The following is a 114,777-nucleotide window of genomic DNA, read 5'->3' on the forward strand; positions in this document are numbered from 1 at the left end:
TGTTTTGATGATAATGATGCTGATATGTATTGGCACGATGCCCAAATGACACCAAATACCAATAACCATGAGTAGACCCTATCAAAAAGTATCTAAAACAAAAATGGACGGCCTCTCTGCAGGAACGATTCGGGATTTAAACCTGCTCTCGCGGTTTTATTTTGAAGTCATAACGGCAAACTCAAGAGGTATCTTGAGAAAGCCAACGCCAAAGGACTTCTTAAAATTCTTAAAAAACGATTACAAAAAACAACTCAACAGTTTAGAGCCAAATGACGAACCACTACAACATTGAAATTCTTGAAACCCAAACGCACCTCAAGGTCACGTATCGGGATAACAAGTTTAGAAAGCTGGAGCATTTACGCGGAAAAATAGACGACGCCATGCTGCGCCAATTAGGTCGTATTATTCCAAGGTTGGAAGCAAGTATGGAGTCTTTTAAAACGCACTTTGAAGCCAAGGTTTCCTATACCAAAATAGAAACTGAAAAAAGCACCTACACGCTATTTCTGGACGAGTGGACGGCCTTCTTTGAACAACTCACAGGTTTACCGCCAAAGTTTACAGGAGCGGACGGAAATAGCCTGAAAAGTATTATTACTTACCTCAAAAAATTATCAGCTGGAAGCGAACCCGAAGCTTTGGCGCTCTGGAAAATCATTTTAAGTAAATGGCATACCATTAAAGAGTTTCATCAGCAGAACACCGATTTAAAATATATCAATTCAAAATTAAACATCATACTTCATGAAATTAAGCAACAAGGTAACACCTTCACTCAAGGAACTAACGGAAGTGTCGAATTATAGCAACACAGCTGTAGTGAAACATTACGCTGGCATGAACTTGCGCGTTGCCATAAATTCCAACGGCAAGTCCATGGCCATGATGACCAAGGTTGAAGGCGGCGAGGAACTGGTTAAAAAGTGCGTAACCAATATGCTTATTGGTACCAGCATGTACTTTGCCAAAGTACTTCCAGACAGGCAGGCCAATGTAGTAGCCGAGGAACTGCTAGCCAATTATGAGTACCGCCAACTCAAGCTAGAGGACGTTTTGGCTATTTGCTACGAAATTAAAGAGGCTGATATTATTAACCTCACACCAGCGCGCATACTAAAGCATATCAAGGATTATTTTCAGCGCAGAGAGCAGGCCATTATAGACCAAAGCATAAACGCCAGCGAAACCAACAAAAACGGCAATTTTGACGCTGATTTTGATAAGCGTATCAGGCAAAGCGCGCGACACCTTGACGACCAAAACAAAGCCATAGTTAGAACCCGAACATCCACCCGTAAATTTTATAAGTAATGATTAGTATTATAACTGCATTCCGTGGTCTTTTTTGGAAGCTAAAAAAAGACGGAAACCAATACAGCCTTGAGGAAAGGCGCGTAACATTGGTCATTTATACAATTATAGTTTTGCCAGTCTATGCTTTGCATGGATTAATCATTTATATAACTCAATTTTTGGAGTTTTTAGTAGACGTTGAGTCAAAAAGGCTAACGGTAAGCCGCGACTTGACCAAAAAAGAGGAAAAACTTATAAAAATTGAATTACTTAAAAAATAACGCCCATGGAATTAGAAATTTATAGAATAGGTGAAAAAGATGGCACAAGCTGGGAACACGAAGATGTTTGTAGGACTTGTGCAAAAAAAGAAATTAGCAAAGTTTTTGAAGTTGAATTTGATAAACATCTTTCAAAATATATACACAACAAAGATGGCATAAGCTATTACAACGATGGTGAAAGCGACTATGAAATTGCGTGCTCTTTATGCCACGGATCATTTAAGGGATTAGTTGACGAAGCTTTGTTAGATGAATAATTTATCAAGTAAAAACAGACTACAAATATGCATAACACTGAATGGCTAGACGATCCCTTTTTAAAAGGCGACCCAGACCCGAGTCCAGGAACTCTTATCATGTTAATTATACTATTGGGCATTATTCTATACTGCCTTATTAAATGATTTCTAACACCAAGCTATGAGCCGTTTTTTATGGCTTATAGCAACTGTTATAAATTGTTTTAAACAAAATTTAAAAACCACTTAAACACATTTTAATATGCCATACGAAAGAACCTTTACAGTATTATTAACTAAAAACCCGCCACCAGGAACATGGTGCTTCGAAATGGTTGGCCGAACCTTTCAAGTAGTAGATAGAGGCGATTGGTATTTATTAACTCAAGATATTAATAAGCCAGCTGGTGATAAAAGATGCCTTGTAAAATCATTTGTATCAATAATCAAGTAAAACCTATGCAAACAAAAAAACAATCATTAACCGAGGCCGTTTCCAACACAGCCGTTGGTTTTGGTATTAGCTATGCCAGTACCTTCTTAATATTTCCGCTTCTTGGTATTGCTACAAACGCAGGAACAAACCTAGTCATTGTAATATATTTTACAATTATTAGCATTTTACGCAGCTATGTAATTCGTAGGTTTTTTAACAAGAAAACCGATAACCGTGTACGCTACCCAAACGGTAAACTATTCTGGATTCATTGTTTCCAGTGCGAAAATGATACGCCAGTCGTAGAAGATAAAGACGCCATTTACTGCTCCAATTGTGGGCTTAAACATTAAAGCGGCATAAATGCAAATATGCCGTAAACAAGGAATAAACTAAAAACAACAAATCATGAGTAACATTTTTAAAATTATACCATTCTTTAAGCAGAATGAAACAAGCGTAAAAGAGCCGAACAACGAAATTAATAACGCCAAGATCTGGATGCAGGGCGAACCCGTAACTGAAAGCGACCAGTTTTTCCCGTTTACCATTAAAAAACCAAGCGAAGACATTGGCTATACCCTACCTTATGAGCCTATGATTGATATTGAAGGCGGAAACAATATAATTAGAAGATATGTTGCTAAAGCAAAGTATGAAGGGGCAAATAAAATTGGAGGCTCAATAAAAGAGCGCTGGAACTCTAAAGATTATACCATAACAATCCGCGGAATTTTAATGGGCTCCATGCTTACTGGTAACATACAAGACTGCTACCCTCTAAAAGACTTTAATAGACTTAAAAACTATTTGACCGTAGGAGAAATATTTGAAGTTTTTTGTGAGCCATTGCAATTGCTAGATATTCATAGAGTGGTAATAGAGAGCTTTAGTTTTCCATTTACAAAAGGCGAAAATGTACAGGCCTACGAAATAAAAGCATTCTCTGATCATTCTCACCCAATCTTAATAGAACTTGATGAGGAGAATTAGTATTTTTACTCACTAAATTAATTTAAAACAAACCATTATGAAAAAATTACTTTTTGTTCTATTACTTTTATTTGCATTTTCAATTAATGCTCAAGACATATCAAGATTTAGGTCGATGTCTTACGATGAAGCACTTGGTTTTAGTCAAACTATTGCTAATGAAATACGCCAAGACTGGAGGCTATATAAAGAAGATTCAGAGGGCAAGCTTATTGAATTCTGGTACATTCCAAAAGACGCCGATGAAGCAATTTTGAAAAAAGTCAAGGAGTTAGGAGTTACTACAAGCGGAATTGATTTTTTTATAGTTAATTATGAAGTCTTTCAAGAAGGGGAGGATTTAGATATGGAAATTGAGGGCGTTAAACGTTATAGGTTTTATGATATGACCTTAAAGTTTTTAGACGCGTTCCCTATTTGGGAGAAATATTTTTTAAATGGAGCTACTATTGAAAATACAAGAAACAATAAGGATTTAGACCGAAAATTAGAGACCGACGAGTACATCTGGATGTATAAATTTAGACCAGCAAAGAGCCCATATTGGTCAATTCATAAAATATATTAAATAATTTCATATATTTGTCGTGCAAAACAGTACTAGGAGTCAAATCCTAAACATTTTTTTTTAACGATAAGCGAAGCCCATTGCTACGTTGTAGGTGCTAGTGATAGCCCTAATCCAGTCCTAGACTGTTTTGCACAACCGATCGATGGGTTTCGTGTATATAATATTTTCAGATATGCAAAATGAAAATTTAACGGCTGTGATGCAATTTCACGGTAAAAACATTGCCTTTCAAGAAGTAGAAGGCAAAATGATGGTAAATGCCACACAAATGGCTAAACCATTTAGTAAGAGGACAAGAGATTGGCTTGTCACTCAACAGGCAAAAGATTTATTAACCGCTATGACCGAAACGAGAAATCTCGCCTCGGATGATTTACAGGTAGTTAAAAGAGGAGGCTCAAATCAAGGTACTTGGTTTCACGAAGATGTTGCCCTATTATTTGCGCAATGGCTCTCTCCAGAGTTTTATTTAGCCTGCAACACCAAACTAAAAGAGCTGGTAACTACACAGGCTTTAAGCTTGCCAACAAAGCACCAAGTGGCACCCATTGTGCATGAGGGTAAACTATACTATCCGTATATGGCTGTTATGCACGCGTTAGGCGGAAGCACTAGAAGTTCTGCAAGCAAGCGCAAGCGCAAAAACCCAGAGCATTTTATTAAAGTGTTTGGGCGTAACTTTATTACAGGTCATTATTTTGATTTGCTTAAAGGGTATTATGATTATAAAAAACTGTCTAACCAATTAAGCCTTGCACTATGAGCCTAGATAAAATTATCCAAAACGAAGCCCTAAAGCAATTTAAGCCAAAAGGCATACGAAAACGGTTTTTAGTTAGCGAAGGCGATTTGTTTCACTTGTATAAAGACATTGCGATAATTCGCAAGCAGGAAGATCGCGAGCATCTTATGGCAGACTTTAAAAAGCTTCTTAAAGAGGCGAAGCAGGTTCAATTGGTAGAAATGCCTGAAGAAAAGAAAGGAGGCGAGCATGAACACTAATATAAATCCAGCTATCGCCCAGTTTTTTAAAGAAAAGGTATCTAAACAAGAGTTTACCAAACACATGCGTAAACTTATGGATGCAACGGTTATGGTGGCTTTAGAAGATAGCCCAGAACTAGAATGGCATAGAGCCAATATTAAAGAAGGATATTATTACCTTTCGGAGTTTCTAGAACTGTTAGAACCCACAGAATAATTAACCCTAAAAACCCAACCTAATCCGTTGGGTTTTTTTGTTGTGACAAATAAAAAAAAAAGTTATGTTTGTGTATATGACAAAGCGTCAGTCCCAACAGCTCGGCATTCAGAAAAACAAACTACTTCGGTATCAAACTGTTTTAGATTACTACCATGAAATCTATAACGAGGACATCCCTTTGACTAAACTTCACAGAAAATTCATATACCCAAAGTTCCATATTTCCAGAACAACCTTTTATAAAATACTCGGAACGCCCGTTTCAAAAGAACTCAAGGAAATACAGGCGTTTGAAGATAGCCAGTTATCTATGTTTTAGAGATACTTCGCTGCGCTCTGCATGACATTAAACATTGGTCATGCCTAAACTATAAACCACCGTATATTCCTGTACGCCATCGTCTCGCTTAATGCGCTGCATACTTACGCGCGTTAATTTGCCTGTCCATTCTGCAGGACGCCAGCCGTGTATTAAAGCGTGGATATCCTTTTGCAGCTTCCATATGCTAAAGCCCGCATTCTTTTGGTTCTGTGGCGCGCGTTGGCTGGTGTTGGTTAGCTTTAGGTTAGCAATAGTTAAGCTTACCATTGTATTAGCCGTTTGCCTATTTACAGGCGCGGCGCCTTTGTCTTGGCCTAAATTATCAAACTGGGCGTTGGTGACATCAATTAAAACGCATGGCCATTTTACAGGAAAGTTTGGGCTGTAATAATCCAATTGTCCCCAGTCCTCATCTACATACGGAATTGGTAATGTGCTTACTTTGTCTTGAATATTTTGAATGACTGCGTCCATTATGATTTTAATTTATTAGTGATTTTAGCGTTCAATTCTTTGAGGTTTACGCCAATTACTTTACGTATGTGTAAATCTACCTGCGGATGCCAGCCTATAAATTGGCGTTGTTCAACCGTCATAACCGCTCCAACTTTTTGAAGTGCTAATGCCTTCCATTGTGCGGCCTCGCTATCTAGTTTTTGACTGCGTTTGTTGTTTACCTTTTTTTTGGTTTTTACGCTATAAATGTTTGAGGCTCCGTTAGCCTTATAGAACATAGCCCAAAAAAAGCTTTTCATTTTTTGGGTTACCACAATCTCGCCGCCTTCATTATGAAGGCTCATATATGGTAAATTGCTACTCCACTTTATTTCGCCATTGGAAGCTTGACTTTTAATACTTCGCCTACCAGCGCCGCTTCTAATCATCATAGAACCACGACTATTTTTAAGCTTGGTTTGAGGCCACTTCTTATTAAAAAAAGCTTTGCGCTCAAAGTTCCTGTCAAACTCTTGAGAGAGTTGGATTTTTACATCATTCGTCAGGTTTCTTAAAAATTCTTTGAACATCTATTTTTTAATTTTTAGGCCTTTAACGGCTTTAGCGCCAGCCACTTTATGGTATGGATGACCAGGAGGGAATACCACTTTTTGCTTTCCAGCATTAAATCGAAATATATCCAGTTTGTTCTTGCCGTTTTTGCCTATTTGCGTTGTGGCCTCGTCTCCTTGCTTGTTTGCGGTTTTACTATCGCTGGACTCATTAAGCGATGCCAGAACCTCGACCGTTGTGCAACGGCAGCGCCAACCGTTTGGCGGGAAATACTTATCCCAGAACGGGTCGGTTTTTGGTAGGGTGACTTCATGAAGTGCCGCATGGCTATCCCGAACTTTGTCGTCTGCAGCGGTTCGGTACTGCAATAAATACCGATCGCTATCTGAAAACTGCTCATAACGTTCTGCCATTTGAACCGAACCTACGGCAAAGCTGTACTCGGACTCTAAATAATTCTCGTTGTAGTTGCTCTTTACAGTCGCCACATCCTTGCTAAATTGCTTGAAGGACTTAATGCTTTTGTCCTCATTTAAAATCAGCCTTGAGGCTTCAAAAAGTTGCGCGTGCGTTTTTAATTGCGAAAAATAAAACACATCATTTTCCAAACTCTCAAGCATCCCTTCAGATAAATCGTTATCCTTAAACGCCTGACTTAATACGCGGTTGGTTTCAAATATCAAATCTTGATATTCTTTAACTTCTGCTAAATCTTCTGGCTTATACGCTCCCTTTTTATGAAGGGTTTTAAATGCGGTTGCAGCGCGTTTTAAAAGCCGTTTAAATTGTGGATTTATAGCCAAGTTTATGGCCTCGCTTTTGTCTTTACAATCATCGCAATGCGTATCATAAATAAAATCTAGTCTGGAGTTTAATGCCCTGAAATACGTGTCAGGGCTTAAGCGAAAAAATCCCCATCCAATTTAAAGCTGGCTGGCTTTGGAACTTCTTTTTTACCAATAACATCAATGCCAAATTTCTCTTTGATCCATTCGGTATTGATATCATAATGTTGGCTGGCTTCATTGGTCATTTTCCAAAGGGTTTCTAAATCTTCGGTTTGCTCATAAGCATACACGAGTTCGCCTTTTAAAACGCCTAAATTAACAAGCGCTGGAATTACGGAGCTATTCCAATATTGCTCTAGTAATTGTAGGTCGGCATCAATTAAGGTTTGTAGCATATCCTGTCCGCTTTCATCCTTGCTGCGGCTGCCGTTCTGGGTGTCTTGGCCAATAACCGCACCGCTCATTAAAAGCGACATTTCGTTATTACATAAGTTAATCAAGTTCTTGTACACGTCTCCAGATGTGGAGACGCCTTTGGCAAACTCAAAACTTTCGCTTTCGTCAATAATGAACCAAGCTGCAGCACCCATGTCTGTCATCATCCTTTCGGCACGCTTTACCATACTTGGGTCCTGCGTGTTGGTTTTCATATAGCGCGGCGGAATGCCGTAAATTTCGCATAATTCAGACCAGCAGCTTTGCGCAAAACGCTTGAATAATACGTGCGGAATCGCGCTGTTAAATAAGCCGTAGTCTTTCTTTTTACCAAACTCTAATAGCCATGTTCCGTATTCTGATGAATCGCGGTATAGGATTTTTTTATCTTCTGTATAGTCAGGATAAACCACACCATTTAACGGGTCAACATTGGCACGCGGAATAAGCTCTACTTGTAGCACGCCGTTTTCATTAAATGTAAATTCAATTAAGGAGTGCGCTCGGTAAATACTGTCTAAAATATGCGTGTTAATGTCGTTGGTAAAAACAGCATTATTCAACATGTCGGTTTGTTCCTGGTCAACTTCGCCGTTTGGCTTTTTAAGAATAATAGATTCCTTGAGGGCCTTTAGTAAACGGTTTTTGTATTGAGACGTTAACAAGGCGTCCAAGCCTATTTCATCCAGCAGCTGTTGGTATAAATACCATTTTGGGTTGTCCTCTAATTTTGTAAGCTGTAAGGCGCGATTCCAACTCTTAATATCCTGACGAATACGCGCTACGGCTTTAGGTATAATGGTAGGCGATACCTTTGGTTTTGTGGCGTTTGTTTTTACGGCTGCCAGTTTAACACTTTCCGTTTGAAAGCCTATCGGGTTTTTCTTTTTTGTCATGTTACTCGTGGTTAAATTTTGGGCGTGAGCCAAAGCTGAACGGCTGTCTAACATCAGCTTCTAAATCTTCAGGGCTTAATTGTGGCAGCGTACTTAAATTAACATCGCCATCGCGTAGGTCTTTTAGCCATTCCTTACTGCGGTCATAACGCTCTTTGGCTTGCTCGTAAATGATGTCGGCATTACATAAGTCTACCAGCCAATATTTGGCAATTACAACTGCGTGTTTTACAATTAGCGGATTTCTGCTGGCGCCTGATGCGCTTAAAATAGCCTCCACGTCATACCGCAATCGGCCGTCGTAGTTTTCTATTTTATTGTTGCCAGACAAATAGCTTCGCAGTTCCTCTTCGGCTGCGGCTAATGCCATGGTTACAATGGTGTCATCGCCTTCCGTAATTTGGTCTACTTGATAGCCGTATATGGCGCTATCTAAATCGGTTTCAGTTAAAAACATAGTTTAATATCGTCTTGATTCCCTTTCGCCAAAGACGTAGGAGGTTAATTTTTTTGATTGTCTATTTTGAATGAGCCAGCAAGCGCCTTCTAAAGCATCGGGCGCATCCATAACGCTAGACTGCGGACTGACGCCAATCATTTGGTCATGCATCTTGACCATGTGCGGATCATCCTTTTCTTTAATATTGAAAATAAGATTACCTAAACGGTTAAGCGGTTCCAACGTGCCTTCAATTCTGAAAAACTTGTCAGGTTTTTTGCGTTTGTCCTCGGTTACTGGAACGGTAAAGCCATAATAATCGGCGCGTAAATAAATAAGCGGCAATAATACTTGCTGGTAGTGTGGGTCCTGAAGCGAATTGTTTTCAATATAAATTCGGCTGGTATCAACCTTATGATCCTTGAGGTATAAATAGGCTTCATATAGCCAGTCTACAAATTTGTTATTACTGGTTTGCTCTACAAATACCTTGTATAAATAACGTCTGCGTCCTTTAGCTCCTACAATAACAACCGACTTATGCGAGGCCTGTTTGTTTTTGCCCTTATCCTTGTTTGATGTGGACGGATCGGCATATACAATAACTTGGTCACAGCTGGATAACCTTGGGCATGTATCGTATTTGATATTTTTAAAAATATCGCCTTCGCTGACTGGGTTGTTATAATATTCTTTTTGCTGTGAGCTCCAAGGCATTTTCGCCAGCACGCGATCAATAAATTTCTCGGTGTTTTTTTGTGGCCATGTACTATTGCCGTCTTTGCCTCGAATGTTTACCACATCATGACAATCGGCTTTTTTTGCCATTTCAGTAATACAGCAATATTTGGCTATAATGTTACCATTGGCAATCCAAAGCAACGGATTAGAAATAGAACGCGTAGCGTATAAGGCCTCAAATAGCCAATGCACCTTCACTTTAATACGTTCAGGGTTTCGGCACTCTTCGTCGGTGTCAATATCATCAATCAGTATAATATCAGGCCTAACGGCATCGTTATTCGTTCCACGCGGACTTTGACCAGCACCAAGCGCACGAAAGGACACACCTTTTTTGGTTATAAACTCGCCAGCCTCCCAGCTTCCTAGACTTTGTTGCTCGCCGTAATCATTAATAATTCGGTGGTTACTTTCAAATTGAACCTTGTACGGTAAAAGTAAACGCTCGGCATTATCAAGCGTATTTGAAACCAGTAATACATTTCGTTTTTTGCCTGTTAAAACAAGCTTGATAACTTCCATTCTGGTTCTGGTGGTCTTGGAACACTCACGTGACCAGGAACGCACCTCGAACCATTCAGGATTATTCATAACACGTTTAGTAGCCGCCTTATGAAATGGAGCAACTTCAGACAAATAATGGTTTGGGAAGTAGTATTTAAACCATGCCTCGTCATTGGATTCTAAAGCCGCTATTCGTTTGCTTTTTTCTGCTGGCGTTTCGCCTAAATCAACAGGCGTTGCGCGTGAGGTGTTTTCACGGTATTGCTGCCAGAGCTTTAAATATTTTCTGTCTTCAGCTAATCCCATTATTTCAATTTAGAATTAATGAACGCGTCAAAAACAGGAATCAGCTTTTTGTAAATATCAAAATCAATAGGTTTTAAAAAGTCCAGGAAGGCCGTTCCAACTTCAAATATTTCTGCTATGGATGTTTCGGTCTCCAGCTTTTTAATGGCGCTGGTAATTACGGCAATGGTGTTTGACTCCTTACTATCGGCAACTTTCACTTCGCGCTCTCTAATAGAATCATTTAGCCACTCCAGCTGGTCGTATAAGTCGCCAATCATTTTTTGGCGCGTAACCAATAAGGACTTTCGCAGTTTATCCCACTCCTCATCCTTAATCCATTTACCAACAGTATTTGGGCGCACACCAACACGATCGGCTATTTCTTTAATAGTTAGCTTTTGCGTAGTATCCAGATAGAGCATTTTAGCATACTCTTTGGCTTCCGTTTTTTTAAGTCCCATACTAATTTATTTAGTACAAAAGTGTTGATTTTGCCTTGCCTAATAAAAATTCTGAAAAGCTAATTAACACACCTGTAACTTCTGTAAACAACCTTGTTAAAGGGGTTTACAGCTTTTTGTGAGTGAATTGTAAATCTTCAATATTTGTCACCTGAATTAGTCATAATTAGAAGTGCATTTATGCCAAAACCAAGATTTATTTTTAACGACGAAACCCAAAAGAATAGTTACGGTTTCATCATTCCCACAAAAGGCATCGACCTTAAGAGGTTCAAGCTGAATCCGATCATGTTGGATTCCCACTGGAATAGTAACAAGTCTGTTATTGGCCGTTGGGATGATGTTCAAAGTGATAACGGTTCACTGTCTGGTTTGCCCGTTTTTGATAGCGAAGATGAATCTGCGGCCTTAATTGAAGGTAAAGTAGAACGCGGCTTTATAAAAAGTTGCTCTATGGGAGTTCGCTTCCAGAGAGACGATATGAAGTTTGTAAACGATGTCTTGGTTTTGGAGAAATGTGAGCTATATGAAGTTTCTATTGTGGCGGTACCCAGTAATGCAAACGCCATTCGGTTATATGTTGATGACAATACCGAGCCTTTAAAGGAGAGCGAAATTCAAACACTTTGTTTATCGGCATTACCTGTAGATGGCGAAGTAATTATTCCTAATAACCTAGATAAAACAGATATGAAAAAAATCACATTAACAGTATTAGCGGCTTTAGCGCTTGGCTTCAAAGAAAATGAGCTGGAGCATGATGTGGACGCCGTAAACGAAGCTGCCGTAAAATTACAGGCCAAGTTAACAGCTGCCGAATTGAAGCTTGAAATCCTTCAATCGGATGCAGACGCTCAAGCCGACGAAAAAATTAAAAACAAGGTGGCATTGGCCATTAAAGCCAACCCAACTTTAAAGGCTCAAGAGGAGAAGCTTTTGGCATTAGGTAAAACGGACGAGGCCTTATTGGATTCAACCTTGGCTTTGTTCCCAGCTAAAAAGAGTTTAAACGCTCAAATAGTTGACGGTAAAGAAGGTGAAGCTGAAGTAAAAACCGTTGAGGGTTTTATGAAGCTTGACCTTGAGGCACAATTAGCTTTCAAAGCTGATGAGCCAGAAGCATATAATAAATTATTCACTAAAAACTAAAAAAAATATGGCAGCTAATTTTCCCGAAATTTGGAATGGTCGCGTAATTGACAATTTAAAGAAAGCAATAGTAGCCACTTGGCTAGAGGGCATTTCAGAAATGGCGGCTGATGTAGTCACCATTAACGGCGGTACACTTACCGAAAAACAAAAAATTTATGTAGCGGCTACAGATTTTGATGTGGATGTGTTGATTAACAACTCAACCTACCCAATTGAAGTACAAGAGTACGAAGATGGAACCATTGAAATTACTTTGGATAAATTCCAAACAAAGGCAACGTCCTTGGCGGATGATGATACTTTAGGGGCTTCATACGATAAGATTGATACAGTTACAAAATCGCATACATCTGCTATTTTGGATAACAAATTCAATAAATCCTTGCATGCCATTGCGCCTTCAGCCAATACGGCAGATACGCCAGTAATACAAGCCACAGGAGGTCCTGAAGCTTTAGAAGATGCTGCAGGCCGAAAGCTTTTGACTTATGAAGATTTAATTGAAGCTAAACGTAAGTGCGGCTGGAAAGGAGCTAGATTGGTTTTGACTAATGATCATTGGAATGATTTAGCCCTAGATAGAAAAAGATTTGGAGACCAATTGGTTAATTATAAATCAGGCAACCCAGCTCCAGTAATTGCAGGCTTTGAACTACATAAGTTTGATGATGGTATTCATCCACTTTACACGGCCGCTGGAGTTAAAAAAGCTTTTGGCGCGATTAAAGAAGCTGGAGATACGGAGTCCTCTGTAATTTTTGCGAAATCAGCAATTGCAAAAAAGACTGGAGCAACCAAGCAGTATTTTTCTAAAGCAGAAAATAATCCATTAACGCAATCTAATCTGTTAAACTACAGACACTATTTTATTGCAACGCCATATCAGGCTAAAAAAATTGGAGCAATCCGATAAATCTAAATTTTGCCATTCTTAATTAAGGCTACTGTTTTTAAGTGGCAGTAGCCTTATTTTTTTACTCAACTATGTTTCAAACAATTTTAACCTACATCATAGCGCCAATAGTTACGGCATTAATTGCTTGGTACGGCTCCAAGGCTATGACGCAGCGTAATTTAAAATCTAAAGATTTAGATAACGAAATTAAAAGCGCTGAATATTATCAAGGCTTACTGGACGACATGTCTGCTAGATTAACCACCGCTGTAAAGGAGCTAATGGCTCTAGAAGATAGGTATCGGGAATTGTTAAGGCAAAATTCGGAGTTAATTGAGCAAATTAAAATCTCACAGGCCAGCAATAGTGATTTGATTTTGGAAATACGAAAAATGAAATCGAGTAATAACGAGCTTGTTGAGGAACTGCAAAAATTTAAGCAGTTAAACGGTAAGAAATCATGAGTTTAAGCCAACACCAGCGCATATTTACGCGAAACATTGCCAAGCTTATTGTCTTTGCCTATCAGCATGGTTTAGAGTTAACTTTTGGCGAAGCTTTCAGAACCAACGAGCAACAATTGTTGTACGTGCAAAGCGGTAAAAGCCAAACCATGAACTCCAACCATTTACGTCGTCTAGCAGTAGACTTCAATGTGTTTGAAAATGGAAACCTGACCTATGACTGGAAAACGGTTAAAATATTAGGCGATTACTGGGAAACATTAGATACCGCCAACCGCTGGGGAGGCGACTGGAACAAAAACAACATCAAGGACGGCTTTATTGACGTTCCGCATTTTGAAATGCATATTTAAAACGCTTTTAAATGATTATTAATTGGAAAAATACAGCTGAAAATTTATTCCTGGTACTTGTAGGAGTAGTTGCAGGCGTGGCCATTGGCTATTATGTTTCCATTATGGCAGCTGAAGCCATGCTGGAAAACCAAAAAGCAATCATTACGGAGGCCATTAAAAAAGAAACCACGGCCATCCATAACACGGTTACAACTGAAATTAACAAAGTTAAAAACCGAAAGGGCGAGCCCATTAATATAGTTATTGAACCGTACAACGATAACGAGTTGAACCAACAAACCAATAACGAACATAAAACATCACAGGACAGTATCCCGAAGCCTGAAAAAAAACGGGGATTCTTTAAGCGCCTATTTGGCGGCAAAAAGAACAAAAAGTAACAAACCTTTAAAACTATATATTATGTCAAAAGACCAAGTATTTTCGGATTACCCAAGTTTAAAAAGCTACCACCAGACATCTGACGGCACTAAATTTTTCAAAAAAGACCATGCTCGAAATCATTCGAGATCGCTGAAGGATAAATCTCTTGAGGAAATAAAAAACCCGAGTCCTAAAGTCGTTGATGTTTCAGTTAAAGAAGCCGTAACAACAAAAATCAAAGTTGATCAGAATGTAGACGATTTAACGCCTTCTCAAAAAGCGAAACTTGCTAAAGAAGCCATCGGAAAATTAGAAACGGTTGAAGCGGTTGAAGCGGCCTTAAAAGATGAAACCTATCCTTCAGTAATTAAAGCTGGAGCGGAAAGAATTAAAGCCTTAAAACTTCAGACAGAAAAAACAGGCGAAGGAACTGGCAAAGAAAACACGGGAACGGATGCTCCAGTAAATGGAACTAAAACCGAAACCAAGTCCGAAGAGGAAGAGTAAAACCCAAAAATAACAATATATGTTACCAGGAATTAATATAAAATTTAGCAACGGCAATATTGGTACTGTAGTACCTACTGTCGACGGTGTTTTCGGTTTGTTAGCCTCGGCAGTCGCTGTTGTAGATAAATTTGCATTAAACACACCATACATTTTAAGAGGCATGACCGATGTGGCCAAGCTGGGCATTTTGCCAGATGTAAATAATGGCGTTCTGTATCAATGGCTTTCAGATTATTACGCAGAAGCTGGGGAAGGCCAGGAAGTGTGGTTAATGGGATTCCCAAAAACCGATAAAGTAAGTGACTGGTTTACGCCAGACGTTGGAACTGGTAAAACGCCAGCGCAAAGTTTGCTGGACGCCTCAAATGGTCGTTTAAGCGGATTATTTACATGCTTTTCACCTGACGGTGCTTACACACTTACGCTTGCAAACGGCATTGATGAGGATGTAGTCTTAGCAAAAAGCAAGGCGCAAACATTAGGCGAAAATTACACGACTAATGAGTACACGCCATTCTTTACCGTTTTGGAAGGATACGGTTACAGCGGAACGGCCTCGGATTTAGCCGATTTAAAAGAGGAGTCCAATAACCGTGTAGGCGTATTAATTGGTAGCACTAAAAAACGAACTGATGTTGTAACAAACAACGGCGCGTCTACGGGCGTAGTGGCCGGTCGTTTAGCGGCTATTCAAGTACATGAGAGCGCTGGAAAAGTGCGAACTGGAGCCTTAAAAACCTTAACGGCTTACATAGTTGACGAGCCAGCGGAAAGTGCGGACATTGAGACCTTACACAATAAGGGATATATGACCTTCAGACAGCACAAACGTAAAGCAGGCTATTACATTGTTTCTGGAATATTGGCCACGTCAGAGGCTGACGATTATCAAAAATTAGCACGTAGACGTGTTATAGATAAGGCGTATAGAATTGCTCACAACATTGTTAGCGAGGAAATTGAAAACGATTTTGACCTAACAAACGAGGGAACAATAGACCCAATTTATGCAAAAGATGTAGAGGGTAATCTGGAGAATGCCATTGCAAGACAAATGACGGATCGTGGCGAGCTTTCAAAAGACAAAGCAAACCCGAACGACGACGGCGTGAAAGCGGCTTTTAACTTAACCAATAACGTATCGCAAACTAATCGTATTGAAATGACTTTAAAAGTACGTCCGAAAGGATATGCGGAATTCATTGAAATTCTTTTAGGCTACGATGTAAACTTAAACGAATAATATGGCATTTGATTCTAGAGAATACGAGTGGGCAGACCTAACCTTAATTTTAGGCGGCCAAGATATAACAGGCATTAGAGCTGTTAAATATTCTGAAGCTATTGAGCGTGAAGCTCTATATGCAAAAGGGCGTTTTCCGCACTCAATACAAAGTGGAAATATAGCTTTCAAAGGCGAAATTGCAATGCTGCAGTCGGATTATGAAGCTTTAGTAAAAGCGGGGAAAGGAAGCGTTTTGAGCCTTAACTTGGATGGCATGTTCAGCTACGGCAACCCTAGCGCTGGAGACATGTTGACGAGCGACCGTGCTGTTGGAATTCATTTTCTAGAGGCGGCTAAAGACATCAAGCAAGGCGATAAATTTCAGGAAATTAAACTTCCGTTTATATTCTTAAAACTAAAAAACCAAGTATAAATGTACCAAGCAGACCAACAAAATATTGACGCGTGGAAAGCAGAACATGGCGAGATAATTCGCTTAAAATCTGCAAAGTATAACAAGTCCGCCTACTTCCGTAAGCCAAATAGAAAGGAAATGGAATTTTTAAGCGCTGGCACCAAGTCAAGCGGCTTGAAATTCAACTCCCAACTTTTAAAGACGTGCTATTTAGCAGGCGATAAAGAGATTGAAACCAATGATGACATCTTTATGGGCATTGGCGAACAAATCATGTCGCTATTGACCTTTGATGTTGTCGAGGTGGAAAAGCTTTAGAGGCTGCCCGAGTAGACCCTAACGATATCATGCGCATCGGTGATGCACAGCTTCGTTACTATTTTGGCATCAAAGACCCAGAAAGCCTCCCATTAGATATATGGGCACGCAGAATTAGAGAGTTAGAGTATATCAGACAATTAGAAAACCCAGATTCATAGGAGTAACAAACCAACATGGACAATACACTAAACTACATACTAAAATTTCAATCGGATGCCGACAAAGTCGCTGCATCCGTTGAGCGTTTAGATAAAGGCCTAAATGACGTTAACCAACATGTTGGCGTTATGGGCAACAAGTTTAGTAGCGCCTTGGATAAAGTTAACTCCAAATTATCAGGAATGCGGATAAACGCATTTGTTCAAAATGTTCAGTCCGCATCTCAAGGGCTGGATTCCATGTCCGCACCAGGACTAAAATTAAGCACCTCATTAGCCGACCTTTCAGCCATTACAGATGTTACTGGTAATAAGCTTAAAGAAATTGAAGGCTACGCCAGAACGTCCGCTAAAACTTTTGGCGGTGATGCTGCAGATGGCGTGGAGGCTTACAAACTTATCTTATCTCAATTAACACCAGAACTAGCCCAAGCACCAAAGGCGTTGCAAAACATGGGCGTTCATATTCAAACCTTGAGTAAAACCATGGGTGGCGATGTGGCGGCAGCTTCAGAAGTTTTAACAACGGCTATGAACCAGTATCAGGTTTCTACAGATGACCCAATTAAGGCGAGTGCCGAAATGGGCAATATGATGAATATAATGGCGGCTGGTGCTAAAGAAGGTAGTGCAGAATTACCACAAATAAAGCAGGCATTAGAGCAAAGTGGTATGGCCGCCAAAACGGCTGGAGTTCATTTTGCGGAAACCAACGGCTACATTCAAGTATTAGACAAAGCAGGAAAAAAAGGTTCTGAAGGCGGTGTGGCATTGCGTAACGTGATGGCCTCATTATCTCAAGGACGTTTCTTGCCTAAAGATGTACAAAAGGAATTACAAATGGCAGGCGTTGACATCAATACGTTAACGGATAAAAGTCTAACGCTCTCAGATCGTTTAAAACCGTTAAGAGGTATCATGCACGATCAGGCCCTAGTTACAAAAATGTTTGGCAAAGAAAACAGTAACGCGGCTATTGCTATGCTTTCGGGCATTGATGAGGCGGAACGCTTAACCACAGCCATTCAAGGAACCAATACGGCTTATGAACAAGCTGCCATTGTTATGGACTCTCCAGCGGAAAAAGCGGGACGTTTTAGAGCGAAAATTGACGACCTAAAAATTAGCATGTTCAATGCAACGGGTGGGACATTGGCCTATGCTGCAGAATTAGGGAGTATGGCCTTTGATATTAGTAATTTAATACCTCTTTTTAGCGGCTTTGGTCAGGCTATAAGTTTTGTTACTAACGCTACTAAAATGCAGGCACTTTGGACGAGTATTACAAGCGGAGCCACGTCTGTTTGGACTGGTATTCAATGGGGCTTAAATGCTGCCATGAACGCTAACCCAATTGGAATAATAGTATTGGCCGTTGCCGCTTTGGCTGCAGGTATTGGCTGGGTTATTTCTAAAACGGAAGGCTGGGGGCAAGCTTGGGAGCATACCGTAAGCGGCGGCAAGTTACTGTTTAAATTGTTTGGCGATTTTATTAAGCTCGAATTTTTAACGGTAGTAAATGGTTTAATGATAGGCTTAAACTTCATTAAGAAAGGGTGGTACGAATTTAAAGAAGCGGTTGGTTTGGGCGATAGTACCGAAAATCAACGCATGATTAGCCAGATAAATGCCGATACTGAAAGCAGAAAGCAAGCTATAATTGATCAAGCCAAAGAAGTAAAACAAACGGCATTTGATGCGGCTATGGAATTTGGAAAAGCTGCTAATTCCATTAAATGGAAAACAGAGGTTGAGGAGGGCGAGGCTTCAGGAGTTGGAATAAGCGATCCAACGGCTCCTGGTGCTATTTCAGGAAATGGAAGCGGCAGCGGAAATACTGCAGGTTCTGGAGCTGGGGCAAAAACAAATAAGGCCATTGCAACTGGCGGAACAAAACATAATTACATAACTATTAGTTTGGAGTCGCTTATTGGCGCTCTAACTATTAAGGGTAATGATTTTAAGGATAGCGCGAAGCAATTGGAGACACAAAGCGTGGACGCATTAGTAAGAACATTGGCGTTAGCCACAACAGCTGGAAGTTAATGATACAAGATAAAACAGGCATCATATTTTCTAGTTTGATTGGCGTTGCTAAAACCAATCGGTTTCAGGTAGTTCAAAACGAGCTTTCAAAACACGTATTGCCGCCAATTCCTTTTTTAGGGTATAAGCGGAAAGACCAAATTGGAAGTGTAAAGAATGATATTAGTCAGGAATTATGGAAGGCAAACGCACCATTAAGTGCCGACGATCAGTTTTTTCCGTTCTACTTTGTTGGTAGCGATGGCGTGAAGTATTTACTGCCTTATGAGCCTATGATAAACATAGGGGGTAAGAATACCATTATTCGTAGAAACGTGGCAAAGGCAAAAACGAAAGGCGGCCGTGAGGTCGGCGGCTCGATTAAGGAGCGCTGGAACCAGGGCGATTATGATATTTCTATTACGGGCGTTTTAATTGGCTCGTTACTTACTGGAAATGTAGAAGACTGCTTTCCGCGTGAGGACTTTGAAAAGCTTCGCGATTTTATGACAACGCCAAAAAGTTTAAAGGTGTATTGTGAGCCTTTGCAGCTGTTAGGCATAAACCAAATCGTAATAGAAGACTTTAGTTTTCCATTTACAAAAGGCGAAAATGTGCAGGCTTACGAGATTAAATGTTACAGTGATTTTGACTATAAATTATTACTAGATATAGATGATTAAAGATATAACAGAATTTTAGATTTTATGAAAGCGAAAGCGATGCTCTTTGCTATGCTAATCGGGATGATTAGTTTAGTGGGATTCGGAAACACAACCGACCCAAGCGAAAATTCAAATACCATTACGATTGAGTGCTACGACGCTCAACCAGTTATGGTCTGTGTAGATTTCCAAATTACCGAAGTGGCCATCATGCCAATTGAAAACCTCATGGTCTCCAATTATGAATTTATGGTTAATTCAACAGGCTTTAAAACCGATTTAAAAGGCAATGAATTTGTGAAACCTTATGATCTGAGCTTCGCTCTAAAGCCTCCTTTACTAAACGATAAACAAAATAGGAGTTTTACCAATATTAAGTATCCAGGTGCCGACCCGATGAATCAGCCCTTATGTAATTTTTGTAGGAATGCCCGAGACGGATTACTGAAGCCTAATAATTTCATTAGCTAAAAGCATAAAATATATAATTAAAAGCACCTGTATGTGCAGGTGCTTTTTTTAAAACTCATTCATGTTAAACATAGACTGGTACATAGAATTTAAGAACCAAGAAGGCAAACGCTTTCAGTTGGCGCTTATGGCAGAATGCGAAATTATAACTAGCGTTGATAATTTAGCAGACATGGCCACTATTGTACTACCTGAAGCCGTTATGAATGAGCCGTTGAATTTTGAAAACAAAATAGGCCGTGGAACCGAGGTTTTAATTCAACTGGGTTACGATGGTAATTTAGAGGATGAATTTACAGGCTATATCCAAGACATTACTAATAATGATAGTTCATTGAAAATACTGTGCGAAGATGCTCTATTTCTGTTTAGAGTTGGCGTTCCAGATGTGGAGCAGAAGCCAACATCCTTGAGCCAAATTGCGCAGTATGTTATTGATAATATAGACGGCAGCTTTACCTTGAATTGTGACTATGATGTGAATTATGAAAAGTTTACCATTCATCAAGCAACGGGTTATGATGTACTGAAGAAAATCCAAGAAGAAACGAAAGCGAATATCTATTTCGACACCAAAAACAAAGTATTACATGTGCACCCGCCTTATGTAGAAAAAGGAGGCGAGGTTTTTTATTCCATGCAAAAAAACATTGAAAATTCAAGTTTAGAGTTTAGTAATAAGTTAGACACTAAAGTTGAAGTGACTATTGAAAGCACGGATATAAATGGGAATGTAAATAAAGTTGTTTCTGGAACAACTGGAGGCGATAAAGTAACGCTTAAAGTTGGCGCTATGGATGAAGATTCTATGCAGAAAATAGCCGATAATGAAGTTTTAAAACAAAGTGCTGCAGGATACGAAGGCAGTTTTGATACCTGGTTAATTCCGTTTTGCAAGCCAACCTATTCGGCACGGATTAAAGATGAAGACTACCCAGAGAAAACAGCCTACTATTATGTGAAAAGTGTAACCACAACCTTAAGCGAAGCTGGAGGAGTACGGACTATTACTCCAGGAATAAAATTAAGCTAATGGCAGACTTAAGCGATGTTAAAAAGTTATTACGCGAGGTTGTTGGAGCAAATCCAAACCTACCTATTACCGCAACGGTATTAAGCGTCACAGGCGATAGGTGTAAAGTGAAGTTAAAAAGCGGTTTGGAGCTTACGGACGTTAAGCTAAAAGCTACAATTAACGACAGCGAAAACTACATTTTGGTAACGCCAAAAGCGAATAGCAAAGTGCAGATCTTGTCACTGTCTGGAAGGCTTGATAATATGACAGTTATAAAGGTAGATGAAGTTGAAAAAATTGAAATAGTCCAAGGCGAACTCGACATAATTATTGATAGTACCGATAATAAAGTAGGCGTTAAAAATTCGGTTTGCTCGCTGAAGGATTTATTTCAGGAGTTTGCCGATCTATTAAAACAGTTAAAAGTTTACACGCCAGCTGGTCCTAGTGGAACGCCTTTGCCAGATAGTATTCTAGCAATTACACAATTAGAAACGAAGTTTAACCAGCTTTTAAAATAGATTTAAAATGGCATTAAATAAGGCGGCATTAAAAACAAGCATTATAGGCATTATGGAGGACATGATGACGCGCGAAAATACATCCATAGAGGAATTTGCAACGCGCTTAAGCGATGCCGTTGATGTGTATGTAAAAGCCGCTGATATTATTTACACGGCTGGTTTAATAGACGCGGAAGCAAGACCAGTTATAGGAACGTTTGAAGGTAACCTACAATAATGGCAAAGGATAGAGGCATACAAGTAATTGACAACACCGACGAAGGTGTGGTTTTGGATTTAAAGATTAATCCTATTCGCAATGCAGATAACAAAATTGTTAGCGGTTTGGTTATTGGCAATATTCTGGAGCAGAATAAGGCTTTTATTTTAATAGGCCAGCCAAATGATTTTAAAGACCACCCAACATTGGGCGTTGGATTTGAGGATAATTTGTTAGGCGAAGACTTATTGGAGTATCGCCACAAAATCCGTGAGCATTTTGCCGTGGACGGATTAAAAGTTACGCAATTGGATTTGTACGACATTAACGCCGCTAAAATAGACGCAAACTATGAGTAAGAAAACGTTAAAACAAGGGCAAAGCTTTTTAGATAAAGTTACCCAATTATCGGGTTCCATAGAAAATGCGCTAAAAGAATCCATAGCAAATGGAGTCGGAATTACGGATGAGATTCCAATTGGTGTAAATGTAGAAATTACGGAGGTAACCAATAAACGGGTAGCCGCATTTTTTAACCAATTTAATGAGCCTGCAACGGCCATTAGTACCGAGCAGCTAAACGAAATTGAAAACATTGGTATTGGTACCATGATTATTGAAGACACATTTATTGTAGCATGAGAACAAAAGCAGATATAAAAAAGCAGATTACCGACCCATTTATTAATAATGCGCACGTAATTTCTATGTATGGACTTGACGAGAACTTGTCATATGAGGCGCAATTTTCTATTGTTAGTTTCGAGAACATTCTGTTTGATATCATGACGAATATCATATTCTTTTTAGAGGGGCTTTTCGGCCAGCATGTCAAGGAAGTGGATGGTAGATTATTCAACCAAAAAAACGCGCGTTTAAGCTGGTACCGAACTATGGCGTTGCAGTTTCAATATGGCTTTGATTTGGTTAAGGATAAAGACTATTTTAATAACGGAACTGCCACGGCTGACCAGATAGCAGCTTCTAAAATTATTAAGTATTCCGCAGTGAATGAAAGCGATGACGAAAGCCGCGTGATATTAAAAATAGCTGGAGAACTTAATGATGAGCTTGCGCCAATACCAGCGCCAGAACGTGCCGCATTTGACGCCTATGTAAAAGAGTTTAGACCAGGAGGCGTTAAAATATCGGTTATTAATTACGAGCCTGACTTACTGTATTTAAACTTAAACATTTATCGCGATCCTTTAGTCCTGGACGCAAACGGTATGAGCATTTTAAATGGAAATTATCCCGTAAATGATGCCATAGAGGCTTACATGAAGTTGCTTCCTTTTGATGGCGCTTTTGTGATTTTCGACTTTTTAAATTACATAAAAAACAATGCTCAAGGTGTTATAACGCCTGTAAACATAAATATTGAAAGTGCGTGGATTGATCCGTTGATTAATGATTATGGAACGCCAATAAGTATTGACGTGAAGCGGATACCTGAAAGCGGCTATTTTAAGGTCGTAAATTTTGATTCTATAAGCTATGTGGGATAATATTTCAGTTTTAAAATTCGCTTATAGTCTGGTGCCAACCTTTTTAAGGAAGCCTGTTTTATCGGCTTTTGTAAAGGCGGTTACCAACCCGTTGAGCGCTATATATTATGACTGGTATAATAAACGCCAGGAACATTTATACATTCTAGACCACAACTGGCAAGTATGCTACATGCGCGGCGCTTTGAATGATAAGTTTGACCAAGACCAAAGACGCATTTATATAGACGGAACTGGAGGCGATGCCAATAAAACATATATCTATACACCTGGAGAAAACCAAACCAAATATTTAGGCACAATATTTATATACAACAGCTTGGAATTTGCAGATACTGGAGCCGACTTTATTGTTCACGTGCCTGCAGAAATAATGGCGAATCAGTTTTATGAGGTGCACGCCCAAATACAGCTGTATAAATTAGGCGGAAAACGCTATTTAATTATTGAAATTTAAACCATGAATAAACAAAATTTTTTACAAACTGGAGGCTTCCCTTTCGAGACGGATATATTAAACTATATGCAGGAATCCTATGGCTTATTTAACGCTTTAGGAGAATTGGCTGGCAATAAAGCTATTATAAAAGGCTGTGAAGTTGTAGGAAGCAATACATCCGACGGCATTGTTTATATAAGCGGCGAAGTCTTTAAATTTATAGGCGGCCAGACTCAAGCCAACGTGAAAGTCCTTGAAAATGTTAGCTCCAAAGTGTTTGAAAACGGCGACACCAAAGAAGTTCACTACGAGCGCTATGTAACCTTTGCCTCTGGAACGGGTTCTATCCCATGGTCTGAATTCTCAAGGCCATTCAGTATGCTATCAATTACCTCGAGAATTACAGAACTGGAGAAACAAAACGCCGTTTTTCAAGCAGATGGCGCCATGGTGTTTTGGAACAAACCAGCTGCCGACATTCCAGACGGCTGGCAGGAAGTAACAGACTGGCGCGGACGTATGCCTGTTGGCTGGAATCCTACCGATACAGACTTCAACCAGCTTGGAGAAACTGGTGGTAACAAAACCCGAACCGTATCGGCCACTATTACAAATCCAATTAGTGGATTTGGCGTTGGCGGTTCTGCAGGTGGTGGCGATAACGGAAAGCTATTAGTCGGTTCTGGAAATAACGAAGGCGGCGAGTTTTTAGAGAGTATCCGTAAAGCTTCATCCGCTCCCAATAGCACAATAAACACATCTATTAACATTATGAATCCTTACCGCGTGGTGATGTTCATAGAATATACAGGCTCATAATATGGCAAGTTTAAGTACAATTAAAAACTGGTTTAAAACTGGTTTAAAACCAACACAAGCCCAATTTTGGGCAACATGGGATTCCTTTAGGCATAAGGATGAGGCTATTCCTTTGGATTCGGTTAATGGTCTTCAGGATGATTTGGACGATAAGGTTGATAAGATATCGGGAAAAGGCTTGAGCACAGAAGATTATACGACTCCTGAAAAATTGAAATTAGCAAGCTTACCAGATGCTTTAGGTTTAGGCATTGCTTTAGACTCTAAAGTAGATAAGGTATCGGGAAAAGGTTTGAGTACGGAAGATTATACTACTGAAGAAAAGGAGCAAGTGTCTTTAGCTTCAAAAAACATACAGGAGGAGGTCATAGATATTGATGGCGATTTTGCTTTAGTAGATGCCGATTTTCGGGTTACCTTTTTCATTAACACCACAGGAACGGTAAACATTACCATACCAACTGCAACCTTAAGAGACAGCTTTGTGTGCTTCTTTATAGTAATAGGGGCTGGACAATTAAACATACTAGTGGACGGTTTAGGGGCTACACTTAACGCTCCAGACGGCACATTATTAAGCAACGGTAAACGTGGCATGGTTGAGAAAAAAATAACAGCAGACACTTTCTACGCTTCAGGCGAATGGGAGGTTTAAATAAATGAAATGAGTTTGATAGCACAAAAATATATTAATGGTTTGAGCAGTCGGTTTGTGAAGCCGAACTTGTTTATTGGGGGTGTAGCCTCTACAATGCCTACGATTTCACATATTAGCAATTTTTTTGGGATCCCAGAAAATTCAATAACTAATTTTATTGTAAACGGCGCTAATGTAGAGATGCATGTTGAAGCTGCATGGGGCTCACCTTCCTTTACACCACAAAATAATGATATAACATATTTTATATATACCGGTCCTGGAGTGATACAAACAGGTAATGCGGGTATGTGTAATTGGAATAATTGCTTTGCATTTTATACATTAAATGGAGTTCAAAGGACAGGCTCAAATACTGTGGGTTTTCCAACGGGATTTCGTAGCTGGAGGTATTATAGATGGAAAAGAATTGGGAATTTACCTGCAAGTATCTTTCGATATAGTCCAGTAAACAGCAGGATTTATATTCCTGAAACTCCTGTAAGAAACACGTCTGGCAATGACGGCGCTGTTTCTTATATATCTTCAGGAAGCCGAACAATATATACTAATCAAGCTAACGAGACAAACAATGCAGGAAATCCAGACGGCGATATAGCTTATTATTTGAGTAGAAACGGAGGAAGTGTTAGCTATATATATAACGATTCATTGCCTAACGCCATAACAGATTTATCTGCATCCAATACTACCGCTAACGGTTTTGATTTGAATTTCACCCCACCTTCAGAAGTTAACCCTATCGAATTTTACGAAGTATGGATTAATGACGGTAATGAAAAGTGGCATCCTTACCACCCAGCTGGTGAGGTGTTAATAAGCGGTGAAACGTTTACAAACCATATTTCAAGTGGCAAAACTTATAAAGTAAAACTAGCAATCTGTGACATTTACTGGAACGGAAGTGGAATGGATGAAATAGAATCAAGACGCGCTTTTTCAAACGAAATAGAAATTACAACATTATAATATGAAACAAATAAGAACAAAATCAACCGTCCTTTTGGACGCACAAACCAATAAGCGAGGTATCGCTATTGTAAAACTGGAAGAGTTTAAGTTTTTAGGCAATACCAGCGTAGTACTAGTTGGTTATTATGAGCAAATTTTAAACTCTGTAGCTGAAGTAGGCCAGCCAATGTATAGCTTGGTTCCGCTACCCGTTAAGGATGGCGTTATTGGTCGTGCAAATGTCAAGCGTGTTAGTCTTTCAAAACTAGAAATGGACGGTTTATTTCAAGCTGTAGACACATCCATATTAAAGTCTGGAAGCTTTAACGATCAATTGGCTGGCGTGCTAACAACGGCTACATTAATTAAAGTAGTTATGGACGAGAACTACAGCAACGTGGACGAGAATAATGTTCTAACAAAATTAACGGCTTCCGATTGGGAGGTTTTAATGGAGCAGGAACTAATACCAGAACCATAATGAAAGAAGCTTTAATAAATATAGCCAGAACAATTGGCGCTATACTTTTATTGGTTTTAGCCTTGGTGTTATTCGTTATTGTTACACCATTTGCTCTCGTTTGGAAAATATGGGCAACCGCTAACTATGAAAACCGTAAGGCCAGAGATATCCTTAAAGGAATAAGCGTGTTTTTTGTTGAAATAGCCGCAAGCTATGACCAACTTGGAAATGCCGTTTTTGGCGGTTTCTTTACGTGGTTATTTCTTCAGGATAAAGAACTGCGCTACATTTTTGGCGATAAGGACGAAACCATAAGCGAGGTGCTTGGCTGGAACGCGCACTTAAGCGCTTTAAATACCCGCGGTAAATGGTTTGTTAAGTTATTGGATTGGCTTGACAAAGAACATTGTTATAAGGCCATGATGTCGGGTGTTTACAAGGCACGCAACAAAGTGCATATTCACGAAAACTTGAAATTAATTACATAATTGTAATGGGAGGATAAAATAATCCTCCAGCTTTAAAAAAACTCTCACACCTTTTTAAACACGAGCCCAAAGGCCACTGGAGGACATTTATTGTCTTTTCAGAGTCTTTGGGCTTTTGTGTGTTTGGGTGTGAGAGCCGCAAATATAGAGAGGAATAATCATCAAATCAATCAAAAAATGAATAAGTTAAAAAAATCATCAAATCAAATCAATCAAAAAACGAATGTCAACATTTAATTACAAAGAACAACACGCAGTTATTGTGAAGTGTAGTAGCGAAAACGAGCAAAAAGAAACTTTTGAAAAGCTTAAAAAATTAGGCTATAACGATTTAAAATTAGTGAGTGTATGAAAATTGAGGTAAACCATAAGTGCGAAAACTTTAAAAGTTTTAGAGCTGAAAAAGTGAAAAGTTTATTTAATGCTGAAAGCGGTCACGAGTGGCAACACACCGCAGAATTGCCCATAGAGGGCGACGATTGGCAAATTGGACTAATTGTGGGTCCTAGTGGATCAGGTAAAACAAGTATGGGCGCTAAAATATGGCCAGATACGGCCATACATGATTTGTACGCTAATTGGAATAATGACATGGCCATTGTAGATAACATTGCGCCTCATTTAAACATGAATTCGGCAACTGCGGCCTTGTCTGCTGTAGGACTTGGCGATGTCCCTTCATGGCTTCGGCCGTTTAAGGCTTTGAGCAACGGTGAGCAATATCGGGCTGGTTTAGCGCGCTTAATTTGTGACGCTCCAAATAGAACCGTTATTGACGAGTTTACCAGTGTCGTGGATAGACAGATAGCTAAAATTGGCGCGTCTGCTTTTTCAAAATCTTGGAAGCGAACCAAGGGCAAACAGATAGTTTTGCTTTCCTGCCATTATGATATTATAGAATGGCTGCAACCAGATTGGGTATATGACACCCGAACTGGCGAAGTAAAAAAAAAGTCCAAAAACGGCCAGATATCAAACTTGACATTTGGAAGGCAAACGGCACTTACTGGAAGTTTTTTAAAGAGCATTACTATTTAGACCTTAAGCACCCACCAGCTGCGGAGTACTTTGTGGCAACAGTTGACGGGGAATTGGTGGCGCATTTAGCGGTTTGCCCTTTGTTTACGGCAAAGGCTTATAGGGCTACACGCTTGGTGGTTATGCCTGAATGGCAAGGCGCAGGCGTTGGCACTCGGTTTTTAAACGAAGTTATGCAATATCATTTAGAGGGTAATGGTCGCTGTGAGCGCAAATATCACACGTTTTTCCATACTTCTCATCCACAGCTATGTGGTTATTTGAGGCACTCTAAACTTTGGGTGCAAACTGGGGCAAAGCTACACGGCTCTAATAAAAAACGTTCTATGATGAGCATGGCCAAAACGGGTAAAGGCTTTAATGATGCTAAAGGAAAACGAAAAATAAATTCAGGATATGGCGGACATTTTAGAGCCGTTCAGGCCTTTAAATATTTAGGAAATAATGAATAAGTTAAAAGTTTTTATAAGCGGCCAGAAATACTTTGGCCAGCAAATATTCGATTTATGCAATGCCATGGAAGGCGTGGAGATAGTTGGCGTGTGTACACCATTAGGCGACAAATATATAGGGAAAACCGCGAAATTGTTTGATGTTCCAATTATTCCTGCAGGATTGCTAAACGGCGATACTATGCCTGAAGGCGTTGACCTTGGCATAACAGCGCATTCATTTGATTATATAGGCAAGAAAACGCGGTATAAGCCTAAATATGGCTGGATTGGTTACCACCCAAGTTTATTGCCGAGGCATCGTGGCCGCTCATCCATAGAATGGGCAATTCGCATGAATGACGCTATTACAGGCGGTACTGTGTTTTGGTTGAACGCAGGAATAGATCGTGGCGATATTGCTTATCAGGATTGGTGCTTTATTGAGCCAAAATTATTGATTGAAAAGCCAAGTAAGGCCGCATCTATACTTTGGCAGGATAAACTTTTACCGATGGGAGTTCGGCTTATTGAGGCCGCATTAATAGATATATCCAAAGGAATACTAATAAAGAATCCTCAAGACCCAAACGTAAGTACGTTTGAGCCAAATACAGACGTTAAGGATGTGTTCAAACCTGACTTATTAATGATTGAGCAGTATGGTTGTCCTTCAACATAAATTAAGCCCCTTTTAAGGGGCTTTTAAATGTGGTTTAAATTTGTATTAAATCAGTTATATTTGTTGAGTAATAACTAAATAAATTAAGTGAATGAGTGTGCATTTCGTTTAAAAAAGCTGTGCATTTCGATTTTGCGATTATACAGCATACAATGAAGTGGTTAAAGAAATTTTAGATAACAGAACCAAAGATACAGAGCATTTCAATGCTCAATTAAAGGACTTTACAGAGTTTATTGAATACTATCAAAATGAAACTATCAAGATAATTAATAATTGGAAGAAATAGCATCGACTATTTTTTTGCTCAAATAGTTCTTTTAATTCAGAACTATTAATTTATAAATAACTAAAAGAAATGATTAGAATTTTCATCATTATTATAATATACTTAACTACTGCTATTCTTAATACAATTTCCGCACAAAACACATTGATATTCAAAACAATAGAAGAAACAATTGATTATGCTATAGAAAATAATAATGATCTTGAAAGCGTACAGATCAACCAAGAGATAATCCAAGCACAAATAGCCGAAGTTAAAGGGCGCGCTTTACCCCAAATTAATGGAAACGCCGGATTCACAGATAATTTCTCTTTACAAGAACAACAACTACCCGGTGAAATTTTTGGTGGAGAACCCGGCTCAACAATAGGTGTTGCATTTGGAAATCGCTATCAATATTCTGCAGGCCTGAATGTGCAACAAGAATTATTAAACTTCCAATTGTTCAATTCTGTAAGAAGCGCTTCTGCCCTAGCCGAATTACGTAATCTAGAAACCTTATTAACTACTCAAGATTTAATTGTAAATGTCATTCAAACCTATATTCAGATTCAAGTATTTGAAAAGCAGCTAGAATTACTGCAGCAAAATTACGATCGAACTGACAATTTAATTAAACTTTCCGATTCCAGATTCCAAGAAGGCATCATTAAAAAATTAGACCTTAATCAACTTCTAGTAAATCGCTCAAACCTTAAAACACAAGTTGAAGATGCGGAATATGGAAAAAACCAACAAATAAGACTTTTTAAGGTTTTATTAAATGTGCCAATAAATATTGAAATAGTTCTTTTAGAAAAAATAGAGGATCGAAATCCATACCCATTAGGGATAGAATTTCTTTTAGAATCTAATTTAGAATATCAACAATTAGATAAATCTGTAGAACTTTCTATTATTGATCAAAAACTAATAAAGTCTGAATTCTTACCAACATTGAGTGCCAATTTTGGCTATAATTATTTAGGCCAAGCTAATGAGTTTGCCAACTTTGATTCTAATATTTATCAAGCACAATGGAGTGGCACATGGGGACTATCAGCAAGCATTCCAATATTTGATGGTTTTCAACGTCTCAATCGTTTAAAACAAAAAGAATTTGCAACAGAGCAATTAGAGCTTAATAGAGAAACCCTAAAACAAAATATTGAGAAGGATTTTGGCGATGCTAAAGAACAATTGATTTTAAGTAATTCTCAAATTGAAAGTCAAGAATCGAATATGAGTCTTGCTCAAGAAAATTATGATGGTATAAAAACCTCATACAATGAAGGTGTTGCAAACCTAACAGAACTATTAGATTCAGAATATGCACTTCGACAAGCACAATCAAACTACTTAAATGCTTTATTACAATCTAAAGTTGCCGAAGTATCCCTTTTAAAATCAAGCGGCAGACTATCACAATTAATCTCAAATCCAACAATAAACAACTAATTCAACCTTTTGACACGCAAACACCAACTCATTACAAATATCTCAAAATGAAAACTAAAAATATTGTCTTTATTGTAGTCATCGCATTACTTGGAATTATGGCTTACACCTTGTTCAGTAACAAAAAGGAAATGAACCAAAAAGCAGCCATGACACCTGAAGAATTTGCAATTCCAATCCAGGTTGCTATTGTTGGTGAAAAAACAGTATCAAACGGATTAACAGCCACAGGAGAATTTAAAGGCTGGGAAGAAGTAATGTTGGTAGCGGAATCGCAAGGTAGTATTGAATATTTAAAAGTTGAAGAAGGCCAGAAAATAAAAAAAGGGCAAATAATTGCAAAAGTAGATGCCATTTCATTGAGTTCTCAATTAACAAGTGCACAGTCTGCTTTTGCAAAAGCTGAAAAAGATGTTGCTCGTTACGAGCGTCTATTAGAAGTTGGTGCTGTGTCACAGAGTGCTTTAGAAGATATTAGAATACAAAAAGAAACCGCGCGAGCAAACATTGCTCAAATTAACCAACAATTAGGATTTACCATTATAAAATCTCCAATTGATGGTATTGTAAACAAATTAATGATTGAGGAAACGGCTTTCGTTTTAGCCGGTAATGAAATTGCAGAAATTGTACAAATAGATAGACTAAAAATTAATGTAAACATTGCTGAAGACAACCTTTCCAAAATTAAAGAAGGCCAACAAGTATCCATTAAAACAGATGTTTACCCTTTAGATATTTTCAGAGGGATAGTAAGTAATATTAGCGTAAAATCAGATGCTTCAAGAAAATTTCAAATTACTATTGAAGTAGATAACATAAAGGACAACCAGTTAAGAGCAGGCTTATTTGCCGAAGTAAATTTTGATGCACTAAAAACCAATGAGACTGCTGCTATGTTCATTCCGCGTGAAGCAATTGTGGGAAGTCTTCAAAACCCATCTGTATATATCGTAGAAAATAATACGGTAGCGCTTCAGAAAATAAAAGTAGGTTCAGTCATTAATGGCGATGCTGCCGTTTTAGAAGGCTTGCAAAACGGACAACAAGTAGTAACTAGAGGGATTATCAATTTAACCAATGGTACAAAAGTAAAAATTACAAACAACTAGAAGATGACTATAACAGAACTTTCAGTCAAGAGACCAACGCTTGCGGTAGTCGTCTTTACCATTATCGCATTATTAGGAATCATTAGTTATTTGGGGTTAGGCTACGAATTACTTCCTAAAATAACGTCTCCACAACTCTCAATTAGCACTGTATATCCAGGAGCTTCCCCAAGTGAGGTTGAAAATTCAGTAACCACAAATATTGAGGATGCGGTTAGCGCCATGGAAGGTGTAAAAAGCATCACTTCTACTTCACAAGAAGGCATTTCTATCGTGAATGTAGAGTTGACTTATAATGCAGATGTTGACAAAGCATTGCAAGATGCACAGCGAAAAGTAAATAATATTATTGGACAATTGCCAGATCAAGTTGACCAACCAACAGTTGACCAATTTTCATTTGACGATTTACCAATTATGCGTTTGGGTGTCTCTTCGGAAATGGATGCGAATGCATTTAATGATTTAGTTGATAATGAAGTTAAGGAAAAACTATCTCGTATTGAGGGTGTTGCTCGTGTTCAGGTTATTGGAGGAAACGAAAGAGAAATTAGAGTCAATGTTAATAGAGACAAATTAAAAGCTTACGGATTAAGTATTCTGCAAGTTACTCAAGCTATTTCGGCAGCAAATCTTGATTTTCCTACAGGAAATATTAAAGATGACAAGCAACAAGTAACGGTACGACTTTCAGGAAAATTTAAGGATGTAAACGACATCAAAGGACTTGAAATTACTACAGGTAACGGTTCAAGTGTTCGGATTGAAGATATTGCAGAAGTATACGATACGTCTAAAGAAGTCACAACAATTTCACGTATTGATGGTATAAGCTCTATTGGTTTAACCATTTCCAAACAAAGTGATGGAAACACCGTTCAAGTTGCAGAAGACATTAAATCTGAAATCGCCAAAATTGAAAAAGAATATGCCGGTAAAAAGCTAAAAATAGCAGTGGCACAAGATAGTTCTGTATTTACATTAGAAGCAGCAGATGCCGTAATTTTTGACTTGATGCTTGCTGTAGGATTAGTAGCCATTATTATGCTATTCTTTTTACGTAGTTGGAAAGATTCAATCATTGTAATGGTATCAATTCCTGTATCCATTGTGGCCACTTTTATTGCTATGAATCAATTAGGCTATACACTAAACCTAATGACCTTATTGGGATTATCATTAGTCGTTGGTATTCTGGTAGATGATAGTATAGTGGTATTAGAAATAATTCATGCTGAAATGGAAAAAGGAAAATCCAGAATGCAAGCGGCAATGGAAAGTTGGAAAAAAGTGGGCTTATCTGTAATGTCTATTACCTTGGTTTTAATCGCAGTATTTCTTCCCATTACATTCGTAACAGGATTAATAGCAGATTTATTAAAACAATTTGCTGTAGTAGTGGCCGTTGCAACAGCCATATCTTTTGTTGTTTCATTTACATTAACGCCATTACTTTCAAGTCGCTTTTCCGAAGTAATCACATTAGACAAAAAGAAGATTCTACATAGACCATTAATTGCCTTTGAAAGCTTTTTAACAGGCGTGAATAATCTTTATAAAGATATTTTACAATGGACATTAACTAGAAAACGTATTACCGCTTTTTCATTATTGTTTTTAGTATTTGCATCATTATCGTTACTAGGTTTTGGATTCATTGGAAGCGAATTTGTAAAGAATGGAGACAACGGAGAGTTCATAGTAGAATTAGAACTTCCAAAGGAATCTACTATTGAAGAAACCAATTTAGCAGCACTTGCGGTAGAAACCATTTTATTGAAAGACGATATTGTTTCATCTGTGTTTTCAACGGTAGGAACTGGAACCGGTGGTAGCGGAAACTCATCAAATTTAGCACAAATAAATGCGAAGATGATAAGTGCCGATAAACGTACAATTACCTCGGAACAATTTGCGAGGGATATTAAAAACAAACTAACCAAAACCATTTCCGGCGTAAAATTTAAAACTGCTGCTGTTGGTATGGTTGGCGGAAGTACTGCTGGGCCAATTCAAGTATTATTAGTTGGTAGTAATATTGACCAATTAATGGAAACTGCTGAAGATGTAAAACGTACAATTGAAAGTGTAAACAGTACAAGAGAGGTAGAATTATCCGCAAAAGGTGGAAATCCAGAAGTAGCCATCACCGTTGATCGTGATAAAATGGCAGCACTAAACTTAACAATGAGTACTGTGGGTAACACCATGCAAAATGCCTTTGCAGGAAATACACAATATAAATTTCGTGATGGAGAAAATGAATATGATATTAACGTGAAATTAGACCAATTTGACCGTCAAAACATAAATGACATAAAAAAGGTAACTTTTTTAAATACAACTGGTGAATTGATAGAACTGCAACAATTTGCAGCTGTTGACCAATCAACAGGACCTTCAAAATTACAAAGAGATAATAAAAGAAGTAGTGTTACTGTTGGTGCACAAGTTGTTGGTCGTCCTGTAGGAACCGTTTCTACAGAAGTACAAACTGCAATCGAAGCGATGACAATGCCCGATGGTGTAAACTTTGAAATGGGTGGCGATTTAGAAAGTCAGACAGAAGCATTCGCTAGTTTAGGGTTAGCATTATTAATGTCCATTGTATTAGTGTATCTAATTATGGTAGCACTCTATGAAAGTTACGCTTATCCATTGGTCGTTATGTTTTCAGTACCGACCGCAATGATTGGCGCATTTTTAATCTTGGCGCTGTTCCAAGAAAGTTTAGGTGTATTTACATTTTTAGGATTGATCATGTTGGTTGGATTGGTTATCAAAAATGCGATTTTAATTGTAGATGCAGCAAATCAGTTCAAAACAGAAGGAATGGATAGTGTGGAAGCCGTTGTAAACGCCGGACTTTCAAGATTACGCCCTATTCTTATGACAACCATTTCAATGGTTATAGCTATGATTCCGATTGCTTTTGCCGCTGGAGCTGGAGCCGAATGGAAAAATGGACTGGCAATGGTTTTGATTGGTGGGCTGTCCAGTTCATTGATATTTACCATAATCATCGTTCCTGTAATGTATATCGTGATAGACATTTGGAAAGGCGATATCAAACGGAAAGTAGCCAAGCAGAATGCTAAAGATATTTCAAACTTAAAAGTACAGTCAGCACATTAATAGCAATGATTCCAAGCCTTTCAAGATATTAACAGTTAGTCTAACTCTGAAAGGTTTGTGAATCCAAAATAAAGAAAATATGTTTTACTACCTAGCAAGCAAAAAACCAAAGATAGAAGTAAGTGTTACCTCAATCTACAAGAAATCCGATCTAGAAAAAATATTTCTTTTTCTTGATGCTTTGATAGATAGTCCGTTGACAAAAGTAATATTCATCGTTCATTTTTCCGTACTTGAAGAATTTACTAAAACGCTCTTATCCTATCATGATAATTATTTATATGAATTTAAAATAATCGAAAACGCAGCATAATGATTGATTTCTGGAATACACACAAACAAGTTATAATCTATGCAATTGTTGTCATTGGAACTGTCTTATTATTAAGACTTTTAACTAAACTACTTAATAATTGGTTAGAAAAGCGTTCAAGAAAAAGATACCCTAATGAAGAGCCTACAACCATTAATTTAACGCATAAAATATTAAATGCGCTATGGATAGTCTTAGGTATAATGGCCTTGGCTTTCATCTTCATTGATAAAGACCAATTTAAACTTGCCAGAGAGAACTTCTATCTCGTGTTATATCTAGGAGTTGTAGCTGTAGTTACTTTGGTTGCTGTATCGTTGGTTCAAACTTGGTTTAAGAGAAGTATTAAGGAAAAAATTGATGAAAACGAAGACATAACAAGTTATAAGTTTTTAAGATACATTGCCATATTTGGTGTTTACTTTATAGGTGCACTCTTAATTCTAGTCGCTTTTGAATCCATGCGAACCTTTGCTGTCACTGCTTTAGGTGGCGCAGGTGTTCTTGCTGTAGTGGCCGGTGTTGCATCCCAAGAAGCCCTATCCAATCTCGTAGGCGGACTTTTCATTATCGCTTTCAAGCCTTTCAAATTAGGCGATATCATCAAACTTGATGAGACAATGGTAGGCACAGTATCTGACATTACGCTTAGGCATACGGTGATAAGAAACTACGAAAATAAAATGATTGTCATACCAAATGCTATTATAAATAAAGAAAAACTAATCAATTATGATTTAGGAGAACGCATGTGTTGCCAATGGATTGAAATAGGCATTTCATATGATAGTGACATGGATTTAGCAAAACACATCATGCGTGAGGAATGTGAAGACCATCCAAACCTAATTGACAACAGAAGCGAGTTAGATAAGTACAACGATGTAAAGAAAGTAGTGATTCGCGTTATTGGCCTAAATGATTCGGAAGTAACCTTGAGAGCTTGGGCTTGGGCCAGTAATTTTTCCGATGCATTTGTTATGAAATGCGATTTGTACGAGAGCATCAAAAAACGTTTTGATAAAGAAGGAATTGAAATCCCTTTTCCACACAGGACTTTGGTTTTTAAAGAAAACCAACTAAAAGTTTTCAAGGAAAATGCAATACTTCATGAAACCATTGGAGAAACAAACAAACAATAATAAATTATTAAAAAATGGTAATCATTTACATTCTAATTTCAGTTTTAGCATTAGTTATAGGAGTCCTATCCATTGCTCTCATTCTGTTAATGACATCTAAAATGAAATATCATACAGAAACAACCAAGATAAATTAAAATCAAAAAACAGGATAAAGTAAAATAATAACCAAAAAATAAAAGATGATAAAAATTGAACAACTCCAAGAAAAAGAAATTTACCTATTTAAAATTACGGATGATATCGATCAAGCAGGTGCTGAAAAATTTATAAATTTTTTAGCATCCAAAGCTGATAATAATGAAAAAATAAAATTGATTGGAGAAGTTAGAAGCATGCCAGGTTTTGAAAGTTTTAAAGCCTTTACTGAAACGATGAAATTAAAAGTAAAAGCAATGGGTGTTATTGAAAAATATGCCATACTATCTAATAAACATTGGCTAGAAAATATAATACCAATAGCTAACTTTCTTACGCCAACACTTCCTATTAAGTATTTTGAATTGAACGAAAGAGACGCTGCTATAGCGTGGCTTAAACAAACTGAAAAAAAAGATTAAAAATGAATAAACTACTTTTATTAGGAATAATTATATTGATTCCTCTCATAAACAATGCGCAAGAAACAAGTGACTCCTTAAAGCAGAAATCAGTATTAGGCATAAAGGAAAAATTTCCTAGAGCCCGAGTTTTAAATTTTGAATATGGTCAGAGCCTAAATAGAGATTTTGACTCCGAATTGTTTGGACAAGCTTTTCAAGAAGGAAAAATTAAAGCACAACGCTCATTCAATGCATCAGCAAACATCCCAATATATAGAACCAGAAAATGGAGCTTAACTGGCTCTCTAAACTATAAGTTTAATGAATTTGAATTTGATAATGTAGAATCTACAGGCATAACCGTATTTGAGCAAAATGGAATAGTTAACTTTCATGATTTTTCCACAGCAATAAGTTCTACATATTTTTCCTTGTTATTTAAAAAGCCTGTTATTTATAACGCCTCTTTAATAGTGGATGGTAATGATAATGGTTTTGAACGTTTAAAAGGTTTATTAGGAATGTCGTTCATATTAAAAAGAACCGAACGAACAACAATCACTTTGGGAGCAATTGTTTTTGTAGACCCAACTTCACAGTTACCTTTCTTCCCAACCTTTTCTTTTAATCACAGATTTAAGAACTCAAAATGGGAAGTCGATTTTATCCTTCCGCAACGTCTATTATTAAGACGCTTTGTTGGCGAAAATGGACGCTTTTCTATTGGTAGTTCTTTTGGCGCGACTGGATTTTATGTGAATGTAGACAATCCAGATTTTGCGAATGTTTTTGAATACAGCCAACTTGAAATAAAATCAGGCATCATATACGAGCATCGCTTTACGAATTATCTTATTGGAACCTTCCAAGGTGGACTTCAAAATTTTATTAGTAATCGCTTAACAGAAAAAGGAGAGCCAACAGAAGATTTCATCTATAAGAATAAGCAAGATGCCACTGGCTATTTTCAAATCGGAATTTCAATTGACCCTTTTGCTAAGAGAAAGAAGTAAAGATCAAACTTTTTACTATGCAAAAAGTCAATTTATCACTTAATATATGATTTCAAAATTATAGAGTAAAAATGCTTTGGTGATAATAATACAGAAGCATTTTGGTATTGCTGTATTTCACTAAAATACTGCTTTGAATATAAAAAAACCACACTTATAATTTCAAGAAAACTTGATTTAAAGTGTGGTTTTATAGTAGTGACCTCGAGAGGGTTCGAACCTCCAACCATCAGAGCCGAAATCTGATATTCTATCCAGTTGAACTACGAGGCCATAAATTCCTGCGAAAGCAGGAATTTATATTTAAAATATTTAAGACAACTTAGCCTTTACAATATTTGAGATTGTTTTTCCATCTGCTTGGCCTGCTAATTCTTGACTAACAATGCCCATTACTTTACCCATATCTTTCATGCCTTCTGCTCCAATACTGTCAATAGTTGCAACAACAACTGCTTCAATTTCTTCATCAGACAATGCTTCTGGTAAGAACTGACTGATAACTTCCGCTTCATCAATTTCTGGAAGTGCTAAATCTTTTCGATCTTGTTCTAAATAAATAGCGGCACTATCCTTACGTTGTTTAACAAGTTTTTGAAGTATTTTCAACTCTTGCTCTTCAGTTAATTCTGTTTGAGCTCCCGTTTCTGTTTGCGCTAAAAGAATAGCAGATTTAACAGCACGTAAAGCCGTTAATGCCGTTTGGTCTTTTGCTTTCATGGCCGTTTTCAAAGCCGTCATTATATCTTGTTGTAAGCTCATAATAGGAAATTAATTGTACCGCGAAGATAACAAGAAAAATAGATTTTGACCTTGATGGGAATGATAAAAATTTCAAAAAGAAAACCCGAAAGAACAAAGCTTGTTATTTCGGGTCTTCATGAAGTTCAAACACTAAACTTAACACTATTTTTAATCGACGTTATCATGTAAAAACGAATTGTTATTTCGTAGTTGCATGTCGTCATTATCATCTAAACTGATACTGGTATTAGAAATATTAGAATCTGATGAATGTCTTGATTCGTCTAAATTTACACCTTGACGCTTATAAGCTGGTACACGCTCAATATCATCAATTTTTGCACTATTAAACTTATAATTGAAGTTTTTCATTTTAAGCCTACGTTCTGCGGCACGCTCTTTTAGCATTTCAGAAATAGGCGTATGAATTGGATCAATTTCTTCACCCGTTACTGTTACTTCCGTCTGCTCAGCTTGTAGAGTTTTCTTCTCAAAAACAACTTCTGAATCTTCAATATCAAGTTCCTTTTTTTGCTTGGTTTCAACTTGGGTCTTGGTATTCATGCTGGATTCTGCTTCAATATAATCATCTAAAGCATAACGAACTTCACCATCTTTATTCGATTCCGTTACTGGAATTATTTCAACATGATCTGTAACGTCTATTTTTTTAATGTTCTCTTCCAGTTCATGCACTACCATATCATCTGCTTTATTTTCAATAGCCGAATTACTAAATGGCATATCAAACGTTAAAGTGATTTGTTGCTCTTCTTCAGGCTCTTCAAAAACGGTTTCTGAAGTAACATCTGCAGCAGAAGGCGCATTGGTTATTACAAATTCATCCGAACTCACATCAGACAACACATCCTCATGAGTTACATTCATATTTCGGATAGCATCGGTTGTTTTAATCAATCCCGTTCCTTCATCTTTTTTAGGTTCTGGCGACTTTAGAACTTCTAAATCCTCCAAATCCAAGGTGTGCTTAACCACTTTAGGCTCTACTTTTTTTTCAAAATCGATGCTCGGCATAATAATAGCCGGCTCGCGTTCTTTACGTGTTAAATCTTGCTCCATAGACTGCTCGTCTTCTAAAGCATGAATGACTTTTTTAATTTCCGTATTAGAAATTTCATCTTGTTGTTCAATGTCGAAACCCGTTGCAATAATAGTTACTGCAATAGATTCGCCCAAACTTTCATCCTCACCAACACCCATGATAATATTGGCACCATGTCCAGCCTCATCTTGAATATGATCATTAATTTCACCTATTTCATCAATTGTAATTTCTTGTATTCCAGATACTATTAGCAGCAATACATTTTTAGCACCTGTAATTTTATTGTCGTTTAATAATGGTGAATCCAAAGCTTTCCTAATAGCTTCTTTAGCACGATCTTGACCAGAAGATTTTGATGACCCCATAATAGCAGTTCCACTATTACTTAAGACTGTTTTAGCATCACGTAAATCAATATTTTGTGTGTAGTGATGCGTAATAACTTCTGCAATACCACGTGCAGCAGTTGATAAGACTTCATCAGCTTTTGAAAAACCAGCTTTAAAGCCTAAATTCCCATAAACCTCACGCAGTTTATTATTGTTAATAACCACAAGCGAGTCAACGACACTTCGTAATTTTTCAATACCAATTTGGGCTTGTTCATTTCTCATTTTACCCTCAAAATGGAAAGGCATGGTAACAATTCCAACGGTTAAAATATCTAACTCTTTAGCCATTTTAGCTATAATTGGCGCGGCTCCTGTTCCAGTTCCACCACCCATTCCAGCGGTAATAAAAATCATTTTTGTATTGGTATCCAACATACGTTGCAAGTCCTCAAAACTCTCAACGGCAGATTGCTCGCCTACATCAGGATTTGCACCTGCTCCTAAACCTTCGGTTAAGTTTAACCCTAACTGAATTTTGTTTGGAACACCACTGTTTTGAAGGGCTTGCGCATCCGTATTACAAATCACAAAATCAACACCTTTAATCCCTTGTTGAAACATGTGATTAATGGCATTACTTCCGCCTCCTCCGACGCCTATTACTTTGATAACATTTGATTGATTTTTAGGTAAATCAAAAGAAATGTTTGTTTCGAATTCTTTGTTGCTGCTCATGAATTTCGTTTTATATGTACTTAATTATTGTCTTATTTATTATTCTTTTCTTGTGGTTGCCTTACTCGGCATTGTCTAAAAAATCCTTTATACGTTCTGAAAATTTGTCCAGAAAAGACTTTTTTGGCGGTTTGGGCTGTTCCTCTATAGCTTCCTCTTCTTCCGCTTCTGGTTCATTTATAGATTCCTCATAAGCGACTTCCATTTTTTTACGTTCTTGTCTTTTTAAGCCGTCCATGACTAATCCAACAGCTGTTGCATAAAGCGGACTAGTAACTTCATCATCACTATTACCAGCTAAATGCTCGTTTGGAAAACCAATTCGGGTATCCATACCGGTTATGTATTCTACCAACTGCTTTAAATGTTTTAGTTGTGCGCCACCACCTGTTAAAACAATACCTGCAATTAGTTTTTTCTTTTGTTCTTCGTGACCGTAATTTTTAATCTCTACATAAACTTGCTCTACAATTTCCACAACACGTGCATGGATAATTTTAGATAAGTTTTTTAAAGTGATTTCTTTCGGTTCACGACCTCTTAATCCAGGAATAGAAACAATTTCATTTTCCTTATTTTCACCTGGCCACGCAGAACCAAATTTTATTTTAAGCAATTCGGCTTGTTTCTCAATAATAGAACAACCCTCCTTAATATCTTCTGTAATAACATTACCTCCAAATGGAATAACAGCTGTATGACGAATAATACCATCTCTAAAAATGGCTAAATCCGTTGTACCACCACCTATATCAATTAAAGCGACACCGGCTTCTTTTTCTTCCTGACTTAACACAGCATTTGCTGATGCTAAAGGCTCAAGAGTAATGCCATCCAGATTTAATCCTGCACTTTTAATACAACGACCGACGTTTCGGATAGATGATACTTGACCAACTACTACATGGAAATTAGCTTCCAGCCTGCCACCATACATACCAACTGGCTCTTTAATTTCCGCCTGACCATCAACTTTATATTCTTGTGGCAAGACATGAATTATTTCTTCACCAGGAAGCATGACCAACTTATGTACTTGGTTAATCAGTTTTTCAATATCCTCATCGTTAATTACCAACTCCGAATTAGCACGCGTAATATAATCGCTGTGTTGTAAACTACGAATATGCTGACCTGCAATACCAACCGTTACATTTTCAATTTTAACATCGCAAGCCGCTTCAGCTTCTTGAACTGCTAATTGAATAGATTGAATAGTTTGTGTGATATTATTTACCACACCACGATGCACACCCAAACTTTTAGATTTTCCAATACCTAAAATCTCTACTTTTCCATATTCATTTTTACGACCAATCATAGCCACAATTTTTGTGGTTCCGATATCTAATCCTATTGCAATAGTTCCTTCCATGATTTAAGATTTAGTGCACACTACTTGGCTATCAAACTGCAGATTCACCTTACTGTAATTATTCAATATCTTTTCTTTAAATGCCTTTTTATAAAAGACTTTTAAATTATTTATTTTCTTATCTAATTTTTCTAAACCGCCAACATATACTTCAAAAGAGCATTGTCTTAACCGCAGTGATATACTTTTGTCTTTATGCTGATGAATGCTCGTGACATGTTTTCTTAAAAACGCATCATCTTTAACTTTCATTGCCATTTCATACACGTTTTGAAGGTCATTTTTTGACACATCTCCCGTAACAAGTGGTACTCTAGCTGTATAATTTGTTGATAACGGCATGTAATTACCATCATCATCAATATAAAAAGACACCGAATGTTCAACTCGGGCTATCGGTTTTTTTTGTTCTACATCAGCAACTAAACGTCCGTTAATATCAACGAATACTTGGGCTGACTTAATCATTGGATTAGAATTCAGGGCAGATTCCAATAAATTCAAATCTATGGTTTCTTTAGGCACATTTTTAGCACCTCCTTGATTTACTATTAACAATTTACTAACAGTTTCATGTGTAATAAACAAGTTATCCTCTCCATTGAAATTAATTTCAGGACTACTCACCAAACGTTTGTCATTTTTCTTGGAAGAAAATGCAAACAAACCAACGACTAGCACTAGTAGAAAGAACATTTTTATGTAGTTCCAATTAATTTTCATGGCTCAAAGCTTGTTTTATATGTTTCACTTGTTCGCCAATATCGCCAGCACCAATTGTTAAAATAACATCGGCTTGACTTGCTTTTACCTTGTTAATTATATCAGATTTTGAAATGAGTAGTTTATTCTCATTCGTCATTTTTTCTAATAACCACGATGACGTAACACCTTCAATTGGTACTTCACGTGCTGGATAAATATCCAACAACATCACCTCATCAAATTGTGATAGACTTTCTGCAAAATCATCAGCAAAATCACGTGTTCTACTAAATAAATGGGGTTGAAAAATAGCCAAAACCTGTTTTCCAGGATACATTTCCCGAACCGCCTGATGTACGGCATTTATTTCTTGTGGATGATGCGCATAGTCATCTATATACACCAAATCATCCTGTTTTATATGATATGAAAATCTGCGTTTTACACCTTTGTAAGATGCTAAAGCCTGGATGATCTGTTGGTGAGGGCAACCGTATTCTACAGCCATCGCCAAGGCTATTAGTGCATTAGACAAATTGTGTCTACCAGGCAGGTTAAATTCTAAATTTTCAAGTATCGTTTTTGGTGTTTTTACATCAAAAATATAAGCACCGTTTTCAATTTTTATATTTTGAACGGAATAATCCGAATCATCTTCAATACCATAAGTAAGTCCTGAAATTGGCAAGCCATTTTTCACAAATAAAATTCCACCTTCCTTTAATTTATGAGCAAAATCGTGAAAGGATTTTTCCAATTCTGAAGCATCACCATAAATATCCAAATGATCCGCATCCATGGATGTGATACACGCTATATTTGGTGAGAGCGTTAAAAACGATCTATCAAATTCATCAGCTTCCACTACGGTAACTTCTGTTCCGTTTAAGATTAGATTCGAATTATAATTTTCACTAATTCCACCTAAAAAAGCTGTTACAGGAACATCACATACTTTCATGATGTGACCTAAAATACTAGTGGTTGTTGTTTTTCCGTGTGTTCCAGCGACTGCCAAACAAAAGGTGTTTTCTGTAATTAAACCCAATATTTGAGAACGTTTCAAAACCCGATATCCACTATTATTAAAATAAACCAGTTCTTTATGACTTTTTGGAACTGCAGGTGTGTAAACAACTAATGTATTGGTGCTATTCAGTAAATAATCTTCTAAATTAGCAACTGTATCTTCAAAATGAATAGGAATACCCAAATCAACTAACGCTTCAGTAATTTCTGAAGATGTTTTATCATAACCAGAAACACGCTTCCCATTCGCATGAAAATATCTGGCGAGCGCACTCATTCCGATACCTCCAATACCAATAAAATAAACGTTTTTTATAGAATCTAGATTCATTAATTAGATTTGTTTAATAATTTTTCTACTTCATCTGCAATTTGCTTAGTGGCATCTACCATAGCCAACTTTTTAATATTAGCACCCAAAAGTGCTTGCTTTTCTGGCGCAATAATGAGTTGGGTAAATTTATTTTGAAAGTCTACTTCCAAATCATTTTCTGTTATAAGAATAGCTGCATCTTCATCTACAATAGATTGCGCATTTTTTGCCTGGTGATCTTCGGCTACATTTGGTGATGGTATAAAAATAACGGGCTTCCCTACAATACATAATTCCGAAACAGAAATAGCTCCTGCCCGTGAAATAATAATATCTGCTGCAGCATAAGCACAAGCCATATCGTTTATAAACGCATGAACCTGAATATTTTTGGTATTACCGTAAATTTTATATTTCTCATAATACAATTTACCACACTGCCAAATGACTTGAATATTGTGTGTTAACAAGAAGTCAAGTTCCTTTTCAATCAATTCATTAATCCGTCTAGCTCCTAAACTTCCACCTAAAACTAAAATGGTTTTCCTTTCTTTTTCTAACGAAAACATCTCGAAGGCATCATCACGCTTTTCAGCAATATGCAACAAGTCTGCTCGCACCGGATTTCCCGTTTTTATGATTTTATCTTTAGGAAAAAACCGCTCTAACCCATCATAAGCCACACAAATTTTATCAGCTTTTTTAGCCAATAACTTATTGGTTATTCCTGGGTATGAATTTTGTTCTTGAATTAAACTAGGAACGCCTTTTGATGTGGCAATCTGCAATAAAGGACCACTAGCAAAACCACCAGTTCCGATTACCACGTCTGGCTTGAAATCGGTAATTATTTGGCGTGATTTCCATAAACTACTCATCAGTTTGAAAGGAAAGCTTAAATTCTTTAAAGTAAATTCTCGTTGGATTCCAGAAATCCACAAGCCTATAATTTTATAGCCAGCTTGTGGCACCTTATCCATTTCCATACGGTCTTTTGCACCTACAAATAAAAATTCAGCATTTGGAAAACGCGACTTCAATTCGTTAGCAATAGCGACAGCTGGATAAATATGTCCACCCGTACCACCTCCTGAAAGAATTATTTTATATGTCTTATTAGTATTTGTCACAACTATGTGTAATTTCTTCTTATTAAAGTGTTTCCGTTAAAATATCCAAAGGACTCTCTTCGTGTTGTTCACTATTCACTATTTCTTCTCGTTTTGCACTGACGCTTAATATAATTCCAAGTGCCAAGCAGGTCATCCAAATAGATGTTCCACCACTACTTATTAACGGCAACGTTTGTCCGGTAACTGGAAATAATTGCACAGCAACAGCCATGTTTATTAAAGCCTGAAAAACAATAGGCAAACCAACACCTAAAGCCACTAATTTTCCAAATATGGTTTCCGATTTTTGAGAAACGATAACGATCCTGAATAATAAAGCCAAATACAAAAACAACACGGAGAAACCACCGATTAATCCGTACTCCTCAACAATGATGGCGAAAATAAAATCGGATGACGACTGCGGTAAAAAGTTTTTCTGATAACTCTTTCCGGGCCCAACACCCTTTACGCCTCCTGTTGCAATGGCTATCTTCGCTTTTTCTATTTGATAATCTTCTTCTGTTATGGCATCATCTGAAAAACTTTCCACACGACTCATCCATGTATCCACACGGTTTGGCATAGCATCTGGAAAGGCTTTTGCCGTTAACACAAAAAGCGTTAATGTTACGATACCTAAACCAATAATAACACCCAAATACCGAACAGGATAGCCACCCAAAAACACAAGGATTACAACCATACAAAACATAATAGCAGCCGTTGAAAAGTTGGCCGGCAAAATTAGTGCTAGCACAAAAAACACAGGCGTCCATAGTGGCAAAATAGATTCCTTAAAGGTGATTACTCTGTCTTTAATTTTAGCCATATAGTGCGCCACATACACCATGAGCACCACAAAGGCAAAGGTGGATGTCTGAAACGACATACCCACCACAGGTATTTGAATCCAACGACTCGTGTTGGTTCCCGAACTTGATGACCCTTGCATAAGCGTTAATACCAGCAACATTAAAACCACCGGCAACAGCAATATGGAAATAGCTCGAAAATACTTGTAGGGCATTTTATGAACTATAAAAACAATTAAAAACCCTAACACCAAATGCATAATGTGACCAAAAAATATGGAGAACGTCCCTTTTCCAGCACCATTGTACGCTAAATTACTAGCCGCACTATAAACTGGTAAAAAGGAAAATATAGCCAACAGCGCAACTATTGCCCAAAGATATTTATCGCCTTTTATGTTTTTAATTATTGGATGCACTTGTTTTCTTTGTTATCTCTGTTATCTTTTAATCACTTTTCAATATGCTAAATGATATTTCTATTTTTATAAGTTTCTTACTGAATCTTTAAATTGACGACCTCGATCTTCATAATTCTCGAATAAATCGAAACTTGCACAAGCTGGAGATAGCAACACATTATCACCTGATTCTGCAATTTTATAAGCAATTTTAACTGCTTCACTCATGTATTGGGTTTCTACAATAATATCAACCATAGATTCAAAATTTTCAAACAATTTCTTATTATCAACACCCAAACAAATAATAGCTTTCACTTTTTCATTGATAAATGGAAACAACTCTTGATAATCATTTCCTTTATCTTGTCCGCCAACAATCCAAACGGTTGGTGCGTTCATGCTTTCTAAAGCATAATAAGTAGCATTAACGTTGGTGGCTTTGGAATCGTTGATGTAATTCACTTTATTAATTTTCAAAACCTGCTCTAAGCGATGCTCGACACCATGAAAATTCTCTAAACTTTCACGAATAGTTTGTTTTCTTATTTTTAGTAAGTGCGCAACGGTAGACGCTGCCATAGCGTTCTTAATATTGTGTTTTCCTTGTAATGCTATATCCTTTGTTGGCATAATTATTTGATTGTTATCTATTGTTATTTTTAGTGTCTCTTTTTCTAAATACGCACCATTTTCTATAATTTTCGTTAATGAAAACGGCAATAATGTTGATTGAACTGGGTGTTTTTCTAGCCAATTAGTGATGACCTCATCATCGGCATCATAAATCAAATAATCATCAGATGTTTGATTCATAGCAATTCTAAATTTTGAGGCGATATAATTATCAAATTTATAATCATACCGATCCAAATGATCTGGTGTTATGTTTAGCAAAACAGCAATGTGTGGTTTAAAATGAACACAGTTATCTAATTGAAAACTGCTAATTTCTAGCACATAGTTTGGGAAATTATTTTCCAAAACCTGCTTTGCAAAACTGTCGCCAATATTTCCGGCTAAACCAACTTCCAATTCTTGTTTTAACACGTGATATGTTAATGAAGCGGTTGTAGTTTTTCCATTACTTCCAGTTATTCCAACCAGGGTTGCTTGTGTGTATTGCGATGCAAATTCAATTTCAGAAATCACTGAAATATCTTTCGCTTTAAGTTGCTTTACAATTGAAACCGTATCTGGAATTCCAGGGCTTTTTACGACTAAATCAGCATTTAAAACTTGTAATTCTGTATGCTGTTCAGACTCCCATTCAATCTCATTATGTTTAAGAACGTTTATATATTTCTCTTTAATTTTTCCTTTATCTGAAACAAAAACTTCAAAGCCTTTTGCTTTTCCTAAAAGTGCTGCTCCTACACCACTTTCTCCTCCTCCTAATACGACTAATCGTTTCATTCTAAATCAGGGCTTTTATTTGCTATCTAATTTTCAGGGTTACAATGGAAATAATAGCCAGTAAAATGCCAATAATCCAAAAACGGGTAACTATCTTGCTTTCATGATAACCTGATTTTTGATAGTGATGGTGTAAAGGCGCCATTTTAAAAACTCGCCTACCCTCACCATATTTTTTCTTGGTATATTTAAACCAACTAACCTGCATGACAACTGATAAATTTTCAGCCAAGAAAATTCCACATAACACAGGAATTAACCATTCTTTTCTAACAGCAATGGCTATAACCGCTATAATTCCACCTATTGTTAAACTGCCTGTGTCTCCCATAAACACTTGAGCTGGATAAGCATTGTACCAAAGAAACCCAATTAGCGCACCAACAAAAGCGGCTATATAAATGGTAATTTCCTCAACACGCGGTATGTACATAATGTTCAAATAATCCGAGAACACTATGTTACCAGAAACCCAAGCAAAAATGCCGAGTGTTAATACTATAATTGCCGAAGTTCCGGCTGCCAAACCATCAATACCATCGGTAAGGTTAGCACCATTAGAAACAGCCGTTATAATAAAAATGGTTACTAGAATAAAAATAATCCAAGCATACTTTGCCAAATCCGGGCTAATCCATGTGATTAAATCGGCATAATCGAATTCATTTTCTTTGACGAATGGAATGGTTGTTTTTGTTGATTTCTCTTCTAATTGAAACAGTTTTGACGATTCTACTTTTGGATTAGCAGCCAATATTTCCTGCTGTTGTTCTTGCGGTAATTTCTCTTTTAAGGTTACATCTGGATGGAAATATAATGTGGCTCCCACAATAATCCCCAAACCAATTTGACCCAGCACTTTAAATCGACCTTTTAATCCTTCTTTGTCATTTTTAAATTTCTTGATATAATCATCAATAAACCCAATAGTACCCATCCAAAGTGTGGTAATAACTAATAGAATGATATAGATGTTTTCTAATTTCGCAAATAATAAAACAGGAATTAATGTTGCTAGTATGATAATAATTCCACCCATAGTTGGCGTTCCAGCCTTTTCTACTTGCCCATCCAAACCTAAATCGCGAATGGTTTCACCTACTTGCTGTTTTTGAAGAAAGCGAATAATTCGTCTCCCAAAAATTGTGGATATCAACAAGGATAATATAATAGTCACAGCCGCTCTAAAGGTTAAGAAACCGAATAAAGCAGATCCCGGAAAATCATAATATTTGTCTAAATATTCAAATAGGTAATACAGCATATTATTTTTCTAATTGATTTAATAGTTCTTGAACAATTTTGAAGTCATCGAAATCAAAACGTTCGCCATTTATTTCTTGATAATTTTCATGACCCTTCCCAGCGATTAAAATAATATCATTAGGTTTTGCCATTTGACAAGCCGTTTTAATGGCTTGTTTTCTATTGGTAATTGAAACGGTTTTTTTGAAATTTTGAGGCTCAACACCTGCTTCTACTTCATTTAAAATCGTTTCTGGATTTTCTGTTCGTGGATTATCGCTGGTAAAAACAACTTGTGTACTCAAAGCCGAAGCAATATGACCCATTTTTGGTCGCTTGGTTTTATCACGATCACCTCCACAACCAACAACTGTTATAAGTTCTTCGTTTTTAGTCCGGATGCTATTAATGGTTTCCAATACATTTTTTAAGGCATCAGGCGTATGCGCATAATCTACAATAGCGGTAATTTTTGATTCGGAAATCAGATATTGAAAACGTCCTGAAACACTTTTTAAATCGCTTACCAATCTTAAAATTTCGACTTTCTCTAAACCTAATAATTCAGCAGCTGCGTAAATAGCCAACACGTTATAAGCATTGAAACTTCCTATTAATCGCGTCCAAACTTCGCTATCATTAATTTTTAGTAATAATCCTGTAAACTGATTTTCTAAAATTTGCGCTTTATAATCCGCGTAACTTTTTAATGCGTAAGTATATTTTTTTGCTGCGGAATTCTGCAACATGACCAAACCATTTTTATCATCCACATTGATTAATGCGAAAGCATTTTTAGACAAACCATCAAAAAAGGCTTTTTTCACATCGCGATACTCTGCAAAACTGCTATGATAATCTAAATGATCGTGGCTTAAATTGCTGAAAATTCCACCTTCAAATTGTAACCCTTCCGTACGTTTTTGATGAATACCATGTGAGCTGACTTCCATAAAGCAAAACTCGACTCCAGCATCATTCATCTGTTTTAAATAACTATTGATAGTAATGGAATCTGGTGTTGTATGTGTGGCTTTAAATTCCGTATCATCCACCATAATTTTAACGGTAGATAATAAACCAACTTTATAACCCGCATTTTTAAATAACTGATATAATAAAGTGGCAATAGTCGTTTTTCCATTAGTTCCCGTAACACCAACTAATTTTAAGTTAGCCGAAGGAACACCATAAAAATTAGAAGCCATAATAGCCAAAGCACTCGAAGCATTACTTACTTCAACATAGACTACGTTGTCAATTAATGTATCTGGAAGGTGTTCACAAACTACCGCAACACACCCTTGATTAATGGCCGTTTGAATATAATCATGACCATCTGAAACCGTTCCTTTTATGGCGATGAATACATCATTTTTAGTCACCTTTCTAGAATCGAAAACCAAATTATTTATGGACACAGTCGTACTTCCTGCAACAGCAAGTAAGGGTACTTTATAGAGTATGTCTTTTAAAATCATCATGATGCTTGAATAGTTACTATTTGATTTTTCTTTATTTTTTCGCCTTTTGTAATGGATTGAATTTTCACTTGGCCAACACCTTCAGACTTCACGTTTAACCCCATATTTTCTAATAAGGCAATTGCATCCATTGTTGGTAATCCAACCACGTTAGGCATAATAGTTCTATAGGTTTGTGCGGTTTCAAAATAGGCGTCGTATTCAGCATTTACCGCAATGTCATTCACTTCCAAAGTTTCAACTACATCAATAATTGGTGTATCGGTAAATATTTTTTGTGCTATTCGTTTAAAAACAGGTCCTGAAACATCAGCTCCATAAAACCCTTTTTTTACGCTGGGCTTATGAATAACTACTATGCAAGAGTATTTAGGATTTTCAGCAGGAAAATAGCCTGCAAAAGATGACACATACCGTTTGTTTTCATCCCAGTCTTTTTTCCAGTACTCGGTTTTGGCTGTTCCTGTTTTTCCTGCCATTGAAAAATAAGGTGAATACAGAGATCTTCCTGTACCACGAACCACCACATTCTTCAAAATTTCTTGCATTTCCCGAATGGTTTTATCGGATGCTATTTTCTTATTTATGATATACTTATCAAACGTTTCTATATTTTTATCAAGCTCTTTTACTGATTTGATAAATCGTGGTTTCACCATAACACCATTATTAGCAATAGCATTATAAAATGTAAGGGTTTGCAAAGGCGTCATCTCCATATTATAACCGTACGCCATGGAAGGCAAGGCGTTCTTACTCCAAATCTCATCACCTGGACTTGGAATTACAGGTTTCCCTTCACCTAAAATTGGCAACCCTAAAGGCTTGTGTAATGACCAACTTTTTATACGATTGATAAATTTTTCAGGATTTTCTGAATAGTGTTCATCTATTATAGTTGCAATTCCAATATTAGAAGACACTTCTAATGCGCGAGCCGCTGAAATTTCACCATAACCGCCATGTTTGGAATCTGTAATAGTACGACCATAAAACACTTTACGGCCTTTTTTTGTGTCCACAATTGTTGATGTATCTATCACCTTATCTTCCAAAGCAGCCATTAAAGCCATGACTTTAAACGTAGAGCCTGGTTCATGAGACTCTCCAACCGCGTAATTTAATTTTTCGTAATAACCACCACTTTTCGTTTTTCCTAAATTTGAAATAGCACGAATTTCACCAGTTGCCACTTCCATAACAACCACACAACCGTGTTCTGCCTCATAAATTTCCAACTGTTGCAATAAGGCGTGATGCGCTATATCTTGGATATTCACACTTAATGTTGTGTAAACATCATAGCCATCTCTAGGCTCAATCTGGTTGTAGTCTGCAATGGGTTTCCACTGCCCTTTTCCTATTTTTTGCTTTAATCGTCTTCCGTCTGTACCACGTAAATATTTAATTCCAAAAGCGCCATCAATTCCCGCTCGTGTTGCATTACCTTTTTCATCATAGCGCTCGTAACCAATAGACCTTTGTGCAATTCCACCCAAGGGATGTTCTCGTTTGGTAGTTTGTTCTACAATTAATCCACCTTTAAAAGCTCCCAAATTCAGTAAAGGAAAATTACGCATGCGCACATAGTCTGAATATCCAATATCGCGAGCCAACAAATAATACCTGTTTTTATTGGCACGTGCCTTTCTAATTTCTTTTTGATAATATGCGGAAGGTTTTCCCGAATATTTAGATAATGAATCGCATAATGGCTTTAACAAAGATTCGAATCGCGCTGATGAAGGCGTGATAGCATCAATACGAATATCATATTTTGGAATGGATGTAGCCAATAAATTGCCATTGGCAGAATACACGTTACCTCGATTAGCAGGAATTACGACATCTTTAATGGTACGCTCTTCTGCCATGCTGCGATACTTTTCGCCATGCAGCATTTGGATACTTAAAAGTTTAAACACGACTGCTAGAGCGAAGATGAACATACATCCTGCTACAAAATATAATCGGTTTGATATGTTCTTCTCGTTTGTTGCCAAGCTGAACTACTTTTGAGATTTAACTTTAATTTTTGTTGGTGGTATTTCTGAAATTGCCAACCCTTTTTTTTCCATTTTCAATTCTACAACGGTTTCTTTTTTCAGTTCCATCAGGCGTGTCCTGCCATCTACAAAAGCCGACCGTAATTCTTTTGCTTCATTATTTAATTGTGCAATTTGATGCACTTTTTTATCTGCACTATGAGAACTGGCTATCATAACAATGGCTAAAACGGAAACGAACAAAATCATTCGCCAGCTTTTAGGCGCATCTTCATTTATCAGAAACGTCCCTTTTAGTATGTTGTTAATCCCTTTCTTCATTTGATTCCTTAGTTAATAGGAATTATAGTTTTTTAGCAATTCGAAGTTTGGCACTTCTTGCTCGATTATTTGCTTTTATTTCTTCTCGCGAAGGCACAATTAAATTACCAACCTTTTTCATAGGCACTTCAAAATTGCCATACATATCGCGCTCTGGTTCGCCTTCAAAAAGCCCATTCCTAATAAAACGTTTAACCAACCTGTCTTCTAAAGAATGATAAGAAATGACGCTTAATCGGCCACCTTCTACCAAAGTTTCTGGCGCTTGTAACAAAAAGGATTTCAACACTTCAATCTCCTGATTCACTTCAATACGAATGGCTTGATAAATTTGAGCCAATACTTTGTTTTCCTTTTTATGTTGTAAAAATGGCTTTAAAGCTAATTTTAATTGGTCACTGGTTTTGATAGGCTCTGTTTTTCGCTGTTCAACAATAGCGCGTGCCATAGCATTTGCTTGTCGTAACTCGCCATATTGCCAAAGCACTTGACTTATTTGTTCTTCATCATAATCATTCACCACATTATAAGCCGACAGTGCACTTTTCTGATTCATCCGCATATCTAAATCTGCTTCGAAACGTGTAGAAAAACCACGTTCAGCTACATCAAATTGATGAGATGACACGCCGAAATCGGCTAAAATCCCATCCACTTCTTTCGCGCCATAGAATCGTAAAAAACGCTTCATAAACTGAAAATTCTCATGAATTAGCGTAAACCGTTCGTCATCAATCGTATTTTCAAGCGCATCTGGATCTTGATCAAAAGCAAAAAGCTTCCCGTTCTTACCCAAACGTTTCAGTATTTCTTTACTATGTCCACCACCTCCAAAGGTGACATCCACATAGACACCATCTTCTTTGATATTTAAACCATCAACGGTTTCTTTTAGTAAAACTGGATTATGATATTCCATGGTCGTCATCGTCTTGTCCCATTACTTCTTCAGCCAAATCTGCAAAATCGCCTGTGGCATCATCAATAGCTTGCTCGTATTTATCTTTATCCCAAATTTCAATTATGTTAATGGCACTTGACATGACTATTTCTTTTGAAATATCTGCGAATGCAACCAAATCTTTAGGAATAAGCAAACGTCCTGTAGCATCAACTTCAATAATTTTAACACCTGCCGTGAAGCGACGTATAAAATCATTGTTCTTTTTCTTAAACCGATTTAGCTTATTTACTTTTTGCATCAACGCTTCCCATTCAGCCATTGGATACAATTCCAAACATGATTGAAAAACAGCTCGTTTTAAAACAAATCCGTTTTGCAAAGCAGGCGCTAACTGTTTTTTCAGCGCAGCAGGCAACATCAGTCGTCCTTTTGCGTCTACTTTACATTCGTATGTTCCTATTAATGAGCTCAAAGCGGTTTGTATCGATTCTCGGGTTTAAGATTCAAATATATTGAAAATTTTACCACCTTTTACCACTTTCTACCACTTTGTTGATAATTTTTCGATTATCTGTGAAGAAAAGGCGATTTCAAAACGCAGAAAAGACCTTTAAGGACTACCAATCAGGAAATTAAACAGTGAAAAACTTTAACATTTTGCAATTGTTAACATCTTGGTTAAAAGTCTGACTTGTCACTTTTAAGAAAAGTGAATATATTCTCAATGATTTACCTATATTTGTTTGAAGAAAAGACTTACCAATTAATGGCGCATAGATTAAAAAAAGAGAAAAGCTATAGTTACATAGAGGTCGGAAAAGGCACACCCATCATTGTTTTACATGGTTTAATGGGTGGATTAAGCAATTTTGATTCCGTAACTAATTATTTCAGTCAAAAGGGGTATCGTGTAATTATTCCCGAATTACCTATTTACTCCATGTCGCTTTTAAAGACAAATGTAAAAAGTTTCGCCAAATATTTACACGACTTTATAGAATTCAAAGAACTTGATAATGTTATCCTATTAGGAAACTCATTAGGTGGACACATTGGTTTATATCACACTAAATTATATCCAAAAAAAGTAAAAGGTTTAATTATTACAGGAAGTTCTGGACTTTATGAAAGTGCCATGGGTGGCGGCTACCCTAAACGCAGTGACTACGAAGTGATTAAGAAAAAAGCACAAGACGTTTTTTATGATCCTGAAGTAGCCACTAAGGAGATTGTTGACGAAGTTTACGAAACTGTAAACGACAGACACAAACTAATTAAAACCTTGGCTATTGCTAAAAGCGCTATTCGTCATAATATGGCAAAAGATTTGCCAAATATGACGACGCCAACCTGTATTATTTGGGGGAAAAATGATACGGTTACACCTCCGGAAGTAGCTGTTGAATTTGACGAATTATTACCAGATTCAGAATTATTTTGGATTGATAAATGTGGCCATGCAGCCATGATGGAACATCCCGATGAGTTTAACACCATTTTAGATGGTTGGTTAACGAAACGCGGATTATAAAACAGTAACTCTTAAAAACCCAAAATTCTGGGAAAAAGCTATGGAAATTAAATCGGCAGAATTTGTAATGAGCAATTCTGATGTTGCAAAATGTCCCAAAAACTTGGTTCCTGAATATGCGTTTATTGGACGCAGTAATGTTGGAAAATCATCATTAATCAACATGCTTACTAGTAGAAAAAGTCTAGCTAAAACGTCAGGTAGACCAGGGAAAACACAGCTTATAAACCATTTCCTAATTAATAAAAATTGGTATTTGGTAGATTTACCAGGTTATGGATATGCACGCGTTTCTAAAAGCTCCAAAAAAACATTTCAAAAATTTATAACCGATTATTTCACACAACGTGAGCAATTGGTATCCGCTTTTGTTTTAGTAGATATTAGACACAAACCACAGCCAATAGATTTAGAATTTATGGCTTGGATGGGTGAAAACGGCATTCCTTTTTCCATTATTTTCACCAAAGCTGATAAGTTAAAACCACAAGCCATTTTAAACCATGTAGCCGACTATAGCGCTATTATGTTGGAGACTTGGGAAAACATGCCTAATTATTTTATTACGTCTTCATCCAAGGACATTGGTAAAGATGATGTTCTGAAATACATCCATGCGTTGAATGAAAACATGGAGGAATGAAAACCTGCTTTAGTTTCATTTTAATTTTATTTATTCTTCAAACTTCAATTGCGCAAGAAAACATCTATCATGACCAAAACGGTCAAGAAATAACCAGCGAAGCTTTTAATAAAATACGACAAAATAAAGATCTGTTATTAAGCTCCTGGCAATATGTTGCTAAAAATGGCATAAAACATCACGCCATAAATGATAGATTTCAACAAGGTGTTTTTAATTATAATGAAATTAAAACCCAATTGGAAACTGTTATCAATCGTAAGATTCCAACGAATGACATCTTACTAATAAAATACTACTACAAAGATGACTTGTACGCGCCACAATGGGACAATAAGTGGACACGATCTGAACTGCATCGTTTAAAAGACTATAGAAAGCCCCTACTTCCAAAATTGAAAGAAAACAATATTACATACATTGCATTATTTGAAGAAGGTATCATTCTAAAAAACAAACCTGATAACGAAAATGAATATTTCTTTACAGATCAGGGCAACTATTTTAGAAAACAATTTTTTACCATGCCGGCACTTTGTGGTTCTTATGCAAATATTTAAATCAAATGGTCAATCCATAACCAGAAATGGCGAATATGATCCAGAAATGATGATTCAATTTTTAGAGGACGACAATTGGTCCATCTTTTTTAATTCAGGCGAATAATTAAAATAAACCATTTATGAAAGCCCTATTTAGTATTCTACTTCTTCTTTTTATGTTGCATAGTATAAGCGCCCAAGAAAACATTTATATAGATGAAAATGGTCAAGAAATAGATAATCAAGACTATCAAAAAAGATGGCGAAACAAAGACTTACTGTTAACGACTTGGTCTCATATAGATACAAACGGAATCAAGAATTACACGCTTAAAAAGGATTTATACATGACTGGCAATTATGACTATAACGAGATTACTTTGCAACTTGAAATAATCATAAATAGAGAAATCCCAAAAAACAATATAATTCTTATAGAATATAATTATAAGGATGACCTTTGTACCGTTCCACGTTGGGATAATAACTGGACAGAAGATAATATTAAGGATCGAAAAAAATTTACAGATCCATTACGCAAAAGCATCTTAAAGAAAAACATTTCCTACATAACATTATATGAAGAAGGGATGACATTGGCTAATAAGCCAAATGATAAAAACGAATATTTTTTTATAGATGCCAAAAAAACGTTTCGAAACAAACTCTTCATTTACCCCACGAACTGCGGTTCCTACGCCATAATCAAACCTAACGGTGAAACCTTAATTCGAAATGGTGAATACCGACCAGATTGGATGGTGACACATTTAGAACAAAAAAATTGGAAACTATTTTTTGATAGCAATGATTAGAATACTCTTAAGATTTAACATCTAAAGCATCACGTAGCGCATTTCCCATGAGCATAAATGCCATAACCAAACTCATAATGCAGAATCCTGGAATTAGAGCCAAATACGGCTTACCAAGAATGATGTAATTGTAATGATCTTTTATCATAGCTCCCCAACTTGCCATAGGTGGTTGCGCACCAATTCCTAAAAAGCTCAAGCCACTTTCAATTAAAATAGCTGCTGCAAAATTAGCTGCCGAAATTACAATAACTGGCGCCATAATGTTTGGCAGAATATGTTTGGTAATTATTCTAAAATCATTAAAACCCAACGCACGAGCCGCTGTAACATACTGCATTTCTTTAACGCCCATAACTTGACCACGTACTACACGAGCTACTTCAACCCACATGGTTAACCCTACTGCAATAAACACTTGCCAAAACCCTTTTCCTAAAGCCAAGGTAATGGCTATCACCAATAATAAGGTTGGTATGGACCAAGACACATTTATAAACCACATAATAATGGCATCCACACGACCACCAAAATAACCAGCCACACTACCCATGAAAATGCCAATAACCAGAGATATAAAAACGGCTATAAAGCCAATGAAGAACGATATTCTAGCACCAACAAGTGTTCTACTTAATAAATCGCGACCATATTTATCGGTTCCAAAAAGGAAGGTTTTATTCGAAATCAAATCCGATTCAGAAAGGCCATTCATGTCTATCGTTTTGGTCATACCTTCCAAACCATCAGACGCATATTCCGTATAGGTTAAGGTATTGTTTTCGGTAGAATACATCGTTATAGGGGTTTCCGTATCTTGAATTTTCTTCCCAAAGAAAACAGTTGAAAAGACCGATTCTTTAATATCTGTTTTTTGCGGAATGGTTAGCATTTGAACCTCAAATCCAGGTTTTTTAGAATGAATAGATAAGTGCATCTGATTGGCATATTGCGAATTATCAGGCGCAACCACATAAGCAAATATAGAAATCAACCCAACAAAAATAATAAACCCCAAACTAAAAACGCCCCAGAAATCTTTTTTGAATTTCTGGAGCGCTAATTGACTTAATGAGTTGGATTGTTGACTCATGAATTTCTAGTCCTTAACTGTCGCCATTTTTTTAATATTATACGATGTCTTTAAATCTTGTAAAACATGTAATGCTTCTTCAACATAAACATCCTTACTTAAGCTTTCATGCCAACGCTGACGTTTGTCTTTTAAAACAGTATCCTGAACAAAAAGCTTTTGTTCATAAGGCAACGACTCGTATGTTAAGTTGGTTTTATACTCTCCAATTTTATCAAACGTTTTAGATTCTGTTTCATTGGCATCTAATTGCGCTTTATAATCTTCATAATTTAATGGGTAGGTTTTTTCATCCATTCGGGCTCGAACCCATTGCGCATTATCAGCAATTAGTTTAAGCTGTTCGTTATCTTTCATACGATCATTACTCATTTTTATAGTCGTATCATAATCAAAATAGCCTTCCCATAATTTATAATCGGCTGCATCAATTTCATCCCAAGACAATGGATTCCTCTGGTCTTTTTCTCCAATATCAATATAACTGAAACGGTCTGGAACGACTACGTCACTTTTCACACCTTCCAACTGAACAGATCCACCATTTATTCTGTAATATTTTTGTCTAGTAACTTTTAAAGCACCCAAATCCCCTTCTTGATTATTTCTAACCATGTTGTTTAAATCGTAAAAAGACTGAACAGTTCCTTTGCCATAGGTTTGCTTACTTCCAATAATAATAGCGCGTTTATAATCTTGCATGGCAGCTGCCATAATTTCTGAAGCTGATGCGGAAAATTCATTGACTAAAATTACTAATGGACCATCCCAAACTATAGATTTATCGGTATCGTTTAAAACTTCTTTCGGATGTTCGGTTGAACGCACCTGAACAATTGGGCCATCTTCAATAAACAATCCGGCCATTTCCACAACGGTTTGAAGCGATCCACCACCATTATTACGTAAGTCTAAAACCAAACCTTCCATGCCTTGTTCTTTAAGACGAATAATTTCATTCTTAACATCATTTGCAGCATTTAATTTTTGATAATCTTCAAAGTCTGCGTAGAATTTCGGCAGATTAATGATACCAAAATTCTTACCATCTTTCTTAACAAAAGCGGACTTGGCGTGTGTTTCTTCTATTTCAACTATATCACGCGTAATTTTAATAACTTTAGTCGTACCATCAACTTTTTTAACGGTTAAAAATACATTAGTGCCTTTTGGACCTTTTATTAATTTAATAGCATCATCAATACGCATACCCGTTATGGTAATCGCATCTTTTTCATATTCCTGACGTACTTTCATAATTACATCGCCAACTTCCAATTCTTTACCTCTCCAAGCTGGACCTCCTGAAATTAATTCCAAGATTTTAGTGTTATCATTTCGCTTTTGTAAACGTGCACCAATACCTTCTAATTTTCCAGCCATATCTTGATTAAAAGCCTCCTTGTCTTGAGGTGCAAAATACGTGGTGTGTGGATCAAATTCTTGCGCAATAGCATTGATGTACATAACAAACCAGTCATCACGATCCAAATCATCTATATAATCGTTGTAATAAATATCAATGGTTTTAAGCGTTGCTTTACGCGATTCTTTTTCAATTTCAGACTTCGATTTTTTAACGACACGATCAATTTTTAAAGAGTCTGCCATGGCATTAATCTTTTCTAAATTTTTCTGTTCAACCATCAATTCATCATAATTTGATAAATTACTATATTTTAAACGTTGTCTCCACCTATCCGTTAATTCTTTCTTGTTCTTCACATAACCGATATTTTCATAATCCGCATCGTATGTTTCGTTTTTAGTATAATCAAAAGATTCAGCTAAAATATCCTTATAGATCACTTTAGCTTCTTCAATACGTTTTACCAAACGCTCATGCGTTAAGTTAAAGAATGAAATGTCATAAGCTTTCAACTGATCATCTAACTCCGTTTTATACTTCGAAAATTCTTCAATATCCGATTTGTAAAAATATTGTTTTAATGGATCTATCTGATCGAGATAATCCAAATAAACCTGTTCTGAAAAGTTGTCATCCATCGCTTTAGGATCAAAATGACCACGTTCTAAAACATAAGTTATTACTTGAATTAGCAGTTTATCTTTATCAGGATCGTCAAATGTTTTGGTAGTAAAACTACAGGATGCAAATGCGAGCAACAGCAAGAGCACTAAAATGTTATAATTCCTTTTCATAAGTCTCAAAAAAAGCATAGATTATTTTTCACTAAATTAATGAAAAAACCATGCCAAATTAACCAATCACTAATAATTTTTTGTTAAACCATATAAATTAAGGCATTGCGCATGATTTTATGTATTTTAGCAGCCGGAATAAACGAAAATATAATGACAAAAAGACCACTAATTTTAGTCACAAATGATGATGGTATTACAGCTCCTGGCGTACGCGCTTTAATTGAGGCTGTTAAAGATTTAGGTGATATTGTGGTGGTAGCGCCAGACAGTCCGCAAAGTGCCATGGGGCATGCCATAACCATTAATTCTACACTGCATTTGGAACGTGTTACGATTGATGATTCTGGACGTATTGAATACAGTTGTTCTGGCACACCTGCAGATTGCGTAAAATTAGCGGTAAATGAAATTTTGGATAGACGTCCTGATCTTTGTGTTTCTGGCATAAACCACGGTTCAAATTCATCTATAAATGTTATTTACTCGGGAACCATGAGTGCCGCTTTAGAGGCCGGTATTGAAGGCATTCCTGCTATAGGCTTTTCGCTTTTAGATTATAATTACAATGCCGATTTTACAGCAGCCAAAATTATAGCAAAAAGGGTGACACAAGAAGTTTTAAAAAATGGTTTACCAAAAGATATTGTTTTGAACGTTAACATCCCGAATCTTGAAGAAAAAGATATAAAAGGAATTAGAATATGCCGACAAGCCAAGGCAAACTGGCAAGAAGAATTTGATAAACGCCAAACACCTCAAGGTAAAGATTATTATTGGTTAACGGGAAAATTTGTTAATTTAGATAAAGGTGAAGATACGGATGAATGGGCTTTAGAAAACGGCTATGTTTCCGTTGTTCCTGTTCAATTTGATTTAACAGCGCACCATTATGTTCAGCAATTAAATACATGGAATTTTAATGATTAAAAAAGAAGTTTTTATAGGTTTATTAGTTGGCTTAATTGCCAATGCTATAGGTGTTTATTTAGCTGCAATGGTTTTAGGAAATCATGATGATTTTATGATGGCACTGAAAAATGCTTCTGCAGATGGATTTTTGGGGAAATTGGTTAGTTTGGGAGCCATTCTAAATTTAGTCGCCTTTTTTATCTTTATCAAGAAAAAACAAGATTATCGCGCAAGAGGTGTGCTTTTAGCAACCGTTATTGTTGCGGTTTCAACATTTCTATTTAAATTTATGTAGTATGAAATATTATATAATTTCTGGTGAAGCTTCAGGTGATCTGCATGGTTCCAACCTGATGAAAGCTCTGAAAAAAGAAGACCCAAAAGCAGAATTTCAATTTTGGGGAGGTGACTTAATGCAAGCCGTTGGTGGTACTTTGGTGAAACACTACAAAGAACGCTCGTTTATGGGTTTTGCAGAAGTGATTATGAACCTCTCTTCTATCTTTAAGGATTTCGATTTATGTAAAACGGATATTACCGAATACCAACCAGATGTTATTATTTTCATAGACAATTCAGGATTCAACTTGCGTATTGCCAAGTGGGCAAAAAAAGAAGGATTTAAAACAAATTATTATATTTCGCCACAAGTTTGGGCATCTAGACCAGGACGTGTAAAAGATATTAAACGCGACATTGATGCCATGTACGTTATTTTACCCTTTGTTGAAACGTTTTATAAAACCCATAATTATCCAGTAACTTTTGTTGGTCACCCACTTATTGATGCTATTTCTGGTCGCGAACAAATTAGCGAAGCAACCTTTAGAGCGGAAAACGAATTAAGCGAAAAACCAATAATTGCGCTATTACCTGGCAGTAGAAAACAAGAAATTTCCAAAATGTTGTCGGTTATGTTAAGCCTGACTCCAGACTATCCTAACTATCAATTTGTAATTGCGGGTGCACCAAGTCAGGATTACGATTTCTACAAACAGTTTATTAAAAATTCCAACGTTCACTTTATTTCAAATAAAACGTATGATTTATTGAGTGTTGCTTCCGCAGCATTAGTAACATCAGGAACGGCAACGTTAGAAGCTGCTTTATTTAAAGTTCCAGAAGTGGTTTGCTATAAAGGCAGTTGGTTATCCTACCAAATTGGCAAGCGTTTGGTAAAGCATATTAAATACATTTCTTTGGTGAATTTAATTATGGATAAAGAGGTTGTAACCGAATTGATTCAAGCTAGTTTTACGCGAAAAAACCTAAAAATAGAACTCGATAAAATTCTTGATAAACCAACTAGAAACAAGCTATTTTTGGACTACTACGAACTTGAAAAAAAGTTAGGCGGCAAAGGTGCAAGTGCTAAAACGGCTCAGCTTATCTATAAATCACTTAATACGTAATAGGTAAACTTTCAAATAGTTTTTTGTTTGAATTTTCAATGCCAGAAAGTGTTTCTTGCAACGATTTGGCTATAGCATAACCCAATAATGGTGGAACCGCATTTCCTATTTGCTGATATTGACTCAAGCCCTTTTCCCAACTCATTTTGGTCCGCATACCTTGAAAAATAAAGGTGTCTGGAAAGGATTGTAATCGCGCGCCTTCACGAGCAGTAAAATTCCGATGTAAAAACGGATGAATAAAATTACTTTGAAAGGATGCTGCAATTGTTGGCGCAGGTTTTTCGGCATGTAAACGCTGATTATTTTGCGAAAAAACGATTTTCGATTTCTCCTTCGGATTTCCACGTTTTACCGCAGCATGTTCTTGAGAAACATGCGCTAATGATTCACCCGCTTTAATTACCTGAAACCGATTGATTAATCGTTGGGTATGGCGCATAGCCACATGGTTAAAAACCGACGAACTTTGCTTCCTGACAAATTCTTGATAATTATTTGTGGCTTCAGTTTCATAGGTCATTTTTTCGGCACCTTCGGATGCGTTAATTTGCGGCAAATCGGATATAGCTTCCCAAACGGTAACGGGGTTTTCATAGGTTTTCTTTGGAAAAAGCGGTTGCTTTTCTAAATCCTTTCGGATGCCAATCATTATAACCCGTTGTCTATTTTGTGGCACACCATAATCCGACGCTAAAAGCACTTGATATTCCACTTGATATCCAACGCCTGCATTTTCAAACTCGTCTTTCATAAGTTTAATAACCTGTCCTTTTTGCATGGATAATAAGCCACGTACATTTTCCATAACAAAGGCTTTGGGTTGTAAATCGGTAACCACACGAACAAACTCGTAAAACAACTCGTTTCTAGGATCTGACTTGGCTTTGTTTCTGTTTTTATTAGCCAATGAAAACCCTTGACAAGGTGGACCTCCAACAACCACATCTACAGGATTTGAAATGTGTTTTTTTAATTCATTAGTAGAAATGTCTCGTAAATCATTTTTAATAAACGGCACATTTGGAAAGTTATGGGAATAGGTTTTTTCACAATTTTCATCAACATCACTTGCTAACAGCGTTTGGAATCCAGCCCATTTAAAACCAAGTGCTAATCCACCACAACCCGAAAACAAATCGACTACATTCATATTGTAAAATTCCTTTGAAAGGTTAAAAGTAACCGTTTTATATGTGTTGTCCAACCAAGTTTTTAAGTTGTTATTACTTTTTATAACAAAAATGTGTATTTTTGGAAACATGCAAAAAAGCTTACTTATTTTATTATGCCTATTCTGTTTTTCGGCTTGCAAGTCGACAAAAAAGGCGACTACATCATCGAAAAGAACGACTAAATCTGCTCCAGCTACCAAAAAAATAGGCAGCAACAGCGGGACTTATAATTCTCAAGCAGAATCTATTATAGATTATGCCAAAACGTTTAATGGCGTGAGATATAAATATGGTGGTTCTACCAAAAAAGGTATGGATTGTTCTGGTTTAATTGTCACGTCCTTTAAAAAAGAAGCCATTCAATTGCCGCGAACCACATCACAATTAGCCGTAACAGGTGATTGGGTAGATGTTAAAGAGGTTCAAAAAGGGGATTTATTATTTTTTGCCACCAGTAAAAATAGCCGAAACGTAAATCATGTAGGAATTGTAACCGAATCACGTACTGGTTTTGTAGAATTTATTCATGCATCTACAAGTAGCGGTGTTATGATTTCAGAGCTTTCTGAAAAGTATTGGTATTTTGCATTTGTTCAAGCACGACGAATCTTGTAAGTTATTTTCGTAACTTACTATTGTGAAACTTCTTGATTTTCCGATAGTTAAACTAACATGCTGTTTCATGTTAGGTATTTTAGTGAGTTTGCGGTTAGCAGTATCACTGAAGTTTTCTGTGACTATATCTTTCGTAGTTCTTCTAATTCTTACCATCACTTATTTTGTAAATCGAAATCAGTTTAAACAATCCATCTGGTTTGGGTTAGCTACTTATTTAATGGTTATAAGTTTGGGTAATTTAAGTGTAAAAACCCACAATCATTTAAATTATGAAAATCATTACACGCATCAGTATTCTATCTCTGAAACCGAATTTTCGCAGTTTCAATTGCGGATTTTAGAGGTTTTAAAACCTAACGTATTCAACCAACGCTACATTGCTGAAATAGAAACGATTAATGGCAAAAGTGTTTTTGGAGATATTCTATTAAACATTAGTAAAGACAGCAGTTTATTAAACTTTCAAGTAGATGATAAGATTGAAATATTTGGCAGTTTACAAGAACTTTACAGGCCTCTAAATCCGCATCAATTTGATTACAAAACGTATTTAGAAAATCACCAGATTTATGCTCAAATTTATAGCAAAGCTGAATTTGTTTCCATCCTATCCACTGAAAAAAATAGCATCTATGGTTATGCTGATTATTTCCGTCAAGCCATAAACAAAGGTCTCCAGAAATATAATTATAGCGCATCTGAATTAGCCGTCATAAATGCACTCCTTTTAGGGCAAAGGCAGGATATTGGCAAGGAATTATACGCGGATTATGTAAATGCTGGCGCTATTCATATTCTAGCGATTTCTGGATTGCATATTGGCATTATTCTGTTCCTTTTAAAATGGTTGTTTAAACCTTTATTACTTATTAAACATGGTCGGTATATTACTGCTATCATCATTCTTTTTATACTGTGGAGTTATGCCGTGGTTGCGGGATTATCACCTTCTATTTTACGCGCTGTAACCATGTTTAGTGTAATAACCGTAGGCATGTATTTAAAACGGCCTTATAACATTTATAACACGTTGGCTATTTCGGCATTTATATTACTGATATGGAATCCCATGATTTTATTTGAAATCGGGTTTCAATTAAGTTATTTAGCGGTTATTGGAATCGTAGCAGTTCATCCGCTATTGTTTGAACGCTTAAAAACACCCTATTCCTTTCCCAATAAAATTATTACGTTAATGACGGTTTCATTGGCCGCACAATTAGGAATTTTCCCATTGAGTATTTTTTATTTTCATCAATTTCCTGGGCTATTCTTATTGACTAATGTAGTGGTAATTCCATTTTTAGGATTTATTTTAGGTTATGGATTATTAATTTTCGGCATGGCTCTATTAGGCATTCCTAAAAGCTTATTGACAGATATTTTTGGTGATATTATTAGTTTGATGAATTACTTTTTTAAATGGATTGCACATCAGGAAGCTTTTATTTTCAGAGACATTCCCATGAATTGGTTTCTTGTTATTGGACTATATCTGATAATCCTACTCTGTACGAAGTATTATATATCCAAATCGTTCAACAGACTTGTTTTGGCATTGGTTGTAACTTGCATATTCCAAATTGGTTTATTTTTCAATCAATATTATTATAGCAATAATAATGAATTGGTGGTATTTCATAAAAGCAGACACAGTGTTATTAGTAAAAAGTCTGGATTTCACTTGCAGGTATTTCATAATTTAGACAGCTTGAAATTGGAAACAGATTATAGTATTACCAATTATCGTGTTGGGAGTTTTATTAAGAAGATAGACTATCAAACGATTCAAAATGTGTATAATTTCAACCAGAAACAGTTATTAATAATTGACAGTTTAGGTGTTTACAAAAACGTATCATTTAAACCTGATTATATTATTTTGAGTCAGTCGCCAAAAATTAATTTAAATCGACTAATAGATTCTTTAAATCCGCTAGTTATTATTGCTGATGGCAGCAATTACAAATCGTATATAAAACGATGGACTGAAACCTGTAAAACACGAAAACGCCTTTTTCACTATACAGGTGAAAAAGGCGCTTTTATATTAAAATAAAACTAAATTAGTTTGTAAACTCTGGCTTAAATTCTTTTGCAAATGCTTGAAAATCTTGCTGTGTTTTAAAATTGTTATGCTCATTATTTTTAAACACTTTGAGATACAGTTCCAATTGCTGTGGTGTTTGATATCCAATAATTGGTGCTAACAAACTACCGGCTTCATCCAAATATATAATAGTTGGATACGACCGAATACTAAAATAACGCGCTAATTCATGACCTGAATTACGCTTGTTAGCTTTTGCTGGATCATAACCTGGATTCGTATACGTTTTTCCTTTAAAGTTAACAGTTTCATTACCTTCGGCATTAAATTTAACCGCATAATAATGTTTGTTGACATAGTCAGCAACGTCTTTATTTTGAAAAGTGTTTTTATCTAACATTTTACAAGGACCGCACCAGTTGGTGTACATATCCATCATAATTTTTTTAGGTTTTTTCTTTTGAAGTTCTACAGCTTCCTCTAGGGTTACCCAATTAATTTCTTGCGCTACGCCTACTGCCGAAAACCCGACAACCAGTAATAAAGTGTAAAATAAATTTCTCATGTTCTATTTGTTGTAATATATGATTCGAACTTACAAAAAACACGCCAAAAAGGCGTGTTTTGTATGAAATTTTAACAATTATTTCGATTAACGAACACCATGCATTAATTTTTTAAGCAATGGGTTAAGAAGCATGGATATAACACCAACTCCTAAAGGAACTAAAGTAAATATTAAAAAGAAAATACTTAATGAGTATTGCTCGCTTATAGAGTCAATCATTCCTCCCATTTTTCCTGCAGCTTTTTGGCCAATGGCAATAGCCAAATACCAAATTCCAAACATAAAACCAATCATTCTACCAGGAACCAATTTACTTAAATAAGACAAGCCTACAGGCGAAATGCACAATTCTCCCATAGTATGGAATAGAAAGGCTACAATTAGGAATATCATGCTTACAGAAGCTGTTTTGGCTCCTTGAGGGACATCGCCTGTGCCGTATGATAAGAATGCAAAACCAAGTCCTAACAAAATTAACCCAATACCATATTTCATGGCGGCACTTGGATTGTATTTACTTTCCCACCATTTAGAAAATAGCGGTGCTAATGTTATAATAAAGAAAGAATTAAGAATCCCAAACCAAGAAGCGTCAACCTCGTTTCCATCCTGTGAAAATTTATCTACCAATCTAAAAATCACCAAAATCCATAAACCTATAAATGAAATGGCCAAGAAAACATTAGATAAGCCTATTTTTTTATATGTTTTTTTAGCTAAAAGAATAAGGACCCAAGTAATAATCATTAATGGAACCGTTGTTAACAGCAAATCAACAATTTTGAATATCATGGCTGAATTACCAACTAAACTTCTATCTGTATAGTCTCTTGCAAATAAGGTCATAGATCCCAATGCTTGTTCAAAGAATGCAAAGAAAAATACGGTGAAAACTCCAAAAATAGAAACTGCAATAATACGATCTCTAACGATTGGCAAATAGCGTGAAATTCTAGTAACTAATAAAATTAGAAATAAAATTAATGCTGAAAGTACCACAAAATTAGAACCGCTCATATTACCTACTGTGAAAGGCAGTAAATTAGTATTCTCAATTTTTTCTAATGGGTCATTAAATAAGTACAATAATCCTCCAACAGAAGATAAAAGAATTAAAACTTTATCAAACATTGTAAATGGATTCAGTTTTTCTTTAGCTACTGGAGACGTATCGTGTTCCTTTGGACTTTCCTCATTAATATTTTGAGGCAACTCTACTTCATGAACTCCAGATGGCTTTCCACCAATTCTTCCAAAAAGATCTTTTGCTAACCAAAATTGAACTAAACCTAATAGCATGAATATTCCAGCTAATCCAAATCCATAGCTCCAACCATAATTTTCGGCTAAATAACCACAAAGCATCATTCCGAAGAAAGCACCTGCATTTACACCCATGTAATAAATAGTATAAGCCCCATCTTTTTTAGACTCTTTACCTTTATACATATCAGAAATCATAGAAGTCATGTTGGGCTTAAAGAATCCAGTTCCTACAATTAAAAGACCTAAACCTATATAAAATGTACTCGTCGTTTCAAAAGCCATAGCTGCGTGACCTAAAGTCATAAGTAAGCAACCAATTACAACAGCTACCCGATATCCCGTATAGTTATCTGCAATCCATCCACCAAGAATTGGCGTAAGGTATAGCAAGGAACCATACGTACCAATTAAAGATAAAGCATTTTCGCTAGTCCATCCCCAACCTGCATTGCCACCAATTAAAGGTGCCGTTAAAAACAAAATTAAAAGGATTCGCATTCCATAGAAAGAAAAACGCTCCCACATTTCAGTAAAGAAGATGACAAATAATCCTGCCGGATGACCAATTACCTTGTCTTTAAATAAATTTTCAATATCAGTATTCATAAAAAAGTTAATTTAGTTAAGGAATAAATTCCAAATGATATTTTTCACCAAAGTGATTTCAAATATTATTGTTTTGTTTCTTCGCCTAATTCAAAGCCTTCTGTTTCTTCAACACGCATAATGCGTTCATTATCTTCAGCACCATGTGTTAAACGTTTTAGTGGTTTCAATAATAAAATTACCAATAAACCAAAAATCACCGTAAAAATAGCAATTCCTGAGAAGATAGCATATTCACCAAATTCAGATGCCGATTCACCAATAACTCCAGCTACTTTATTACCTAATCCTGTAGCAGCAAAGTAAACACCCATCATTAAAGATGCATATTTTACAGGGGCTAATTTTGTAATAAAAGATAGTGCTACAGGTGATGAGCATAATTCTCCAATAGTATGGAACAAATACGCTAATACTAACCAATGCATAGCAGAGCTACCTTCAGCATTAAATTCTGCAGCAGCAAAAATCATAAAAACGAAACCAAGTCCCATAATCATAGTTCCAACCGCCATTTTAAAGAGTGAGGATGCTTCTTTTCCTTTTAATTTACGTTTGGCCCAATAACCTGCAACTAGTGTTGCAAATATGATAATAAATCCTGCATTTAAACCTTGAAACCATGTTGCTGGAATTTCCCAACCAAACAACATGCGATCGGTGTTAGTTTTTGTATAAATACTCATCAATCCACCGGCTTGCTCAAAAGCACCCCAAAATACAATGACTATTAAAAACGAAAGTAACAGGACAAGGTATCTATCTTTAGAAACTTGTGTTTCCAAATTTTTATAAATCATCATCATAATTCCAGCCACAACCGCTATAAAAATATAAAGTGCCGTATAACCCCAACTATCAACTCCATCATAAGTGAAGCCCGCATACACAGCGTATGCCATAATTATAACCACGATTGCTAGGTTGACAGGTGAATTAAATAATCCCATCAATAATTTAGTAATAGAAACATCGTTATTTTTCTCTTCTTGCGTTGGCTTATTGCCAACATTCACTAAAAACTTCTGACCGTATAAATACACCATTAAACCAAAAAGCATGGCAATTCCTGCAAGTCCAAAACCATAATGCCATCCTATTTTCTCTCCTACATATCCAACAATAAATGTGGCAAGCAATGAACCTAAATTAATACCAATATAAAAAATACTAAACCCTTTATCACGTCTAATATCACCTTGCTTATAAAGACCTCCGACCATAGTTGAAATATTAGGCTTCAATAAACCTACTCCTAAAATAATGAGACCTAAACCGGTATAAAACGCCCACATTTCATCAAAAGCTAAAATACCATGACCTGCTACAAGTATTAATGCACCATAAAGAACCGCTTTCTTTTGACCGAAAACTTTATCGGCAAGGATTCCTCCGGGTATAGACATAACATAAACCAACATGGTATACCATCCATATAACATAATAGATTCAGAATCTAACCAGCCAAGTCCCGGATTATCGGCAGTTGTCTTTTGCACTAAATAAAGTGTTAATAATGCGCGCATTCCATAATACGAAAAGCGCTCCCACATTTCTGTAAAGAACAAAACATATAGACCTACAGGATGACCAAATAATTCTTTTTGATGCGCCTGTTTAATTGCTGTTGACATAAATTTTATTTTAGTTAGTTTATTGCATTATTCACAAAGACTTCATACTTTGTTATTCCATCTTATCTCCCAAAGTTTGGTCAATAAAATTTGTCATTTTCTTATATAAATGTAAGCGTGTATTTCCACCGTAGATACCGTGATTTTTATCTGGATAAATCATCCATTCAAATTGTTTGTCAGCTTGGATTAATGCTTCCACCATACGCATGGTATTTTGAACATGCACGTTATCATCACCTGTTCCGTGAATTAATAGAAAATCGCCTTTCAGTTTATCTACGTGGTTAATTGGTGAGTTTTCATCATAACCACTTGGATTTTCTTGAGGCGTTGTCATATAACGTTCTGTATAAATAGAATCGTAAAAACGCCAGCTTGTAACAGGTGCTACTGCAATAGCCATTTTAAACACTTCGTTCCCTTTAAATAAAGCGTTGCTACTCATAAAACCACCATAACTCCAACCCCAAATACCAATTCGCGATGCATCAATGTACGATTCTACGCCTAACTTTTTAGCCGCATCTATCTGATCTTCTAGTTCGTATTTTCCGAGTTCTTTTTGGGTTACTTTTTTAAATTCGGCGCCTTTATATCCAGTTCCGCGTCCATCAACACAAGCAATGATATAGCCTTTTTGAGCTAAATACTGATACCAATAGTCATTCGCATTACTCCAAGTATTGGAAACACTTTGCGAACCAGGTCCAGAATATTGGAACATAAATAATGGATAGGATTTGGCTGGATCAAAATTAGCAGGCTTAACCATCCACATATTCAAATCGTTGCCGTTGACAGCAATTGTTGAAAATTCTTTTTCAGACATTTGGTATCCTTTCAACTTATTTTGAAGCTCTGTATTGTCTTTTATTAATTTGATTTGCTTACCATTCTTGGCATTATTTAATGTATAAACTGGCGCTGTAGTTGCACTTGAAAAGGTTTTGATGAAATACGAAAAATCAGCACTAAAGGCAGCGCTATTTGTTCCATCATTTGCAGATAATCGGGTTTTATCACGACCGTTTAATTTAATAGAATACACATCGCGATTGATAGAACCATTTTCTGTTGATTGATAAAATATGGTTTTATTCTTGGCATCAAAACCATAGTAATTGGTTACTTCCCAATTCCCTTTGGTAATTTGGCTGATTAATTTTCCAGTTTCATCATAATGGTAAATGTGGTTGTAGCCAGCTTTTTCACTGGTCCAAATAAAGCTATGATCTTCTAAAAAGGTTAAGTTATCTGTTACATCCACATAGGCTTTATCACGATCTTCTAAAACCAAGTTAGCTGTATTTGCTTGTGCATTAACAAACCACAAATCCAATTCATCTTGATGTCTGTTCATATATTGCGCACTTAAAATATCTGGATTATTGGTCCATTCTATTCGTGGAATATAAAAATCGGTATAGGCCTTATTTACTTTTACTTCAGCAGATTTTACGGCATTCATATCAAAAATATGTAAGGATACGATGGCATTCGCTTCACCAGCTTTTGGATATTTAAATACGTTTTGTGTTTGGTATAAATCCTGCCCGTACACATCCATTGAAAATTCTGGAACATCCGTTTCATCAAAACGAATAAAGGCTATTTTGTTACTTCCCGCATTCCACTCAAAAGCACGAACAAAGCCAAATTCTTCTTCGTAAACCCAATCCGTGATTCCGTTAATAATTTTATTTTTCTCACCATCAAAAGTAATTTGTTGGGTATTTCCTGTTTTTAAATCTTTAACAAACAGATTATTATTGTAACCATAAGCTAATTTGGTTCCATCAGGAGAAAAAGTTGGTTCTTGAATTTTTTCTTCAGCTACTAATTCTAATTGTTTTGTTTTGGTATCATATATAAAATATTTCCCAAGGGTTGAACGTCTAAAAATAGACTCAACGTCTGTAGCTAAGAGTATTTGACTTTCATCATCACTAAAGGTGTAATCTGTAAAATATTTTACCGCTTCTAAATTAGCAGAATTCACTAACGTATTTTCCTTATTTAAGGTTTTATAATCATAAACATCTATGGTTGTAGAGCCCGAAGCACGATCAAAATTCAATACAGAATATTGCTGACCATTATTCATGGAATGCAAAGCATCCATGCGTTCAGTTCTAAAGGTGCCAGACCAGATGTCTTCAAGTGAAATTTTATTATTTTGAGCCGTTGAAAATAGGCTTGTTATAAAGCAAACTAACAGAAGTTGTTTTGTAAATCTCATTAAAAATAATGTTATAGATAAATTAATGTCAAGTTTACTAAAAAATAAGCAAAAAACCGTATTTATTAACAGTTAAATAGCCTTGACATGCAGAACTCACACAATAATAGTATCTTTACGTTTTGAACAAAATCTAAATGAATACACCCATATCAGGCTTTTCTAAATTCTCAAAATCCGAAAAAATCAATTGGATAGTTGATACCTATTTTACGAATCCAGAAGATGCCAAAGAAACGCTAAAACAATATTGGAATTCAGACCAAAAGCTACAACAGCTTCACGATGAATTTATTGAAAACACCATTACCAATTATTATTTACCATTAGGCGTGGCACCAAACTTCCTTATTAACGGAAAATTACACACCATTCCTATGGCTATTGAGGAAAGTTCAGTAGTTGCAGCAGCAAGTAAAGCAGCAAAATTTTGGTTGGAGAGAGGTGGTTTTAAGGCAACCGTTTTATCGACTACTAAAATTGGTCAGGTGCATTTTATGTTTCATGGAAATCCCGAAACACTCCAATCATTTTTTGAACAGGTAAAATCTAAAATATTGGCAGACGCAAAATCCATAACACTGAATATGGAAAAACGTGGTGGTGGGATTTTGGATATTGAACTCCGTAATAAAACAACAGATTTATCCGGTTATTACCAACTTCACGCTACGTTTGAAACGTTAGATGCTATGGGAGCAAATTTTATTAATTCCTGTTTAGAACAGTTTGCAAACACTTTTAAACGTGAAGCTTTGCTTTTTCAAAATTTTACCGACACTGAAAAGCAGATTGAAATTGTCATGAGTATTCTCTCTAATTATGTACCAAATTGTTTGGTGCGTGCGGAAGTATCTTGTCCTGTTTCCGATTTATCAGATGATAAAAATATCGACTCGGAAGCCTTTGCTCAAAAATTTATTCAAGCCGTTAAGATTGCTGAAATTGAACCGTATCGGGCAGTAACCCATAATAAAGGTATCATGAATGGAATTGATGCCGTTGTATTGGCAACCGGCAATGATTTTCGTGCCGTGGAAGCTGGCGTTCACGCCTATGCATCTCGAGATGGACAATACCGAAGTTTAACACATGCTAAAATTGAAAATGGCATCTTCACCTTTTGGATGGAAATCCCTTTAGCACTTGGAACCGTTGGTGGACTTACAGGCTTGCATCCTTTGGTGAAATTTGCCATGGAATTATTACACAAACCTAACGCTAAAGAACTCATGCAAATAGTAGCTGTGGCTGGATTAGCACAGAATTTTGCCGCATTGCGCTCTTTAACAACAACGGGGATTCAGGAAGGGCATATGAAAATGCATTTAATGAATATCTTGAATCAGTTTGATGCGACTTCAGATGAAAAAGCACAGATTATTCATCATTTTAAAACGCATGTGGTAACCCATCGAGCGGTAGTTGAAGCTATTGAAAACTTACGAAAATAAGGTAGACAGAATTTATCCTAAAAAAGATTACATACAAAGCATGACACGTTTTTATAGCAATGGCAAATTATTACTAACTGGTGAATACGTGGTTTTAGATGGTGCGCTTTCACTTGCTTTACCTACTAAATACGGTCAATCGTTAATTGTAAAACCCATAGATACAAATACTATTGAATGGAAAAGTACAAATGAAAAAGGAATGGTTTGGTTTAAAGACAGCATTACTATTTCTGAAAACAACATCATTAGTAACAACCGCAATAATCCTATTTCAGAACGATTAATTCAGATTCTTCAAGAAACAAAAGTATTAAATCCAAAATTTTTAAATTCAGGCTACACAGTTGAAAGCCACTTAACATTCCCACGAAATTGGGGCCTTGGCTCCTCTTCTACCTTACTGAATAATATAGCGAATTGGGCCGATGTGAATCCATATCAACTATTAGATAAAACCTTTGGAGGCAGTGGTTATGATATAGCATGCGCGCAACATGACACAGCCATATCCTATCAATTACACAATAAAAACAGGGACGTAAATCCCGTTCATTTTAATCCAAAATTTAAGGAGCATTTGTATTTTGTGTATTTAAACCAAAAGCAAAATAGTCGTGATGGTATTGCTAATTACAGGCAAGCATCTAAAAATAATACGGATGCTATTTCAGAAATAAATACGATTACCAATCAGATGATTGCTTGTGAAACTATTTCAGAATTCAATCTGCTATTGCATACTCATGAAGAAATTATTTCAAAACTAATTCAGCAACCAACTGTTAAAGCGCGTTTGTTTTCAGACTTTCCTGGCGAATTAAAAAGCCTTGGTGCTTGGGGTGGCGATTTTGTTTTAGTGTCATCTACAGAAAACCCTGAACGCTATTTTAAAGCGAAAGGGTATCATACACTTATTAAGTATCAAGACTTGATTTTATAATTAGATCAATATTCACGACACGTATTAAAACATAAATTTATTTTCTGTAGGATTATGTGCAACTGAAACGAGTTCAATTTACCGTGTAACACAAATATGATGCTTCTAAAACATCACAACTTAATTCTATAAAAACAAAAAAGGCTTTACAAATTGTAAAGCCTTTTCGTTATATAAAAAATACAACTAAATTATTGTACTGTTTTTGCTCTATTATCTTCAATTTCTGAAGCATCTTTAAGCGCAGGATATAATTTAGAATTTACTGAATTAACTTTAGCCACTTGCACTTGATTAGCAAGACCTTGATAATTATCTAATTCTGTAGCTGGTGTTAATTTCTCAACACGAATCATATACATACCTTTTTCTCCTTCAATTAATTTTGAAGTCTGACCTTCTTTCATTCCAAATGCATAACCAACAACTTTTGGCTCACTTCCTGCTCCAGAAATAGTTGGTGTTTTCATATTAATTGCTAATGCAGAACGTACTGATGTATTTTCAGCTTTTGCTAAATCTTCTAATGTTGTAGCAGAAACTCTACTTCTAATTTGCTCTGCTTTCTTTTGCTTGCGGATTGCTGGTAAAGCTGTAACTGAAGCATCTTCAGACTTCATTAAACCTGCCTTATTTTTTGCAACCAACTGCACAATAGCATAACCACCTGGCACATTGAAACGTTTGTAATTACCTACTTCAGTAGCATCTTCAAAAGCCCAACGCGTAATAGCACGTTGATTTCCTAAACCTGGAATAGTTTCATCTAATACTTTAATAGTGTTTACTGGACGAACTACATAATCCTTTTCTTTAGCCAAATCTGTTAAATCACCTTTTTCTAGACTGATTTCAAAGTTAGAGGCATTTCTAAACACATTGTTAACTGTTTGTTCTGATGGCTCAACATTTCTAGCAATTGTTCCAATCTTAACAGCACGTTGCTTGTTTTTCTGACCTAATATTTCAATAACATGAAAACCAAAATCCGATTTTACAACACCCACAGTGCCTTCTTCGTTTTCAAAAGCAAAATCTCTAAATTCAGGAACCATAGAATTGTAAGTAAACCAATCTAAAACACCTTCTTTTTCATTACTTACGGTATCAGCAGAAAAATCTAATAACGAAACAAACTTTTTCTTATCTGCTTTTATAACCGTCATTAAACTATCAGCTGTTTTTTTAGCTTCAACTTCTGTTTGAGTTGTGGTCTCAGATTGAGAGCGTGACCCTACAAACGGAATTAATATATGTCTTGCTTTTACCGAGTCTGGCAACTGCGTTACAGCAATCATTTTTGTTAACTTAACTAACCCGTTGTCTTTATAAGGACCATAAACATCACCAACATTCATATTAAAAATAGTATCGGCAACCGCTTCAGGTAAAGCCGTTTTTAAAATAAAACGATTATCGAACTTCACTTCAGAATTTGCAACAAAGTTGATGTAATTCTCATTGTTTTTAACCTTAGAGAATGCTTGAATTGTATCAGTTCTACCATTTACAAATTCAGCACGATCTGTTTTGTACTTGGCAATTTCATTTTCAAGGTCTTGAATATCTTCAACTGAAGCTTCTTCTTTAAACTGCACATACTGTAAATCTCTAGACTCCTCTACCTCGTAGTCTTTTCTGTGTTTTTTCATGTACGTTTCAATTTCTGCTTTAGAAACTGTAATCGTACTATCTGCTATTGAAGAAAACGGAACTTGCACAAATTTAACATCAGCTTTATCACCTTCTAATTGGTGTTCCAATTTACCTTCGGCAAGCGTTCCAATCATACCCGCTTTAACCATGTTAAAGTAGTTTTGTTGTAAAGCATTTACGGAAATAGAATTTTCGTAGTCAATCCATTGTTGATAGGCTACTGCAGACGTTGCTTTTAAATTAGCAATGTATTCTGTTAATTTATTATCATCAAAAAGTCCAGCTTCATTTTGAAAATCTGGGTTAGTTGCTAAATTAGTACGTAAAATATCACGCATTTGATCTCTTTCAACGCTAATTCCTAATTTTTCGAATTGATTTTCCAACACAGCATTACGAACTTCTTGTTCCCAAACACGATTCATTACTTGGGTTTGTGTAGCTTGACCGCCCATTTGTTGGGTTGCATTTTCTACTTTCATTAAGAAATCCTCACGTGTGATATCTTTACCATTTATGGTAGCAACAACGTTTTGAGATTTTGCTGAAAGCGCATCACTGTTTCTGAATAAATCTGATAATACGAATGAAAATAATGCTAATGCAATTATTAATATCAGGAATAGTGAGCGTTGTCTAATTTTATTTAAAACTGCCATCTGTACATTTAAATTTTTTACGATATAGTGCGCGAAAATACCATTTTCTATTTAATAATAAAAGGAGAATTTCGCATTAATTATTTTAATTGTCGGGAAATTAGTCTTCTTCAAGAATTTTAAGTTTGACTAAATCGATTTTTGTGTTAGAAACTTCCAAAATAGTAAACTGAAAGTCTGCCATTATAACCACTTCATCTTTCTCTGGAATACCTTCGGTAAAGTCTACAATTAAACCTCCTAAAGTCTCGTAGTTCTCACTATCTGGCAGATTTATCTTATAGGTTTCATTCAGATAATCCACCTCAAATCTAGCAGAAAAAATATAATTTTCGTCGTCAATTTTCTCTTCTGTTAATACAACAGTATCATGTTCATCTTCAATTTCACCAAAGAGTTCTTCAACAATATCTTCAACCGTCATAATACCAGAAGTACCACCATATTCGTCTAAAACAACGGCAATACTCTTACGTTTTTTAATTAAAGCACTTAAAACATCTTTAATCAACATGGTTTCTGGCACGAATTCAACAGGTCTTATTATGGATTTAAGCGTTTTTGGTTTTTTAAATAGTTCAAAAGAATGGGCATATCCTATTATTTCATCTATGTTCCCTTTATAAACTAATATTTTTGTAATTCCTGTATCGGTAAATTTCCCGTTAATAGTTTTCAGTGATTCAGTAACATCAACAGCAATAATCTCTGTTCTAGGCACCATGACTTCGCGTGCTTTTACTTCCGAAAACTCCAAAGCATTTTGAAATATTTGAATCTCCGTATCCACATCATCATGCGGTTCTGCCGATTCCATTTGCTCACTAATATAATGACCGAGTTCTATTTTGGTAAATGCCAGTTGCACTTGATCGCCTTCGGTTTTAAAGAATTTTTTAAGAACAAAATCGGTAATCCAGATAATAAAATCGCTTATCCATGAAAATAGCACGTAAAAGATATAGGCTGGAATAGCCAATAATTTAAGCAAGGAATTAGCATAAATTTGAAAAAATACTTTGGGTAGAAATTCTGCTGTTATTAATATGATAAGTGTTGAAATAACTGTTTGGGTTAGCAGACTAAAATCTACCAACAAGTAATTTAAAATAGCGGAATTGGAATCAGACAATGCCAGCATACCTTGAAACCATTCCACTAATAAATCACCCATAAAAAACCCATAAACTACTAAGGCTATATTATTACCAATAAGCATGGTAGCAATAAACTTGGAGGGTTTTACCGTTAATTTAGATAATATTTTAGCCAGTAAACCATTTTGCTTTTTTTCTATTTCAATGTGAATTTTATTGGAAGACACATAGGCAATTTCCATACCTGAAAAGAAAGCAGAAAGGATTAAGGATGCAATTATAATAATGACATCTGGATTCATAGGCTATTTGCGGTCTCTTTCCTCAAAGCGTTTATTGAATTTTTTTCTAAAGAAAAACATAAAAATAGCAGCAGCAGCTAATAGTATGGAAGCATAATCTATCACTTCGTTTTCCATATATTTTTGCGCAGCTACATAAATAAATAGAATAGCAAAAATTAAATAGGCGTACTGAAAAAATTTAAAGATTTTCATCTTGATAGGTTTGAATTGTTTATTAAAAACAAAGGTAAATAAAAAAACCTCATGCGTTTAAAAATCATGAGGTTTACATTATATTTTTATACTGATCTATTCGTCTACACTAATTAGACCATCTGTTTCTAGTACTTGAGCTTTTGTGAACTTTACATCCGAATCAAAACCCTTCCCATTTATAATATCTGTTCCAGTTCTAAAAGTAACAGGTTGATTTGTGAACAACCACTCTCTATTTTGGTCATAATATAATTGGTCAGCATATAAGGTGTCATTTTTATGCGATGCCAACACCACATTGCCTTGCATATCAATCAGCCCTGTTTTATCATACACAATGGCATAATCCGCAGTAATGGTACTTTTTTTATTATCCTCATCAAATAAATCCAATTCAACTGTATCAGGGAATTCTGAAAAAGGAAAATCTCTATTAGAGAAGTCTAACATTTTAGGACTGCGCAAAACAGCAGTTACACGACCGGAATCTGTATATTTTAAATTCATATTTTCTGCAACACCAATAGGTGCATTTTCAGAAATACCAATTTTTTTTACGTCCTCAAAATTATTTTTACAAGAAAAAACCATAGTCAAAGCAAAGGCTAAAACTATGGTTTTGTTTATATGGTTTTTAACACTAATCATTAAAGTGAAGGCACTGTAACAGATCTTCCAATCCAACAGCCAATATTAATTTTCTGTCCTTGTTTTGATGATTGGAAAATTTCTGATTTTTGTGGCGCTTTTGCTCTATAACTAGTAGCTGTTTGCGCAGCTGCACTTTTTAATGTTGGATCTACACGACCAGCTTTTTCAGCTTCGTCAGCAGCTAACCAGAATACAGCACGCTTGTTAAAATTACTATCTCCACAATCGTTAGCACTTGCATTATACATAGATGCAATACGTAAGTGAGGACGACCGTTTGAAGGGTTTAATCTCAATGACTTCATATAGTACTCACGAGCACTTCCATAGTGTCCTTTATTTTTAAGTTTATCGCCAATTCTTTCATTAAGTCTCGCTTTTTTGAATTTATCAGTTTCTAAACCTACAGCTTGCTCATAAAACGCTAACGCTTCATTTACTTTACCTTCTTTATCTTTTAAGATCCCTAAATAGTAAGCGGAATTGGCCGATGGGCTTATTTCATGGTATGCGTTTACTAATTTAAAGAACATTGGATCGTCTGTACATTCTTTTTCAGACATTTTACCAGCGGCACGTTGTAACCATTGTGCATCCGTTTTATTATCTTCAAAACCTTTTTCGTACAATGGAATTAAGTTTTCACAATTTGCGCGATCTCCTAATTTCTTATCAACAGCACTTGATACTTGATCGTATGCCTTTAAATAACTTTCGTAAGATCTTTGGTAACTGGATTCTTTTCTAGTTAAATCCGTACCTGCTTCTTCTTTTTCAATGATAACGTTTAATTTCTCTGAATAATTACCAACTTCTGTTTGAATTTTTTCAGCAACATCATCATATTTATCAAATAATTCCGCAGCAGTTTTAGATTGTACGTCATACAAATCTACCATTAAAGAAAAATACGTGTATAATGATTTAGGATTTGTGAAATTTTCTTTATCTGCTTTAAAGGCTGCATCAAAACAATTATATAGTTCTAAATCTGACAAACCTAAAACCTCTCTGTTATCATATTGTAACTGACAAGATTTTGTTTGAAACTCACCAACTGGCGAATCACTAGCAAAATTAGCTTGACGCTCTTCGTATAATTTAGATAAATCTTTAATAAAATTTACTTTTTCAGCACCTGTTGCTTTGTCAATTTTATGCTCTAAAATATCAGCACCTTGACTATAAATAGCTTTGTGTAGTTTTGGACAATTTGTACGAACATACATCCAAGGTTCAAAAGCAGCATCATAATTTTTTGCTTTGGCATATTCAGAAAAAATAGACAATTTCGTCATACATTCCTCGTTCTGTTGCGCGTGGGCAACTTGAAAGCCTAAAAATAGCACTACAGCTAATAATGTGATTTTCGTTTTCATAATATTCATGGTAAAAGTGTTAATCATATCTTTTCTTTTGGAACCATCTGTCGTTTAAGGATAAACTCAAACTAAAGTTAAAAAAGTTCTCTTGTATTAAATTACTATTTGTTGTTCCACGCTTTCCGTATTCAAAACCAATGTTAGCATTTGAGAAGAAATCGTTTCCTACTGGTAATCCTAACCCAAAAGACATGCCAAACTCATCAATGGAGGTATTATTTATGTTTAACCCAGACGACTCAAAGCGTAATCCAGCCCTATAAACCACTCGGCTTAAGTAACTTGAAAAAGAATTATACTTTGGAATAATAAACCCACCAAGTGCTAAAGTTGAGCTATTGGAATAGTCAACTCCGGTATAACCATAGAGTTCATTTTTAAAATTTTTGGTATTTTGGAACGTATATTCAGCACCAACAAACCAAATTCTTGGTTGCCCAATACCTGCACCCAATGATATTTTTGAAGGTAAAATAAACTCCGTTTCATCTAAACCTTGTGCCGCTAAATCAGCATCAATAGTATCAACAGGGAATTCAATATTTGTATCTGGATTAAAAAGAATACTACCAAAAGATCGTTCGTTACGCGATTTTAATCTGGTTTCTGGTGTAAACGTAAAACCTGATTGCAGCTCTAAATCATCAGTAACCATAGCTTTATAGGTCAGTCCAAAATTAAGACTAATACCACTTAAATCTGATCGGTTTGTTTCTTGCGATTGATATTGTAGAATGGTACCATCATCTGGATCATAATCAAAAACAATCGTGCTATTTTTAATATTTCCGAAGTTATAATTAACATCAACACCAACACTGAAGTTTTTATTAATGTAGTAACCAGCGGATAGATATGTTCTGTTTACACCACCTTCACCTCGAAAACGTTCATTTAAACTTAAATCGCTATTTCTGGTTTCCAATTTATATCCAACGGATGTGTATGGAATTAACCCAAAGCCAACTCCAAGCCTTCCAAGTGGAATACTCATAGATAGATAATCGAAGGTTGACGATTTTAATTTATCTTCTCCAGAATCACTTTTAAGCTTTAAACGCGAATGTGATCCTGCTACCGAAAATATAACAGGTCTATTTTCGTTTCCATAAACAGCTAAATTTTTACTTCCGTATGCTGCTGGGTTTTTTAGGTTAAGGTGAATACTATCTGTATAAATACTTATGCCTCCCATACTTCTGTTTTCCACGGTACCTTTAAATTTCAAGCTCCCAATTCCATAAAAGGAATAGGGTGAAGCTGTACCATCTTGCGCATAACTTTTAATTGCAAATACAGCAATAAAAACTAATACCAGTTTTTTAATCATTCGTTTGAATTATATTGTAAAATGTGGTTTAATCCTTCTAATAAGAAATTAGAATGGGCAAATATGCTACTTTTTAATTGTTTAGACAAAAAATTAATGTCTCCTCCTGTTAAAATAACTGTTAAATCTGAATATTTTTCTTTATAAGTCTGAATAACACCATCAATTTCAAATAAAACACCATAAATAACACCTGAATGAATGGCTGAATTTGTGGTGTTACCAATTATCATTTCAGGAACTTCTTTAGTTAATAACGGTAAGTTTGCTGTTAAATTATTTAAGGATGTATATCGTAATCTAATTCCGGGAGAAATTGCACCACCTAGATACTGATTTTGATTCGTAATAAAATCATAAGTTACACAAGTACCTGCATCAATTATAAGTATATTTTGATTTGGGTATTTTTTAACCGCAGCGCTAACCAATGCTATCCTATCGACACCTAACGTATGCGGTGTTTTATAATCATTAATAAAAGGCAACGGTATTTCTGCGTTTAAAACCAGAACATGTAGCCGTTTTTTAATAGTATCCAATTGCAAATTGGACAACAATCCAACCGATGAAACGATGGATTTACTGATTCTAGGGTATTTTTTTAGGAGATTTTCAAAATTAATTTCAAACTCCTCTAATGAGCAAGTTACTTTTTCAAGAAGCTCATCCACTTGAAATACAGCTATTTTCACGGATGTATTGCCAACATCTATTATTAAATTCATAGGATAATTTAAGGATGTAAAAATACAAAACGATTTTTTATAAATTTTCTTTTGGTGAATAATAAAAACAAGTTATATTTGCAACCGCATTTAGCGCTGGTGCCTTAGCTCAGTTGGTAGAGCAAAGGACTGAAAATCCTTGTGTCCCTGGTTCGATTCCTGGAGGCACCACCACCAAAACCCAATCTGAAAAGATTGGGTTTTTTGGTTTTATAAGGTTTTGAATATTCGTTTAGAGCCTAACCAAAGTCTTCATAAAACATATTGATTTAGAAAATTCCCGAAAACCTCATCACTTTCATGTATCATTTTAATTCTGCAGAATTAAAAATTTCATGTATGCAGCTAAAACCATACAACAGTTTTAGTTATCTTGAAACACCTTAAAACCGCTTTGCATCATCTATTTTATTTTAAAAAAATGGCAGAGCATTTAAAACGCACGAATGGAACTTTTTAAAAAAATCAAGCAAATTACTCATCTAATGAAGCATATAGATTTTGCCGAATTAGGTGAAATTTCAGAAAAGATAGATTTACCTAAAATTATGAAATCTGTTGGTGAGTTAGATGACGCTCAACTTAAAGGTTTAATGAAAATGCTTACTGAAAAAGCAAAAAAAGGACAACACAACCTACCGCCTATTGATGGCGATTTTTATGATTACGACTTAAAACTCACCCAAGAACAGCGCGAAATCCAACTAAAAGTTCGCAGTTTCATGGAAACAGAAATAGAACCTATTGCCAATTATTATTGGAATAAGGCCGAATTTCCCATGGAAATTATACCCAAATTAGCGGCGTTAAACATTTGCGGTGTTGCTTTTGAAGGTTACGGATGCCCTAACTTACCTTTTATTATGGAAGGTATTATTGCCGAGGAATTAGCACGTGTAGACGTTTCCATCTCTACCTTTTTCGGTGTTCACAGCGGGCTTGCTATGGGTTCTATTTATCTCTGTGGTAGTGAAGAACAAAAACAAGAATGGCTACCAAAAATGCAAAAAATGGAGGCCATTGGTGCTTTTGGCTTAACAGAACCAAACGTGGGCAGCGGTGTTGCCGGCGGCATGGAAACAACGTGTCAGAAAGTCGGTGATACGTGGGTTTTAAACGGTGCGAAAAAATGGATAGGAAACGCCACCTTTGCCGATGTTATTATTATTTGGGCCAGAGATGTGGACGACAATCAAGCCAAAGGTTTCTTGATGCGCAAAGGTAATCCCGGATATAAGGCTGAAAAAATTGAAAATAAAATGGCATTGCGAACCGTTCAAAATGCCCTAATTACGATTACCGATTGCAAAATCCCAGAAAGCGATCGACTTCAAAAAGCCAATTCGTTTAAAGATACCGCCAAAGTATTACGAATGACACGAGCAGGTGTTGCTTGGCAAGCTTTAGGTTGTGCGCGTGGCGCCTATGAAAGCGCCTTAAAATACACCAAAAAGCGTGAGCAGTTCGGAAAACCGATTGCCAAGTTTCAGTTAATCCAAAATCATTTAGTGGAAATGCTCGCCAACCTAACAGCTATGAAAGCTATGGTTTACAGACTATCCGAATTACAAGACCAAGGTTTACTAACAGACGAACACGCCTCATTAGCCAAAGTATTTTGTTCCATGCGAACTCGAGATGTGGTAAGTCGCGCGCGTGAAGTTATGGGCGGAAACGGTATTTTATTAGAATATGACGTGGCACGCTTTGTTGCCGATGCCGAAGCTATTTATTCCTATGAAGGCACTAAAGAAATTAACTCCTTAATTGTTGGTCGAGCCATTACTGGTTATAGTGCGTTTGTTTAAAACTATAGATTTATTAAAACTAAAAACTCCAAACATCACGTTCGGGGTTTTTTAGTATAGATATGCTTCTCTCAAATTAATGCGGCAACTTATCTTTAAGAACTCCATATACGTACGTCCCTAAAATAGCCGAAGCAATAACCACCAAGATTGGCCAATAACCTGCACCTACCAAAACATACATAGGCCCTGGACAAGCACCCGCCAATGCCCAACCTAATCCAAAAAGTGTTCCACCAATTAGGTAACGCTTAAAGCCACTTTCTTTTGCTTCAAACTGAAGCGTTTTACCGTAAAACGATTTAATTTTGAAGCGTTTTATAACAAACGTCATCAACAAACCTAGACTTAATGCCACACCTATAATGCCATACATGTGAAAAGACTGGAATTGAAACATTTCAAAAATACGAAACCATGACGCCGCTTCCGATTTAAACATGGTGATTCCAAAAATGACACCTATTACTAAATATATACCTGTTCTCATCATTTAAAAAATTAAAGGGAATACTACATGAACCATTATCAAGCCTCCTAAAAAGAAACCAACAACCGCAATTAATGAAGGCAATTGTAAATTACTCAAACCAGAAATAGCATGACCAGAAGTACAACCTCCAGCATAACGCGCTCCAAATCCGACTAAAAAACCACCAATAATTAAAACTAACAATCCTTTTACATCCGTAAAAACATCATTTCCAAACAATTCAGTTGGCATATAGCTTGTTCCAGCACTATCAAACCCTAAAGCATTTAAGTCTGCGACGGTTTGATTACTGATAGCCACTGTATCGTTAGGTGATAAATATTCCGAAGCAATAAAGCCACCAATGACAGCTCCAATAACGACGATTAAATTCCAACGTTGGGATTTCCAATCGAAATTGAAAAAATCTGTACGCTTTCCAGCGCCTACCATACTACAAAGTGTGCGGAGGTTAGAAGACATTCCGAAACGTTTATCTACCATAACGAGCAGAAACATTACTAATGCAATCATAAAGCCAGAGAAATACCAAGGCCAAGGTTCAAGAATAAATGCCATGTTTTGTGTTTATTTTTTTGCAAATAAACAGATAAATGTTCAAGAAACTAAATCCTTTGTAACATTCGTTACAGACTTTGGTAGTTCACAAAACTAACTTTGCACCTATTTGCAATTTCTTCAGTAACTTTGCTAAACAATAAACTGCTATGTGGAATTATATTAACGCCTTTAAGGACGCTGTTTTAGGAACACTAGATTGGACTTGGAATTCCATTATTTTTGAAGTGCCTTGGTACACCAATTATTTTTGGGGATTAATTGTCATTTCATTACTGGTTTGGGGATTAGAAATTCTATTTCCATGGCGAAAAAACCAAGCCATTTTCAGGAAAGATTTCTGGCTGGATGCATTTTATATGTTTTTCAACTTCTTTATTTTCGCTATTATTATTAGTGGTGTTTATAGTTTTTTAGAAGTCGCTTTTGCTGATTTAGGTATTTCCATGACTAGTTTAGCATTAATAGACATAAGTCCTTGGCCAATGTGGTTACAGTTACTCGTATTCTTTATCGTTTTAGATTTTGTTCAATGGTTTACACATGTTTTACTACATCGTTTTGAAGTGCTTTGGCGTTTTCATCAAGTGCACCATAGCGTAAAAGAAATGGGCTTTGCTGCGCATTTGCGTTACCATTGGATGGAAAATGTCCTATATAAGCCATTAAAGATTTTTGGTGTTATGATTCTCGGTGGCTTTGAACCGGAACAAGCTTACATCGTGCATTTCATTGCTATTTCTATTGGTCACTTTAATCATTCAAATATTAAAATTACTTATGGTCCATTAAAATATATATTGAATAACCCAGTGATGCATTTGTACCATCATGCATACAATTTACCAGAAGGCAAACAATTTGGCATGAATTACGGAATCAGTTTGAGTGTTTGGGATTATATTTTTAAAACGAATTACATTCCCGAAGACAGTGGAACCATTGAATTAGGCTATGAAGGCGATGACTCCATGCCAAGTACGTTTTTAGGACAGATGAGATATGGTTTCTCTAAGAAGGAAAAACAAGCTTAACTACTTTTTTAGAAGCTTAATAAACAGTTCGCTATCCTCCCGACTTGTCATAGAATTATAGCTAGCTTCAAAAATATCAAAATCAAAATACGACTTAAAATAGGTGACGTATTCCGCTTTAGAACCTCCAAATGGTGGTCTTTCTGTAAACAACGGCTTATCAAATAATAAACCAACCAACTTTCCATTCGGATTTAATAAGCTGTGCATTTTTTTAGCGTACGCTTCACGAAGGTTTGGATTTAATGCACAAAAAAAGGTTTGTTCAATAATTATATCGAAAGTTTCCTTCATATCAAAAACATTAATATGCAGTAAATTTTCATCTGGAAAACTTGGAACACGGTTTTTAAAATTATCCAATGCTGTTTTTGACAAATCGGCTATACATACATTTTTAAACCCATTTAGAAACAAGTATTCAGCTTCATAGGAATTTCCTGCTCCTGGAATGAGAATTTTAAGCGATGTATCTTTTAACTGATCTATATACGTTTTAATTGGCAAGGACACTTCGCCTAAATCCCAACCTATATCTTGATTTTGATACCGTGAATCCCAAAATGTTTCTGATAAATCCATAGCTTATAAATGTGATTGAATTAAAGATACCAAATCGCGTTTAGAAGCTAAGCCAGATTGTCTCCATAATTGTTTTCCGTTTTTATAGAGAATAAGCGTTGGTACGCCACGAACTTTAAATTGGGCTGCTAATTGCTGATTTTTATCGACGTCTATTTTTAAAATAGTGACATCTTCACCAAGGCTATCTTTTACTTCTTTCAGAATTGGACTCATAGTTTTACATGGCCCACACCATTCCGCAAAAAAATCGACTAAAACAGGTTTGTCTTTATTTATTATTTCTGAAAAATTGCTCATGTCTACATTTTATTTATCAAACGAAATACTCCAAATTCCACGTACTTCATTTTCAATATACCCAATAGCTTCGTCTTTTGGATATAAAGCTTTAATACTTTTATACACTTCTGGTTCTACCGCTTTTCCATGACATTGCAAACACATAGTATTGGTTTCAATTGGATAATAAAATCTGATGCCATTTGATGTTTCTTCAACGATGGGATCTGGATTTATACCTAACAAAAAATCTTCTTTAAATTTTGCAATATGCTGAATTTCTAGCACATTGGCTTGATTTCTTGGGTTTCTTGGTTTATCAGAAACACGCTTAATATGGGCATTGTGTTTTACAGCCATACTATCCGTTAGCGGGTAAGCGGCCACATTACAAAATTCAACAGCTGCTAGCGTACCATGTTTTTGAATCGTGCCCATTAAATTTTTCCCCAAAGCGGCTTTCGTACTTATGGCATATTCCATCCCAATATCTGCATAGGATTTTTCAGGCTCTAAAGTCATTTCTTCTTTAGAAGCTTTATGAGTTTCCTCAAATTCAATTTCTGCTTCCTTCTGTTCTGATTTTTCTGAATTTTCACAACTCACAAATACAGCCCATGCGAAAACCAATACATAATATTTACGATTCATGATTTGCCATTTTTCCGGTTGCACAACTTATAAAAGACTGGGCTTTAGTTACCACTGAATTAGCCGTATCAATTTCTGGATACCCTATAGATTTCAGTTTTTGTTTGGCAACTACTAAATCTGCTTCAGATGCATAATCAAAGCTCACTTCGTTAGATTCCACTGCTACTAATATGTTTTCAATACCTGCAATACCTGCTAACTTGGTTGATATGGTATGGGCACAACCAACACATTTTAAATTTTGTATTTCGAGTGTTATTTCCAATTTAAATAACCGCCTTTTAAATCATAAATCTCCGTAAATCCCATAGCTGCCAATTTGTTGGACGCTTTTCTACTTCGCGCACCACTTCTGCAATAGATATAAAGCGGTTTTTCTTTGTCAAATTTTTCAAATTGACTTTCAAAACTAGTCGCAAAAAAATCAATATTTTCAGCATTCTTAATGTGTCCAGAATTATATTCATCAGGCGTTCTAACATCAACTAACTGAATCTTTCCTTTTTCTATTTGTGTTTTGTATTCTTCAACAGGTAATACTTTTATTGCATCGTTTTGAGCTGTTCCGAACAGCATAGATATAAATGACATAATGATTAATATTTGTTTCATATTTACTCTTAATTCGTTTATAAAATTACAAGGAATATTTAACCCTATACGTAACATTTGTTACTAAAAAAGAGTGGCTTTCACCACTCTTTTAAATATACGGAATTTTTAATAAATTATTTTAACGTTGTTGGACAAACAAAATCTGTAACTGGAATACCTGCCTTTTTAATTGCTGCAAAACCACCTGCAATTTCTACTAAATTATGAATACCACGGCTCTTTAAAATAGAAGCTGCAATAACACTGCGGTAACCACCAGCACAATGCACGTAAAATGTATCGTTTTTTGGAAATTCGCTCAAATGATCATTTAAAAAATCTAGTGGCGTTAAATGGGCTTCGTTAATGTGAGCCGATGTAAACTCGCCTTCTTTTCTAACATCAAAAACAGGAATAGTATCTTTCTCTAAAATGTCTTTAAATTCGGTTGCAGGAATGGATTTAATAGTATCTGTTTCTTTTCCGGAATTTTTCCAAGCTTCAAAGCCTCCTTTTAAATAGCCAACTGTATAATCAAAACCAACACGAGATAAACGTGTAATAGTTTCTTCTTCTCTGCCTTGTGGCGCAACTAATAGAATTGGTTGTTTAACATCAGCAATTAAGGCACCAACCCAAGGTGCAAATCCACCATCAATTCCTATAAAAATGGAACGGGGAATATGGCCTTGCACATAATCAGCTTGATGACGCACATCTAAAATAACGGCTTCAGTTTCATTGGCTGCCGCTTCAAACGCATCTGGCGATAAAGCTTGTGTTCCACGTTTTAAAACCACATCAATATCTTCATATCCTTCTTTATTCATCTGAACATTTAAAGGGAAATATTGTGGTGGTGGCTGTAAACCATCCGTTACTTCATGTATAAACTCTTCTTTGGTCATATCCGCTCGTAAGGCATAATTGGTTTTCTTTTGGTCGCCAATAGTCCCTACAGTTTCTTTACTTAAATTTTTACCACATGCAGATCCTGCACCATGAGCCGGGTAAACAATAACATCATCAGCCAAGGTCATGATTTTGGTTCGTAAGCTCTCAAATAAAATACCTGCTAACTCTTCCTGCGTCATGCTTGAAGCTTTTTGTGCTAAATCTGGTCGACCAACATCACCTAAAAACAAGGTGTCTCCACTAAAAATAGCATGATCTTTTCCGTTCTTATCTTTTAGTAAATAGGTGGTACTTTCCATAGTATGCCCTGGTGTATGCAAAGCTGTAATGGTAATATCGCCTAATTGAAACACTTGGCCGTCTGTAGCAATAACAGAATCAAATCCTGTTGATGCTGTTGGACCAAAAACAATTTTAGCACCACTTTCTTTAGCCAATGTTACGTGACCACTTACAAAATCAGCATGAAAATGGGTTTCAAAAATATATTTGATTTTAGCGTTATCTTTTTTAGCGCGTTCTAAATACGGTTTCACTTCGCGAAGTGGATCAATAATAGCCACCTCACCTTGGCTTTCTATATAGTAAGCACCTTGCGCTAAACATCCTGTATATATTTGTTCAATTTTCATATTTCTTACTTTTTAATATGCTGCAAATTTACGAATATCTGTTGAAATAGACAGTAACTAAAGTTACATTACGCCTTTACAAAAAACTCCATGTAAAAGATAAAAATAGCCATAGCAAAGACAAAATAACCAAATCCTTTTTTGAGTTTTTTACCATCTACGAAGTTACCTAAATAACTTCCAATAAAAATACCAACCAAAGAAATAGCTGTAAATGATAGTAGAAATTTCCAATCGATTGTCATGGTTAATGCATCACCTAGAAAAAACCCAGACAAGGCATTCATGGCTATAATAATTAAGGATGTTGCTACGGCCACTTTTATGTCCACATTAGCCAAAAGCACGAGAGCCGGAATTATTAAAAAACCTCCTCCTGCTCCAATCATGCCTGTAATAGCACCAATTAGCAACCCTTCAATAATGATTAAAGGATAATTATAAGATACCTGACTATTTTCAGGTTTTATTTTCACATCTCTTAACATGGATAAAGCGGCGGGAATCATTAAAATAGAAAACATACCGAACATAACCATTCGTCTCGTAAACTCGAAATTGCCTATTGTAAACATAACTTCGGGAAGTGCCGGAATAACAAAATGCCTAACTACTGAAATTCCAATAATTGCTGGAATACCAAAAACAATAGCAGTTCGCCAATCAACTAAACCTTTTTTATGCTGTTTTAAACCGCCAACTAAAGCACTAACACCAACAACAAATAACGAGTAAGCTGTAGCCACTTTTTCATTTACTGAAAATAAATAAGCTAAAACAGGAACAGCTAAAATGGAGCCACCACCACCAATTAATCCTAATACAATACCAATTAGCAAAGCACTTATATAGCCAAAAATTTCTAATATTTCCATATAATGGGTTTCAATATACTAACGCAAAAGTATACTTTTATTTAAATTGGGTTTGTGTAAACTATGCTACATAGCTTGCTATTCATTGTTTAGGATAATATAATTCCGGTGTAATTGAACCTTCCCCATATTTTCTAATTTTTTAAGTAAACGGGAAACAACCACGCGTGAGGTATTCAATTCATAAGCTATATCCTGATGCGTGCTGTAAATGGTATTACCTTCTGAAACACGTGCTTTTTCGTTAAGATATTTTAGCAAACGCGCATCCATTTTCAAAAAAGCAATGCTATCAATAGTATCTAACATTTCATTTAATCGGCTGTGATAACTTTCAAAAACGAAATTTCTCCAGCTTTTATATTTAGACGACCATTCTTCCATTTTCTCGATTGGAATCATAATCAATTTGGCATCGGTTTCTGCAATGGCACGAATTTCACTTTTAGTCCGACCCATACAACAGGTTAAAGTCATAGCACAAGTATCGCCTTTTTCTAAAAAATAAAGTAATAATTCATCACCATCATTATCTTGTCTTAAAATTTTTATAGCACCTGTGAGTAGTAAAGGCATGGATTTAACATACGATCCTATTTCAATAAGCACGTCATCTTGTTTAACTTCTTTTAAAAAACCAACCTGATTGATTTCATCAAGCAAATCGGTTTCAAAAAAATGACCGTAATTATTAGTTAATTCTTCTTGCATAGCATGACATTTTTCCTCTGGCAATATAGCCATTTTTAATGTGTTTAATATTCTAGAATTAGCCGTTGTTTTATGTAATCTTTAATATATTTCTCCGACATAAAACCGTACATTTCATTTTTACGTAACTATTTATATAAAAGAAATACCATGCAGAAAACATATTACGACCCAGCAGACCTTAAAAAATTTGGTAAAATTTCCGAATGGAACGAAGAACTAGGCGCCAAATTTTTTGATTATTATGGAAAAGTTTTCGAGGAAGGCGCACTTTCTGAACGTGAAAAATCACTAATTGCCCTTGCCGTAGCGCACACCATTCAATGTCCTTATTGTATTGATGCTTATACTGGAGACGGTTTGCAGCGCGGCATTACAAAAGAAGAAATGGTGGAAGCTTTACATGTAGCTGCTGCTATTAGAGGTGGTGCCTCATTAGTGCATGGCGTACAAATGATGAATAAAGTGAACAAACTAGATATGTAAGCAAGCTGTTGATTTTGTAGTATTTTTAAAACCGAACAACACAAAATTTCAAACAAAATTTTCTTGTTTAAATTTTAATGCTTGAAAACCTTGAACCAGAAACTTTAAACCTAAACATGATTAAATCCTTAAAGCAACAAGAAAACGCATTAGCAGACAGCAAACGCCAATTAGAAATACTTTCTAATGGTATTTTTAAAACTGGTGAATTACCAACTTTCAAAAATAAAATAGCTGAAAGCAATCAGTTTCCTTTAAAAGCGAAAAAACTAGAAATACTCCAAATTAATGTGGGCTATATGTGCAACCAAGTTTGTACGCATTGCCACGTGGATGCTGGTCCAGACCGTAAGGAAATCATGACAAAGGAAACCATGTTGCAATGTTTAGAAGTTATAAAAAACACGGAAGCCCACACGTTGGATTTAACAGGAGGCGCACCGGAAATGAATCCACTTTTCCGTTGGTTTGTTGAAGAAGCTGCTAAAGCTGGCGTAAAAGATTTTATAGTTCGTTCTAATTTAACCATTATCCGAGCCAACAAAAAGTATTACGATTTACCGGAGTTTTTCAAAAAACATAATGTGCATGTCGTGAGCTCCATGCCACACTGGACACAAGGCAAAACGGATAAGCAACGTGGTGATGGTGTTTTTGCAAAATCTATAAAAGCATTGCAAGAATTAAATGCTATTGGTTATGGAATGCCCAACAGTAATTTGCGTTTAGATTTGGTGTATAATCCGTCTGGCGCTTTTTTACCAGGCAACCAAGCAGCCATGGAAAAAGATTTCAAAAAAGCACTTTTAGAAGATTTTGATATTCAGTTTCATAATTTATTCGCCATTACCAATTTACCAATTGCGCGATTTTTAGATTATTTAATTGCTTCCGAAAATTACGAAGATTACATGTACAGTTTAGTGGAAGCTTATAATCCTTCGGCTGTGAAAAGCGTGATGTGCACCAACACACTTTCCATTAGTTGGGATGGGTATTTATATGATTGTGATTTTAACCAAATGTTAAACCTACCAGTTAATAGTTCCGTTAAACATATTTCAGAATATAATGAAGGTTTGTTAGCAGGACGAGACATCATGATATCCCAACATTGTTATGGTTGCACGGCAGGCGCAGGAAGTAGTTGCCAGGGTAGCGTTGCTTAATATACTCAAGTTTAAAATTATCCAATGGATGTAATTAATTGGCAATGGGGTTTAATTATTGCTACGAGTATTATTTTATTTATAATTTCTCCTTGGGCAAAAACTCCCAATCAGTTTTATAAAGCGGTCAATAACAAAAAAGCACCGAGCACACTGGTGCTAACTGGTAGTTTAATTATTTCATGGATTTTCGCCAAAAGCATCACCAATGCAGCTAACTTGGGTTTAGAATATGGTCTAGTTGGTGGCGTTGCCTACGCGGGATATTATCTATCATTTGCTGTTGCTGGAACGCTTATTTATAATATGCGGACTAAAGGCGGATACACTAGTATTCATCAGTTTTTAAGTTCTAAATTCGGGAAAACGGCCATGCTTGTTTTCTCTGTTTTAATTGCTATCCGTTTATTTAATGAAGTTTGGAGTAATACCATGGTAATAGGAAGTTATTTTGGAGAAACGGGCTCGCAATCCTACTATTTATCCATTATCGTTTTTACCGCTTTAACTTTAACCTACGCGCTAAAGGGCGGATTAAGTAGTTCCATTTTTACGGATGTTATCCAAATGATTTTATTTGCCGTGTTGCTTATTATTATTCTATGGAATATTTTTTCTGTCGAAAATTTTTCGGCCAAACAAGTAATTTCGTCAGGAACTTGGAGTTTTGAGTTGGGCTTGAATTTGTTTTTCGCAGCAATTATACAATCTTTTAGTTACCCGTTTCACGATCCCGTTTTAACCGATCGGGCTTTTATTAGTTCGCCAAAAACGACGCGAAAAAGTTTTTATATAGCCAGTATTTTAGGCGCTTTCTGCATTATACTTTTTAGTATTGTTGGCATATTTGCACAGTCGCAAGGGTTGTCAGGGCAAGCGGCTGTTGAAGTCGGAAAAGCTTTCGGCATAGTAGTTTTGCTGGTTATAAATTTTATTATGATAACCTCGGCAGCCTCCACATTAGATTCCACATTTTCTTCGTTTTCAAAATTATTAGCAATCGATTTAAAGTTAGGAAAAAACATAACATTTGGTCGCCTTTCCATGATTTCCATTGCTATATTAGGAACGTTACCGGTATTTTTTAATTCCGAAATACTATCCGCAACAACTATTTCAGGAACTATGGTTATTGGGCTTACGCCTGTTTTTCTATTTTGGAATATTAAAACACCTGCCATAAGTTTTTATTTAAGTGTAGCTTGTGGCTTACTTTTTGGACTCATTTTAATCTTCGGGATTTTTCCAGAACAATTAATTTTCACCGAAGGCAAATACGCCAATTTACTCTGGATTAACGTCTGGGGAATTTTGAGTTGCATCATCATATATTTATTACCAAAATGGCTACAGAAACAAAACATATAGGCAATCTATCAGGAAAAATACTAATTTTTGGAGGCGTTTATAGTAACCTTCAAGCATTAGAAGCTATCAAAAAAATAGCGGAAGAGCATCATATTCCAGTCGAAAATTGCATTTGCACGGGCGATATTATTGGTTATTGTGCACAACCCGAGGAAACCATTCAGCTTTTCAAAGCATGGAATCCGAGAAGCATTTTGGGCAATGTAGAAATTCAGTTACTAGAAGGAAGCGATAATTGTGGTTGTAATTTTGAAGAAGGCTCTCGCTGCGACACCTTATCACAGCAATGGTTTTCGTACGCTTCTAATAAAGTAACGCCAGGTTCTATTGAATTTATGGCAACTTTACCCCATCATATTCAATTCACCTTTGCAAATAAAAACATAACTGTTGTTCATGGTTCTGTTTCCAATACGTCAGAATTCATCTTTAAATCCACACCTTGGACAAGAAAGCTTCCAAATTTTGAAACGACTCAAAGTGAAATCATTATTGCTGGGCATTGCGGCCTGCCTTTCTATGAAGAAAACACCAATAAAATTTGGATAAACCCGGGTGTTATTGGCATGCCCGCCAACGATGGACAACCAAAGGTTTGGTATGTTATTTTAGATGATTCTAACAATGATTTCAAATTCAAATTCCACACCCTTGATTACAATTACAGTTTAGCAAACCAGCTCATGTTGGAACATGGTTTGCCTAAATCTTATGCAGAAACCCTTAAAACAGGGCTTTGGGATAATATGGATATTTTACCAAATACCGAACGCCAACAGCAAGGATTAAGAATCAATTTTTAGACACATGAAGAAAATTATCATAATTATTATTTGCCTTTTTTCAACGGTAACAAAGGCTCAAGACTCACTATCCAACTTATTAAAACGCTATAACTCGCGTAATATTCCTTATATTTCAGTCCAAGAATTGGCCATGCCAAAAACCAATTACAAAATTTTAGATGCACGCGAACCTAATGAATACCAAGTAAGTCATTTAAATAATGCGGTATTTGTTGGTTATAGAGACTTCAAAATTGAAAATGTTTTAAACGAAATTCCTAATAAAAATGACACCATAGTTGTTTATTGCTCATTAGGAATTCGCTCTGAAACGATTTCTAAAAAACTTAAAGACGAAGGGTATACTTCTGTTTACAATTTATACGGTGGAATTTTTGAATGGAAAAACAACGACTTCCCAGTTTATAATAGGAATAATGTAGAAACAGATAGCGTTCATGCCTTTTCAAAAATGTGGGGAAAATGGTTGATAAAAGGTAAAAAAGCATACAATTAGAATATATCATCAATGGGAATTTTATCAAATAACAACACCAATAGCGACCAAGATCAAGTGGCTAATTTCTATTTTCCAACGTCCAAAAGTGCGCTTATTATTTTTACAAGAAATCCAGAATTAGGAAAATGTAAAACCCGATTAGCCAAAACTATTGGTAACGAAGCGGCTTTGGAAATTTATAAACACCTGTTAAAACACACGGCTGAAACGGCAAAAAATGTATCGGCAGATCGGTATGTTTTTTATTCTGAAGCCATTCAAAAAGAAGACCTTTGGAATCCCGATTTTTTTAGAAAGAAGCTTCAGGAAGGTTCTGATCTAGGTGAAAGAATGGAGAATGCCTTTTCGGAATTATTTCAACTAGGTTATGAAAAAGTCCTGATAATTGGCAGCGATTTATTAGATTTAAATGCCGAAATTATTTCCGAAGGATTTCAAAAATTAAATCAATATAATTATGTTTTGGGTCCAGCCGAAGATGGCGGTTATTATCTTTTTGGTATGAAACAATTGCATCCTAAAGTATTCAAAAACAAAGCTTGGGGAACGGAAAGTGTTCGTAAAAACACACTTGATGATTTACAGAATGAAGACATTCACTTATTAGAAATATTAAATGATATTGATACCTTTGAAGATATTGAAGGCATTGAATCACTAAAAAAATACTATTAAACTTATGATGAAATATATAACAGAAACTACGGAATATTTGCAAAGCAAAGGCTTTGAGAGCCCTGAATTAGGAATTATTCTTGGAACAGGATTAGGCAAATTATTAGACGATATTGATATTATAGCCGAAGTCAGTTATAATCACATTCCAAATTTCCCAACGGCAACGGTCGAGTTTCATAAGGGCAAACTCATTTACGGAACACTTTCCGGAAAAAAGGTGGTGGTTATGCAAGGCCGTTTTCATATTTATGAAGGCTATTCACTTCAAGATGTTACCTACCCCGTGCGTGTGATGAAACAATTAGGCATAAAAACCTTATTAGTTTCCAATGCCTCTGGTGCTATTAATTTAGATTTCAAAAAAGGCGAACTTATGTTAATAGACGATCATATTAATCTCCAAGGTAGTTCACCATTAGCCTTTAGAGGTGTGGAATTATTAGGCGAACGTTTTACCGATATGAGCGCACCTTATGATGTAGATATTAATGCCAAATTTGAGGCTATTGCTAAAGACAACGGTATTACCCTTCACAAAGGCGTTTATGCTAGTGTAGTTGGACCGCAATTGGAAACACGTGCAGAATACAGGATGCTTAAAATTATTGGAGCTGATGCTGTTGGAATGAGTACCGTTCCAGAAATTATTGTGGCCAATCATTTGAATTTAAAAGTGGCTGCCGTGTCAGTTTTAACCGATGAATGCGACCCAAGTAATCTAAAACCTGTTGATATTTCTGAAATTATAGAAATGGCCGGAAAAGCGGAACCTCAAATGATTACGCTTTTTAAAGAACTGATTAAAAGTTTGTAGTAATCAGTTTGCAGTCGCAGTGAGCAGTAAGCCAAATAATGATAGGAACTGAACACTGAATACTAAATACTGAATACTGAACACTAAATACTGAAACTATGAGTAATTATCTTGACACCACACACGACGTATACAAAGAAGCAGCACTAACACCAGATGTTGGATTATGCTGTACTACCAATCCAATTTGGGAATTACCTGGTTTAAAAATCCCGAAAATCATGCAGGAAATGAACTACGGTTGTGGATCAACTGTTCATGCACGCGATTTAACCAATAACCCTAAAATGCTCTATGTTGGTGTTGGTGGCGGCATGGAATTATTGCAATTTTCGTATTTCAATCGCGAAAAAAATGGTGTTATTGGTATTGATGTGGTAGATGAAATGTTAGAAGCATCTCGGAAAAATTTTAAAGAAGCCGAAGTACAAAATCCGTGGTTTAAAAGTGAATTTATAGATCTTAAAAAAGGCGACGCTTTAAATCTTCCAGTTCCTGATAACAGTATTGATGTAGCTGCACAAAATTGCTTATTCAACATTTTTAAAACAGACGATTTAAAAAAAGCCATTGCCGAAATGTATCGCGTACTCAAACCACATGGTAAATTAGTCATGAGCGATCCAACTTGTGAGCAACCCATGAATGACACGTTGCGTAACGACGACAGATTGCGTGCACTCTGTTTAAGTGGTAGTTTGCCCATTGCAGAATATGTAAAAATGTTGACAGATGCTGGTTTTGGAACCATTGAAATTCGCGCCAGAAAACCGTATCGCATTTTGGATCCTAACCATTACCCAACGGAAGAATTGATTTATATAGAATCTATTGAAGTAGCTGCCATAAAAGATCCCATGCCTGCAGATGGTCCGTGTATTTTTACAGGAAAAGCCGCTATTTATTATGGCGACCAAGATTTTTTTGATGATAACGCAGGACATGTACTTATTCAAAACCAACCACTAGCTATTTGTGATAAAACGGCTGGCGATTTTGCGAAATTGAATCGGAATGATATTTACATCAGTGAATCTACGTTTCATTATGATGGTGGTGGCTGTTGTTAAAAAATGTAGAACAATTTTTGAATTACTCAATGAAAAACAATGCTATGAAAAATCCGCTATATCTTATTTTATTGCTGTTTGGTTTGAGTCTTTCGGCTTTTGGACAAACCATAAACCATTCAGCTTTTACTGAATTCTTACAAAAACAGGTGACAGATAAAGGTGCTGTAAATTATAAACAGATTAAAGCCAACGATGCCGAATTAAATGCCTACCTCAATCAATTTATAAACATTTCGCCTAAAGAAAGTTGGACAACAAACGAAACATTAGCCTATTGGATTAACGCGTATAATGCGTTTACCATAAAACTGATTATTGATAATTATCCGGTTGAAAGTATTAAAGACATTAAAAATCCGTGGGATCAAGAGTTCATTCCTATAAATGGCAAATTGCTTTCTTTAAATTATATTGAACATGATGTGCTTCGTAACATGAATGAACCACGCATTCATTTTGCTATTGTTTGCGCATCGGCTTCTTGTCCGCAATTATTAAATGAAGCCTATATTCCAGAAAAATTAGACAAACAGTTAACGAATGCCACGAAACAGTTTTTAGCAGATTCATCAAAAAACAGGATTCAAAAAGAGAATCTGGAACTATCAAAAATCTTTAAATGGTTTTCAAAAGATTTTAAGGAAAATGGCAGTCTTATCGACTTTTTAAACACCTATTCAGATGTAAAGATCCCATCCGATACTAAAATAAACTACATGGATTATAGTTGGAAATTAAATGACTAATACAATTTCCATAATTATTCCCATGCTTAATGAAGCCGAAAATATAGCTTCGGTTTTGGAACATCTTCAAGAAAATTCAACTTCTAAAAATATAGCGGAAATCATCGTTGTAGATGGCGGAAGTGTTGATGGCTCACAACACATCGTTAATAAATTTGTGCCTTCGAAAAAAATTCAACTTCTAAACTCACAAAAAGGCAGAGCTAAACAAATGAATTTAGGTGCCAAACGTGCCACTGGAACTATTCTCTATTTCCTCCATGCTGATTCTTTTCCCCCTAAAAATTTTGACGTCCTCATAATCCAAGAAGTTACAAAAGGGAATGTAGCAGGTTGCTTCCGTTTACAGTTTGATAATAATCATTGGTGGTTACAATTAGCAGGTTGGCTCACCCAATTTTCTTGGCGTGCTAGTCGTGGTGGTGATCAAAGTCAATTTATTACCAAACAATTATTCACCGAAATTGGTGGTTTTGATGAAAATTTCGCCATTTACGAAGACAATATTTTAATAAATGAACTCTACACCAGAAAACAATTTGTAGTCATTCAAGCAAAAATTAAAACGTCCGCACGGCTTTATGACAAGCATGGTGTCTGGACATTACAGTATCATTTTTGGACTATATATGTCAAAAAATGGTTTGGTGCTTCGCCAGATGACTTATACGCGTATTACCAAAAACATATTTCCTAAAAATCTGGTTTCAAAATGGTTAATCTGTTAAAATAAAGATAAATCTTACTTAAAAAAGTGATAAAGGAACGTGTTGCTTCAATTGAAAAATATACTTTTCCACTCTAAACCAATTATCATGAAACCAACCAAACTTATCTTGGCACTTTGCTGTCTAACCGTATTCTCAGCAAAAGCCCAACGCACTATTTCTGCCGTAATAGTCGACTCTACCAAACAAGAACCCATTCCATTTGCAACGATATTAATAGACGACAAAACAGGTGTTATTAGCAATGACAAAGGCGAATTCAACATTACCATTAACAGGAAGATTTCTGAAACTGACTCCCTTTTTATAAGCTGTCTGGGTTACGAGTCGAAACAATTTGCTATTCAAAAATTTACAGATAGCATTATTTCATTAAGTACCAAAAATATTGATTTAAGTGAAGTGTTTATCACCAATAAAAACTATACACTGGATGAAATTTTAGACAAAGTTAAGGAAGGACTAAAAACCAATTACGATTTTGGTTACGCTAAGCGCAAACTGTTCTACAGAGAATCATACTACACAAATATGCTGAAAACGGATGTGAAAATTGAAGAATCTACCATTCCCGAATTCAATCAAGCATTTGTAGATAGCATTATTAGATCGGTTCCAAAAAACACGGATCAGCACACGGAAGTTTTAGCCGAAATATATGGTGAGATCAAACCATCTACACCACAGAAATTAGATATTTTAAAGGCTTCCCGTTTATATGATAAAGAAAGCGAAATAACCTTTGAAAATTATGAAAAACGCTTCAATGAAATTATCAGAAAACATGTGAAGCGCGATTCGTATTTCAAAATAAAATCGGGTTGGTTTGGCACGAAAGAAGAAATAGACTCCTCGTTTTTTGAAGATAAAAAAGAAGACAAGCAAACAGCTGAATTTATAGAAAAGAAAAAAGAACAGGAAGCCAAGCGTAAAGAAAACTTTTTGAATTGGCGAAAAGGTTCAATCCAAAGTATTGAAAACGCGAACTTCCTAGATGAAGATTCTGATTTAAATTTTATTGAAAAATCCAGACGTTATGAATTTGAAATGCAAGATTTTGCGTATCTGAATAACGAATTTGTTTACACCATAACTTTTAAGCCCAAACGTAGCGAAGATTTTGAAGGCACGCTATACATTAACACACAAGATTTTGCTATTGTGCGTGTAGACTATAAAAATGTAAAGCCACTGCGTAAATTTGGATTATTAGGTATTTCACTTAAAGAATATTTAAAAGAAGGCACCATCATTTTTCAAAAAAATGCGAATGAAAAATACACATTGAAATATGCTGACCAAACTGACGGACAACAAGTAGGCATTAAAAGACCTTTAAAAATTATTGAAAAAAACAAGAACGTAAAAGGTAGACGCAAGCAGAATGAATTAGCTGCTGATTTACATTTTATTGTTCGTAATGTTGAGAAAAAAGAATTGATTGTTTTTGAATCAACGCCTATTTCAGAAACAGAATTCAACAATTTCACAGAAGTGCCAGAGGTAACACCAACCTATCTTCCGGCTTATGACGCGGAGTTTTGGAAAGGCTACAATATTATTGAACCTAATCAGGCAATCAAAGATTTTAAAATTATAGAAAAAACAGACTAAAAATTAGTTGCTTTTAATTAGTAAAAACCCGCTATTTTTTTTGATGAAATTCGTCAGTTCGGGTGAATTTTACGCTTGAAATAAAGTAAAATTTGTATCGAGAACAAGAACTGCTTGACAAACTTAATTCTCGATACAATTTTTCGTTCCTCAAAACCACTCGAATTAATGTTAAATTACATTTTTAGACTCAAATTGTAATGGGATCTAATAACGGCTTCAACAGGTTTATTTTGAGGTGTAAATTGATTATCAGTTTCACCGCCACTTTCTTCGTGATTATGAAACCATTTCCAAACAAAACCACCTGCAAACCAAGGTTCTTTCCAGAAGACATCAAATAAAGCTTGCGTTGTATTGGTTTGAGCATCCAAATTTAAAGCCGTAATTTTATAGTCGCTAACCCAAGGCTCTTTTCCTGTATAATCTGTACTTCTATATCCAAATTCCGTAAATAAAATGGGTTTGTCAAACTTTTCAGAAATTGCTTTCATTTCCATTTTATGAGCTTGCCAACCTACAATAGCATCATCTACACTTGGTGTTTTTTTATCACTTATTGGAAAATAAGCATCCACGCCAATATAATCCAAATCGCTCCAAAAGGGTGTACGTTTGTATTCATCCCAATTAGCAGCGTATGTTAGTTTCCCATCATAAACAACACGAATATTCATAATTAATTCTTGCCAATATTCCTGTCTATGCGCTACAAACTGTTCCAATTCGGTACCAATACAAAATATAGCAATCTGTTTTTCTTGAGCTAGTTTAGCAAAATCCAAAATAAAGCGCGAGTAGGTTTGTTCCAATTCAAACCAAGCAGCTTCATTAGGCATTTTAATATGACCTGTAAATTCGCCATGCCAAACCCAAATTTGTGGTTTCATCATTACGCGTAAATTCGCCTTTTGCAAAACATCAATATATTGCGAAACACCTGCATTTGTTTCACCAAACCATTGTCTATCCGTATTATAAATAATTTCAGGATGTTCCAAGCTTTTAATAAACCCAAACGGCATAATAGCCGTATAATTGGCATTCACATTTAAAACAGGTTGGATATTTTCGTTAGAAATACTATCACGAGATGCCACAAAACTGACACCATTTATTTTGACATCTCTCTTTGTGGTCATACTACATGAACAGAGCATAAAAACTAAAAACCACGTTAAATACTTTGTCATAACTACTTAATTATGCTTAAATTTAAACAAATTGCACAAAGAACCTTAAGTTTCAGTAAAAACCTTCGACAAACCCAACAAGAAATCAATATATGGAACACGTTGTAATAATTGGAAACGGTATTTCTGGCGTAACTGCTGCTAGACATATTCGTAAATTATCAGATAAAAAAATTACAATAGTATCAGCAGAAACCGACCACTTTTTCTCACGTACAGCCTTGATGTACATTTACATGGGACACATGAAATATGAGCACACCAAACCCTATGAAGATTGGTTTTGGGAAAAGAATCGTATTGAACTCAAATCGGGATTTGTGAACCAAATTGACTCTACAAATAAAACACTTCATTTTGAAAAAGGAGATTCATTAAAGTATGACAAACTCATAATAGCAACCGGTAGCAAGCCTAATAAATTTGGTTGGCCTGGACAAGATTTGAACGGCGTCCAAGGCTTGTATAGCAAACAAGATTTAGACAATTTGGAAGTGTACGCACCAGATAATAAAAGTTGCAAGCGAGCCGTAATTGTTGGTGGTGGATTGATTGGGATTGAATTAGCTGAAATGCTTCATTCACGACATATTCCTGTAACATTTTTAGTGCGCGAAGCCAGTTTTTGGAACGGCGTTTTACCAGAAGGTGAATCTGAAATGGTTAATCGTGAAATAACTAGAAACGGTATCGATTTAAGATTAGCTTCTAACCTTAAAGAAATAATTTCAGATGAAAACGGAAATGTAAAATCGGTCATTTTAGAAGAAACAGGCGAAGAAATCCCTTGTAATGTTATTGGGTTAACAGCTGGTGTTTCACCTAATATTAATTTTATAAAAGATTCAGGAGTAGAAATTAATCGTGGTATTTTAGTGAACCGATTTTTAGAAACCAATATTCCTGATATTTATGCCATTGGAGATTGTGCAGAGCAACATGACGCTATTGGAAACCGCAGACCAATTGAAGCCGTTTGGTACACAGGACGGATGATGGGAGAAACAGTAGCGCAAACCATTTGCAATAATCGTTTGGAATATAAACCTGGTCATTGGTTTAATTCTGCCAAATTTTTTGATATCGAATATCAAACTTATGGTTGGGTATTTGCTAAACCGAAAGAAAATCATGCACATTTTCATTGGAAACACGATGATGATGACAAGTGTATCACCATTGAATATGATATAAAATCAAATGAATTTAAAGGCATAAACACCTTCGGAATCCGAATGAAACATGAAGCTTTTGATCGTTGGCTGACTGAAAAATGTTCGGTAGATTATGTTATTAAACATCTTTCTGAAGCTAATTTTGATCCGGAATTTTATAAGCGTTTTGAATCACATATTCAAACACAATTTGAAAGCCGTTTTCAATCTGTATAATCTGAACCTTCAATAAAAATCAACCATGAGTCATAAATTAAATCACAGCCTTTCATTAGCCAAGCCTGACGCGTATCACACGTCACCAAAACAAAAATTATTCCTTGCTATTGGAATGGTTGGATTCTTTGTATTGGTATTGACTTTATTTAATCTCGATATTTCTTCAGGTTGGACCTTAGCATCCGCGCTTTTGCTAATAGTTTTCGGTATTGGTGGGTTTGCTACTGATGCTTATTTAAACAAACCAAAAGGCATTAAAAATGATGGTGTTTGGTTTAAATCCATTTCTTCTAGAGGTCTTTCTGGTTGGCTAACAGGTTTAGTTTTAACCTTTTTTTATATTGTATTATACTTTTATCCGCACTTGCTTGGTTTAGGAAAAGATGGTGCAGCAAACACAGGTTTGATTGCTTTTTTCGATCCACTAAGTAAACTTTTAAATGGAGGCGCGGCGAGTCAATGGTTTGTTTATGGTACGCTTTACACCTTGGCAATTTTAGCATTCGGGTATAAATTTCTACTAAAATACCGACACAACCGATACGAGCAATTACGAACCTATTCGGTCATGTTCTTCCAATTAGGTTTTGCATTCTTAATTCCAGAATTTATGGCGCGGTTGAATTCTGACACCTTCAGTTTACCATATTACGACTTAAAAAATATTTGGCCCTTAAACTATTATAATTTCGAACAGTACCGTGTGGATTCACTAATTAGTGCTGGCGATGTAGGTTTAGGTATATTAATTTTTGGCGTGGCTTCCATATTCATAATCACACCTATTTTAACGTACAAATACGGAAAACGCTGGTACTGCTCATGGGTTTGTGGATGTGGCGGATTAGCAGAAACTGCTGGCGATCCTTTCCGACATTTAAGCGATAAACGCCAAGTAGCCTGGAAAATTGAACGTTGGGTAGTTCATAGCGTTTTAGTTTTTGTGGTTCTTATGACCACGGCAGTTATTTACACCTATTTAGGCTATGATGCCGAAAAATATTGGCTCACAAAAGATATTTTCTTGTTTGCTGTAGCTGGTTTTCTAACGTTCATTTTCGCATTAATCATGATTTTCAAACGTCATGAACTTGGCAAAGATGCACGTTATGGTGCTATTGGTTATTTTGTAATTATTTTAGCACTAATTGGTTTTCATTACTTATCAAGTGGAACTAAACTCTTTCTTTTTGAAGCTGAAACATTACGTTCTACTTATGGCTTTTTAATTGGCGCAATTTTTTCTGGCGTTATTGGAACCGGCTTCTACCCTATTTTTGGAAATCGAGTTTGGTGTCGTTTTGGTTGTCCAATGGCTGCAATTTTGGGATTTCAACAACGAATGTTATCTAAATTCAGAATTACAACAAATGGTGGTCAATGTATTTCATGTGGAAATTGCTCGACATATTGCGAAATGGGAATTGACGTTCGCGCTTATGCACAGAAAGGCGAAAACATTGTACGGTCCAGCTGTGTTGGTTGTGGTATTTGCAGTGCTGTTTGCCCTCGTGGTGTATTAAAATTAGAAAACGATAGTATGGAAGGACGTATAAACCCTAATGATATTTTATTAGGAAATGATGTCGATTTAATGGATTTAGTTAATCAGAAGTAATAAGAATTAAACCTCATAGATTTTGGAAACTTGTGAAGTTTAAGACTATTTTTGCACCTTCAAATATAATTATAAATGCCCCATATAAAAGTCATTATTCCTGCCTATAATGAAGCTGATTCCATTCCGTTAGTCATTGGAGATATTCCAGAATTAGTAAACGAAATTATTGTGGTGAGCAATAACTCTACGGATGCTACGGTAGAAAATGCCAGAAGCGCTGGAGCAACCGTTTTAAGCGAAAGCAGAAAAGGCTACGGTTACGCTTGTTTAAAAGGTATGGCTTATGTTGCTGAACAAAATGAAAAACCCGATATTATTGTATTTCTTGATGGCGACTACAGTGATTACCCGGAAGAACTCACCAAAATAATTCAACCTATTCTTGATAACAAAGTTGACTTTGTAATTGGAGCTCGTGTGAAAGCACTACGTGAGAAAGGTTCTATGACAATTCCACAGATATTTGGAAATTGGCTAGCCACAACCTTAATGCGTTTTATGTTTGGATCGAAATTCACAGATTTAGGGCCATTTAGAGCTATTAAATACAAGCAATTACTGGCTTTAAACATGGAAGATAAAACCTATGGTTGGACAGTAGAAATGCAACTAAAAGTATTAAAACAAAAAATTTCTTATACAGAAATCCCAGTAAATTACAGAAACAGAATTGGTGTTTCTAAAGTCTCCGGAACAGTTAAAGGTGCTGTTTTTGCAGGCTTTAAAATTTTGGGATGGATTTTTAAATACGGTTTTAAAAAATGATTATTGAAGGCATCATCATAACCATTTACACGTTGGCATTGCTACTTATTTTTATATATGCTTTGGCGCAACTAAATCTGTTGTTCAATTATTTATCAGCAAAAAAGAAGATTGATTATACGGCTAAATTCGATTTTAAAAATCCTTCAGAAATCCCTCTAGTAACAATTCAATTACCGCTTTATAACGAATTGTATGTAGTAGAGCGCTTGTTGGATAACATTTCGAAAATAGATTATCCGCAAGATAAATTAGAAATTCAAGTTTTGGATGATTCTACGGATGAATCAATTCAAATTATTAACAAAAAAATTAATGAATTACAGCACACAGGTCTTGATATTAAATACATTCATAGAACGGACAGAACCGGTTTTAAAGCTGGTGCATTAAAAGCTGGATTAGAAACTGCCAAGGGAGAATTTATTGCCATTTTTGATGCCGATTTTTTACCGAAATCCGATTGGCTCTTTCAAACCATTCCGCATTTTAAGGATGATAATATTGGTGTTGTTCAAACACGTTGGGGACATATTAATCGGGATTATTCTATTCTTACCAAAATTCAAGCTTTTGCTTTAGATACACATTTCACTTTAGAACAAACGGGACGAAACACGAAAAATCATTTTATAAATTTTAATGGAACGGCCGGTGTTTGGCGAAAAACCTGTATTCTAGATGCTGGAAACTGGGAAGGCGATACACTAACCGAAGATTTGGATTTAAGCTATCGTGCACAATTAAAAAGCTGGAAATTCAAATATTTAGAAGATGTTGTAACACCTGCTGAACTCCCTATTATAATCAGCGCAGCACGATCACAACAGTTTAGATGGAATAAAGGTGGAGCCGAAAATTTTCAAAAAATGTTTTTTAAAATATTAAAGAACAATGGCATATCTGCTAAAACCAAAATGCATGGTTTTTTGCATTTATTAAATAGCACCATGTTTTTAAACATTTTAATTGTTGCCATATTAAGCATTCCTATGCTTTATATTAAACATGAAAATGACACGCTTAAAATGTACTTTTACGCAACTAGCTTTTTTGTGGTAAGCTCAATAATTTTCTTCATTTGTTATTGGTTTATGTATAAACGCATACATGGTTCTGGATTGAAAAATTTTGTTGGATTTATTGGTATGTTTTTTAGTTTCTTCGCGATAGCCATGGGGTTTTCTTTACATAATACCATTGCTGTAATAGAAGGGCATTTCAGAAAGCGAAGTGATTTTATTCGTACACCAAAATTTAATATCAATACCGATAAGAGTTCTTGGAAAGATAATATTTATCTTAAAAAGAGAATTTCAACAAACGTTATTTTTGAAGGTCTACTCACACTCTACTTTGCCTTCGGCATGTACAGTGCATTTATTGTGGGAAATCAAGAAGGCGATTTTGGATTATTCCCATTTCATCTCATGCTATTTTTAGGCTTTGGTTATGTGTTTTTAAAGTCTTTGAGAAATTAATCACGTTGGCTACGCAATAGTATTAAACTTACGTTAAACCGCTTCAATTACTTGTAATTACTGGATTTTCGGGTTATATTAAGGTATGGAAAATATTTTAGTAGCAGGTGCTCATGGTACCACAGGAAAAAAAATAGTTAATCTTTTAAGTGAATCTCAATATTTCAACCCGATTGCAATGGTTAGAAAAGAAGAGCAGATTCCCTTTTTTAAATCGAAAAATGTTGACACCATTTTAGCCGATTTAGAACAGGACGTTTCTCCTGCGTTCAAAACACCAATTGATAAAGTTATATTTGCCGCTGGTTCTGGTGGAAAAAATGTAGTTGCAGTAGATCAAGAAGGTGCTAAAAAGCTTATTGATGCTTCTAAACAGAATAACATTAGAAAATTTGTGATGTTAAGTTCCATGGGGGCGGATAATCCCGAATCTGTTTCAGAATTAAAAGATTATTTAAAAGCGAAACAAAATGCAGACAATCATTTAATTAAAAGTGGCTTGAATTATAGTATTGTTAGACCAGGCGCTTTAACAGATGGTGAATTAAGTAATAAAATAGAATTAGAATCGAAACTGAACAAGCAAGGAGAAATAAGCCGAAATGATGTGGCGCAAACTTTAGTAAGAACATTAAATGACGATGTTGCAAATAAGGCAACATTTGAAATTATTAAAGGCGATACACTTATTGCTGATGCCTTGAATAAAATTTCAACAATTGAGGTCTCTTAAAAAGTTTTAAGTTCCTCAATTATGAAAAAATCTTTCCTAAACTATAAGTTTAAGAAAGATTTTTTTATGCATTAATATAAACTTCCTCTTAATTTGTTTTTTGATGATAAATAATGCCATCTTTCATAACAAACACCACGTTCTCCATCGTTTTAACAAAATCTGAATTTACATCACCCTGAACCGCTATAATATCGGCCTTAGCTTCTGATTTTATGACACCAATATCATTTTCCATTCCTACATAACGAGCAGACAAATAAGTTGCCGACTGTAAAATACTCAATGGTTCCATACCAGCTTCAAAATAGGCTCTCAACATATCTTGGGACGATTTACCACGTGTTCCACCAATATCTGTATAATTATCAGAACCCGCAATAATTGGCACGCCCAACTTTATAGCTTGTTTTAATCGTTTACTCATTTTTTCCAAATAAAAATCAATCCATTCTGTTTCACCCTTTTTAAAACCAGCAAGGTTTGAATAGATATTCATGTAGTTTCGACTATTTTCCGTAGGAACCAAAAAGACATTCTTTTTTGCCATTAATTTCAACGTAGAATCGGCAATATTGAAACCATGTTCAATACCATCTACTCCCGCATGTACAGCATTCCAAGCAGATTTATCGGACACTGAATGTGCCGTAACAGATAAACCATAGTCGTGAGCCATCTGCACAATTGCTTCCATTTCTTCACGCGTGAGCATGGTTTTATTTGGGAGATTATCAGCGCAAATTTTAATTAAATCTACACCCTGATTTACATGTTCACGAACAGCATTTCGGGCATCTTCAACACCTTTAATTACCCGATATTCCAAATCAATTAGATTCTGATGATTTGGTGATACACCATAAATTTGTCCTCCAGCAGCTCCCATAATGGGCCCAGAAGCTAAAATTCGAGGACCTTCAATTGTTCCCTCATTTATGGCATCACGAAGTGCCACATCTAAAAACAGGCCGGAATTACCCAAATCTTTAATGGTTGTGATACCGACATCCAAATAAGATCTAGCTCTTTTTGCGCCACGAAGCGCGCGCAATGCATCACTTTCCATAGTTACAGTTTGAATGATGTGTTCTGAAGAATCTGTATTAGCATCTTGAGAAAACAGCACATGGGTATGCGCATCAATTAAACCTGGCAATATGGTGTAGTTTGATAAGTCAATAAAATTCACATTTTCTGGCACTTCCTTAAAGGTTTCCACGCTGACTATTTTATTGCCCCTAATATGTATTAATTGATTTTGAACAAACACTTTTTGTTGGCTATCAAACATAGCACCTGCTTTGATATACGTATCCTTTTCCTGTGCGTAAAGCATAGAAACGACCAAACATAAAATGATGGTAAGAACAGGTTTTATTTTAATTTGGTGAATTACCGATTGCATATTCATAGACTTGCCCTTTTAACTATTATATAATTCTAAAAAATGAATTTCACCAATTTAATGAAAAGACTAGAAACGAATGCAAATTGATACAAAAATGTATATTTAACCCATGCAAATTTCCAACTTTTTACAGTTCTATAAATTTCAGTTGCTTCTGGCTCTATCCAGTTTGCTTTTTTATTGGGCTTTTGCCTATGATTTAACACGAACAGACACTACAAAACTACTCATGCTTTATGTAGCATTATTTGCGGTTTTTTATAAACTTATTCAGCTTACTAAACATAACATCCAATACGTAACGTGGATAGCCTTTGGATTTAGAGCCGTTTTTATTTTAGCCATTCCGAATCTATCACAGGATTTTTACCGATTTATTTGGGATGGACGCATGATTTTAGAAGGTTTTAATCCGTATTTATATACACCGGAATCGTTTATTTCCATGAGTGAATTTCCTGTCGTCCAAGCACAGGAACTTTATAATGGCATGGGTTTATTGAACGCCAGCCACTTCACTAATTATCCGCCTCTGAATCAACTGTGTTTTGTTATTGCTGGTTTATTTAGTGGTAAAAGTATTTTGGGCTCAATAGTTGTTTTACGACTGATTATTATTGCTGCTGATTTTGGAATTCTCTACTTTGGAAAAAAATTACTACATCGATTTAGGCTTCCAGAACATTTGATATTCTGGTATATTTTAAATCCATTTATTATTATTGAATTGACAGGAAATCTTCATTTTGAAGGTGTCATGTTATTCTTCTTAATTTGGAGTTTGTATCTATTAGAAAAAAGTAAATGGCAATGGGCAGCTGTGGTTTTTGCCTGTTCTGTTTCGGTTAAATTAATACCATTATTATTCTTACCATTATTTTTTACTTGGTTTAGGAAAGATGCTATTATGGCTTCTGAAACAACGGAATCATATAAAGTTGACTTACGAAAACTACTATCATTTTATGGTATTGTTGGAATAACAACTGTCTGTTTGTTTTTACCGTTTTATTCAACGGAGTTCCTGACTAATTATACGAATACTGTTGCTTTATGGTTTCAGAATTTTGAATTTAACGCCAGTATTTATTACCTTTTAAGAGAACTTGGATTTTGGATTTCCGGTTATAATCAGATAGCTATTATTGGAAAACTAACGGCACTTTTTATACTTTTATTTGTAATTGGCATGGCTATTTACAAAAAGCCAAAGAACACAACACAACTTATAGCAACGATGCTTATCGCTTTAAGCATGTATTATTTTACGGCTACAACGGTTCATCCTTGGTATGTGGCAACATTAGTTTTGCTTGCTGTATTTACAGATTACAAATTTCCATTAGTTTGGAGTTTTATGATTGTTTTCAGCTATTTAGCGTATTCCAATTCCAGTAATTCTGAAAACCTCTGGATCATTGCATTTGAATATGTGGTAGTTTTTAGTGTATTTTTACACGACATTTTTAAACCGAAACCACTTGAAACTTAATTTTCCAAAACTTTTTAGACGCTTTATTCGCATAATTGCCGTACTATTTGGATTGTATATCTTGTCTCTAATTTTTGTCTATTTCAAGCAAGAACGTTTCTTTTTTAATCCGAAGCATTTAGAAAAAAATTACGCCTTCACGTTTAAGGAACCTTTTGAAGAACTGAATATTCCAGTTACAGAAACCATTTCGTTAAACGCACTGTTGTTTAAAACTGAACAAACAAAGAAAGGTATTATTATCTATTTTCATGGTAACGCTGGTGCTATTCATGATTGGGGAAAACGCGCACCTTTATATCTAAATAATGGGTATGATATTTTATTTTTTGATTATCGTGGTTATGGCAAAAGCGATGGCGAATATTCAGAAGCACAGGAATTATTTAATGATGGACAAGCCATTTATAACTTTGTGAAAAAAGACTATTCAGAAGATCAAATTGTTCTTTTAGGTTATTCCTTGGGTTCTGGTATTGCAGCTTATGTAGCTTCTAAAAACAATCCGAAGCAACTTATATTAAACGCACCCTATTATTCCTGGAAAACGCTTATTGCTGAAGAAATTGCGCCTCCAATTCCCACCTTTTTAATAAAATATGACATTCCAACTTATCAATTTATTACGTCGGTAAAATCTCCGATTACCATTTTTTATGGCACGCGAGATTTTCTGATTCATCCGGAAACGAACGCTAAAAAATTACAAAAAATCAATCCTGGGAACATCACATTATTTCCAATTACTGATGGTGGTCATAATGGTTTGCACATTACCAAGCAGTATTATGATGAATTAAAACGCGTACTTTAATTTATTTTTTTAGTATTTGAGATTTATCACTTAATCCTTTCACTGAAATTTCTGGACTACCAAAAATATGAAGAATACTTTTTCCTTTTGCGTAAATACTTAAATGTTTACTTACATATAAATACACCTCTGAAGTATTTGAGATATTAAGTTCAGCTTCTGTAACTTTTAAATCTTTACCCTTTAAATCTGCAAATCCTGAAGCCATAAGATTTAGGTTTTCTACATTTCCTTCAAGCTTGGCATAGGCGCTTTTATTAATGGTAAGATCCATTTTATCTATAGAAATAATTCCTTTTAAACTGGCTTTGTCATTAAGTATCACTTTAGCATTAGCGCTTTTAAGTTGAAGTTCACCACTTGATGAATCATCCATTTGAACAAAAAAATCAGTGGTATTTATATCTAGTTCAAAAGAAGCATTTTTCAAGCAGGTTAACGAGAAGTCTAATAACTCAAATTTATTTTGACCCTCTACTTTTGCATTCTGATTTATATTAATACGCTCCAAGTCTTGAAACGTGACGTATATTTCCATCTTTTTGCTTGACACTATTTTATGAGTCGTATATATTTTTAAAACACCTTCAATAACATCTAGTTTAATTACATCTACAAGGTTTGAGTCTGTTTTAACATGATAACCATTAGAGCTAGTTTGCATAATAAATACTTCCAGATCATCTGTTACTTCAATTTGGGAAAAAGGGTCTAGATTCTTATAAATATCTACAACATTTTTATCCCCTTTTATTTTTTGTTTTTTTTGTGCACTTGTTGCCATGGTCAACATACATGTAACCATTAATATTAGTATTCTCATTTTACTTTTATAGTATAAATTAGGGTTAGGGAAAACGATTGGGCGTTTAATGAAGCGCAACTCCATTTGATGGATAACACGGTAATATTTAAAAAAAGCAACTGGATCAACCAGTTGCTTTTTTTATAAATT

The 114,777-nt window shown here is 35.8% G+C and carries 126 protein-coding genes and 2 tRNA genes; 79 read left to right on the top strand and 49 right to left on the bottom strand.

The window, feature by feature from the left end; genetic code table 11:
* Positions 1–67: 67 nt before the first annotated feature.
* The 13 genes from ES675_RS00005 (at position 68) to ES675_RS00065 (ending at position 5,345) form a co-directional block, all read left to right on the top strand.
* Positions 68–295 (top strand): hypothetical protein, encoded by a 228-nt coding sequence (locus ES675_RS00005; protein WP_148367178.1) that lies wholly within the window; start codon positions 68–70, stop codon positions 293–295.
* Positions 273–812 (top strand): hypothetical protein, encoded by a 540-nt coding sequence (locus ES675_RS00010; protein WP_066257003.1) that lies wholly within the window; start codon positions 273–275, stop codon positions 810–812. The genes ES675_RS00005 and ES675_RS00010 overlap by 23 nt, the downstream gene beginning before the upstream one ends.
* Positions 751–1,317 (top strand): hypothetical protein, encoded by a 567-nt coding sequence (locus ES675_RS00015; RefSeq protein WP_148367180.1) that lies wholly within the window; start codon positions 751–753, stop codon positions 1,315–1,317. The genes ES675_RS00010 and ES675_RS00015 overlap by 62 nt, the downstream gene beginning before the upstream one ends.
* Positions 1,317–1,580, top strand: coding sequence for a hypothetical protein (locus ES675_RS00020; RefSeq protein WP_066256999.1), 264 nt, complete (start codon positions 1,317–1,319; stop codon positions 1,578–1,580). The genes ES675_RS00015 and ES675_RS00020 overlap by 1 nt, the downstream gene beginning before the upstream one ends.
* Positions 1,581–1,585: 5 nt before the next feature.
* Positions 1,586–1,840: a hypothetical protein gene (locus ES675_RS00025; RefSeq protein ID WP_066256994.1), complete on the top strand. Its 255-nt coding sequence runs from the start codon at positions 1,586–1,588 to the stop codon at positions 1,838–1,840.
* A gap of 244 nt (positions 1,841–2,084) precedes the next feature.
* Positions 2,085–2,276, top strand: a complete 192-nt coding sequence (locus tag ES675_RS00030; protein ID WP_066256990.1) for a hypothetical protein — start codon at positions 2,085–2,087, stop codon at positions 2,274–2,276.
* A 5-nt stretch (positions 2,277–2,281) separates the two neighbouring features.
* Positions 2,282–2,611 (top strand): DUF7220 family protein, encoded by a 330-nt coding sequence (locus ES675_RS16525; protein WP_066256984.1) that lies wholly within the window; start codon positions 2,282–2,284, stop codon positions 2,609–2,611.
* Between the two features lie 55 nt (positions 2,612–2,666).
* Positions 2,667–3,251, top strand: coding sequence for a DUF6046 domain-containing protein (locus ES675_RS00040; RefSeq protein ID WP_066256980.1), 585 nt, complete (start codon positions 2,667–2,669; stop codon positions 3,249–3,251).
* Between the two features lie 37 nt (positions 3,252–3,288).
* Entirely contained in the window at positions 3,289–3,819 is a 531-nt protein-coding gene (locus tag ES675_RS00045) for a hypothetical protein (RefSeq protein ID WP_066256972.1), read from the top strand.
* Positions 3,820–3,994: 175 nt separating this feature from the next.
* Complete coding sequence (locus ES675_RS00050; protein ID WP_082986019.1) at positions 3,995–4,585, top strand: KilA-N domain-containing protein; 591 nt, start codon at positions 3,995–3,997, stop codon at positions 4,583–4,585.
* Positions 4,582–4,824, top strand: a complete 243-nt coding sequence (locus ES675_RS00055; RefSeq protein ID WP_066256962.1) for a hypothetical protein — start codon at positions 4,582–4,584, stop codon at positions 4,822–4,824. Before ES675_RS00050 ends, ES675_RS00055 begins: the two co-directional genes overlap by 4 nt.
* Positions 4,814–5,023 carry a hypothetical protein gene (locus tag ES675_RS00060; RefSeq protein ID WP_066256959.1) on the top strand — a complete coding sequence of 70 codons (210 nt, stop codon included), beginning with the start codon at positions 4,814–4,816 and terminating at the stop codon, positions 5,021–5,023. The genes ES675_RS00055 and ES675_RS00060 overlap by 11 nt, the downstream gene beginning before the upstream one ends.
* A gap of 64 nt (positions 5,024–5,087) precedes the next feature.
* Entirely contained in the window at positions 5,088–5,345 is a 258-nt protein-coding gene (locus ES675_RS00065) for a hypothetical protein (RefSeq protein WP_197503534.1), read from the top strand.
* A 27-nt stretch (positions 5,346–5,372) separates the two neighbouring features.
* Here the strand turns inward: ES675_RS00065 and ES675_RS00070 are convergent, their stop codons facing one another.
* The 7 genes from ES675_RS00070 to ES675_RS00100 all read right to left on the bottom strand — a co-directional run bounded on the left by ES675_RS00070 (position 5,373) and on the right by ES675_RS00100 (position 10,908).
* Positions 5,373–5,822, bottom strand: a complete 450-nt coding sequence (locus tag ES675_RS00070; protein WP_246126193.1) for a hypothetical protein — start codon at positions 5,820–5,822, stop codon at positions 5,373–5,375.
* Positions 5,822–6,373: a hypothetical protein gene (locus tag ES675_RS00075; RefSeq protein WP_066256170.1), complete on the bottom strand. Its 552-nt coding sequence runs from the start codon at positions 6,371–6,373 to the stop codon at positions 5,822–5,824. The genes ES675_RS00070 and ES675_RS00075 overlap by 1 nt, the downstream gene beginning before the upstream one ends.
* Positions 6,374–7,159 (bottom strand): phage head morphogenesis protein, encoded by a 786-nt coding sequence (locus ES675_RS00080; protein ID WP_066256167.1) that lies wholly within the window; start codon positions 7,157–7,159, stop codon positions 6,374–6,376.
* Between the two features lie 95 nt (positions 7,160–7,254).
* Complete coding sequence (locus tag ES675_RS00085) at positions 7,255–8,475, bottom strand: phage portal protein family protein (protein WP_082986002.1); 1,221 nt, start codon at positions 8,473–8,475, stop codon at positions 7,255–7,257.
* Between the two features lies 1 nt (position 8,476).
* Positions 8,477–8,932 (bottom strand): phage protein Gp36 family protein, encoded by a 456-nt coding sequence (locus ES675_RS00090; protein WP_066256165.1) that lies wholly within the window; start codon positions 8,930–8,932, stop codon positions 8,477–8,479.
* Between the two features lie 3 nt (positions 8,933–8,935).
* Positions 8,936–10,465, bottom strand: a complete 1,530-nt coding sequence (locus ES675_RS00095; RefSeq protein ID WP_066256161.1) for a hypothetical protein — start codon at positions 10,463–10,465, stop codon at positions 8,936–8,938.
* Complete coding sequence (locus ES675_RS00100) at positions 10,465–10,908, bottom strand: phage terminase small subunit-related protein (RefSeq protein ID WP_082986001.1); 444 nt, start codon at positions 10,906–10,908, stop codon at positions 10,465–10,467. The genes ES675_RS00095 and ES675_RS00100 overlap by 1 nt, the downstream gene beginning before the upstream one ends.
* A gap of 288 nt (positions 10,909–11,196) precedes the next feature.
* On the opposite strand from ES675_RS00100, the gene ES675_RS00105 reads away from it, so the two are divergent.
* The 34 genes from ES675_RS00105 (at position 11,197) to ES675_RS00260 (ending at position 38,126) form a co-directional block, all read left to right on the top strand.
* Positions 11,197–12,057: an HK97 family phage prohead protease gene (locus ES675_RS00105; protein WP_170244060.1), complete on the top strand. Its 861-nt coding sequence runs from the start codon at positions 11,197–11,199 to the stop codon at positions 12,055–12,057.
* 7 nt (positions 12,058–12,064) lie between these two features.
* Entirely contained in the window at positions 12,065–12,973 is a 909-nt protein-coding gene (locus ES675_RS00110) for a hypothetical protein (RefSeq protein ID WP_066256178.1), read from the top strand.
* Positions 12,974–13,044: 71 nt separating this feature from the next.
* Positions 13,045–13,419 (top strand): hypothetical protein, encoded by a 375-nt coding sequence (locus ES675_RS00115; RefSeq protein WP_066256152.1) that lies wholly within the window; start codon positions 13,045–13,047, stop codon positions 13,417–13,419.
* On the top strand, positions 13,416–13,772 hold the full coding sequence (locus tag ES675_RS00120; protein ID WP_066256148.1) for a M15 family metallopeptidase: 357 nt from the start codon (positions 13,416–13,418) through the stop codon (positions 13,770–13,772). The genes ES675_RS00115 and ES675_RS00120 overlap by 4 nt, the downstream gene beginning before the upstream one ends.
* A gap of 11 nt (positions 13,773–13,783) precedes the next feature.
* Complete coding sequence (locus ES675_RS00125) at positions 13,784–14,155, top strand: hypothetical protein (RefSeq protein WP_066256145.1); 372 nt, start codon at positions 13,784–13,786, stop codon at positions 14,153–14,155.
* Between the two features lie 22 nt (positions 14,156–14,177).
* Positions 14,178–14,645 (top strand): hypothetical protein, encoded by a 468-nt coding sequence (locus tag ES675_RS00130; RefSeq protein ID WP_066256141.1) that lies wholly within the window; start codon positions 14,178–14,180, stop codon positions 14,643–14,645.
* Positions 14,646–14,664: 19 nt separating this feature from the next.
* Positions 14,665–15,891 carry a DUF2586 family protein gene (locus ES675_RS00135; protein ID WP_066256134.1) on the top strand — a complete coding sequence of 409 codons (1,227 nt, stop codon included), beginning with the start codon at positions 14,665–14,667 and terminating at the stop codon, positions 15,889–15,891.
* Between the two features lies 1 nt (position 15,892).
* Positions 15,893–16,306, top strand: coding sequence for a hypothetical protein (locus ES675_RS00140; RefSeq protein ID WP_066256130.1), 414 nt, complete (start codon positions 15,893–15,895; stop codon positions 16,304–16,306).
* The gene (locus ES675_RS00145) at positions 16,307–16,606 is read left to right on the top strand and encodes a hypothetical protein (protein ID WP_066256126.1); all 300 of its coding nucleotides are present in this window, start codon (positions 16,307–16,309) and stop codon (positions 16,604–16,606) included.
* Positions 16,607–16,635: 29 nt separating this feature from the next.
* The gene (locus ES675_RS16670; RefSeq protein ID WP_255365515.1) at positions 16,636–16,767 is read left to right on the top strand and encodes a hypothetical protein; all 132 of its coding nucleotides are present in this window, start codon (positions 16,636–16,638) and stop codon (positions 16,765–16,767) included.
* A gap of 15 nt (positions 16,768–16,782) precedes the next feature.
* A complete protein-coding gene (locus ES675_RS00150; protein ID WP_066256123.1) occupies positions 16,783–18,813 on the top strand; it encodes a phage tail tape measure protein in 2,031 nt (676 codons plus the stop codon).
* Positions 18,813–19,475 carry a DUF6046 domain-containing protein gene (locus tag ES675_RS00155; protein ID WP_066256119.1) on the top strand — a complete coding sequence of 221 codons (663 nt, stop codon included), beginning with the start codon at positions 18,813–18,815 and terminating at the stop codon, positions 19,473–19,475. Before ES675_RS00150 ends, ES675_RS00155 begins: the two co-directional genes overlap by 1 nt.
* Before the next feature lie 24 nt (positions 19,476–19,499).
* Entirely contained in the window at positions 19,500–19,928 is a 429-nt protein-coding gene (locus ES675_RS00160) for a hypothetical protein (RefSeq protein WP_066256117.1), read from the top strand.
* Positions 19,929–19,989: 61 nt separating this feature from the next.
* Positions 19,990–20,961 carry a hypothetical protein gene (locus ES675_RS00165; RefSeq protein ID WP_082986000.1) on the top strand — a complete coding sequence of 324 codons (972 nt, stop codon included), beginning with the start codon at positions 19,990–19,992 and terminating at the stop codon, positions 20,959–20,961.
* Positions 20,961–21,464: a hypothetical protein gene (locus ES675_RS00170; RefSeq protein ID WP_066256113.1), complete on the top strand. Its 504-nt coding sequence runs from the start codon at positions 20,961–20,963 to the stop codon at positions 21,462–21,464. The genes ES675_RS00165 and ES675_RS00170 overlap by 1 nt, the downstream gene beginning before the upstream one ends.
* A 7-nt stretch (positions 21,465–21,471) precedes the next feature.
* Complete coding sequence (locus tag ES675_RS00175) at positions 21,472–21,684, top strand: hypothetical protein (RefSeq protein WP_066256107.1); 213 nt, start codon at positions 21,472–21,474, stop codon at positions 21,682–21,684.
* Positions 21,684–22,025 carry a hypothetical protein gene (locus ES675_RS00180; protein ID WP_066256104.1) on the top strand — a complete coding sequence of 114 codons (342 nt, stop codon included), beginning with the start codon at positions 21,684–21,686 and terminating at the stop codon, positions 22,023–22,025. The genes ES675_RS00175 and ES675_RS00180 overlap by 1 nt, the downstream gene beginning before the upstream one ends.
* Positions 22,018–22,308 (top strand): hypothetical protein, encoded by a 291-nt coding sequence (locus ES675_RS00185; RefSeq protein ID WP_066256101.1) that lies wholly within the window; start codon positions 22,018–22,020, stop codon positions 22,306–22,308. Before ES675_RS00180 ends, ES675_RS00185 begins: the two co-directional genes overlap by 8 nt.
* Positions 22,305–23,174: a hypothetical protein gene (locus ES675_RS00190; RefSeq protein WP_066256098.1), complete on the top strand. Its 870-nt coding sequence runs from the start codon at positions 22,305–22,307 to the stop codon at positions 23,172–23,174. The genes ES675_RS00185 and ES675_RS00190 overlap by 4 nt, the downstream gene beginning before the upstream one ends.
* Complete coding sequence (locus ES675_RS00195; protein ID WP_066256094.1) at positions 23,164–23,631, top strand: hypothetical protein; 468 nt, start codon at positions 23,164–23,166, stop codon at positions 23,629–23,631. Before ES675_RS00190 ends, ES675_RS00195 begins: the two co-directional genes overlap by 11 nt.
* Before the next feature lie 3 nt (positions 23,632–23,634).
* Positions 23,635–24,432, top strand: coding sequence for a hypothetical protein (locus ES675_RS00200; RefSeq protein ID WP_066256092.1), 798 nt, complete (start codon positions 23,635–23,637; stop codon positions 24,430–24,432).
* A gap of 1 nt (position 24,433) precedes the next feature.
* Complete coding sequence (locus tag ES675_RS00205; RefSeq protein ID WP_066256090.1) at positions 24,434–25,087, top strand: hypothetical protein; 654 nt, start codon at positions 24,434–24,436, stop codon at positions 25,085–25,087.
* 96 nt (positions 25,088–25,183) lie between these two features.
* A complete protein-coding gene (locus tag ES675_RS00210; RefSeq protein ID WP_148367184.1) occupies positions 25,184–26,059 on the top strand; it encodes a hypothetical protein in 876 nt (291 codons plus the stop codon).
* Position 26,060: 1 nt separating this feature from the next.
* Positions 26,061–26,522 (top strand): hypothetical protein, encoded by a 462-nt coding sequence (locus ES675_RS00215; protein WP_066256083.1) that lies wholly within the window; start codon positions 26,061–26,063, stop codon positions 26,520–26,522.
* On the top strand, positions 26,522–26,992 hold the full coding sequence (locus ES675_RS00220; protein WP_066256080.1) for a hypothetical protein: 471 nt from the start codon (positions 26,522–26,524) through the stop codon (positions 26,990–26,992). Before ES675_RS00215 ends, ES675_RS00220 begins: the two co-directional genes overlap by 1 nt.
* A gap of 348 nt (positions 26,993–27,340) precedes the next feature.
* Positions 27,341–28,030 (top strand): hypothetical protein, encoded by a 690-nt coding sequence (locus ES675_RS16530; RefSeq protein WP_197503518.1) that lies wholly within the window; start codon positions 27,341–27,343, stop codon positions 28,028–28,030.
* Between the two features lie 32 nt (positions 28,031–28,062).
* A complete protein-coding gene (locus ES675_RS16535) occupies positions 28,063–28,482 on the top strand; it encodes a GNAT family N-acetyltransferase (RefSeq protein WP_231931324.1) in 420 nt (139 codons plus the stop codon).
* Entirely contained in the window at positions 28,475–29,143 is a 669-nt protein-coding gene (locus ES675_RS00230; protein WP_066256078.1) for a formyltransferase family protein, read from the top strand. The genes ES675_RS16535 and ES675_RS00230 overlap by 8 nt, the downstream gene beginning before the upstream one ends.
* Before the next feature lie 358 nt (positions 29,144–29,501).
* Entirely contained in the window at positions 29,502–30,869 is a 1,368-nt protein-coding gene (locus ES675_RS00235) for a TolC family protein (protein ID WP_066252391.1), read from the top strand.
* A 47-nt stretch (positions 30,870–30,916) separates the two neighbouring features.
* Positions 30,917–31,981: an efflux RND transporter periplasmic adaptor subunit gene (locus tag ES675_RS00240; protein ID WP_066252389.1), complete on the top strand. Its 1,065-nt coding sequence runs from the start codon at positions 30,917–30,919 to the stop codon at positions 31,979–31,981.
* Positions 31,982–31,984: 3 nt separating this feature from the next.
* Complete coding sequence (locus ES675_RS00245) at positions 31,985–35,116, top strand: efflux RND transporter permease subunit (RefSeq protein WP_066252386.1); 3,132 nt, start codon at positions 31,985–31,987, stop codon at positions 35,114–35,116.
* Positions 35,117–35,428: 312 nt separating this feature from the next.
* The gene (locus ES675_RS00250) at positions 35,429–36,571 is read left to right on the top strand and encodes a mechanosensitive ion channel family protein (protein ID WP_066252381.1); all 1,143 of its coding nucleotides are present in this window, start codon (positions 35,429–35,431) and stop codon (positions 36,569–36,571) included.
* A 182-nt stretch (positions 36,572–36,753) separates the two neighbouring features.
* Complete coding sequence (locus tag ES675_RS00255) at positions 36,754–37,131, top strand: SpoIIAA family protein (RefSeq protein ID WP_066252379.1); 378 nt, start codon at positions 36,754–36,756, stop codon at positions 37,129–37,131.
* Between the two features lie 2 nt (positions 37,132–37,133).
* Complete coding sequence (locus ES675_RS00260; protein WP_066252377.1) at positions 37,134–38,126, top strand: hypothetical protein; 993 nt, start codon at positions 37,134–37,136, stop codon at positions 38,124–38,126.
* 199 nt (positions 38,127–38,325) lie between these two features.
* Here the strand turns inward: ES675_RS00260 and ES675_RS00265 are convergent.
* The 15 genes from ES675_RS00265 to mraZ form a co-directional block, all read right to left on the bottom strand.
* Positions 38,326–38,399, bottom strand: a tRNA-Arg gene (locus tag ES675_RS00265).
* Between the two features lie 39 nt (positions 38,400–38,438).
* The gene (locus tag ES675_RS00270) at positions 38,439–38,888 is read right to left on the bottom strand and encodes a GatB/YqeY domain-containing protein (RefSeq protein WP_066252375.1); all 450 of its coding nucleotides are present in this window, start codon (positions 38,886–38,888) and stop codon (positions 38,439–38,441) included.
* Between the two features lie 150 nt (positions 38,889–39,038).
* The gene (ftsZ, locus tag ES675_RS00275) at positions 39,039–41,003 is read right to left on the bottom strand and encodes a cell division protein FtsZ (protein ID WP_066252372.1); all 1,965 of its coding nucleotides are present in this window, start codon (positions 41,001–41,003) and stop codon (positions 39,039–39,041) included.
* 61 nt (positions 41,004–41,064) lie between these two features.
* Positions 41,065–42,378, bottom strand: coding sequence for a cell division protein FtsA (gene ftsA, locus ES675_RS00280; protein ID WP_066252371.1), 1,314 nt, complete (start codon positions 42,376–42,378; stop codon positions 41,065–41,067).
* 3 nt (positions 42,379–42,381) lie between these two features.
* Complete coding sequence (locus ES675_RS00285; RefSeq protein WP_066252369.1) at positions 42,382–43,101, bottom strand: cell division protein FtsQ/DivIB; 720 nt, start codon at positions 43,099–43,101, stop codon at positions 42,382–42,384.
* The gene (murC, locus tag ES675_RS00290; protein ID WP_066252365.1) at positions 43,091–44,443 is read right to left on the bottom strand and encodes a UDP-N-acetylmuramate--L-alanine ligase; all 1,353 of its coding nucleotides are present in this window, start codon (positions 44,441–44,443) and stop codon (positions 43,091–43,093) included. The genes ES675_RS00285 and murC overlap by 11 nt, the downstream gene beginning before the upstream one ends.
* A complete protein-coding gene (gene murG / locus ES675_RS00295) occupies positions 44,443–45,555 on the bottom strand; it encodes an undecaprenyldiphospho-muramoylpentapeptide beta-N-acetylglucosaminyltransferase (RefSeq protein ID WP_066252363.1) in 1,113 nt (370 codons plus the stop codon). Before murG ends, murC begins: the two co-directional genes overlap by 1 nt.
* Positions 45,556–45,577: 22 nt before the next feature.
* Positions 45,578–46,771, bottom strand: coding sequence for an FtsW/RodA/SpoVE family cell cycle protein (locus ES675_RS00300; protein ID WP_066252359.1), 1,194 nt, complete (start codon positions 46,769–46,771; stop codon positions 45,578–45,580).
* A gap of 66 nt (positions 46,772–46,837) precedes the next feature.
* On the bottom strand, positions 46,838–48,169 hold the full coding sequence (gene murD, locus ES675_RS00305; RefSeq protein ID WP_066252357.1) for a UDP-N-acetylmuramoyl-L-alanine--D-glutamate ligase: 1,332 nt from the start codon (positions 48,167–48,169) through the stop codon (positions 46,838–46,840).
* Between the two features lie 22 nt (positions 48,170–48,191).
* Complete coding sequence (mraY, locus tag ES675_RS00310) at positions 48,192–49,433, bottom strand: phospho-N-acetylmuramoyl-pentapeptide-transferase (RefSeq protein ID WP_066252355.1); 1,242 nt, start codon at positions 49,431–49,433, stop codon at positions 48,192–48,194.
* A 1-nt stretch (position 49,434) separates the two neighbouring features.
* Positions 49,435–50,898 (bottom strand): UDP-N-acetylmuramoyl-L-alanyl-D-glutamate--2,6-diaminopimelate ligase, encoded by a 1,464-nt coding sequence (locus ES675_RS00315; RefSeq protein ID WP_066252353.1) that lies wholly within the window; start codon positions 50,896–50,898, stop codon positions 49,435–49,437.
* The gene (locus ES675_RS00320; RefSeq protein ID WP_066252352.1) at positions 50,895–52,847 is read right to left on the bottom strand and encodes a penicillin-binding protein; all 1,953 of its coding nucleotides are present in this window, start codon (positions 52,845–52,847) and stop codon (positions 50,895–50,897) included. Before ES675_RS00320 ends, ES675_RS00315 begins: the two co-directional genes overlap by 4 nt.
* Positions 52,848–52,907: 60 nt before the next feature.
* On the bottom strand, positions 52,908–53,225 hold the full coding sequence (locus ES675_RS00325; protein WP_066252350.1) for an FtsL-like putative cell division protein: 318 nt from the start codon (positions 53,223–53,225) through the stop codon (positions 52,908–52,910).
* A 22-nt stretch (positions 53,226–53,247) separates the two neighbouring features.
* On the bottom strand, positions 53,248–54,144 hold the full coding sequence (gene rsmH / locus ES675_RS00330; RefSeq protein ID WP_066252418.1) for a 16S rRNA (cytosine(1402)-N(4))-methyltransferase RsmH: 897 nt from the start codon (positions 54,142–54,144) through the stop codon (positions 53,248–53,250).
* Positions 54,131–54,601: a division/cell wall cluster transcriptional repressor MraZ gene (mraZ, locus tag ES675_RS00335; RefSeq protein WP_066252346.1), complete on the bottom strand. Its 471-nt coding sequence runs from the start codon at positions 54,599–54,601 to the stop codon at positions 54,131–54,133. The genes rsmH and mraZ overlap by 14 nt, the downstream gene beginning before the upstream one ends.
* 294 nt (positions 54,602–54,895) lie before the next feature.
* Here mraZ and ES675_RS00340 point away from each other — a divergent pair, with 294 nt between their 5' ends.
* The 4 genes from ES675_RS00340 to ES675_RS00355 all read left to right on the top strand — a co-directional run bounded on the left by ES675_RS00340 (position 54,896) and on the right by ES675_RS00355 (position 57,660).
* Positions 54,896–55,660 (top strand): alpha/beta fold hydrolase, encoded by a 765-nt coding sequence (locus ES675_RS00340; RefSeq protein WP_066252343.1) that lies wholly within the window; start codon positions 54,896–54,898, stop codon positions 55,658–55,660.
* Positions 55,661–55,700: 40 nt separating this feature from the next.
* On the top strand, positions 55,701–56,303 hold the full coding sequence (gene yihA / locus ES675_RS00345) for a ribosome biogenesis GTP-binding protein YihA/YsxC (protein ID WP_066252341.1): 603 nt from the start codon (positions 55,701–55,703) through the stop codon (positions 56,301–56,303).
* Positions 56,300–56,863 (top strand): hypothetical protein, encoded by a 564-nt coding sequence (locus tag ES675_RS00350; protein ID WP_066252337.1) that lies wholly within the window; start codon positions 56,300–56,302, stop codon positions 56,861–56,863. The genes yihA and ES675_RS00350 overlap by 4 nt, the downstream gene beginning before the upstream one ends.
* A gap of 122 nt (positions 56,864–56,985) precedes the next feature.
* Entirely contained in the window at positions 56,986–57,660 is a 675-nt protein-coding gene (locus ES675_RS00355; RefSeq protein ID WP_148367186.1) for a hypothetical protein, read from the top strand.
* 7 nt (positions 57,661–57,667) lie between these two features.
* On the opposite strand, the gene ES675_RS00360 is transcribed toward ES675_RS00355, so the two are convergent.
* Both ES675_RS00360 and ES675_RS00365 read right to left on the bottom strand, forming a co-directional pair.
* The gene (locus tag ES675_RS00360; protein ID WP_066252334.1) at positions 57,668–58,753 is read right to left on the bottom strand and encodes an ABC transporter permease; all 1,086 of its coding nucleotides are present in this window, start codon (positions 58,751–58,753) and stop codon (positions 57,668–57,670) included.
* A gap of 6 nt (positions 58,754–58,759) precedes the next feature.
* Positions 58,760–60,916 carry a carboxy terminal-processing peptidase gene (locus ES675_RS00365; RefSeq protein ID WP_066252416.1) on the bottom strand — a complete coding sequence of 719 codons (2,157 nt, stop codon included), beginning with the start codon at positions 60,914–60,916 and terminating at the stop codon, positions 58,760–58,762.
* 153 nt (positions 60,917–61,069) lie between these two features.
* Here ES675_RS00365 and surE point away from each other — a divergent pair, with 153 nt between their 5' ends.
* Genes surE through lpxB form a run of 3 tightly spaced genes read left to right on the top strand, consistent with a single transcriptional unit; the run spans position 61,070 to position 63,240 of the window.
* Positions 61,070–61,846, top strand: coding sequence for a 5'/3'-nucleotidase SurE (surE, locus tag ES675_RS00370; RefSeq protein ID WP_066252414.1), 777 nt, complete (start codon positions 61,070–61,072; stop codon positions 61,844–61,846).
* On the top strand, positions 61,839–62,123 hold the full coding sequence (locus ES675_RS00375; RefSeq protein ID WP_066252332.1) for a hypothetical protein: 285 nt from the start codon (positions 61,839–61,841) through the stop codon (positions 62,121–62,123). The genes surE and ES675_RS00375 overlap by 8 nt, the downstream gene beginning before the upstream one ends.
* Before the next feature lies 1 nt (position 62,124).
* Complete coding sequence (gene lpxB, locus ES675_RS00380; RefSeq protein WP_066252330.1) at positions 62,125–63,240, top strand: lipid-A-disaccharide synthase; 1,116 nt, start codon at positions 62,125–62,127, stop codon at positions 63,238–63,240.
* On the opposite strand, the gene ES675_RS00385 is transcribed toward lpxB, so the two are convergent.
* Complete coding sequence (locus tag ES675_RS00385) at positions 63,230–64,504, bottom strand: DNA cytosine methyltransferase (RefSeq protein ID WP_231931292.1); 1,275 nt, start codon at positions 64,502–64,504, stop codon at positions 63,230–63,232. The two genes, lpxB and ES675_RS00385, sit on opposite strands and share 11 nt — an antisense overlap.
* On the opposite strand from ES675_RS00385, the gene ES675_RS00390 reads away from it, so the two are divergent.
* Together ES675_RS00390 and ES675_RS00395 are read left to right on the top strand one after the other, a co-directional pair.
* Positions 64,503–65,030 (top strand): C40 family peptidase, encoded by a 528-nt coding sequence (locus ES675_RS00390; protein WP_066252327.1) that lies wholly within the window; start codon positions 64,503–64,505, stop codon positions 65,028–65,030. The genes ES675_RS00385 and ES675_RS00390 overlap by 2 nt on opposite strands.
* A 67-nt stretch (positions 65,031–65,097) precedes the next feature.
* Positions 65,098–67,092: a ComEC/Rec2 family competence protein gene (locus ES675_RS00395; RefSeq protein WP_082985924.1), complete on the top strand. Its 1,995-nt coding sequence runs from the start codon at positions 65,098–65,100 to the stop codon at positions 67,090–67,092.
* Positions 67,093–67,099: 7 nt separating this feature from the next.
* Here ES675_RS00395 and ES675_RS00400 read toward each other — a convergent pair whose 3' ends face one another.
* The 4 genes from ES675_RS00400 to ES675_RS00415 form a co-directional block, all read right to left on the bottom strand.
* Positions 67,100–67,648, bottom strand: a complete 549-nt coding sequence (locus ES675_RS00400; RefSeq protein ID WP_066252322.1) for a thioredoxin family protein — start codon at positions 67,646–67,648, stop codon at positions 67,100–67,102.
* Between the two features lie 87 nt (positions 67,649–67,735).
* Entirely contained in the window at positions 67,736–69,523 is a 1,788-nt protein-coding gene (locus ES675_RS00405; RefSeq protein WP_066252320.1) for a peptide MFS transporter, read from the bottom strand.
* Between the two features lie 65 nt (positions 69,524–69,588).
* A complete protein-coding gene (locus tag ES675_RS00410) occupies positions 69,589–71,157 on the bottom strand; it encodes a peptide MFS transporter (RefSeq protein WP_066252318.1) in 1,569 nt (522 codons plus the stop codon).
* Between the two features lie 52 nt (positions 71,158–71,209).
* A complete protein-coding gene (locus ES675_RS00415; RefSeq protein WP_066252316.1) occupies positions 71,210–73,399 on the bottom strand; it encodes a S9 family peptidase in 2,190 nt (729 codons plus the stop codon).
* Positions 73,400–73,536: 137 nt separating this feature from the next.
* On the opposite strand from ES675_RS00415, the gene ES675_RS00420 reads away from it, so the two are divergent.
* Both ES675_RS00420 and ES675_RS00425 read left to right on the top strand, forming a co-directional pair.
* On the top strand, positions 73,537–74,853 hold the full coding sequence (locus tag ES675_RS00420; RefSeq protein ID WP_066252315.1) for a hydroxymethylglutaryl-CoA reductase, degradative: 1,317 nt from the start codon (positions 73,537–73,539) through the stop codon (positions 74,851–74,853).
* On the top strand, positions 74,834–75,796 hold the full coding sequence (locus tag ES675_RS00425; protein WP_317130530.1) for a GYDIA family GHMP kinase: 963 nt from the start codon (positions 74,834–74,836) through the stop codon (positions 75,794–75,796). Before ES675_RS00420 ends, ES675_RS00425 begins: the two co-directional genes overlap by 20 nt.
* Before the next feature lie 191 nt (positions 75,797–75,987).
* Here ES675_RS00425 and ES675_RS00430 read toward each other — a convergent pair whose 3' ends face one another.
* The 7 genes from ES675_RS00430 to ES675_RS00460 form a co-directional block, all read right to left on the bottom strand.
* Entirely contained in the window at positions 75,988–78,111 is a 2,124-nt protein-coding gene (locus ES675_RS00430) for a peptidylprolyl isomerase (protein WP_066252313.1), read from the bottom strand.
* A 100-nt stretch (positions 78,112–78,211) separates the two neighbouring features.
* On the bottom strand, positions 78,212–79,510 hold the full coding sequence (locus ES675_RS00435) for a hemolysin family protein (protein WP_066252312.1): 1,299 nt from the start codon (positions 79,508–79,510) through the stop codon (positions 78,212–78,214).
* 3 nt (positions 79,511–79,513) lie between these two features.
* A complete protein-coding gene (locus tag ES675_RS00440) occupies positions 79,514–79,705 on the bottom strand; it encodes a hypothetical protein (protein WP_066252309.1) in 192 nt (63 codons plus the stop codon).
* Positions 79,706–79,801: 96 nt separating this feature from the next.
* Positions 79,802–80,356 carry an LPS export ABC transporter periplasmic protein LptC gene (lptC, locus tag ES675_RS00445; protein WP_066252307.1) on the bottom strand — a complete coding sequence of 185 codons (555 nt, stop codon included), beginning with the start codon at positions 80,354–80,356 and terminating at the stop codon, positions 79,802–79,804.
* Complete coding sequence (locus ES675_RS00450) at positions 80,356–81,765, bottom strand: tetratricopeptide repeat protein (protein WP_082985923.1); 1,410 nt, start codon at positions 81,763–81,765, stop codon at positions 80,356–80,358. Before ES675_RS00450 ends, lptC begins: the two co-directional genes overlap by 1 nt.
* Complete coding sequence (locus ES675_RS00455) at positions 81,758–83,071, bottom strand: hypothetical protein (RefSeq protein ID WP_066252305.1); 1,314 nt, start codon at positions 83,069–83,071, stop codon at positions 81,758–81,760. Before ES675_RS00455 ends, ES675_RS00450 begins: the two co-directional genes overlap by 8 nt.
* Entirely contained in the window at positions 83,068–83,799 is a 732-nt protein-coding gene (locus tag ES675_RS00460; protein ID WP_066252303.1) for a type III pantothenate kinase, read from the bottom strand. The genes ES675_RS00455 and ES675_RS00460 overlap by 4 nt, the downstream gene beginning before the upstream one ends.
* 98 nt (positions 83,800–83,897) lie before the next feature.
* Here ES675_RS00460 and ES675_RS00465 point away from each other — a divergent pair.
* Both ES675_RS00465 and ES675_RS00470 read left to right on the top strand, forming a co-directional pair.
* Positions 83,898–83,973: transfer RNA gene (locus tag ES675_RS00465), tRNA-Phe, on the top strand.
* 272 nt (positions 83,974–84,245) lie between these two features.
* Complete coding sequence (locus tag ES675_RS00470) at positions 84,246–85,607, top strand: acyl-CoA dehydrogenase family protein (protein WP_066252300.1); 1,362 nt, start codon at positions 84,246–84,248, stop codon at positions 85,605–85,607.
* A gap of 76 nt (positions 85,608–85,683) precedes the next feature.
* On the opposite strand, the gene ES675_RS00475 is transcribed toward ES675_RS00470, so the two are convergent.
* Positions 85,684–86,097 carry a DUF6691 family protein gene (locus ES675_RS00475; protein ID WP_066252407.1) on the bottom strand — a complete coding sequence of 138 codons (414 nt, stop codon included), beginning with the start codon at positions 86,095–86,097 and terminating at the stop codon, positions 85,684–85,686.
* Between the two features lie 3 nt (positions 86,098–86,100).
* Positions 86,101–86,658 (bottom strand): YeeE/YedE family protein, encoded by a 558-nt coding sequence (locus ES675_RS00480; RefSeq protein ID WP_066252298.1) that lies wholly within the window; start codon positions 86,656–86,658, stop codon positions 86,101–86,103.
* 149 nt (positions 86,659–86,807) lie between these two features.
* Here ES675_RS00480 and ES675_RS00485 point away from each other — a divergent pair, with 149 nt between their 5' ends.
* Entirely contained in the window at positions 86,808–87,692 is an 885-nt protein-coding gene (locus tag ES675_RS00485) for a sterol desaturase family protein (protein ID WP_066252296.1), read from the top strand.
* Here the strand turns inward: ES675_RS00485 and ES675_RS00490 are convergent, their stop codons facing one another.
* The 8 genes from ES675_RS00490 to ES675_RS00525 form a co-directional block, all read right to left on the bottom strand.
* Positions 87,693–88,274 carry a methyltransferase domain-containing protein gene (locus ES675_RS00490; RefSeq protein ID WP_066252294.1) on the bottom strand — a complete coding sequence of 194 codons (582 nt, stop codon included), beginning with the start codon at positions 88,272–88,274 and terminating at the stop codon, positions 87,693–87,695.
* Positions 88,275–88,277: 3 nt separating this feature from the next.
* Positions 88,278–88,574 (bottom strand): thioredoxin, encoded by a 297-nt coding sequence (gene trxA / locus ES675_RS00495; RefSeq protein WP_066252293.1) that lies wholly within the window; start codon positions 88,572–88,574, stop codon positions 88,278–88,280.
* A 9-nt stretch (positions 88,575–88,583) separates the two neighbouring features.
* Positions 88,584–89,207, bottom strand: coding sequence for a Tll0287-like domain-containing protein (locus ES675_RS00500; protein WP_082985922.1), 624 nt, complete (start codon positions 89,205–89,207; stop codon positions 88,584–88,586).
* Positions 89,197–89,475 (bottom strand): heavy-metal-associated domain-containing protein, encoded by a 279-nt coding sequence (locus tag ES675_RS00505; RefSeq protein ID WP_066252291.1) that lies wholly within the window; start codon positions 89,473–89,475, stop codon positions 89,197–89,199. Before ES675_RS00505 ends, ES675_RS00500 begins: the two co-directional genes overlap by 11 nt.
* On the bottom strand, positions 89,466–89,822 hold the full coding sequence (locus ES675_RS00510) for a rhodanese-like domain-containing protein (protein WP_231931291.1): 357 nt from the start codon (positions 89,820–89,822) through the stop codon (positions 89,466–89,468). The genes ES675_RS00505 and ES675_RS00510 overlap by 10 nt, the downstream gene beginning before the upstream one ends.
* 116 nt (positions 89,823–89,938) lie before the next feature.
* Positions 89,939–91,351 carry an MBL fold metallo-hydrolase gene (locus tag ES675_RS00515; protein ID WP_066252288.1) on the bottom strand — a complete coding sequence of 471 codons (1,413 nt, stop codon included), beginning with the start codon at positions 91,349–91,351 and terminating at the stop codon, positions 89,939–89,941.
* A 68-nt stretch (positions 91,352–91,419) separates the two neighbouring features.
* Positions 91,420–92,226 carry a sulfite exporter TauE/SafE family protein gene (locus tag ES675_RS00520; RefSeq protein ID WP_066252286.1) on the bottom strand — a complete coding sequence of 269 codons (807 nt, stop codon included), beginning with the start codon at positions 92,224–92,226 and terminating at the stop codon, positions 91,420–91,422.
* A gap of 78 nt (positions 92,227–92,304) precedes the next feature.
* A complete protein-coding gene (locus ES675_RS00525) occupies positions 92,305–92,937 on the bottom strand; it encodes a Crp/Fnr family transcriptional regulator (RefSeq protein WP_066252401.1) in 633 nt (210 codons plus the stop codon).
* Positions 92,938–93,087: 150 nt separating this feature from the next.
* Between ES675_RS00525 and ES675_RS00530 the strand changes: the two genes are divergently transcribed.
* From ES675_RS00530 to ES675_RS00580, 11 genes are all read left to right on the top strand, one after another.
* Positions 93,088–93,423: an arsenosugar biosynthesis-associated peroxidase-like protein gene (locus tag ES675_RS00530; protein ID WP_066252281.1), complete on the top strand. Its 336-nt coding sequence runs from the start codon at positions 93,088–93,090 to the stop codon at positions 93,421–93,423.
* Positions 93,424–93,539: 116 nt separating this feature from the next.
* A complete protein-coding gene (gene arsS / locus ES675_RS00535) occupies positions 93,540–94,592 on the top strand; it encodes an arsenosugar biosynthesis radical SAM (seleno)protein ArsS (protein ID WP_066252398.1) in 1,053 nt (350 codons plus the stop codon).
* 24 nt (positions 94,593–94,616) lie between these two features.
* Positions 94,617–95,960, top strand: a complete 1,344-nt coding sequence (locus ES675_RS00540; protein ID WP_066252278.1) for an SLC5/6 family protein — start codon at positions 94,617–94,619, stop codon at positions 95,958–95,960.
* Positions 95,936–96,763 (top strand): metallophosphoesterase family protein, encoded by an 828-nt coding sequence (locus ES675_RS00545; protein ID WP_066252276.1) that lies wholly within the window; start codon positions 95,936–95,938, stop codon positions 96,761–96,763. The genes ES675_RS00540 and ES675_RS00545 overlap by 25 nt, the downstream gene beginning before the upstream one ends.
* A gap of 4 nt (positions 96,764–96,767) precedes the next feature.
* Positions 96,768–97,262, top strand: coding sequence for a rhodanese-like domain-containing protein (locus ES675_RS00550; RefSeq protein ID WP_066252273.1), 495 nt, complete (start codon positions 96,768–96,770; stop codon positions 97,260–97,262).
* A gap of 12 nt (positions 97,263–97,274) precedes the next feature.
* The gene (locus tag ES675_RS00555; RefSeq protein WP_066252271.1) at positions 97,275–97,940 is read left to right on the top strand and encodes a TIGR04282 family arsenosugar biosynthesis glycosyltransferase; all 666 of its coding nucleotides are present in this window, start codon (positions 97,275–97,277) and stop codon (positions 97,938–97,940) included.
* A 4-nt stretch (positions 97,941–97,944) separates the two neighbouring features.
* Entirely contained in the window at positions 97,945–98,757 is an 813-nt protein-coding gene (locus ES675_RS00560) for a purine-nucleoside phosphorylase (protein ID WP_066252268.1), read from the top strand.
* A gap of 98 nt (positions 98,758–98,855) precedes the next feature.
* A complete protein-coding gene (gene arsM, locus ES675_RS00565) occupies positions 98,856–99,827 on the top strand; it encodes an arsenosugar biosynthesis arsenite methyltransferase ArsM (RefSeq protein ID WP_066252267.1) in 972 nt (323 codons plus the stop codon).
* Positions 99,828–99,871: 44 nt separating this feature from the next.
* Entirely contained in the window at positions 99,872–100,576 is a 705-nt protein-coding gene (locus ES675_RS00570; RefSeq protein ID WP_066252396.1) for a DUF547 domain-containing protein, read from the top strand.
* Positions 100,569–101,273 (top strand): TIGR04283 family arsenosugar biosynthesis glycosyltransferase, encoded by a 705-nt coding sequence (locus ES675_RS00575; RefSeq protein ID WP_066252264.1) that lies wholly within the window; start codon positions 100,569–100,571, stop codon positions 101,271–101,273. Before ES675_RS00570 ends, ES675_RS00575 begins: the two co-directional genes overlap by 8 nt.
* Before the next feature lie 118 nt (positions 101,274–101,391).
* Positions 101,392–102,918 carry a carboxypeptidase-like regulatory domain-containing protein gene (locus ES675_RS00580; RefSeq protein ID WP_066252262.1) on the top strand — a complete coding sequence of 509 codons (1,527 nt, stop codon included), beginning with the start codon at positions 101,392–101,394 and terminating at the stop codon, positions 102,916–102,918.
* A 176-nt stretch (positions 102,919–103,094) separates the two neighbouring features.
* Here the strand turns inward: ES675_RS00580 and ES675_RS00585 are convergent, their stop codons facing one another.
* Positions 103,095–104,111, bottom strand: a complete 1,017-nt coding sequence (locus ES675_RS00585; RefSeq protein ID WP_066252261.1) for a glycoside hydrolase family 113 — start codon at positions 104,109–104,111, stop codon at positions 103,095–103,097.
* A 92-nt stretch (positions 104,112–104,203) separates the two neighbouring features.
* Between ES675_RS00585 and ES675_RS00590 the strand changes: the two genes are divergently transcribed.
* The 5 genes from ES675_RS00590 to ES675_RS00610 all read left to right on the top strand — a co-directional run bounded on the left by ES675_RS00590 (position 104,204) and on the right by ES675_RS00610 (position 110,105).
* Positions 104,204–105,502: an NAD(P)/FAD-dependent oxidoreductase gene (locus ES675_RS00590; RefSeq protein WP_066252258.1), complete on the top strand. Its 1,299-nt coding sequence runs from the start codon at positions 104,204–104,206 to the stop codon at positions 105,500–105,502.
* Positions 105,503–105,527: 25 nt separating this feature from the next.
* Entirely contained in the window at positions 105,528–107,123 is a 1,596-nt protein-coding gene (locus ES675_RS00595; RefSeq protein WP_066252257.1) for a 4Fe-4S binding protein, read from the top strand.
* Positions 107,124–107,198: 75 nt separating this feature from the next.
* Positions 107,199–107,891, top strand: coding sequence for a glycosyltransferase family 2 protein (locus ES675_RS00600; protein ID WP_066252255.1), 693 nt, complete (start codon positions 107,199–107,201; stop codon positions 107,889–107,891).
* On the top strand, positions 107,888–109,372 hold the full coding sequence (locus ES675_RS00605; RefSeq protein WP_066252252.1) for a cellulose synthase family protein: 1,485 nt from the start codon (positions 107,888–107,890) through the stop codon (positions 109,370–109,372). Before ES675_RS00600 ends, ES675_RS00605 begins: the two co-directional genes overlap by 4 nt.
* Before the next feature lie 85 nt (positions 109,373–109,457).
* Positions 109,458–110,105, top strand: a complete 648-nt coding sequence (locus ES675_RS00610; RefSeq protein ID WP_066252250.1) for an SDR family oxidoreductase — start codon at positions 109,458–109,460, stop codon at positions 110,103–110,105.
* 88 nt (positions 110,106–110,193) lie between these two features.
* Here ES675_RS00610 and ES675_RS00615 read toward each other — a convergent pair whose 3' ends face one another.
* Positions 110,194–111,519: a metal-dependent hydrolase family protein gene (locus tag ES675_RS00615; RefSeq protein WP_066252248.1), complete on the bottom strand. Its 1,326-nt coding sequence runs from the start codon at positions 111,517–111,519 to the stop codon at positions 110,194–110,196.
* A gap of 106 nt (positions 111,520–111,625) precedes the next feature.
* On the opposite strand from ES675_RS00615, the gene ES675_RS00620 reads away from it, so the two are divergent.
* On the top strand, positions 111,626–113,008 hold the full coding sequence (locus ES675_RS00620) for a glycosyltransferase 87 family protein (RefSeq protein WP_066252245.1): 1,383 nt from the start codon (positions 111,626–111,628) through the stop codon (positions 113,006–113,008).
* A complete protein-coding gene (locus ES675_RS00625; RefSeq protein WP_082985921.1) occupies positions 112,998–113,822 on the top strand; it encodes an alpha/beta hydrolase in 825 nt (274 codons plus the stop codon). The genes ES675_RS00620 and ES675_RS00625 overlap by 11 nt, the downstream gene beginning before the upstream one ends.
* A 1-nt stretch (position 113,823) precedes the next feature.
* On the opposite strand, the gene ES675_RS00630 is transcribed toward ES675_RS00625, so the two are convergent.
* Positions 113,824–114,645: a GIN domain-containing protein gene (locus tag ES675_RS00630; protein ID WP_170244061.1), complete on the bottom strand. Its 822-nt coding sequence runs from the start codon at positions 114,643–114,645 to the stop codon at positions 113,824–113,826.
* Positions 114,646–114,777: the final 132 nt, after the last annotated feature.

Source organism: Algorimicrobium algoritergicola (assembly GCF_008086165.1).
In the GTDB taxonomy this organism is placed as follows: Bacteria; Bacteroidota; Bacteroidia; order Flavobacteriales; family Flavobacteriaceae; genus Algorimicrobium; species Algorimicrobium algoritergicola.

What these genes read in the sequence shown, in the direction of transcription:
- ES675_RS00005 (WP_148367178.1), top strand. Translation starts at nt 68, where the DNA reads ATGAGTAGACCCTATCAAAAAGTATCTAAAACAAAAATGGACGGCCTC.
- ES675_RS00010 (WP_066257003.1), top strand. Translation starts at nt 273, where the DNA reads ATGACGAACCACTACAACATTGAAATTCTTGAAACCCAAACGCACCTC.
- ES675_RS00015 (WP_148367180.1), top strand. Translation starts at nt 751, where the DNA reads ATGAAATTAAGCAACAAGGTAACACCTTCACTCAAGGAACTAACGGAA.
- ES675_RS00020 (WP_066256999.1), top strand. Translation starts at nt 1,317, where the DNA reads ATGATTAGTATTATAACTGCATTCCGTGGTCTTTTTTGGAAGCTAAAA.
- ES675_RS00025 (WP_066256994.1), top strand. Translation starts at nt 1,586, where the DNA reads ATGGAATTAGAAATTTATAGAATAGGTGAAAAAGATGGCACAAGCTGG.
- ES675_RS00030 (WP_066256990.1), top strand. Translation starts at nt 2,085, where the DNA reads ATGCCATACGAAAGAACCTTTACAGTATTATTAACTAAAAACCCGCCA.
- ES675_RS16525 (WP_066256984.1), top strand. Translation starts at nt 2,282, where the DNA reads ATGCAAACAAAAAAACAATCATTAACCGAGGCCGTTTCCAACACAGCC.
- ES675_RS00040 (WP_066256980.1), top strand. Translation starts at nt 2,667, where the DNA reads ATGAGTAACATTTTTAAAATTATACCATTCTTTAAGCAGAATGAAACA.
- ES675_RS00045 (WP_066256972.1), top strand. Translation starts at nt 3,289, where the DNA reads ATGAAAAAATTACTTTTTGTTCTATTACTTTTATTTGCATTTTCAATT.
- ES675_RS00050 (WP_082986019.1), top strand. Translation starts at nt 3,995, where the DNA reads ATGCAAAATGAAAATTTAACGGCTGTGATGCAATTTCACGGTAAAAAC.
- ES675_RS00055 (WP_066256962.1), top strand. Translation starts at nt 4,582, where the DNA reads ATGAGCCTAGATAAAATTATCCAAAACGAAGCCCTAAAGCAATTTAAG.
- ES675_RS00060 (WP_066256959.1), top strand. Translation starts at nt 4,814, where the DNA reads ATGAACACTAATATAAATCCAGCTATCGCCCAGTTTTTTAAAGAAAAG.
- ES675_RS00065 (WP_197503534.1), top strand. Translation starts at nt 5,088, where the DNA reads ATGTTTGTGTATATGACAAAGCGTCAGTCCCAACAGCTCGGCATTCAG.
- ES675_RS00070 (WP_246126193.1), bottom strand. Translation starts at nt 5,822, where the DNA reads ATGGACGCAGTCATTCAAAATATTCAAGACAAAGTAAGCACATTACCA.
- ES675_RS00075 (WP_066256170.1), bottom strand. Translation starts at nt 6,373, where the DNA reads ATGTTCAAAGAATTTTTAAGAAACCTGACGAATGATGTAAAAATCCAA.
- ES675_RS00085 (WP_082986002.1), bottom strand. Translation starts at nt 8,475, where the DNA reads ATGACAAAAAAGAAAAACCCGATAGGCTTTCAAACGGAAAGTGTTAAA.
- ES675_RS00090 (WP_066256165.1), bottom strand. Translation starts at nt 8,932, where the DNA reads ATGTTTTTAACTGAAACCGATTTAGATAGCGCCATATACGGCTATCAA.
- ES675_RS00095 (WP_066256161.1), bottom strand. Translation starts at nt 10,465, where the DNA reads ATGGGATTAGCTGAAGACAGAAAATATTTAAAGCTCTGGCAGCAATAC.
- ES675_RS00100 (WP_082986001.1), bottom strand. Translation starts at nt 10,908, where the DNA reads ATGGGACTTAAAAAAACGGAAGCCAAAGAGTATGCTAAAATGCTCTAT.
- ES675_RS00105 (WP_170244060.1), top strand. Translation starts at nt 11,197, where the DNA reads ATGTTGGATTCCCACTGGAATAGTAACAAGTCTGTTATTGGCCGTTGG.
- ES675_RS00110 (WP_066256178.1), top strand. Translation starts at nt 12,065, where the DNA reads ATGGCAGCTAATTTTCCCGAAATTTGGAATGGTCGCGTAATTGACAAT.
- ES675_RS00115 (WP_066256152.1), top strand. Translation starts at nt 13,045, where the DNA reads ATGTTTCAAACAATTTTAACCTACATCATAGCGCCAATAGTTACGGCA.
- ES675_RS00120 (WP_066256148.1), top strand. Translation starts at nt 13,416, where the DNA reads ATGAGTTTAAGCCAACACCAGCGCATATTTACGCGAAACATTGCCAAG.
- ES675_RS00125 (WP_066256145.1), top strand. Translation starts at nt 13,784, where the DNA reads ATGATTATTAATTGGAAAAATACAGCTGAAAATTTATTCCTGGTACTT.
- ES675_RS00130 (WP_066256141.1), top strand. Translation starts at nt 14,178, where the DNA reads ATGTCAAAAGACCAAGTATTTTCGGATTACCCAAGTTTAAAAAGCTAC.
- ES675_RS00135 (WP_066256134.1), top strand. Translation starts at nt 14,665, where the DNA reads ATGTTACCAGGAATTAATATAAAATTTAGCAACGGCAATATTGGTACT.
- ES675_RS00140 (WP_066256130.1), top strand. Translation starts at nt 15,893, where the DNA reads ATGGCATTTGATTCTAGAGAATACGAGTGGGCAGACCTAACCTTAATT.
- ES675_RS00145 (WP_066256126.1), top strand. Translation starts at nt 16,307, where the DNA reads ATGTACCAAGCAGACCAACAAAATATTGACGCGTGGAAAGCAGAACAT.
- ES675_RS16670 (WP_255365515.1), top strand. Translation starts at nt 16,636, where the DNA reads ATGCGCATCGGTGATGCACAGCTTCGTTACTATTTTGGCATCAAAGAC.
- ES675_RS00150 (WP_066256123.1), top strand. Translation starts at nt 16,783, where the DNA reads ATGGACAATACACTAAACTACATACTAAAATTTCAATCGGATGCCGAC.
- ES675_RS00155 (WP_066256119.1), top strand. Translation starts at nt 18,813, where the DNA reads ATGATACAAGATAAAACAGGCATCATATTTTCTAGTTTGATTGGCGTT.
- ES675_RS00160 (WP_066256117.1), top strand. Translation starts at nt 19,500, where the DNA reads ATGAAAGCGAAAGCGATGCTCTTTGCTATGCTAATCGGGATGATTAGT.
- ES675_RS00165 (WP_082986000.1), top strand. Translation starts at nt 19,990, where the DNA reads ATGTTAAACATAGACTGGTACATAGAATTTAAGAACCAAGAAGGCAAA.
- ES675_RS00170 (WP_066256113.1), top strand. Translation starts at nt 20,961, where the DNA reads ATGGCAGACTTAAGCGATGTTAAAAAGTTATTACGCGAGGTTGTTGGA.
- ES675_RS00175 (WP_066256107.1), top strand. Translation starts at nt 21,472, where the DNA reads ATGGCATTAAATAAGGCGGCATTAAAAACAAGCATTATAGGCATTATG.
- ES675_RS00180 (WP_066256104.1), top strand. Translation starts at nt 21,684, where the DNA reads ATGGCAAAGGATAGAGGCATACAAGTAATTGACAACACCGACGAAGGT.
- ES675_RS00185 (WP_066256101.1), top strand. Translation starts at nt 22,018, where the DNA reads ATGAGTAAGAAAACGTTAAAACAAGGGCAAAGCTTTTTAGATAAAGTT.
- ES675_RS00190 (WP_066256098.1), top strand. Translation starts at nt 22,305, where the DNA reads ATGAGAACAAAAGCAGATATAAAAAAGCAGATTACCGACCCATTTATT.
- ES675_RS00195 (WP_066256094.1), top strand. Translation starts at nt 23,164, where the DNA reads ATGTGGGATAATATTTCAGTTTTAAAATTCGCTTATAGTCTGGTGCCA.
- ES675_RS00200 (WP_066256092.1), top strand. Translation starts at nt 23,635, where the DNA reads ATGAATAAACAAAATTTTTTACAAACTGGAGGCTTCCCTTTCGAGACG.
- ES675_RS00205 (WP_066256090.1), top strand. Translation starts at nt 24,434, where the DNA reads ATGGCAAGTTTAAGTACAATTAAAAACTGGTTTAAAACTGGTTTAAAA.
- ES675_RS00210 (WP_148367184.1), top strand. Translation starts at nt 25,184, where the DNA reads ATGCCTACGATTTCACATATTAGCAATTTTTTTGGGATCCCAGAAAAT.
- ES675_RS00215 (WP_066256083.1), top strand. Translation starts at nt 26,061, where the DNA reads ATGAAACAAATAAGAACAAAATCAACCGTCCTTTTGGACGCACAAACC.
- ES675_RS00220 (WP_066256080.1), top strand. Translation starts at nt 26,522, where the DNA reads ATGAAAGAAGCTTTAATAAATATAGCCAGAACAATTGGCGCTATACTT.
- ES675_RS16530 (WP_197503518.1), top strand. Translation starts at nt 27,341, where the DNA reads ATGAAAATTGAGGTAAACCATAAGTGCGAAAACTTTAAAAGTTTTAGA.
- ES675_RS00230 (WP_066256078.1), top strand. Translation starts at nt 28,475, where the DNA reads ATGAATAAGTTAAAAGTTTTTATAAGCGGCCAGAAATACTTTGGCCAG.
- ES675_RS00235 (WP_066252391.1), top strand. Translation starts at nt 29,502, where the DNA reads ATGATTAGAATTTTCATCATTATTATAATATACTTAACTACTGCTATT.
- ES675_RS00240 (WP_066252389.1), top strand. Translation starts at nt 30,917, where the DNA reads ATGAAAACTAAAAATATTGTCTTTATTGTAGTCATCGCATTACTTGGA.
- ES675_RS00245 (WP_066252386.1), top strand. Translation starts at nt 31,985, where the DNA reads ATGACTATAACAGAACTTTCAGTCAAGAGACCAACGCTTGCGGTAGTC.
- ES675_RS00250 (WP_066252381.1), top strand. Translation starts at nt 35,429, where the DNA reads ATGATTGATTTCTGGAATACACACAAACAAGTTATAATCTATGCAATT.
- ES675_RS00255 (WP_066252379.1), top strand. Translation starts at nt 36,754, where the DNA reads ATGATAAAAATTGAACAACTCCAAGAAAAAGAAATTTACCTATTTAAA.
- ES675_RS00260 (WP_066252377.1), top strand. Translation starts at nt 37,134, where the DNA reads ATGAATAAACTACTTTTATTAGGAATAATTATATTGATTCCTCTCATA.
- ES675_RS00270 (WP_066252375.1), bottom strand. Translation starts at nt 38,888, where the DNA reads ATGAGCTTACAACAAGATATAATGACGGCTTTGAAAACGGCCATGAAA.
- ftsZ (WP_066252372.1), bottom strand. Translation starts at nt 41,003, where the DNA reads ATGAGCAGCAACAAAGAATTCGAAACAAACATTTCTTTTGATTTACCT.
- ftsA (WP_066252371.1), bottom strand. Translation starts at nt 42,378, where the DNA reads ATGGAAGGAACTATTGCAATAGGATTAGATATCGGAACCACAAAAATT.
- ES675_RS00285 (WP_066252369.1), bottom strand. Translation starts at nt 43,101, where the DNA reads ATGAAAATTAATTGGAACTACATAAAAATGTTCTTTCTACTAGTGCTA.
- murC (WP_066252365.1), bottom strand. Translation starts at nt 44,443, where the DNA reads ATGAATCTAGATTCTATAAAAAACGTTTATTTTATTGGTATTGGAGGT.
- murD (WP_066252357.1), bottom strand. Translation starts at nt 48,169, where the DNA reads ATGAAACGATTAGTCGTATTAGGAGGAGGAGAAAGTGGTGTAGGAGCA.
- mraY (WP_066252355.1), bottom strand. Translation starts at nt 49,433, where the DNA reads ATGCTGTATTACCTATTTGAATATTTAGACAAATATTATGATTTTCCG.
- ES675_RS00315 (WP_066252353.1), bottom strand. Translation starts at nt 50,898, where the DNA reads ATGATGATTTTAAAAGACATACTCTATAAAGTACCCTTACTTGCTGTT.
- ES675_RS00320 (WP_066252352.1), bottom strand. Translation starts at nt 52,847, where the DNA reads ATGTTCATCTTCGCTCTAGCAGTCGTGTTTAAACTTTTAAGTATCCAA.
- ES675_RS00325 (WP_066252350.1), bottom strand. Translation starts at nt 53,225, where the DNA reads ATGAAGAAAGGGATTAACAACATACTAAAAGGGACGTTTCTGATAAAT.
- rsmH (WP_066252418.1), bottom strand. Translation starts at nt 54,144, where the DNA reads ATGGAATATCATAATCCAGTTTTACTAAAAGAAACCGTTGATGGTTTA.
- ES675_RS00340 (WP_066252343.1), top strand. Translation starts at nt 54,896, where the DNA reads ATGGCGCATAGATTAAAAAAAGAGAAAAGCTATAGTTACATAGAGGTC.
- yihA (WP_066252341.1), top strand. Translation starts at nt 55,701, where the DNA reads ATGGAAATTAAATCGGCAGAATTTGTAATGAGCAATTCTGATGTTGCA.
- ES675_RS00350 (WP_066252337.1), top strand. Translation starts at nt 56,300, where the DNA reads ATGAAAACCTGCTTTAGTTTCATTTTAATTTTATTTATTCTTCAAACT.
- ES675_RS00355 (WP_148367186.1), top strand. Translation starts at nt 56,986, where the DNA reads ATGAAAGCCCTATTTAGTATTCTACTTCTTCTTTTTATGTTGCATAGT.
- ES675_RS00360 (WP_066252334.1), bottom strand. Translation starts at nt 58,753, where the DNA reads ATGAGTCAACAATCCAACTCATTAAGTCAATTAGCGCTCCAGAAATTC.
- ES675_RS00365 (WP_066252416.1), bottom strand. Translation starts at nt 60,916, where the DNA reads ATGAAAAGGAATTATAACATTTTAGTGCTCTTGCTGTTGCTCGCATTT.
- surE (WP_066252414.1), top strand. Translation starts at nt 61,070, where the DNA reads ATGACAAAAAGACCACTAATTTTAGTCACAAATGATGATGGTATTACA.
- ES675_RS00375 (WP_066252332.1), top strand. Translation starts at nt 61,839, where the DNA reads ATGATTAAAAAAGAAGTTTTTATAGGTTTATTAGTTGGCTTAATTGCC.
- lpxB (WP_066252330.1), top strand. Translation starts at nt 62,125, where the DNA reads ATGAAATATTATATAATTTCTGGTGAAGCTTCAGGTGATCTGCATGGT.
- ES675_RS00390 (WP_066252327.1), top strand. Translation starts at nt 64,503, where the DNA reads ATGCAAAAAAGCTTACTTATTTTATTATGCCTATTCTGTTTTTCGGCT.
- ES675_RS00385 (WP_231931292.1), bottom strand. Translation starts at nt 64,504, where the DNA reads ATGTTTCCAAAAATACACATTTTTGTTATAAAAAGTAATAACAACTTA.
- ES675_RS00395 (WP_082985924.1), top strand. Translation starts at nt 65,098, where the DNA reads ATGTTAGGTATTTTAGTGAGTTTGCGGTTAGCAGTATCACTGAAGTTT.
- ES675_RS00400 (WP_066252322.1), bottom strand. Translation starts at nt 67,648, where the DNA reads ATGAGAAATTTATTTTACACTTTATTACTGGTTGTCGGGTTTTCGGCA.
- ES675_RS00405 (WP_066252320.1), bottom strand. Translation starts at nt 69,523, where the DNA reads ATGAATACTGATATTGAAAATTTATTTAAAGACAAGGTAATTGGTCAT.
- ES675_RS00410 (WP_066252318.1), bottom strand. Translation starts at nt 71,157, where the DNA reads ATGTCAACAGCAATTAAACAGGCGCATCAAAAAGAATTATTTGGTCAT.
- ES675_RS00415 (WP_066252316.1), bottom strand. Translation starts at nt 73,399, where the DNA reads ATGAGATTTACAAAACAACTTCTGTTAGTTTGCTTTATAACAAGCCTA.
- ES675_RS00420 (WP_066252315.1), top strand. Translation starts at nt 73,537, where the DNA reads ATGAATACACCCATATCAGGCTTTTCTAAATTCTCAAAATCCGAAAAA.
- ES675_RS00430 (WP_066252313.1), bottom strand. Translation starts at nt 78,111, where the DNA reads ATGGCAGTTTTAAATAAAATTAGACAACGCTCACTATTCCTGATATTA.
- ES675_RS00435 (WP_066252312.1), bottom strand. Translation starts at nt 79,510, where the DNA reads ATGAATCCAGATGTCATTATTATAATTGCATCCTTAATCCTTTCTGCT.
- ES675_RS00440 (WP_066252309.1), bottom strand. Translation starts at nt 79,705, where the DNA reads ATGAAAATCTTTAAATTTTTTCAGTACGCCTATTTAATTTTTGCTATT.
- lptC (WP_066252307.1), bottom strand. Translation starts at nt 80,356, where the DNA reads ATGATTAGTGTTAAAAACCATATAAACAAAACCATAGTTTTAGCCTTT.
- ES675_RS00450 (WP_082985923.1), bottom strand. Translation starts at nt 81,765, where the DNA reads ATGATTAACACTTTTACCATGAATATTATGAAAACGAAAATCACATTA.
- ES675_RS00455 (WP_066252305.1), bottom strand. Translation starts at nt 83,071, where the DNA reads ATGATTAAAAAACTGGTATTAGTTTTTATTGCTGTATTTGCAATTAAA.
- ES675_RS00460 (WP_066252303.1), bottom strand. Translation starts at nt 83,799, where the DNA reads ATGAATTTAATAATAGATGTTGGCAATACATCCGTGAAAATAGCTGTA.
- ES675_RS00470 (WP_066252300.1), top strand. Translation starts at nt 84,246, where the DNA reads ATGGAACTTTTTAAAAAAATCAAGCAAATTACTCATCTAATGAAGCAT.
- ES675_RS00475 (WP_066252407.1), bottom strand. Translation starts at nt 86,097, where the DNA reads ATGAGAACAGGTATATATTTAGTAATAGGTGTCATTTTTGGAATCACC.
- ES675_RS00480 (WP_066252298.1), bottom strand. Translation starts at nt 86,658, where the DNA reads ATGGCATTTATTCTTGAACCTTGGCCTTGGTATTTCTCTGGCTTTATG.
- ES675_RS00485 (WP_066252296.1), top strand. Translation starts at nt 86,808, where the DNA reads ATGTGGAATTATATTAACGCCTTTAAGGACGCTGTTTTAGGAACACTA.
- ES675_RS00490 (WP_066252294.1), bottom strand. Translation starts at nt 88,274, where the DNA reads ATGGATTTATCAGAAACATTTTGGGATTCACGGTATCAAAATCAAGAT.
- trxA (WP_066252293.1), bottom strand. Translation starts at nt 88,574, where the DNA reads ATGAGCAATTTTTCAGAAATAATAAATAAAGACAAACCTGTTTTAGTC.
- ES675_RS00500 (WP_082985922.1), bottom strand. Translation starts at nt 89,207, where the DNA reads ATGAATCGTAAATATTATGTATTGGTTTTCGCATGGGCTGTATTTGTG.
- ES675_RS00510 (WP_231931291.1), bottom strand. Translation starts at nt 89,822, where the DNA reads ATGAAACAAATATTAATCATTATGTCATTTATATCTATGCTGTTCGGA.
- ES675_RS00515 (WP_066252288.1), bottom strand. Translation starts at nt 91,351, where the DNA reads ATGAAAATTGAACAAATATATACAGGATGTTTAGCGCAAGGTGCTTAC.
- ES675_RS00520 (WP_066252286.1), bottom strand. Translation starts at nt 92,226, where the DNA reads ATGGAAATATTAGAAATTTTTGGCTATATAAGTGCTTTGCTAATTGGT.
- ES675_RS00525 (WP_066252401.1), bottom strand. Translation starts at nt 92,937, where the DNA reads ATGCAAGAAGAATTAACTAATAATTACGGTCATTTTTTTGAAACCGAT.
- ES675_RS00530 (WP_066252281.1), top strand. Translation starts at nt 93,088, where the DNA reads ATGCAGAAAACATATTACGACCCAGCAGACCTTAAAAAATTTGGTAAA.
- arsS (WP_066252398.1), top strand. Translation starts at nt 93,540, where the DNA reads ATGATTAAATCCTTAAAGCAACAAGAAAACGCATTAGCAGACAGCAAA.
- ES675_RS00540 (WP_066252278.1), top strand. Translation starts at nt 94,617, where the DNA reads ATGGATGTAATTAATTGGCAATGGGGTTTAATTATTGCTACGAGTATT.
- ES675_RS00545 (WP_066252276.1), top strand. Translation starts at nt 95,936, where the DNA reads ATGGCTACAGAAACAAAACATATAGGCAATCTATCAGGAAAAATACTA.
- ES675_RS00550 (WP_066252273.1), top strand. Translation starts at nt 96,768, where the DNA reads ATGAAGAAAATTATCATAATTATTATTTGCCTTTTTTCAACGGTAACA.
- ES675_RS00555 (WP_066252271.1), top strand. Translation starts at nt 97,275, where the DNA reads ATGGGAATTTTATCAAATAACAACACCAATAGCGACCAAGATCAAGTG.
- ES675_RS00560 (WP_066252268.1), top strand. Translation starts at nt 97,945, where the DNA reads ATGATGAAATATATAACAGAAACTACGGAATATTTGCAAAGCAAAGGC.
- arsM (WP_066252267.1), top strand. Translation starts at nt 98,856, where the DNA reads ATGAGTAATTATCTTGACACCACACACGACGTATACAAAGAAGCAGCA.
- ES675_RS00570 (WP_066252396.1), top strand. Translation starts at nt 99,872, where the DNA reads ATGAAAAATCCGCTATATCTTATTTTATTGCTGTTTGGTTTGAGTCTT.
- ES675_RS00575 (WP_066252264.1), top strand. Translation starts at nt 100,569, where the DNA reads ATGACTAATACAATTTCCATAATTATTCCCATGCTTAATGAAGCCGAA.
- ES675_RS00580 (WP_066252262.1), top strand. Translation starts at nt 101,392, where the DNA reads ATGAAACCAACCAAACTTATCTTGGCACTTTGCTGTCTAACCGTATTC.
- ES675_RS00585 (WP_066252261.1), bottom strand. Translation starts at nt 104,111, where the DNA reads ATGACAAAGTATTTAACGTGGTTTTTAGTTTTTATGCTCTGTTCATGT.
- ES675_RS00590 (WP_066252258.1), top strand. Translation starts at nt 104,204, where the DNA reads ATGGAACACGTTGTAATAATTGGAAACGGTATTTCTGGCGTAACTGCT.
- ES675_RS00595 (WP_066252257.1), top strand. Translation starts at nt 105,528, where the DNA reads ATGAGTCATAAATTAAATCACAGCCTTTCATTAGCCAAGCCTGACGCG.
- ES675_RS00600 (WP_066252255.1), top strand. Translation starts at nt 107,199, where the DNA reads ATGCCCCATATAAAAGTCATTATTCCTGCCTATAATGAAGCTGATTCC.
- ES675_RS00605 (WP_066252252.1), top strand. Translation starts at nt 107,888, where the DNA reads ATGATTATTGAAGGCATCATCATAACCATTTACACGTTGGCATTGCTA.
- ES675_RS00610 (WP_066252250.1), top strand. Translation starts at nt 109,458, where the DNA reads ATGGAAAATATTTTAGTAGCAGGTGCTCATGGTACCACAGGAAAAAAA.
- ES675_RS00615 (WP_066252248.1), bottom strand. Translation starts at nt 111,519, where the DNA reads ATGAATATGCAATCGGTAATTCACCAAATTAAAATAAAACCTGTTCTT.
- ES675_RS00620 (WP_066252245.1), top strand. Translation starts at nt 111,626, where the DNA reads ATGCAAATTTCCAACTTTTTACAGTTCTATAAATTTCAGTTGCTTCTG.
- ES675_RS00630 (WP_170244061.1), bottom strand. Translation starts at nt 114,645, where the DNA reads ATGAGAATACTAATATTAATGGTTACATGTATGTTGACCATGGCAACA.